Raw genomic sequence first — 115,343 nt, 5'->3', positions numbered from 1 at the left:
CTGGTTGTGCTGTTCGGGCGGGAAGAACTGGATAATCCGGTCCAGCGCCTGGTTGGCGTTGTTGGCGTGCAGGGTCGCCAGGCACAGGTGGCCGGTTTCGGCAAACTGAACGGAATACTCCATGGTCTGGCGGGTCCGGACCTCGCCGATCAGGATTACGTCGGGCGCCTGACGCAGGGTGTTCTTCAGGGCCACCTCAAAGCTTTCGGTATCGATCCCCACCTCACGCTGGGTAACGATGCAGCCCTGGTGCTGGTGGACGAATTCGATCGGGTCTTCGATGGAGATGATATGCCCCCGGCTGTTCCGGTTCCGATGCCCCAGCATCGCCGCGAGCGACGTTGACTTGCCGGTACCGGTGGCGCCCACGAACATGATCAGGCCCCGTTTGGTCATCGCCAGGTCCTTGACCACCTCCGGCAACGACAGGTCATCGATCTGGGGAATCTTCACCTCGATCCGACGCAGCACCATGCCGCACAGGTTCCGCTGGAAGAAGGCGCTCACCCGGAAACGGCCGATGCCCCTGGCACTGATCGCGAAGTTGCATTCGTGGCTTTCCTCAAACTCGGCCCGCTGCTTGTCGTTCATGGCACCGTAGACGAATTCCCGGGTCTGTTCCGGAGTCAGCGCATTCTTGGTGACCGGTAGCACCTTGCCGTTCACCTTCATGCTGGGCGGAACTCCTGCCGTGATGAACAGGTCCGAGCCCCCTTTTTCAACCATCAGACGAAGCAGCTTTTCAAATTCCATGAGAATACCTGTGGCGGTTCTTGTTTCTTGTCAGTCGCGGATCAGAAGTTGTCCGGCATCTTGGCTTTGGCTCGTGCCGCATCCCTGGAGATCAGCCCCTTCTGCAGCAGGCGCTCCAGGCACTGGTCCAGGGTCTGCATGCCCAGGGAGCCACCGGTCTGGATGGACGAATACATCTGGGCGATCTTGTCTTCTCGGATCAGGTTTCGAATGGCCGCAGTACCGATCATGATCTCGTGGGCCGCGATCCGGCCACCGCCCATTTTCTTCATCAGCGTCTGGGAAATAACCGCCTGCAGCGACTCGGACAGCATGGACCGGACCATGGACTTTTCTTCCGCCGGAAACACGTCGACGACCCGGTCAATGGTCTTGGCGGCCGAGGTGGTGTGCAGGGTGCCGAACACCAGGTGGCCGGTTTCGGCCGCAGTCAGCGCCAGCCGGATGGTCTCCAGGTCCCGCAGCTCGCCCACCAGGATGATGTCGGGGTCTTCCCGCAGGGCGGAACGAAGCGCTTCGTTAAAGCCCAAGGTATCCCGGTGCACTTCCCGCTGGTTCAACAAACACTTCTTGGATTCGTGCACGAATTCGATCGGATCCTCGATCGTGAGGATATGCTCGTAACGGGTGTCGTTGATGTAGTCAATCATCGCCGCCAGCGTGGTGGACTTACCGGAACCGGTCGGTCCGGTCACCAACACGAGGCCACGGGGTACCGAGGCAATATCCTTGAAGGTCTGGCCCATGCCCAGATCTTCCATGGTCAGGACTTTGGAGGGGATGGTCCGGAAGACCGCACCGGCGCCACGGTTCTGGTTGAAGGCGTTGACACGGAAGCGGGCGACCCCCGGCACTTCGAACGAGAAGTCGGTTTCCAGGAATTCCTCGTAGTCCTTACGCTGCTTGTCGTTCATGATGTCGTAGATCAGCCCGTGAACCTCTTTGTGCTCCATGGGCGGCAGGTTGATCCGACGGACATCGCCGTCAACACGAATCATCGGCGGCAGGCCAGCAGACAGGTGCAAGTCAGACGCACCCTGTTTGGCCGAAAAGGCAAGCAGTTCAGTAATATCCATAGGAATCCTCGGAAGGCTTTTTCTTTTATTCCGGCAGCGCCGGCCCGGCGGATTCCCCGATGCAGTTCACTTGGCATTTCAGTGACCTGTGGGTAACGTGTCACCGTACAGGTGGCGGACCGGACGTGGCGATTTCACAGTATGAGCAGCATAGCAGACAACATCGGGAGCGTAACCCGACGCATACAAAAAGCAACATTGCAGGCGGGCCGGGAGCCCGGCTCTGTGCACCTGTTGGCAGTCAGCAAGACCCGTCCGGCCGAAGATCTCCGGGAAGCGATCGCCGCCGGCCAGACCGCGTTCGGGGAAAACTACCTTCAGGAAGCCCTCGACAAGATAGACGCGCTTGCCGACCTGCCGGATATCCACTGGCACTTCATCGGCCCGATCCAGTCAAACAAGACCCGCCAGATTGCCGCCGCATTCTCCTGGGTACACAGCGTGGACCGTCTGAAAGTAGCCCGCCGGCTCAGCGAACAGAGAGCCGCGACCATGGGGCCATTGAATATCTGCCTTCAGGTCAACATAAACGAAGAAGACAGCAAGGCGGGATGTGGGCTAGAGGAATTGCCCGACCTGGTCTCCGAGATCGGCGAGCTGCCAAATTTGTCTCTGCGTGGCCTGATGGCAATCCCTGATCCCGACCAACCCGAAGCCGATCTGCGCCTCAGCTTCCGCAAACTCGCTGGGGCGCTGAAGGATCTGAAAGCGAGACACCCGGGCGCAGGCCCCCTCGACACCCTCTCCATGGGCATGTCTGGTGATCTGGAGCTGGCCATTGCCGAAGGTGCTACCTGGGTGCGGGTTGGCACGGACGTTTTCGGGGCCCGCCCGGCGAAGAGCTGAAACCGCCCGTTCCTGCTATGATCAGGTCCGGACGTTTAACCGATCAACCGTTGGAGTGAACCTTGAGCACATCACCAACCATCTCATTCATTGGTGCCGGCAACATGGCCAGCGCCATCATTGGCGGTATGCTGGACAGCGGCTATAAGGCCGCTGATATCTGGGTCAGTGCCCCGGACGATGGCCACCTGCAGTCCATCCGCAAGAAATTCGGCGTAAGCGTCACAACCGACAACCGATACTGCGCCCAGCAGGCAGACATGGTGGTCCTTGCGGTCAAACCGCAAGTCATGGCGGACGTTTGCCGCGATATCGCTCCCGTGGTGCAGAACACCCGGCCATTGATGGTCTCCATCGCGGCCGGACTGACAGCAGATACCCTCGATGGTTGGCTGGCCGGCGGCCTCCCCCTGGTTCGGGTCATGCCCAACACCCCGTCACTGGTTGGCAAGGGCGCGGCGGGCCTGTTCGCCAACGACCAGGTTGAGGAAGAGCAGAAGAAGATGGTCCAGTCGGTGTTCGAGAGCATCGGTTCCGCGCTGTGGGTCGACGACGAAAACCTGCTGCACGGTGTCACAGCCCTCTCCGGCAGTGGCCCGGCCTATTTCTTCCTGATGCTTGAAGCCTTGGAAGAGGCGGCCACCGAAGCGGGCATCGCCCCGGACACGGCCCGCGAACTGGCTATTCAGACCATGGCCGGGGCCGCGGAAATGGCCGCACGCAGCGAAGACGACCCCGGTCAGCTCAAACGCAACGTCATGTCTCCTGGCGGCACCACCGAACAGGCCATCAACACCTTTGAAGAAGGCGGCATGCGCGATCTGGTCCGCAAAGCGTATAAGGCGGCCTTCAGGCGCTCGGAAGAAATGGCCAGTGAACTGGCAGGCAAACAGTAACCGATAACGGAGACACGGCTTCATGCTGGCAGAAATCCTGATTACGATCCTGCTCATCGCGTCCACCTTTTACATGACCATTGTCCTGCTGCGGTTCCTGCTGCAGCTGGCCCGTGCCGATTTCTACAATCCTATTTCCCAGTTCGTGGTCAAGGCCACCAATCCGCTGCTGCGCCCCCTGCGCCGTTTCATTCCGGGCTGGGGCGGCATTGATGGTGCCTCGCTCGTCCTGGCCATCATTATCCAGGCCATCACCTTTTTCCTGATCCTGATTGCCCTGAACGGCGGCATTCCCGCCATCAACCCCGTCACCTTGCTGGTTTGGGCGGTGCTCAGCGTCCTGGACCTGATCGTGAAGATCTACTTCTGGTCGGTGATTGCCGTCGTGGTGGTGAGCTGGATTGCTCCGGGCAGCGGCCATCCCGCGATTCAGCTGGTGGCCCAGATCACCGAGCCGGTCATGCGCCCGGTGCGCAATATCATGCCGTCCATGGGTGGCCTGGACCTTTCACCCATCATCGTATTCCTGATTCTGAACGTGATTTCGGTCGTCATTGAGCACATGAAAATGGCCGCCGGGCTCGGCTCAATCGGCCTCGGAATGTAAACCGCGTCTCACCGATACACTTCGTAACAGTTCGCGACGAAATCCAAAATACCGAAGCTGCAAAGTCATCCCTCTGATTTTGCAGCTTTTTTATTGTAATTCCTGCCGATTTCAACGACAGTCTGCAAAGCACCCGCCCACAAAGATCCGGTTAACAGGATAGTATTACCGGTAATTAATCCGTTACCCGAAAGCATTGTGCCCCAAGCACCCGGTAGTCGCGCAGAAGGAAGATCCAATGAAACAACAGGGAACTCTGTCGCAGCAGGTAGAGGCATACCACAACTGGAAAAAAGAGCTGATTCGCCAGATCGGCCGATACCGGTTATGGCTGCAGGACAACAACCTGTTTTCCGACGATGTCAGCACCCGAATCCGCCACGGCCTTGAGCTGCTGATTGAAGACGAACTGACCATCGCTTTCGTGGGTGAATACTCACGGGGCAAAACGGAGCTGATCAACGCCCTGTTCTTCTCGGAATATGGCCAGCGCATGCTGCCGTCCCAGGCGGGGCGGACTACCATGTGCCCTACAGAACTATTTTTTGACCGGAACGCCAATCAGAACTACCTGCTGCTACTGCCCATTGAGACCCGAACCGGGGAGCTGTCCCTGCAGCAGTTGCGCAAGCAACCGGAACGCTGGGTCAAGCACGAACTGGACGAGCGTGACCCGGAGATCATGCGTGAGGTTCTGGCCGAGGTGGCCCGGGTCAAGAGCGTCCCCCCCGACGAGGCCCGAAACCTCGGCTTCGACGAGGACATGCTGGAGCACGACCGTAACAACCCCGGCAACGTTCTGGTACCGGCGTGGCGCAATGCCCAGATCAGTATTCGCCACCCACTCTTTGAGCGGGGCCTGCGGATTCTGGACACACCCGGCTTGAACGCACTGGGTTCGGAACCGGAGCTGACCATCAGCATGCTGCCCCGGGCCCACGCCGTCATCTTTGTGCTGAGTGCCGATACCGGCGTAACCGCCAGCGACATGACCATCTGGAAAGAGCACATCGATACCGAGCACGCCGATCACCGTGCCGGGCGCTTTGCGGTGCTGAACAAGATCGACGTGCTCTGGGACGACCTGCAGGGCGAAAAGCACACTCAGGATGCCATTGATCGGGTCCGCACCTACACCGCCGATCATCTCGGCATCCGCCAGCACGACGTCATCCCACTGTCGGCCAAACAGGGCTTGGTGGCCCGTGTCCGGCAGGACGAAGACCTGTTTGATCGCTCCAACATCGGGCGGCTGGAACAGCTCATTATCCAGCGCATCCTGATGCACAAAGAACAGCTGATCACCCAGAGCCTGATCAATGACCTCCTGGGCATGCTTCAGAACAGCCAGGCCGCCATGCAAACCCGGCTCGATTCCCTGGAGGAAGAGCTTGAGGCCTGTTCCGGCGTCACCATGGACAAGCAAGCCCTGAGCCGACTGGCCGACCGAGCCCAGAAGGATTACGACTTCTACTACAAGAAGCTGATCACCCTGCGTTCCAGCCGCCGCCTGATGAATTCACAGGGTGAGCTGCTGAAAAACCTGGTCAGCGAGGAGCGTTTCGAGGGCCATGCCGACCGGATTCGCCACTCCATGTCGAAAAGCTGGACCACCGCCGGAATGAATCGTGCCATGGACCAGTTTTTTGAATTGCTGGAAAGCGACCTGACCAACCTGCTGAGCGAAGGGCATCTGGCGGAGAAAATGGTAGGCGCCATCTACCGCCGCTATAACGAAGACACCCGGGCCCGTCATCTCGAGCCGATTCCGCTGCGATCGGGCCGGCACGTAATCGCCATTCGCGAACTGCGCAAGAAAGCCCGGCGTTTCCGCATCAGCCCCAAGAACCTGCTGACCGAACAATCGCTGCTGGTGCGCCGTTTCTTCAACGTCATGGTCGGCGAAGCCAGGACGCTGCATGGCCGGGTCCGGGCCGATGCCGAGCGCTGGCCCCAGGAGGCGCTGCTGCCCATCATGCAGTACTCCATGGAACAGAAGCAGCTCCTGGAGCACCAGATCCGGCGCTTGCGGGACATGGTTCGCAGTGACCGCGATGGTCGGGCCGAGCGGGAACGACTGAACCACACCATTTCAGACCTGCGGCGCCAACTGGAACTGGCCGACACCATGCAGCGCCAGATCCGGAAACCGGCGCCGACCCTGATCCAGCAGAAGGTCGTCAATATCTCCGGGGCAGTCTGAGCCCCGGCGCCCACAGCGCCTCCGGTTGCAGCCATGACGGCCCGGCTTTAAACTGCTGGGCTGGCAATGACTTTGTCATTGCTGTTCCAGACACTTACGGATCGAACCAGGAACCTGTCGCGCCAATGCCCGATTCCCTCCCTGCGGATTCTGTCGGGATTGTTTCCCCGCAGATTTATCATTTTGATACGCCCATAGATCTGGCCTGCGGTCAGGCGCTGGACAGCTACGACCTGGTTGTTGAGACCTACGGCGAACTGAACGCGGACGCCACCAACGCCGTCCTGATCTGCCATGCTCTGAGCGGGCATCACCACGCCGCCGGCTACCATGCCATGGACGAGCGCAAGCCCGGCTGGTGGGACAGTTGCATTGGCCCCGGCAAGCCCATCGACACCAACCGGTTCTTTGTGGTGAGCCTGAACAACCTGGGCGGCTGTCACGGCAGTACCGGGCCCAGCAGCAACAATCCGGCCACGGGCAAGCCCTATGGCCCGGATTTTCCAGTCATTACCGTCGGCGATTGGGTAAAGAGCCAGGCCCTGCTTGCCGACCGGCTGGGTATCCAGTGCTGGGCCGCCGTTGTCGGCGGGTCTCTGGGCGGCATGCAGGCGTTGCAGTGGAGCCTGGATTATCCGGACCGACTCAAACACTCGGTGGTGATTGCGTCCACACCCAGACTGACGGCCCAGAACATCGCATTCAACGAGGTCGCCCGACAGGCGATCACCTCGGACCGGGAATTTCACGGCGGGCGCTACTACGATTTCGATGTCGTGCCCCGGCGCGGCCTGATGCTGGCCAGGATGGTGGGGCACATCACCTACCTGTCCGACGCCTCCATGGGCGAAAAATTCGGTCGCGAACTGCGGGACCAGGCCTACAAGTTTGGCTACGACGCCGAGTTCCAGGTGGAAAGCTACTTGCGATACCAGGGCGAGCGCTTTTCCGAGACCTTCGACGCCAATACCTATCTGCTGATGACCCGGGCGCTGGATTACTTTGACCCGGCCTACGATTACGGCGGCGATCTATCCCGGGCCCTGGCCGGCACCAAATGCGAGTTTCTAGTGCTGTCCTTCAGCACCGACTGGCGTTTCAACCCGGGTCGGTCCGAGGAAATGGTCAATGCCATGATCGCCGCCCGCCGGAAAGTCAGTTATTCCGAGATTGACGCGCCCTGGGGCCATGACGCCTTCCTGATTCCAACCCCCAGGTATACCGATGTCTTCACCGCCTATATGGATCGCGTTGCACGGGAGGTAGGCGCATGAGACCGGACCTCGAAATTATCCAGCAGTGGATCAAGCCCGGGCATCATGTGCTCGATCTGGGCTGCGGCGACGGCACCCTGCTCGACTACCTGCAGCGGGAACGCGGCGCCAGTGGTTTTGGCCTGGAGATCAACCCGGAACACATAACCACGTGCATGGGCCGGGGCGTGGCGGTGATCGAGCAGAACATCGACACCCAGGGACTCGGCAATTTTGATGATGCCAGCTTTGACACCGTCCTGATGACCCAGGCCCTCCAGGCCGTGCGCCGGCCGGACAAGGTGCTGGATGAAATGTTGCGGGTAGGCCGCGAAGGCATCGTCACCTTCCCCAACTTTGCCCACTGGCGACTGCGCTGGGGACTGGCACTCAGCGGTCGCATGCCCGAATCCGAAGCACTACCGTATAAATGGTATAACACCCCCAACATCCGGTTGTGCACCTTCAAGGATTTTGAAGCCCTGTGCCGCCAGAAAGGCATTCGCATCAAGAGCCGACGGGTGGTTGATGGCCAGCACCAGAACAGCTGGCTGGCCCGACTGTGGCCCAACCTGTTGGGGGAAATTGCCATTTACCGCATCACACGGGAGAACGAGCAATGATCACCGCAAGGCGTCGAACCCTCATCCAGTTTGCCCTGTTCGCACTGCTCTGGCCTGGATTCTCAATCCACGCCCAGGCGGCCGGAAACACCGATTTCGGGGACTACCAGGTGCACTGGAGCGTACTGCCCAGCACGTTCATAGCGCCGGAAGTTGCCCGGGCCAATGACCTGCAGCGAAGCAAAGGCATTGGCATCGTGAACATTTCCATCATGAAAGAGAATGACGATGGAACTCTATCCCCAGTCAGTGGTCAGGTTGAAGGCAAGGTCACCAATGACGTCCAGCAGGTGCGGTTCCTGGCGTTCCGGCGGATCCAGGAAGGTGATGCGGTCTACTTTATCGCGGAATATCAGTACAGCTCCGGCGAACTGATGACCTTCAACATCACCGCGCGCCCGACCGGGGCCACCCGGGACCTGCCGGTACGGTTTGCCCACACACTGTTTAGTGACTGAATTACCGATGCCAGAGCCAACCGCAGACAAGCTGGTGATCGCCAGCAACAACAAAGGCAAGATCGCAGAACTGGCGGACCTGCTGGCGCCGCTGGGCCTGACGCCCATCGCCCAGGGGGAACTCGGGGTCGGCGAGGCGGAAGAGCCGGCGGTGACGTTCGTGGAGAACGCCATTCTCAAGGCCCGTCACGCCGCCCGTGAAACCGGCTTGCCGGCACTGGCAGACGACAGTGGCCTGTCCGTCGACTGCCTGGGCGGGGAGCCTGGCGTGCGCTCAGCCCGATACGCCGGCGCCAATGCCAGCGACGAGGAGAACGTAAAGGCGCTGCTGGCAGCTATGGCTGATGCCCCGGAACCGCGCCGAACGGCGCAATTCCATTGCGTGCTCGTGTTCCTGCGCCACGCCGATGATCCGACGCCAATCGTTTGTCATGGCCGATGGCCAGGGGCGATCCTGAATGAGGCGAGGGGCGACGGCGGTTTTGGATACGATCCGGTGTTCTGGGTGCCCGAGCACCAATGCAGCGCCGCCGAACTGACCCGTGCGGAAAAGAGCCGGATCAGTCACCGCGGGCGGGCCCTCTCGCTATTGGCCCAGCAGCTAAGAGCAGGAGCCTAGTCCGGTGACCGCCCCAGCCACGATGGCGGTCCGACCGCCACTCAGCCTGTACCTGCACGTACCCTGGTGCGTTCGCAAGTGTCCCTATTGCGACTTCAACTCCCACGCCGTCAAGGGCGAGATCCCGGAAGATCGTTACCTCAAGGCGATGCTGGAGGATCTGGACCAGGATCTGGCCGCTGCAGGCGCCCGGGAAATCCAGACCGTGTTCATCGGTGGCGGCACGCCGTCGCTGATGAGCGGCGAATTCTATCGGCGTCTGTTCCGGGAACTTCGCAGCCGACTGAACTTCGCCACCGATGCCGAAATCACCCTGGAGGCCAATCCGGGCACCCTGGAACAGGGGCGATTCGAGGCGTTCCGGGCGGCAGGGATCAACCGACTCTCCATCGGCGTCCAGAGCTTTAACCCGGCGCACCTGACCACCCTCGGTCGCATCCACGACAACAACGCCGCCCACCGGGCAATTGAGGCGGCCCTTCAGGCCGGCTTTACCAACTTCAACGTTGATCTGATGCATGGTTTGCCCAATCAAACACCGGAGGATGCCATTGCGGACCTGGAAGCCGCACTCAGTCATAACCCTCCGCATCTGTCCTGGTATCAGTTGACGCTGGAACCGAACACCGAGTTCTACAGCCGCCCTCCCGACCTGCCCGATGACGACAGGCTCTGGGAGATCTACCGTCGCGGAGCGGACTACCTCAGACAGCGGGGACTACGTGATTACGAAGTGTCGGCCTGGAGCCAGCCGGGCATGGCCTCGCGCCACAACCTCAACTATTGGACTTTCGGGGATTACCTGGCCCTTGGAGCCGGCGCCCACGGCAAAATCAGCCTGACCGACGGCAGCATTCGCCGCTACTGGAAGACCCGGCAGCCCGACGCCTACCTGAACCGGATCGGCAGCCGAACGGCAGGGGCGGAGAGCATTGCGCCCGAAGACCTGCCACTGGAGTTCCTGATGAATGCCCTGCGCCTGACCGACGGCGTCGATGAAGGACTGTTTACCGAGCATACCGGTTTACCGCTGGCCTCAGTTGCGGTAAAACTTAAACAGCTGCGTGGTGAGAAGCTGCTGGAAGGGCATCGCATCCAGGCCACCGATCTGGGCCAGCGATACCTGAACACCCTGTTGGAGCGTTTTCTGTAATGGACTGGGCAAAAGAACTTGCAGCACTGCCGAGAGGACTGAAGGCATCCCTGATTGCGGTGCTGGTGTTGCTTGGCACCCTGTTGTTGGTCAATCAACCCCTGCAGACCGGTTCCGCTCCCCAGGGCATTGTCAGCTTCCAGATGGCCGGCACGGCTGAGCAGGCCCATGCGATTGTTCGCAGCTGGCGGCCGGAAGGTGTGGTCTGGGCACAGATGTCACTGTGGCTGGATTTTCTGTTTATCCCCGCCTACGTCCTTGCGCTCGTTCAGCTCACCCGGCACTTGATGCGAGACCGCCCCGGCGTCCGCGAACGCATGGTCGCTCGTTGGATCCGCGCCCTGTTTCTGGCTGCCGGACTGAGCGATGCCACCGAAAACATTCTCCTGCTGAACAATTTCAACCCGCCCACCGACGTGATCAGCCTGTCCGCTACGATCTGTGCGCTGGTCAAGTTCACCGGCCTTACCCTCGGGATCGCCGGCCTGGTGATTATCCGGGCCGCCCGCCGCCATCCGCTGGCCCACGGATGACGGAGTAACCCCTCACCGGTCAGTTGGTGCGATAGAACAGCAGGTCCCGTACCCCGTGTCCGAGTCCTTCCCCGCGTTTCTCGAACTTGGTGATCGGGCGATCGTCTGGCCGCGGTGAAAACTCACCCACGGCCTGGGTATTGGCAAAGCCTTCCGACTCGCTCATCACCTCCATCATGTGCTCGGAGTAGTTCTCCCAGTCCGTCGCCAGGTGCAGAATGCCACCCACCCGCAACTTGTGACGAAGCCGCTGAACAAACTCCGGCTGGATCAGCCGGCGCTTGTGGTGCTTTTTCTTGTGCCAGGGGTCCGGGAAAAACACCATGACCCGATCAAGACAGGCATCCGGCAAATACAGATCGATGACGTCATTGGCGTCAATGTTGTAAATCCGGACATTCTCCAGACCTCGATCTTCCACTTCCTTCAGCAGCGCACCTACCCCGGGTAGGTGAACCTCGACGCCGATGAAATCCTGCTCAGGCGCAGCCTCGGCCATATCGGCCAGGGACTTGCCCATGCCAAACCCGATCTCCAGATTGAGCATGGCATCACGCCCGAACACCTGACGCGGATCGATCATGCCATCCTCTCGGGTCAGGCCGTATTTAGGCCAGCTGCGCTCATACGCTTTCTTCTGGCCCTCGGTCATCCGGCCCTGGCGCAGGACAAAGCTGCGCACCCCTCGACGCATTGTGATCGGCGAATCGGCGACCGCGTCTTTCGGCTCTTGTGGGTCATTCTGGTCGGTCATCTGAAATCCTCAACCGCGAATTGCGGGTCTGATTAAACGGATTGTTGGCGACAGTTTACCAGAGACAACGGACTCAAGAGGACACCAGCGAGTTCTGCCCCTGCCGGCGGTCAAGCTGGCGATACCCCAGCGCTTCGACGAGATGCGCCTGGGCCAGCGCGTCACAACCTTCAAGGTCCGCGAGGGTCCGGGCCACCCTGAGAATGCGGTGCAGCGCTCGCGCCGAAAGCCCCAGCTTCTCCATCGCGCCAGACAACAGGCGCTCACCCGGCCCATCCAGCCGACAGGCCTCGTGCAGAACCCGGCCTGACAAAGCCGAATTCAGATGCCCGCGGGCAGCCTGACGCGATCGAGCCTCAGCAACCCGGGCGACAATCACCGCACTGGATTCCCCCTCCCCGCCCGGTCGCATCAGGAGATCGCCGCTCTGAACCGGCACCTCGACGTGTAAATCGAACCGGTCCAGAAGCGGTCCGGAAATTTTCGATCGGTAGCGCAGAACCTGCTGAGGTGTGCACTGGCACTCAACAGTGGGGTGCCCGCTGAATCCGCACGGGCAAGGGTTCATCGCTCCCACCACCTGGAAAGAGGCGGGGAAACGAACCTGCCGTGCCGCCCGGCTGATGGCAATTTCCCCGGTTTCCATGGGTTCTCGCAGCACCTCAAGCACCCGGCGTTCGAACTCCGGTAACTCGTCGAGGAAAAGTACGCCGCGATGGGCGAGGGAGATCTCCCCTGGCCGGGGACTGCTGCCACCACCAACCATCGCCACGGCGGACGCGGTATGGTGGGGCGCGCGAAACGGAGGCCTGCGCCATCCTTCGGTCCCTGACACCAGGCCCGCAACCGAATGCACACTGGCGACCTCCATGGCGGCTTCATCGCTCAGGGCCGGCAGAATCCCCGGCAGGCGACTGGCCAGCATGCTCTTGCCGGTGCCGGGCGGCCCGAAGAACAGCAGATTGTGGTTTCCGGCCGCGGCCACTTCCAGGGCTCGCCGGGGAACGGCCTGGCCGCGAACATCGGACAGGTCCGGCACGTCCCCGGCCCCCGCCGAATTGAGCCGCGCTGATGCCCTCCCAATCGGGATCAGTCTTGCGCGGGCTGAGAGATGCTCACACACGGTCAGTAGGTGCCCCGCCGCCAGAACATCCTCCTGGCTGGCCAGTGCGGCTTCCTCGGCGTTGGCCTGGGGCACCAGCAGAACACGACCATCGCCGCGGGCTGCGAGCACTGCGGGAAGAATGCCTTTCAGAGGACGGAGTGCACCATCAAGGGACAATTCTCCGACAAATTCCAGCGTACTGAGGCTGTCGGGAGGAAGCTGGCCAGAGGCGGTCAGAATGCCAAGCGCAATGGGCAAATCGAATCGACCACCCTCTTTAGGCAGGTCGGCGGGCGCCAGATTGATGGTGATCCGACGGGCAGGAAACTCAAAACCGGCATTGAGCAGGGCACTGCGAACCCGGTCCTTGCTTTCCCTGACACCGGTTTCCGGCAGACCGACGATGGAGAGTGCGGGCAGGCCACCCGAGAGATGGACTTCGACGGTCACCGCGGGAGCGGATACGCCAATACTGGCGCGGGAATGAACAATAGCAAGCATGACAACCTTCCATGGTCTGTTGGCAGCAGGTGAGATAGTCGGGCGCGGCATCCTGCCGGCCCACTACAGGTTATTGGTCCTGCAGTTTCTGCTCGAGATCAGTAACCCGGCGTTCAAGGGCCTCGACCTTCTCACGGGTCTTCATCAACACGGCCTGTTGGGCATCAAACTCTTCCCGGGTAACCAGTTCCAGGCGAGACAGCACGGCCATCACGGTGGCCCGCGCCTGAGCCTCAAAGTCTTCCCGGGCAGCACGGGCCATATCGGGAACGAACTGGCCAAACTGGCCCTGCAACTGGGAGAAAAAATCCTGCGGACCTTTCACGCATCACCTCGCTGGTTCAAATAATGGACGATCCAGACCAAAGGACAGGGCCTGTAACCGCTTCGCGGGAGTGTATCACACCGCAGCCCCTGCCATACTGTATCCGGTCGACGGTATAATGCCCGACGACGCTCCGACAGAGCCCGCTCTAATTTGGCTCATTCCGGGGTACAGCGCCCATTTTTGGTGCACGCTTTTGCTCCAAACTGGGACAGACATTAGGTAACGCACTGTTATTTAATGTTTTTTTTGCGTTGGCACATACGATGCTACAGGTCTCGCACGCAATCCGCACAATTGGTGTGCGAGGTGGCAGCATCCCGAACTCAGCAAATGGCCGACGGGCCCTCTCTGCTGAGACGGCTATATCAAGGAGAAAGCAATGAAACTTGTGACAGCGATCATCAAGCCTTTCAAATTGGATGATGTCCGTGAGGCACTATCCGAGATTGGAGTGCAAGGCGTAACCGTCACTGAAGTCAAAGGCTTCGGTCGGCAGAAAGGCCACACAGAGCTTTACCGTGGCGCGGAATACGTAGTGGATTTCCTGCCCAAGGTTAAGGTGGAAGTTGCCATCGGCGACAACCTGCTTGACCAGGTCATCGAATCCATCACCAAGGCGGCCAACACCGGCAAGATCGGTGACGGCAAGATCTTCGTGACTGAACTGGAGCAAGCCATCCGGATCCGGACTGGCGAAACCGGCGAAGAAGCGGTCTGATCCAGCTCGAATAAACGAACAGCCAACGCAAAAAAATTTATAACCTGAAAAGCCTCGTGCGGAGGGCTTCACATGGAAAGCAATCTTAATCATATCTTTGAACTGCAGTACGCAATGGACACCTTCTACTTCCTGGTGTGCGGTGCCCTGGTCATGTGGATGGCCGCGGGTTTCGCAATGCTGGAAGCGGGTCTGGTGCGTGCGAAAAACACCACTGAAATCCTGACCAAAAACATCGCCCTGTTCGCCGTTGCCTGCACTATGTACCTGATCTGCGGCTACGACATCATGTACGGCGGCGGTATCTTCCTGAGCGGCATCACCACCGTTGCTGAAATGGACGACGCGGCAGTAGCCGGCGTTCTGGCTGCTTCGACCGAAGCGGGCTTTGGCGACATGGGTGAGTACAGCGGTGCTTCCGACTTCTTCTTCCAGGTGGTCTTCGTTGCCACTGCCATGTCCATCGTTTCCGGTGCGGTCGCCGAGCGCATGAAGCTGTGGGCCTTCCTGGCCTTCGCCGTTGTCATGTGTGGCGTGATCTACCCGATGCAGGGTTCCTGGACCTGGAACGGTGATTCCGTATTCGGTATCTACGAGCTGAGCTACAGCGACTATGCCGGTTCCGGTATCGTTCACATGGCTGGTGCAGCTGCCGCTCTGGCTGGCGTCCTGCTGCTGGGCGCTCGTAAGGGCAAGTACGGCGCGAACGGCCAGATCAAGGCCTTCCCGGGCGCCAACCTGCCACTGGCAACGCTTGGTACCTTCATCCTGTGGATGGGCTGGTTCGGCTTTAACGGTGGCTCTACCCTGAAACTGGGTGGTATCGGCGTCGCCAACGAAGTTGCGAACGTGTTCCTGAACACCAACGCTGCCGCAGCGGGCGGTCTGATCGGCGCGCTGATCGTGGCACGCATCATGTTCGGCAAGGCTGACCTGACCATGGCCCTGAACGGCGCCCTGGCTGGTCTCGTAGCGATCACCGCTGAGCCGGCTGATCCGTCTCCGCTGCTGGCCACCATCATCGGTGCCGTTGGTGGTGTGATCGTGGTCTTCTCCATCGTCACCCTCGACAAGCTGCGTATCGACGATCCGGTCGGTGCCATCTCCGTCCACGGTGTGGTCGGTATCTGGGGCATCTTCGCAGTTCTGCTGTCCGACGCAGACGCGACCTTCATGGGTCAGCTCGTGGGCATGCTCACCATCTTCGTCTGGGTCTTCGGTACCAGCCTCATCGTCTGGGGCATCCTGAAAGCCATCATGGGCATCAGGGTCTCCGAAGAAGACGAGTACGAAGGTGTGGATCTGTCCGAGTGTGGTATGGAAGCCTACCCGGAGTTTGTCAGCACCAAGCCGTAATCCCAGCTGACAGGATCAAAAAGGGCGCCCCTCGGGGCGCCCTTTTTTGTTTCTTGGTTGCGCGTTTTCAGCCTGTACCGCTGTATAGCACATCGTCGGAGTGGCGCAGATACAGCAGCAATTCCATCTGTGCCTCCCTGATATTGTCGAATGGACCTTCGAGCGATCCCTCTCGGGTCTGAAAATACCATTGTCCATTCACCAACTCGAACCGATCACTGCGAAACCAGTGACGTTCTGCCTCACCCTTGCGTACATCCATTTTCCACATCTCCTGCACAGCGAACCACGGCACCACTCACTTTCTGAGCACACCCCTGAGTGTAGCCAAATTGGTCAGGCTGTCGAGTCGACGAGCGCTTCAGGCTTCACCGGGTAGAACGGGATCCTCCAGGGCATCCAGCATGAACTGGGGCATGGCCAGGGCTCCGTTATGAACGCCGGCGTTGTAATAACGCGTCACGAACGGACGGTTGTCGGCGTCCTCCTCTCGGAAGTAGCGGACCGGTTTGTCTTTTCCGGCCATGGTACAACTCCACCAGCCGGTCGGGTACACCGGTTGCGGGAACGGCAGGGTCTGGACATGGTCAAAGCCGGCCTTGCGCATATCCTCGTGGATCGACTTGATGATGGTGTTGGTGTGCAGCAGGGGCGATTCGCTCTGCTGCACGATCAGGCCGCCGTCACGCAGGGCCAGCATCGCGTCGCGATAGAAGTCGAGCGCAAACAGGCCTTCAGCCGGGCCCACCGGATCGGTGCTGTCGATGATAATGAGATCCAGGCTGTTCGGCTCGATATCGCGGATCCACTGGATTCCGTCGCCGAAAAAGAAGTTGGCTCGAGGATCTCCGTTGGATTCGCACAGCTCCGGAAAGTACTTCTCGGACATGCGGGTCACCCGCTCGTCGATCTCCACCTGCCAGGCTTCTTCCACCCCGGGGTGTTTGAGCACTTCCCTCAGGGTGCCGCAGTCACCACCACCGACAATCACCACTTTTTTCGGGTCTTTATGCGTGAACAGGGCCGGATGGGTCATCATCTCGTGATACAGGAAGTTGTCCCGGCTGGTGAGCATCACACAGCCATCCAGTACCATAAGATTGCCGAAGGTCTCGGTTTCATAGATTTCCAGTTTCTGGAACGGGGTCTGCTCTTCATGCAGTTTCTTCTTCACCTGCAGGGAAAAGGCGGTTCCCTGATCCTGAAACACCTCGGTAAACCAGCCTTCGTTCAATGCCGTCATCATGTTTCTCCTGCTGTGGTCCGTAAGCGGGGTCAAAAGGCGTATTGTAGGGATGCCACCCGGGCAGCTAAAGCTTTAATCAACGGGATACGCCACGTATTTTCCACACCCGGTTCTTTTAGCCTGCGTGCGGAATCCATACAATGCGACCTAACAACGGCCTCGGTTACCTGTACCCGGACGGCCCCGGTTTTCTGACAGGATAGCAAGCATGAGTGAATCCAGCGGCACCGCTGCTCACAAGGTCTACAATATCGCCCATTGGAGCGATGGTTACATCGGCGTGAACGAGGAAGGCGAAGTCCTGATTCGCCCGGACCGCGGTCGCAGCCCGGCGCGTATCAACCTGCCGGAACTGACACGCTCGCTGTCGGATTCCGGCGTTCAGCTGCCTGTGCTCATACGTTTTACCGACATCCTCCATGATCGGGTCAACAAGCTGTGTGACGCTTTCAATCGGGTTGCCGCAGACCAGGACTTCCAGGGCCGGTACACAGCGGTCTACCCGATCAAGGTGAACCAGCAGCACCGGGTGGTCGAGGAACTGGTGTCCGCCGAGCCGGCCGCCAGCAAGGGCCAGATCGGACTGGAGGCGGGCAGCAAGCCCGAGCTCATGGCAGTGCTGGCCATGTCCCGCCAGCCAGGCTCGGTGATCGTCTGCAATGGCTACAAGGACCGGGAATACATCCGCCTGGCGCTGATCGGCCAGAAACTGGGCCACCGGGTGTTCATCGTGGTGGAAAAGCAGTCAGAGCTGCCACTGATTCTCAAGGAAGCCAGGGACCTGGACGTTTCCCCCCTGATCGGGGTCCGCGCCCGGCTTGCCACCATCGGCAAAGGCAACTGGCAGAACACCGGTGGCGAAAAATCCAAGTTCGGCCTGTCGGCAAGCCAGGTTCTGGATGTGGTCAACACACTGCGTGACGCCGACGCGCTGGACACCCTGCAGCTGTTGCACTTCCACCTTGGCTCCCAGATCGCGAACATCCGGGACATCCAGACCGGCTTGCGGGAATGTGCCCGCTTCTACAGTGAATTGCGGCAAATGGGGGCGCCCATCGGCACCGTCGACATCGGAGGTGGCCTGGGCGTGGATTACGAAGGCACCCGCTCCCGCAGCAGTTGCTCGATGAATTACAGCGTGCACGAATACGCCTACAACGTCATTCATGTGCTGCAGGCGGAGTGCGACCGGCACGGCCTGCCGCATCCGGACCTGATCAGCGAGTCCGGCCGCGCCCTGACCGCGCACCACTCGGTGCTGGTGACCAACGTGATAGACCGGGAAGTACCGGACAATCGCGACCCGAAGCCTCCCGCTGCCGAAGCCTCAGGCCCGCTGCATGACCTGTGGCGGGACTTGCAAAGCCTTGAGGATGCCGACACGCCCCGGTCGCTGGCGGAGATCTATCACGACGTAATGCACGCCATGGCCGACGTTCACGCCCAGTTCGCCCACGGCCTGCTGTCCCTGCGAGAGCGAGCCGACGCTGAAACCCTCTACACCCGTTGCTGCCGCATGCTCTGCAGCCAACTGGATACCGCCAACCGGGCGCATCGGGAGATCATTGACGAACTGAACGAGAAACTTGCTGAAAAACTGTTCGTGAATTTCTCCCTGTTCCAGTCGCTGCCCGACGTCTGGGGTATTGACCAGATCTTCCCGGTCATGCCCATTAACGGTCTTAACCGACCGCTCAATCGCCGCGCCGTCATTCAGGACATCACCTGCGACTCGGACGGCCGTATCGACCAGTACGTTGACGGCCAGGGCACCGAAACCACCCTGCCGCTCCCGGAGGACCGGCCCGGGGAGCCATTGCTGATGGGGTTCTTCATGACTGGCGCCTATCAGGAAATTCTCGGCGATATGCACAACCTGTTCGGCGACACCCACTCGGTGGACGTACGAATGGGCTCGGACGGCGGCTTCGAAATCGGCAAGCCAATCAACGGCGACACCGTTGCCAAGGTGCTTCGCTATGTGAACTTCGAGCCCGACTCCCTGCTGCAGGCGTATCGGCACAAGTTCCGCGCCAGTGACCTGTCGGAACAAAACCAGACGGCATTGCTTGCCGAACTGGCGGCGGGTCTGGAAGGGTACACCTACCTGGAAGAGTGATCGTCGCCGACCTGGCCGTCCGGGTTGCTCCGCCAGATGCCGGGGGAAACGCCCTGCCACTTCCGGAACGCCCGGCTGAAATTGGAGGGATCGCTGTAACCGAGCGTTTCGGCAATGGCATCGATACCCAGTTCTTTGCGACCCAAAAGTTCCAGCGCCCGCCGATGGCGCAGTCGATCCTGTAACTGCTGAAACCGCAAGCCTTCGCTCGCCAACTGGCGCCTCAACGTCCGTGGCGACACGTGCATCTGGCCCGCAATCTCCTCCAGACCGGGCAACCGCCCGCCCCGGGCCGATTCCAGCGCACGCTCCACCCTTTCCGACACCGAGGTGGCCGCCTCGATGGAGCGCATTTCCTGTTCACACTGGGCCTCTGCCACCCGCCGGGTGACCGGATTGGACAGAGACATCGGCAAGTCGAGGAACCGCCGCTGAAAACGCAGCTGATTGACGCCACAACCGAATTCCAACCGTTGTCCGAACAGGCTCCGGTATACCGAACTGTCTGCCGGCTCGGCAAAGTCCAGCAGACAACGCCCCCCTTCAATCAATCGCTGGCCGAACAGCAGGAGATTGACGTCCATGAGGGAGGCCATCACCACTTCAATATTGAACCGGTAAAGGTCTGCAAATTCGTGTCCAAGCTCAAGCTGCAACACTGCTTCGTCCGCTTCGGTAAAGAAACACAGGTTCATGTAGGCGAAACGGATCCGGAAATACTTGATCAACACCGAGAGCGCCTGCTCTAGGTTGTCACAACTGATAGCGGCCTGGGCCAGGGAGCCATGGGTGGTGAATTTCAGACGGTTACCGAATTCCAGGCCGAGCGTGTCATCGCCGCAACGGTCCAGCGATTCGCGACACAATGCGGTGAACTGATCCACCGTGATGAAATTCTCCGGATGCCCCAGCATCGACGGACGAATCCCGGCCGCCGCAAGCAGGGCCTGCCGTGAAACACCCTTGTCTTCTGCGAGCTGGCACAGTATATCCGCGTAATGGGCACGCATGACCGGCAAGGTGCCGGTGGAGCCTGGGGCTTTCATGGCGTTGGGATACTCCGGACTTGTTGTTTTTCTCAAGCCTAGACCGCCGCTTGAGCTTCGGCAATTACTCCCGAGACGCCTCCCATGCGGCGCTACTGTCACTACTCCGGCCCTCTCTCCGGGATCTTCCGGATTAAATTCAGCGCGGGCTGATCCAGACGAATAAACAGCCCGTAAACACAGAACTGACAAACCCGGGACGAGTGCATAGAATGATGACCAGAACAAGTTCAAATCATGCGACTGTCAAGGAGCGCCCAGTGACCACACTGGAGCACAAACCGGCCAACTCTGAGGGACGAAAGGACCCTTGGAGCCAGCTGCTGCAGAAAGTTGGCAAGAATCAGGATCGAGAGGCCTACCACGCGCTCTTTGAGCACTTCGGCCCCCAGATCAAGTACTACGCCATGGCAAATGGCCTTGCCAGCCATGCGGAAGAGCTCGTGCAGGAGGTGTTCGTGTCCATCTGGCGCCGGTCCTGCCTGTACGACTGGCGCAAGGCAGCGGCTTCCACCTGGATTTTTACCATTGCCCGGAACCAGCGCATCGACATGCTTCGCAAGATGCAGCGCACCAGTGCGGAAATGCCAATAGAGACCGAAGATCTCTGGCAGATCCCGGGTGAAAACGAAAATGAACCGGTGACGTCCCTCCACCGTCTTATGTCGGAACGGCGCATTCGGGAATCCCTGAGCCATTTGCCAGAAGAACAGATCACGGTGATCGCCAAGGTTTACATGGAAAACAAGTCCCACCAGATGGTAGCCGATGAACTGGCGATCCCTCTCGGGACCGTCAAAAGTCGGGTTCGCCTGGCGTTGAACAAATTGAAAGTGATTTTGCAGGACCAGAACGTATGACACGGCATCATCCCGACAGCTTCAGTCTGATGGAGTACAGCGCCGGCAACCTGAGCGAGCCACACGCGCTGTGCATCCGGTTGCACCTGAATGAATGTCCGCAGTGCCGGAGCCGCGTGGATACCCTCGACAGCCTGGGCGCCGTGATGATGGAGTATCAGCCCAAAGTGTCGGTGTCGGAAAACATGTTCGACGACATCCTTGCCAAAATCGACGGCGCGCCGGAAGTGGACCCTTCGATTCCGGCGGTGAAGAAGATGGGCCCGCTGGAAAAGCTGCTTGGCGAAGACATCAACAAGTTGCCGTGGAAGCGTCAACTCGGGGACGTCAGCGTACTGGACATCACCGACCGGTTTCCGGGTCAGCGCGAACAGGTGGTGCTGCAGAAACTGGCTGCAGGTGGTAAGGCGCCGGCCCATACCCATCGCGGGGAAGAGACCACCATCGTGCTCCAGGGTTCGTTCGCGGACCAGAAAGGTGTGTTCAACCAATGGGACTTTGTGGTGCTGACGGATCAGGACGAGCACAAGCCAGTTGCGGTTGGCTGTGAAGACTGCATCACCCTGTCTGTGCTGAGCGCGCCGGTCAAGCTGACCGGCACCTTCACCCGGATGCTCAATCCGTTTATCCGCTAAAGGTGCTGTAAATCTGGCAAGCAAAAAAGGGGGATCACTGATCCCTCTTTTTTTGGGTTTCTACCTGCTCACCAGGGCAATTCTGACCCGTCCCAACTCAAGAAACGGCCGTTATCCCCAGCTCCGACCGCTCGCAACACGTTCAGAAGATGATCGGCGGTCTGCTCCGGGGAATGCACCGTCAGCTGCGCCAGGGACTTTCGAAACGGTTCACTCAGCGCCGACTCGGTGGTGCCCGGATGTAACGCCAGGCAGGCCACGGGCTTGCAGCGCCTGGGCAATTCCACCGCCAGGGTCCGGACCAGCATGTTCAATGCGGCTTTGGAGCTGCGGTAGGCATACCAGCCGCCGAGGCGGTTATCCGTGATGGACCCGACCTTGGCCGACACAGCAGCAATGCGTTTGAGTTCCCGGTGCCGGAGCCAGGGCATCAGCGCACGCACCAGTAGCGCGAACCCCGTAGCGTTCACGGCAAAAGCCCGGCCCATGGCATCGGCGGACAGATCCTCCAGCCGTTTCTCGGGGAACATGTTGTCCGAATGCAGCAACCCGGCTGCGTATACCAGAGTGTCTATCCCCTCGCCCGCCGGAATCACGGATGACAGCGCTTTCGTGACGGAGGCGAGCGACCCACTGTCGACGGCATCCCAGGCCGCCAGCGTAACCCTATCGGCTTCCTGGAGAGCGGCAGGGGCCCGGTCCGGGACCCGGCACAAGCCGACAACCTGACTGTCCGGATTCTGATCCAGCATGGCCTGAGCCAGTGCTGCGCCAATTGCCCCCGACACACCTGCGATAACCACTCGCTTCATGTTGCTCCCCTCAAGTAACGACCATAGCGGCCCCTTGCCTGTCGCAAAGGGCATTGAGTCAGTCTCCCGAAGAGATACGAAAAAATAATCGGCTGGACCGCATTGCCCTGTGAACCGTCGCATTAAAACACTCGTATGAATCGGGTGTTTGACAAAGTTACAGGTGTTGGGCAGACCGCCCGACACCGCCACAAGAGAAACACGGTGAGGAGAGTATTCCATGCAATACCAGGCTCCAGCGAACGACATTCGCTTCCTGCTGTTTGACGTCCTGGGCGCGGACCGGCTCCACGAACTGGAGAAGTACGCCGACGCCACACCAGACCTGATCTCCGCGGTCATTGACGAGGCCGGAAAACTGGCGGCGGAAGTGATCCAGCCAACGAACCAGATTGGCGACCGTGAAGGGTGCAGCTACGATCCCGAGACCCACGCGGTCACCACGCCCGAAGGTTTCAAGGAAGCCTACCGGAAATTTGTTGAAGGTGGGTGGACCGCGCTGGACGCACCCCTGGAGTTTGGTGGTCAGGGTCTGCCCCACACCCTGAAGTTCGTGGTTGACGAGATGATCTGCTCCACCAACCTCTCCCTGGGCATGTATCCGGGCCTGACCCACGGCGCCATCAGCGCCCTGTACGCCCATGGCTCCAACGAGCTGAAGCAGGCTTACCTGGAAAAACTGATTTCCGGCGAATGGACGGGCACCATGTGTCTGACCGAACCCCAGTGCGGCACCGACCTGGGCCTGATCCGTACCCGCGCGACCCCGAACGACGACGGCAGCTACGCCATTGAAGGCACCAAGATCTGGATCACCGGCGGCGAGCACGATCTGGTGGACAACATCGTGCATCTGGTGCTGGCCAAGCTCCCCGGCGCCCCCAATACCACCAAAGGCATCTCCCTGTTCGTGGTACCCAAGTTCCTGCCGGACACCGGCGAGCGCAACCCGGCCTTCTGCGGCGGGCTGGAACACAAGATGGGCATTAAAGGGTCGGCCACCTGCGTCATGAACTTCGAAGGCGCCAAGGGCTGGCTGGTGGGTGAGCCCAACGACGGCATGCGCGCCATGTTCACCATGATGAACGAAGCCCGGCTGATGGTCGGCATGCAGGGCCTGGGTCTGGCCGAAATGGCCTACCAGGAGAGCCTCGGCTTCGCCCGAGAGCGGCTGCAGAGTCGTTCATTGAGCGGTCCCAAGAATCCGGACGGCCCAGCCGACCCGATCATCGTGCATCCGGATGTACGCCGCATGCTCATGCGTCAGAAAGTTCTGAACGAAGGCATGCGGGCGCTGGCGCTGTTCACCGGTCATCATCTGGACCTTTCCGTTGCTCACCCGGATGACGCCGTCCGCGAGTCCTCGGACGACCTGGTGCAACTGCTGACACCGGTCGTGAAGGCGTTCCTGACCGATGAGGGTTTCAACAACGCCAACACCGGCCTGCAGGTGCTCGGCGGATCCGGCTTCACCACCGACTGGCCGCTGGAACAGCTGGTTCGCGATGGCCGGATCGCGCGCATCTACGAGGGCACAAATGGCATTCAGGCCATGGACCTGGTGGGCCGGAAGCTGAGCCTGAAGGGCGGACAGCTGGTCCGGACGCTGTTCGGAGTGCTGACCGGCTACCTCAAGGACAATCCCGAGGCCCCGTATCGGGAAGCGTTGCAGGGCGCGATAAAGTCTCTGGAAGACGCGACCATGTGGCTGGCCAGCAATGCCCCCCAGGATCCGGAACAGGCCGGCGCGGCGGCGACGCCGTATCTCCGGCTCATGGCCCTGACCGTGATCGGGTACCTCTGGTCCCGCATGGCCGGTGTCGCCAGGCAGCAACTGGAATCCGACGCTGCCAACAAGCCGCTACTGGAGAGCAAGCTGGTCTCGGCCCGCTTCTATTTCGAGAAGCTGGCGCCGGAAACCCAGTGGTTGCTGGGCGACATCAAGACCGGCAAGGACAGTTTGATGGCATTTGACGACGGTCACTGGTCCGCATAAGGGAAACTGCAGCTCGGGGCTTCCCGGCGCCTGACCGGAAATGACCGATGCTTGGCATTTTCTGACCTTCATCGGGAACGATCAGAGTTCAATAATGACCGGGTTGATTAGTGTCTCTGAACTAGTCCTGCCCATGCTTCTTCGGACTGGGCACCCTTGAAAGCCACGCACTGCGTGGCTTTTTTTTGACGGCTTTTCGGTCTGGCCCGGGGCTGGGTTACAATTGCGCTCTTTGATTCCGTCCGGCTTCGCACCGGACCCGACCGGAGGCCGCATGAACGCCGACGATTACGCATTCCGCTTCGGCGGTATTGAACGACTGTACGGACGTCGAGCCCTCGATGCTTTCCGAGGCGCCCACATTGCCATCGTCGGTCTGGGCGGCGTGGGTTCCTGGGCCGCGGAATCCCTGGCCCGCAGTGGTGTTGGCACTCTCACCCTGATCGATATGGACGACATTTGCGTCTCCAACACCAACCGCCAGCTACATGCCCTGGAACAGCAGTACGGCCGCACCAAGACGGACGCCATGGCGGAGCGCCTGAGGGCCATCAACCCCCATGCGGACATCCGCGTCCATTTCGGTTTCCTGACCACCAAAAACGTCGCCGATCTGATCGGCCCGGACATGACCGGCGTTATCGATGCCATCGACAGCGTAAAAGCCAAGGCCGCGCTCATTGCCCACTGCCAGCGGCGCAAGCTGCCAATCGTCTGCGCCGGGGGCGCTGGTGGCCAGATGGATCCGACCCAGATTCAGGTCGCAGACCTCAGCAAGACCACACAAGACCCACTTCTCGCCAAGGTTCGTAACCTGTTGCGCCGCGAATATGGCTTTTCCCGCAACCCGAAACGTCGCTTCGGCATCGAAGCCGTATACTCACTGGAGCAGCTGACGTATCCTGCCGGTGACGGCGAGGTGTGCCTGCAAAAGCCCGCCACCGACGGCCCGGTGCGCCTTGATTGCGCCTCGGGTTTCGGGGCTGCAAGCCCGGTCACCGCGAGTTTTGGATTTTTTGCTGCATCCCGGCTGCTCAACCGTATGGCAAGGCGTGCCAACCAATAACCCAAAAGGATCTGCTCCGCTATGCCTGTCAGTACTGTCCTGCTTCTTGCCAGCATCGGCGTTCTCTCCCTGTTTTGCCAATGGCTGGCCTGGCGCGTGCGGATGCCAGCGATCCTGTTTCTGCTCGCCGGAGGCATTGCCGCCGGCCCCCTTCTGGGCTTTCTGGCACCGGAAGCGGTGTTCGGCGAACTGTTGTTCCCGGTCATCTCCCTGGCGGTCGCCATCATCCTGTTTGAGGGCAGCCTGACCCTGCGCTACGCCGAGATCCGGGGCCACGGCAAGATGGTCCGCAATCTGATTCCGGTCGGCTCCATTGTCACCTGCATTATCGGAACACTGTCGGTACGCTGGCTGCTGGACGTGTCCTGGCCGGTTGCCCTGCTGTTCGGTGCGATTTCCATTGTCACCGGCCCGACGGTAATTGCGCCGCTGTTGCGCTCGGTTCGACCGGACGCCAAGCTCGCCAACATCCTGCGCTGGGAAGGCATCATCATCGATCCGGTGGGCGCCCTGCTCGCGGTTTTGGTGTTTGAGGGTATCGTGTCCTGGGGCCAGGGCAACGTGTTTGGCCACTCCCTCTACATATTCGGCAAGACCCTGGCGGTGGGTTTTCTCCTCGGCGCCATCGCCGGCTACCTGAATGGCCTGGTGCTACGGAAACACTGGATTCCCCAATACCTGCACAACGCCGGCACGCTCACCTTCATGCTCGGGGTCTACGCCATTTCCAACGAGATGGCGCACGAGTCCGGGCTGTTGACCGTCACCGTGATGGGCATCTGGATGGCCAACATGAAGCAGGTGCCCATCGACAGCATTCTGGAATTCAAGGAATCTCTCAGCGTGCTGCTGATCTCGGCGCTGTTCATCATCCTGGCCGCACGGGTGGAATTCAGCGCCATTGCCGAACTCGGCTGGGGCCTGGCCGTGGTATTGGCCATCCTGATGCTGGTGGCCCGCCCCCTGAGCATCTTCCTGTCCGCCATTGGCACCAGCCTGAACTGGCGGGAGAAACTGTTCCTGAGCTGGATAGCGCCCCGGGGTATCGTTGCCGCGGCGGTCTCGGCCCTGTTTGCGTTCCAGCTCCAGAAGCTGGGCTATGAGAGCGCTGGCACACTGGTGCCCCTGGTGTTCATGCTGATCATTGCCACCGTTACGCTCCAAAGCCTGACCGCCCGGCCAGTGGCGCGGATCCTGAAAGTGGCGGAACCGGCGGAGTTCGGCTTCCTGATTCTTGGTGCCAACCCGGTGGCGCGAATGATCGCCCTGGCGCTCAAAAAACACGAGGTGCCGGTCACCCTCGCCGACACCAACTGGGAGAATGTTCGTCAGGCGCGCATGGACAACCTGCAAACCTACTTCGGTAATCCGGTCTCCGAACACGCCTCAACGCACCTGGATCTCACCGGTATCGGCAACCTGCTGGTGATCTCGCCCTACAAGCACATGAACTCACTGGCGACCTACCACTTCCTGGACTGGTTCGGTAACAACTGTGTTTACACCCTGGCGGAAGGGGACCAGGACCAGAAAGCCCGGCACCAGACGGCCGAAAAGATTCAGATGACCCGGGGCCTTTTCGGCGGAGTAAGCTACGCCAAGCTGGCCAGCCTGGCCAGCCAGGGCTATACCGTGAAGACCACCCAGCTCAGCGACGAATTCAGCTACGACGCGTTTCTGGAGAAGTACCAGCGCGATGCCCTGGTGCTCTTTGTCTTTGACAGCAAGGGCCATGTTGAACCGGTCCGGGATATGGAAGACCTTAAGCCCGAGAAAGACTGGATCCTGATCAGCCTGGTACCGCCGCAGGCGCGCAAGGAACGGAAGGAGAAGGACACGTCGGAGTCCACGGGCAACGACGAATCCGAGACGGCTGCGGAGAAATCGGAAACGCCGCTGCCGGATGGGGAAAAGCGCTGAGGGAGCGGCCCTCAGCGGCAGTCGAGCACCAGTTTACCGCGCACATGACCGCCTTCCAGAAGCTCGTGGGCGTCTGCGACCTTCTCCAGCGGGAATGACTGGTCGATGTGCACGCGAACATCGCCGTCTTCAATGAGTTCGGCAATCTCGTCCAGGTGGAAAACGTCCGGTCGCACCGTCATGCCGTGCGCCCGCAATCCCATTTCCTCGGCCGCGCTGATGATCTCGTCGGCCGTGACCGTCGGGATGGTGACCAATACTCCCTGTTCGCCCAAGGTGTGCAGAGAGCGCTTGCCGGCTTCGCCTCCAACCAGGTCCAGAACCACATCCAGACCGTAACACTCCTCGGCCACATCGGTCGTGCGGTAATCAATCACCTCGTGTACGCCCAGTTCTGCCAGAAAGTCCCGGTTGGACGCCGACGCCGTCGCCACCACGTGCGCCCCCCGTTCGAGCGCAAACTGGACCGCAAAATGCCCGACACCACCGGCACCGGCGTGGATCAGGATTTTCTGGCCGGATTCCAGCTTGGCCACTTCAAACAGTGCCTGCCACGCCGTCAACGCTGCCAGGGGCAATGCCCCGGCGACCATCAGATCCAGCTCTTCAGGCACGATGGCCAGTTCATCGGCACCGGCCACGGCATACTCCGCATAGCCACCGCCGCCAGCGGGGAAACCGATCATGCCCATGACCCGATCTCCCGGCGTCAGCGTGGTGACGTCCTCCGCAACCGCAACCACCTCACCAGCCACGTCGTAGCCCGGAGTCCACGGCAGCGAGTTCTCAATCTGCCGCGCGGCGAAGCCCAGGCCCTTCCGGGTTTTCCAGTCGATGGGATTCAGGCCCGCCCCGTGGACGCGGATCAGGACCTGACCGGCTTCCGGTTGGGGAATGTCCGAGTGGGTCACCTTCAACACATCACGGTCACCAAACCGGTCATAGCTGATATGCCGCATGGTGGTGTCAGTGCTCTGTTCATTGGGGTTTGCCATGATGATCTCCGGACAACGGTGTTAACGGACAACGGATTTTGTTCAGACTAGCAGAAGATGCCTGCAAAGGTGACTCAATCGGCGGCCAGGCCGCGACCGCCGGCGACGACCGCGGCCCCGAGGATCTCTGCAAACTCCCCGGGGGCCCGGGAGGGGCGCTGGGTTTTCATGTTCACGCAGGCGTGGGTTGACACGGCCCTTACCAGGGTTTTGCCATCGGCAGGACGTATCAGCTGGAATTGACGGGACGAGCGGAAACGCCCGTCATAACCGGTCAGCCAGGTACCAAGGACCAGCCGGTCACCGGCATTGGCGGACGCCAGGTAGTCGATTTCGGTGCGTGTGATCGCCATGGCCTTGCCGGTCGCCTCGTGCAGCTCCCAGGTCATTCCCAGGCTTTCGATGTGGGCCCAACTCACCTCTTCCAGCCAGCGCACATAGACGACATTATTGGCATGGCCCAGCCGATCAGTGTCCTCATTTCGCACGGTGATATCGAGGGTAAACGGATCCGGAAGATCCCACTGCATCGTGCTTTCACCTGTCATGCTTCGTCGTCTCCAAGGCCGGGAATGGCCCGTAACGGTATCCGACCGATGCGATCGTTGTTAAGTGAACCAAAGTATAGGTAGCCGTCGTGAGGATTCACCGAGGTGATCTCCTGCAGGTGGGTGCCCCGGGTATCATGGAGGCTGGTAATCACTTCGCCATCGCGGTTGAACGCGACCACCAGACCATATTCCTGGGGCGCAGGTTTCAGGCTGTCAGGGAGTTTGGCCACCAGATCCTTGAGCCAGGGCGTCCGGTGCAGGGCATCCACCTGCGAGTTCCGAAGAGTCGGGAAAGCCACCCAGTAGCGCCCTTCCCCATCCACTGCCAGATTGTCCGGGAAGCCGGGAAGGTTGTCGGCGAACACCTCCGCCTGTCCGGCCTTGGGGCCCTGGATCCAGTATCGCAGGATGCGGTATTTCCAGGTTTCGTTCACCAGCACGAACGAGCCGTCGGGCGACACGGCCACGCCATTGGCGAAGTGAAGGTTACCGAGCAAAACCTTGGCTTTGCCAGTGCGGGAGGAATATCGCAGCAATCGACCGTGGGGGCGCATCTCCAGAAGGTCCAGGCGATAATCCGGCTGCTGGAAACGGGAACTGGCGTCGGTAAAGTAGATCCGTCCATCGGGGGCTATATCGACATCGTCGGTGAACCGGAATGGGGTGCCCTCCGCCTCCCGGGCCAATACGGTGATGGTTTTATCCGGTGCAATGGACAGGAGGCCTTTCCAGGCATCCGCCACGATCAGGTTGCCATCCCGGTCAAACACCAGACCGAGTGGACGCCCTCCGGTCATCAGCCAGGTTTCCAGGCGCCCGTCCGGGAACAGACGGATGATCCGGCCATCCTGGGTGCCGGCATAAACCACGCCATCCTTGCTCACCGTGGTATCTTCCGGGCCATAAACCTGACCGCGGGCCAGCAGGTCAGCCAGGCGAAGCCGCTCATTCGGTGCCAGCGGGCCGGTTAGAGGCGGTGGAGACGGAGGCTGCCAGGCTTTGCTATCGATGGGCGATGGTGTCAGGAGAAAGCTTCCCAGCATCACAAACAGGATCAGCACTCCCACCATCAACCATTTCATAGACCATGTCCGCCTGTGTTCGTGTGCGATGCATTTCGCCGCAATGGGTTAACCTAGGTTAACCTTAGCAGACCGTCCCCAGGCCATGAAAATGCCGTTCGCGCCAACGACTAGCCGTCATTGGCCAGGAAACGCCTGCACAGAGCCGCAAACGAATCGGCCTTTTCGGCATGCAGCCAGTGCCCCGTGCCCTTGATGATACGAAGCTCAGCCGCCGGAAACAGGCGCTGGATCTCGTCTCGATGTTTTTCCTGGATGTAGGCAGATTCCTCGCCTTTGATGAACAGTACCGGGCCCTCGAACGCTTGGGGCCCCTCAGGGGCGCTGGCCAGGTTGGCGTAACAGGCATCAATCACAGGCACGTTCAGGCGCCAGCGAAAGGTCGGACCGCCCTCGCTCTGCTCCTCCTTGGGTATCCGCTCGAGATTTTTCAGCAGGAACTGCCGGGTGGACGGCATCTCCACAAATTCGGCGAGCAGCGTGTCGGCGTCCTGGCGCGAACGCACACCAGTCAGGTCGATGCTCTTCAGTCCCTCCAGGACCTCATCGTGACGGGGCTTGTAACTCACCGGGGCGATGTCGGCCACGATGATTTTCTCCACACGCTCCGGAGCCTGCAGCGCCACCTGCATGGCCACCTTCCCGCCCATGGAATGGCCAAGGATGCTGGCCCTGTCGATGCCCTGATTATCCATATACGCGATCACGTCCGCGGCCATGGCCGGGTAGTCCATGGTGTCGGTGTGGGGCGAACTGCCATGATTACGCTGGTCCAGAGCATGTATCTGCCACTCGTCCTGCAGCCGGCGGGCGATACCGCCCAGGTTCTCCAGGGACCCGAACAGGCCATGCAACAGAATCAGCGGCGCGCCTTCGCCGGTAATGCGGTGGTTCAGATCTACAGTCATGGGCAGGCAGCCTCCGGGTTGGCTCACAGTTTCCGAGCGGATACATTACCACTGACAGTCAGTTGAGCAAGTCGGGAAGGGCGGGAGAGATTCTGCGGACGAAAAAAGCCGGGGGGTCCCCGGCTCCAAGGTCATAGGCTTTACGCCTGACTGATCAGCAGTAGAAGATGCTGTTCAGATACTCTGCGAGCGCCATCACGTTTTTCCGTTCACGCTCAGTATGAGGTACGAAAATTTCCTGTTCCATAAAACACCTCCTGAAAACACCTTTCCATTGCTTCAACCTGATGACTTAATGCTATCGTTGATGGCATGACAAACCGTTGACAAGCTGTTTCACCCATTTGACATTTTGTATCAGTCTGGATGAAAAGTTGTTAACCATCGGGACCGATATTTTGATTCCTGTTCAGTCCGACGACAGCAGCACCCCCCTGGTTGCCGCCTCCAGCACCCTGGCCCTGGTCCACTACCTCGAACGCCAGGGGGTTCTGGACCCGGACCGTGTGGGGCAGATCATCGGTTTGGACCTGGAGGCGTTGTCGGACCCGGACCTGCGGGTGCCGGCAACCGCCCACTATCAACTCTGGGACTATGCCGAACAGGTGACCGGAGACCCCGGCGTGGGACTGCATGCCGGTCAGGTGGTCGACCCTGAACGCATGGGACTGGTGGGCCACGTATTCTTCAACTGCGACACCCTGGGCGAGGCCGTTACCCAATATGTCCGTCTGCACCGGCTGATCAACGAATCGGTCATTCTGAGCTTCGAGCAGACCGGCGAGCTGGCCATCCTGACCTGGCAACCGGATATCCCGGATCACTATTGCCGGCAAGACATGGACCGGACCCTGGCCGCGGCGCTCAGCCGGACCCGCCACTTCATTCACCCGCAGATCGCGGCGGAATGGGCAGAGATTGCCCACCCCCGGCCAGGCTATGCGAAAGAATACGAAAAGGTCCTGGGCGGGCCGGTACGGTTTGACTGCGCCACTACCCGTCTCGCCTTTAACAGCCGCCACCTCAGCCACCCGATCCCCCGGCGCAACCCCTACGTATACTCGGCCGTCCTGAAACAGGTGAATGCGGTTCTGGCCCGCCTGCAGCCCAGACGCTCGTTCGGTCGCAAGATCCGGCGACTGATCTCGAAACAGATGGCCACGGACAGGATCGACGCCGACAGCCTGGCCCGGCAATGCCACATGAGCCGCCAGACCCTGTACCGGAAACTGAAACGGGAGGGACTCGGGTTCCACGAACTGGTTGAACAGGTGCGCAAGGACAAGGCCTTGCGTTATGTTGCGGCAGACCACTATGCCCTGGGCGAAATAGCCTTTCTGCTGGGATTTTCCGAGCTCAGCGCCTTCAGCCGGGCCTTCAAGCGCTGGACCGGTATGGCACCGGCGCAATACCGGGCCAGCCACCTTGCCCGCCCATCCAACGAGCCCGACCCGGAAGCCAATACGGACGCGGAAGAATGATCATGGAGAACGTCTCACTGGTGGCCGTGGCGGTTGGCCTGCTGTACCTCGCGGCACTGACCTGCATCTACCGGATTCTGCTGACCTATCGTACCGCCCAAGGCGCCATTGCCTGGATCATTGGCCTGCTTGGCCTGCCCTACCTCGCCGTCCCCCTGTTCCTGCTGTTCGGGCGTTACCGGTTCGGAGGTTACGTCAAGGCCCGGCGCATGGGTGACGAGGCCCTGACCACCCTGCTCAATCGCTTTGAGCGGCAAACCACCTCGATTCCGGCACCGGCCGACAAATACTTCACCGATGAATTGCAGGTCCTGTGCAAACTTGGTCGCCAGCCGTTTACCGAGGGCAATCGCTGCACCCTGTTACGGGACGGCGAGGCCACCTTTGAAGCGCTGTTTGAAGCCATGGAAAACGCCACCCGCTACATTCTCCTGGAGTTCTACATCATTCGCTCTGATCGGGTGGGGCAGCGCATCAAATCCATTCTGGAACGGAAACTGGCCCAGGGTGTGGCAGTCTGGTTCCTGTACGACAACATCGGCAGCGTATGGCTGCCCCGAACCTACCTGAAGCAGCTGGCGGCGGCCGGTGCCAGAATCGCATCGTTTGGGGATGGCAACATCCGCCGGCGACGATTCCAGATCAACTTTCGTAATCATCGTAAACTGCTGGTCTGCGACGGCGTCATTGGCTTTGTCGGTGGCATCAACCTTGGCGACGAATACCTGGGCACGGCCATCGATCAGGAGCCCTGGCGAGACACCCACTGCCGTATAGAGGGGCCCGCTGTCATTGGCCTGCAGTTGAGCTGGCTGGAAGACTGGAACTGGGCCAGCAACGACGTTCCGGAACTGGACTGGGCGCCGCGGGTCTCCAGCGCCGGCGGGGACCGTGTGCTGATGCTGCCGACCGGCCCCGCCGACGACTGGGAAACCTGCACCCTGTTTTTCCTCAACTGCATCAACAATGCCCGCAACCGGCTTTGGATTTCCTCGCCCTATTTCGTGCCTGACTTCCAGATCATGAACGCGCTGCAACTGGCGGCACTCCGGGGCGTGGATGTCCGGATTCTGATTCCGGAAAAATCGGACAGCCGCCTGATTGGGCTGGCCGCTTACTCATACCTTGTCCAGGCCTGCAAAACCGGCATACAGATCTACCGGTACCAGCCGGGTTTCATGCACCAGAAGGTTATTCTGGTGGACGATCGTTACGCAGCAGTGGGCACGGCCAACCTGGACAATCGCTCCATGCGCCTGAACTTCGAGATCATGGCCGTCACCACCGCCCGGCATTTCATCACCAGCGTGGAGTCCATGCTTGAGGAAGACCTCGACAACTGTCGATTGATGGTCGAAAGCGATTACCGGGAACGCTCCATTCCCTTCCGCCTGACCTGCCGGGCCATTCGCCTGCTGGCGCCGCTACTCTGAGAAAAGCTTCGCACTGGTTTCTGCAAGCTCATCTGTGCGAATATGCCCTGACGAATCAGCCAGTACGCAGTAACGATAAAAAAACCATGAACGCGTTCAAACCCAGAGAGACTTTGACCGAGCAGGTCGCCCGCCACATTGAGAACCTGATTGCTTTCGGCCAGCTCCGCTCGGGCGAACGAATCTACGAAGGTGCGATGGCCAAGGAAATGGATGTCAGTCACGGCTCCATCCGGGAAGGCCTGCTGCTGCTGGAAAAGCGCCACCTGGTGCGCAACGTGCCGCGCAAAGGCGCTTTTGTCACCCCGCTGGACGACTATTTCGTCCGCAGCCTTTACGAGACCCTTGAGCTCTACCTGACCCACACCGGGCGCAAGCTGGTCCGGCAATGGCAGCCGGCAGACATGGAACGCCTGGAGTCACTGTATGCCCGGATGAAGGATTGCTTCGAGAAAAGTGACCTGATGGCCTTTCTCGAGCTCGGCATCGAGTACACCAAGGCCTCCCTGGCCTATGCCGATAACTACTTCATCGTCGCGGCCATTGATGACCTCTGGCCCTCCGCCAAGCGTTGCGCGTTCGTGGCCTTTCAACAGGGGGGCAGCCACGTGTTCGAGGACAACCTCGCTCACATGCAGGAATCCATTCAGGCCATCAAGGACCGGGACGAGGAAAAGCTTGCGGGCATCCTGCACCGTTACGCCATGCAGCAATGCCAGCAGGTGCTGGACGCAATCGCAACCACGGACCGCAAGGGCGCATAGCCGAACTATTGGTAGAACAGCTGGGTGTAAGAGAAGCCGATGTTCAGATAGGCGGTCCAGTCGTCGCGGTTATTATAAGCGGTGGCGATCTGAATCGGCCCGAGGAAGGTATCCACCCCGGCAAACAGGCTCCAGGACCGGACCGAGTTGTTCCAGCTGGCCTGATCAAACGATTCCCAGGCGTTACCCGCCTCAAAGCCCGCACCGGCAAACCAGGGCAGCAGGGGACCTCCAAAGGCCTGGCTGGCGTATACCGAGCCCAGCAGGGCGTTATCACCGGTGATCTGACCGGAGGCGTAGGCCGAGAGTCGGCGAAAGCCGCCCAACCTCACGGCGTTCTCAATGCCCGGTTCGCCCCCGGTGACCGCCGTTCCGTACACGAGCCCGGTCAGGTTAAAGCCCTGCCAGCTGTCGGTGCCGAGCAGCATTCCGGTCACCGAATCGAAGTGACGGTCCGAACCCAGCTCCTCCCGTTCCATTCTCCCTCGTACGCCAGCAAAGGCCCCGTGGCGCGGGTAGAAGGAGTCGTCCAGGGAATCATGGACCAGTTGCAGGCTGATGCCGCCCCGATGGACGTTGTCCTCCCTCACAACCGGCTGCCCGACCAACTCGTCAACCGATGCGTAGCCGCGAGTGTACTTTAAACGGGCCTCGGCGTTTCCGCCCAACTCCGTGCCCAGGGCAAGATCCAGCTCCCGAAAAGTGACATCCACTTCGGCTACAGGATCGGTGCCTCCGTCGTACAGACTGAACGTTTCCCGAGTGTACTCGCCACCCACGACCAGGAAGCGCTGGTAACCGTAATCCAGAGGCTGGTACCACTGGGTTCGCACCCAGGGTTCCGTGCCCAGTTGAACACCGGTTTGCCACTCGGCACCTAAATCGTTGAGCTCGGTCATCCTCAAGCCCGAGGCAATATTGAAGCGGGTCTCGCCATCGAAGTTGTCTTCATAACTGAGGCCGAACGACAAGTAGTTCGGGCCCCAGCTTTTTTCCCGGACCTCAATCGTCAATACCGTGCCCTCCGGGGACGGAGCCAGCGAGTACGACACGGTCTCGTAGTAACCCAGGCCGTAAATCCGTTTCAGGTCCTCCTCGAGCACCTCGACATCCAGCGGTTTCCCGGTCTCCTGTTGAATCCGTTCCCGCAGGAACTCCGGAGCCAGAGACCCGCCCTGTTCGATCCTGATCCGTGCGATGGGGGTCGAACTGTAGGCCCGGGAGGACAGCTGGGCCTTGTAGTCAGTCCAGTCGGCCCGGGGTACCGTCAGTGGTCTCAGTTCCACCGCGTGTTCCCGGGCTCCGGTGGCACCCAGCTCAAACAGCGTCAATGCGTCGTAGAAATCGGCGGAGCTGTACCCTTTCAGATCGGGCTGGATCAGGACGTCCTTTTCACCCAGCAGGGCCAGCTGTTCATCGGTGTTGCGCCGGGTCATGATGGTGGTGAGCTGACCCATGACGGAGAAGGCTTCTCTGAGCTGCTCGGTGTCCACGAGTGAGTCAGTGATGTCGACGGCAATGATGACGTCAGCCCCCATGTCACGGGCCACACTGACCGGCAGGTTATTGGCCACTCCGCCATCCACCAGCAAGCGCCCGTCACGTTGGACCGGGGCGTAGACGCCGGGAATACTCATGCTGGCACGAATGGCTTCGGCCAGGTTGCCCTGTCCAATTACCACCTGCTCACCGGTTTCGAGGTCCGTTGCCACCGCCCGGAACGGGATGGCCAGGCGGTCGAAATCCTCCACCAAGGCGGCACTGCGGGTCAGTTCATTCAGGATAAAACCAAGGTTCTGGCCGGCAATGATGCCGCCGCCCACGTGCAGGCCATCCGCCCGTAGGCCGATGCCCGGCGTGAGCGGCAGTCGAACCTCCTCACTCTTGCGCCGTACCGGTTTGTAGACGCGGCCAGGGTCGTCCTGAAAACTGGAGAGCCAATCCATTTCGATAAAGCGGCTCTCGATGTCTTCAATGGGCATGCCCGATGCGTAGAGTGCACCGACCGCCGAACCGGCGCTGGTTCCCACCACGACATCCACCGGGATGTTCATCTCCTCGAGCACCCGCAACACGCCGACATGGGCCATCCCCTTCGCCCCGCCGCCACTCAGCACCAGTCCGACCCGGGGACGTTCGGCCGCCGACAGTGGCGACGCCACAACGGCGACCACGAGGGCAAGCATCAGAAGGACATTTGTCACCGGCTGAAACATCCCTTTCCCAGCGTCCACATCACTGTTTACCGGAGGTGTCATCGTCCGCCAGAGAGAGGTGCGACACATCCGGCACCACGGGCGGCGGAAGTTCCCGGTCGACGCCCAGATCCGCTCCCGCGGGCGCCAGTGTCCAGTCGTCGAGGTGCTGGAACATGGGCGGTTCCACCTCGGTGTGTTCCATCAGGGTCACACCCACCGGGTCGAGACCAAGACCCGAGCCCGAAAGGATGTCATCCACCTTGTCGCCGGCAACGGGCAAGCGCTCACCGGGCTCGGTTTCCGGAACCTTGCCCCCGGGCGCAGCAGTCCGGGGTTCAGGGGCCGAATCGGTCCGTGCCGGCGGTACTTTCGCTGGCCCGGGAGTTGGCCGGGCCGGCTCCGCCCCCGCCATCGGCTGCACGTGGGCAATCATGCCGTGCTTCTTCAGCACCGCCCGGTACTTTTCGGCCTGCACCTCTTCCAGTTTGTTACGGATCACCACCGGCTGGCCGCTGAACATCCGGTCCACCTGCTCGACGCTGGCCTTGAAAAGGCTTCGCGCATTATTCCTGGCGGTTTCCAGATCCGTACCGGGAGCGCATTCTCCCCTAAAGACAAGCTGAAACATGCGATTTCCTCTTTATGACTGTTCTAATGACAGAATAGTTGATAGCGTGGCCGCCGGCGGCTCTCGCCCCCTCAACCAAACACATGCAAACTGCAAACAATTGAAAAATCCATGCACTGGATCACGCAAAATGCCACCAACTCTGCGACAATCCTCTGCAACGAAACTTTACATTCAGTAACGAAAATGCCGGATTGTCACCAGGAGTGGCTCTCATGAAAACCCCTTTAGCGCTCAGTCTCGTGACCGCCGCATTGTTGATGCCCGCCTTTTCAGCCCACGGCGAAAATCTCGACCTCCTGATGAGCCAGATATTCCCCCAGGATCAGGCGACCTACATCGGGTACGAGAGTGTGGAGCGCGAGGATATTCCCGCCTCCTCGGCCATCGACCGCAAGTACCTCATTGTTGATTTCCGCTTCGAGTCCCGGCAGCCCCCAGTAGAGCAGCTTCAGGCAAGCGTGCACAAGGTATGCATGACGCTCCTGGGCGACCGCCAGCTGATCCGCCAGTTATCGGACTCCGGTTACGACATGGTCGCCGTGGCCTTTGACCGCCGCTCCCAGTTCGACTGCCTCTGACGCGTCCATGTCCATGCCGTCACTGACGGCCCAGAAGCTTGGGAAACGCCTCCAGGGAACTGTTCACCGCATCCAGATTGAACGCCTCTACGTCGGCCAACAGTTTCTCGCCATAGCGGGTCACCGAACGCGAGCGGAACCGCTGCCCCCACGCCAGCACCCGCCGTGCAAAATCCTTCATCTGCTCCGGATCACCGCTCTCTCGCACGGTTTTCCATTCGTCCCCAAAGTCCGTCGCCAACTGCTCCCGTAGCCAGCCCCGCTCCTGCATGCTCAGCGTCTGGGCCAGTAGACGTTCCGCTTCTTTTGGCGCCCCCTCATCCTCGGCCTGTTCACCGGTTGCCGCCACTCTGGGAATGACCACTGTGAACACGGACCCGACTCCGGGCTCGCTCTCCAGCTCCAGATCTCCCCCCATCATGCGCGCCAGTTTGCGACTGATGGCGAGACCCAGTCCGGTACCTCCGTAGCGACGCGTATTCTGGCCTTCCTGCTGTTCGAACGCATCAAAAATGCGCTCGCGCTGGTCCGGGGGAATACCGATCCCGGTGTCCTTTACCGTAACCACCAGATGGTAATACTGGCGGTCGGCTTCGACACCTTCCTCCGCTAGATCTCCCAGCTTGAGAGGCGTCGCCGTTGCCCTGACTGTCACGCCTCCTTCGTGGGTAAACTTGATGGCGTTGCCCACCAGGTTGAACAGCACCTGGCGAAGCCTCGTCTCGTCCAGCATCATGGCGGCGGGCATTTTTGAATCGACACTGACTTCGAGGGTAATGCCCTGTTCCCTGGCCCGCAGATCGAATATATGACGGACGTCACCGAGCAACTGGCGCAGGGAAACCGCCGAGTAGTCCAGGCGCATCTTCCCGGCTTCAATGCGGGACAGATCCAGGATGTCGTTGATCAGCATCAGCAGGCTGCGACTGCCGGCCCGAATGGCGTCGAGGTACGTGCGTTGCTGAGGATCGGTGACCGTGTTGTTGAGCAGGTCGCTGTACCCGATCACCGCATTCATTGGCGTTCGGATCTCATGGGACATGTTGGCCAGAAACTCGCTCTTCGCCAGGCTCGCGGTTTCCGCCTCCCGTGCCAGGCGCTCGGCCTCCAGTTTTGCCGCCCGGAGCTCGTCCTCACTGCGACGGAGGGCATTCTCGGACCGGATACGCTCATCCACCTCCCGCGACAGCTTGCGGTTCCAGTACAGGAAAATCAGCACCACCAGCAGGGCAATCAGCACCACCCGGCGCACCACGGTGTAGTCAGTTTCCTGCTCGATATCCAGATGAATCCAGCGGTTATAGATCGCTTCGGTCTCGGTGGCTTCGAGGCTGTTCAGGGCCTGGTTCAGAATGCGATGCAGCTCCGGCCTATCCTTTCTGACAGCCAGCCGAAGATCGTACTCGTAAGGGGTGATACTGGTGATCCGGAGGTTCGAGAGCCCAAGCCTGGCCACCGTGTAACTCACCGCCGGGATGTGGGTCACCATCACCTCCAGGTCGCCGTTGGACAAGGCCAGCAGCCCTTCCTCGACCGTATCCATGGGGTAAATATCGAGGTTTGGATGGTTGATCAGCAGGTAGTCGTGCGCCGCGTGTCGGTTGACCACGCCAACCCGCTCATCCCGCAACTCCCGCAGATCGCCGATAAAGCGACCGTCGTCCCGGATGGCCAGGGCGATCGGTACGGTGAGGTAGGCGCGGGTAAACAGATACTCGCTGTCGGTGCGGGGCGTCCGCGACAGTCCTGGCAGGATATCGATGTCTCCATCCTTTAACTGAGCTTCAGCCGCCATGCGGTCCGGCACCACAGTACGGTTGAACCGGGCGTTGAGTTCGGTTTCAAGCCGCGTCACCAGGTCCGGCACCAGCCCGGTCGGGCGACCATCCTGGGCGTACTCGAACGGAGGCCAGTCAGCCCGGAACGCGACCCGCAGGTTCGGGTGCCGCTTGAGCCATTCCTGATCGGACACCGACAACTCCAGCCCGCTGCGTTCCAGCGCAGGCACATCGGCCTGCAACCAGGATTGCCGAATCACCCGGTGCTCGGTATGGCTGATTGCGGCTATGGCCTGATTCAGGACGTAATACAGGCGGTCGTTGTTGACATCCACCTGGAACACTACATCGACTGTGGTCTCATCAAGCAGGGCAGCTAGGCCGATGCCGTTGATCATCGCCGATTGCAGGTAATCCGAAACCACCGCCACCGGGCCCAGAAACGCATCGGCGTTGCCCGAAAGCACCTCGCTGACGGCCTCGGCAATGCTCTCGACCTCCACCGGCGTGAAGCTCTCGACCGGATCCAGCATGGGGTACTGGTTGAGATCGCCGTCAATAACCGCGATCCGCCCTCCTTCCAGGTCCGCCAGACCGCGGATTGCGACGTCACCGGCACTGACGAACAGGCCATAGGTGAGAGTCATGAGCGGTTCGCTGTAACGTTTCCCCGGCGTTATCTGGGTGTCCGGCAAGCGGGTCGTCAGTACGGCATCGATCTCAGGCACGGTCTGCTCGGGTTCCGGGTCGCCGTTCGTGGGGGTTATCACCGGGTTCATTGGCACCCCGAGCTTGTCAGAGAGCCGGGCCAGATAGTCGATATAGGTGCCTGCCAGGCTGCCGTCACCGGTATCGAAGATCAGCGGGACCTGACCGACGTGGACCCCAATCCGGAAACTGTCCTGCTCGGCAAGCCAGGCCAATTCTTCACTGCCAAGAACCGGCGACGGCGATGGCTGGGGCGGATCCGCTCGAAGCGGGGATTGAAACAGCGCAAGCAGGCAGCATAGTAAGAAGGGAAGGATGACCTTCACTGGATATCCTCAACGGTTCCGCTACATTTCAGGGAACAATACCTGCAAACGACCGGGATTTCATTCAGGCAACCGTCAATCAGGAGATCTGTATCCATGGATACAAGCAAGCACACGCTCAATACCCTTTTCGAACAGCTCGGCCTGGCGGCCGACGAAAAGAGCATTGAGGACTTTGTGGCCAGGTACTCGCCACTGCCCCGGGAAATCGCGCTTCAGGATGCTCCATTCTGGTCGGAAAGTCAGTCCCACTTCCTGGAAGAAGGCCTTGAGGACGATAGTGACTGGGCTGAGATCATCGACGAACTGGACGCGATGATGCGTCACTGACCCACCTGCTCTGCACTGATCTGAACACGATTCCGGCCGTCGTCCTTCGCCAGATACAGGGCGCGGTCGGCACGATCAAACACCGTCTCCTCAGAATCGCCCTGTCCGACAGCCGCCAACCCGGCCGAAAAAGTGACCCTTACCGGCTCACCACTGAAATGAAATGGCAGGTTGCCAACATGCTGCCGGAGCTTATCCATCGCCACTTTGGCCGCATCCGGCGTGGTTTCAGGAAACAGCAGGACAAATTCTTCGCCACCAAAGCGGGCAATGAAATCCGTTGCCCGGAGCCGCTCGCTCAGTTCCCTGGCGACCAGTTGCAACACCCGATCACCGGCTTTGTGACCATAGGAGTCGTTGATTCGTTTGAAGAAATCGATATCCAGCACGCCAATGGTCAATGCCTGCTGATACCGCTGCCAGCGGTTGAACTCGAAGGACAGGCGCTCCTGCCAAGCCTCCCGGTTCGGCAGTTGGGTGAGCAGGTCGGTCATCGCCCGCTGGCGTTCCCGTCGCACCTCACTCTGCATCTGTTCGGAATGTGCCTCCATGGCCGCAATCTTTTCCTGCATGACGCCCAGTTGCTCCGACAGGGCCTTCTCCCGCTCCGTTTCCTGTTCACGAAACCGTCCCATTGCCTGGCCAATGGATGACAGATGCTGACTGACCGACGCTTTCAGCTGCTGCAGATCCTCACTATCCCTCAGATCCGAGCCCGCCCGCTCCAGCTCCTGCCGAATTTCACGATCCAGGGCTTCGGACGCGCTCAATCGACTCGTCTGGGCGGAAGACTGCTCCGTAAAGTGCTCCTGCAGCACCTCGAGTCGCTCATCAAGTCGCTTCAGGAAGACCTCAAATTCCCGCTGGCTTCGGGTGACGGCTGCGATCACGAGCTCGGCCACGTGATTCAGGCCTTCCCGCAGTTCGTTCCAGTCATTGCTCGAAAGCAATGACTGCTGCAGTGCCCGGGCGCGAACCTCGGCAGCCGGTTCGAGTGTCACACTGTTGAGCAGTTGCCCCAGCAGCTGCCCGATTCGCCGCGCGATCCGGAGGCGCTGGGTGTTGTCGGCCAGGTCCTGATCATCACCCGGGACGTTCCCCGCTTCCGCGGATACCGGGGCGGGGCTGACAGCCGGCGCCTCCGGCCGCTCCCGGTTTTCAGGGGCGGCCAGTTCGTCGAGCAAAGCCACCTGCCGGTCAATCTGCTCCTGCAACTCCCGCCAGGCATCGACATCCACACTTTTCTTGCGCAGGTCCTTGCGAACCTGCGCCAACAGGCGATCGAGCTCCGGCGTCTGACCTTCCGAGGCCAGGCTCGTGCGCACCAGCATCCGCTCCAGGGTATTACGTTCAACTTTCCACTGCTGTTCCCGAATGTCTGCCAACTCCAGTTCCCGAAGGTATTTCTCCTTCCAGGACTGATCAGATGCCATGAAGCGCTCCCGTTTCGCCTGTGCCGACCGCAAGTTAGCGGTTTTGATGCGGTGCCCGGCTAGTCACCGGCGCCGTCTTGCTTACGTTTTTGACCATGATACGGATGACGGCGGGCTCTGGGGTGACTCTGGTCATAAACCCGGGCTAAATGTTGAAAATCCAGATGGGTGTATACCTGCGTCGTGGCTATGTCGGCATGGCCCAGCAATTCCTGGACGGCCCGGAGGTCACCACTGGATTCCAGCATATGGCTGGCGAAGGAATGACGCAGCAGGTGAGGATGGAGTTTCTGGTCAGCGCCTTTGGCCAGCCCCCAGCGATTGAGTCGGGCCTGAATGCTGCGGTGGCTTATCCGGTCGCCCCGTCGACTGACAAACAGCGCCTGTTCCGTTTCGGCAGCAAGGCCGGCTCTCACCGGCAGCCAGGCCCGCACCGCTGACCTCGCCTTGCGCCCGACGGGAAGAACCCGCTCCTTCCCGCCCTTGCCCAGCACCCGGACTTCGCCGCCCTGAAGGTCCACCGAGTCCAGATCCAGGCTGGCCAGTTCCGACAGTCGCAGCCCGGAGGAGTACATCAGTTCAAACATACACAGATCGCGCATCTCCAGCGGATCATCCGGGCTGGCATCAAGCAGGTGATTAAGCTGGTCCACATCGGCCACTTTGGGCAGGCGCCGTGCACTCTTGGGGGCCCGGATACCCAGCGCGGGATTGTCGGTGGCCAGTCGTTCCCGCAACAGGTACTGGTAGAAACGGCGAATCGCCGACAGATGCCGCGCGATACTGCGACCGTTCAGCCCGTTCCGGCTGAGCCTCGCAACGTAGCGACGCAGGTCATGATTGGATACCGACTGCCACTGATCCCGCTGATCCTCGGACAACCACCGGGCCAGGCACAGGAGGTCATGCTGGTAACTGTCGCAGGTGCGGGGAGAATGGCGTTTTTCCGAGGCGAGGTGACCGATGAAGGCTTCCAGTGGAGCGTTCAGACTGGCTGGCGGCTCCACTGATCCGGTCTGGTCAGGCACCCTATCGGGACTCCGTGGCGATATCGGCCACCGGGGCCGCTCCGGTGTGGCGCTGAACCATGGGCGGAAGCAGACGGCTCAGCGTATCACTGATGTAGCTCAAGAATAGGGAGCCCATGCTCTGGTCAAAATAGCCGGGCTGACAGCTTCCGACGGCGAACACCCCGACCAGTTCGTTGCTGCGCAGGGGTACGAGGGCCACCGAGGCGATCGGTTCTTCACGGTCCGGGAACAGGAACTGACGCTCGCTCTCCCGGAACTGGCCACACACCGCACGACTGCCTTCGAGCAGACTCCCGAGGCGCTCGTGGGCTTCGGCCGGGCGAACCACATGAAGTGCTCCCTGGGAAGGATCCGCCAGGGGCACATCCGTAAACAACAGTACCGAGGCCGCATCCAGTCCGAAATCCCCGCGAATGCTGTCATCGATGGCCGATGCCATATCATTGAGGTTCCGGGCTTCGATCACCTGCATCAGCAGGCGCTTGCTCTTTTCGAACAACCGGTCGTTCTGGCGGGCAATGGCAACCAGCTCCACCAGCTCCCGACGCAGGGTATCGCGCTGTTCACGGAACAGATGCACCTGACGTTCCACCAGCGAGATCGCCCGACCACTGTCGTGAGGCAGGGTCAGACTGCGAAGCAGCTCATCCTGATCCACAAAGAAATCCGGATTATCTCGCAGATACTCCGCCACCTGTTCCCGGCCGAGCTCTCCGGCCTTCTGGCGGGCCGTTTGTTCTGTCATCGCTCTCTCCTGACTGTCAGGACCGTTGTTTGGTTGGTTTGCTCCCTCTCCGACGACGTCCCTGATGATCGCCGGGCAACCGCAACTGCCCCTCAAAGACGCTCGTTGCAGGGCCTTCCATCATAACAGGGGTCCCCTCCCCCCGCCATTCAATCACCAGCCGGCCACCGCGCAGTTCCACTTCGACCCGATTATCCAGCAAGCCCCGCAGGCAACCCACCACCACGGCGGCACAGGCGCCACTGCCACAGGCCAGGGTTTCGCCCGAACCGCGCTCGAACACTCTCAGCCGGACGTGGGTACGGTCGATGATCTGGAGAAACCCGATGTTGGCCCGAGCCGGGAAGCGGGGGTGATTTTCCAGCCTCGGCCCCAGGGTCTCCACCGGTGCCGTATCCACGTCGTCCACCAGCAGAACGCCATGGGGATTGCCCATGGACACCGCAGTCAGCTCTACGGTTTCGCCATTTACGTCGACGGTGTAGACCTGCTTGCGACGGTCGGCAGCAAACGGAATCGCTGGAGGGTTCAGCTCTGGAACCCCCATGTTGACCATCACCAGGCCATCCTTGCCAACCCGCAACTCAATCACGCCTTTGGCGGTCTGAACGCGGATCACCTTCTTGTTGGTAAGGCGCTGGTCCCGGACAAAGCGGGCGAAACAGCGAGCACCGTTGCCGCACTGCTCTACCTCGGAGCCGTCGGCATTGAAGATGCGATAGCGGAAATCCACATCCGGCAAACCGGGTGGTTCCACGACCAGCAACTGGTCAAAACCAATGCCGAAATTGCGGTCCGCCAACTCCCGGATCATCTCCGGACGCAGGCGAAACGGCTGGCTGATGGCATCAACAACCATGAAGTCGTTTCCCAGCCCGTGCATCTTGGTGAATCGCACGGTTGCGCCCTGGCCTCGTCGCTGCTGCCCCATATCCTGCGTCCCGCTCATTCCGGCAGACAACTCTCGGGCGCGAGCTGGTCTTCCAGGCTTTCACGACGACGCACCACATGTACCTGATCGCCATCCACCATCAACTCCGGCGGGCGGTTGCGGCTGTTGTAGTTGGAACTCATGACAAACCCGTAAGCGCCGGCGGAACGAACCGCCAGCAGGTCACCGGCCTGCAGTCGAAGCAGGCGATCCTTGCCGAGGAAATCGCCGGTCTCGCACACCGGTCCCACCAGATCCCAGGATTTCTCCTCACCCTGCTGGTGCGGGGTCACGGGCACGATGGCCTGCCAGGCGCCATAAAGCGCCGGGCGGATCAGGTCGTTCATCGCGGCATCGATGATGGCGAAGTTTCGATGTTCCGTGCACTTCAGGAACTCAACACGGGTTACCAGAATACCGGCATTGGCCGCGATGGAACGCCCGGGCTCCATAATCAACTCCAATTCCCGCTCACCCAGGCGTTCGGCGAGGGCGGTCACATAGTCCGATGGCTGGGGCGGCTGTTCCTGGTCGTAGGTAACGCCGAGGCCCCCGCCCATGTCGAGATGACGGATGGCAATGCCCTGCTCCGCAAGCACGTCGATCAGGGCCAGCACCCGGTCCAGAGCGTCCAGAAAGGGCGACACCGAGGTCAGTTGCGAGCCGATGTGACAGTCAACGCCCTGAATGTCGAGATTGGACATGGCCGCAGCCCGGGCGTATACGGCGGGCGCTTCGGCAATATCAATGCCGAATTTGTTTTCTTTCAGGCCGGTCGAAATGTAGGGGTGGGTACCGGCATCGACATCCGGGTTCACCCGCAGGGAAACCGGCGCCCGGACGCCCAGTTCGCCGGCAACAGCGTTGAGACGGTCCAGCTCGGTGTCGGACTCCACGTTGAAGCAGCGCACGCCCGCCTCCAGGGCGCGCTTCATTTCCCACTCCTGCTTGCCGACACCGGAGAAGACCACCTTGCCGGCATCACCACCGGCGCGCAGCACTCGCTCCAGCTCACCGGCGGACACAATATCGAACCCCGCCCCCAGACGGGCCAGCACATTGAGCACCGCGAGGTTGCTGTTGGCTTTCACGGCATAGCAAACCAGGTGCGGCCGCCCCTCGAGCGCATCGTCATAAGCACGGTAATGGCGCTCCAGGGTCGCCCGGGAATAAACGTAGGCCGGGGTCCCGAAGCGCTCGGCAATGGCAGAGACAGGCACGTCCTCGGCAAAAAGTTCGCCGTTGCGGTAATTGAAATGGTCCATGAGTTTCCTGATTCGTTATACGGGGCCGGAGGGCAGCTCGTTACTCGCCAACATCCTCATCGTCACGCACGTCCCGGCTTCCGGGCTCGGCTGTGACCGCATCTGTCGCACGGGCTGAAACGTCCGGATCTTCCCGGTACAGTGGCCCCTTCTGACCACAGCCGCTCAGTGCCAACAACACCACCAGACCAGCGAGCCAAAGCTTTACCGTGCGCATTCTCGTAACCCCTGAGTTTACCATGGCGCAAGTATACCTGAGACCCGGCCCACGCGGCGAGGACACTAGCTTTCGCTCTGCAGGGCCTGGTTCAGGGCAGACTCCAGCATTGAACGGTAATGGAGGTACTGACTGGTCTGGATATCCAGCTGATACACCTGAGGATCCAGATCGTGGGGGAGATGGACATCGGTAAGGTAGGCCGGATAGGCCTCGTGGCTCTCGCGCTGGGAGCGTATGTAGTGGGCGACAGCCGGAATCAGCCGGTCTCCGTACTCCTGGGCCGTGAATTCCTGCTCACCGCAGAAGATATCGAACCTGACACCACTGCCGCCCTCCTGGATGCCTACAGCCTGCACCTCAAGGCCCGGAAGTGCCCCTGCGGAGTTGGAATCGGGACGGGGCTCGGTGCGCCAGTAGCCATCGCGATTGACGACTTCCTGACACTGTACGCCCGCCAGCATCGACGGAACATCGCTGTGGCGTAGCGTGCGGCGCTCCACGAGATTCTCCAGAAAGCGCAGCAGCGGCGCCAGCATGTACCGCCGGTTGCCGACCGCCTGCTCCCAACTGGAAAGCGATCCCAGTTCATCAGCCACCCAGATCCGAGCGCGGTCACCCCGGATGTAATAGAACACCTGGATATTGTCCGGTTCGCAAGCCTGGGACACGGCTCTCAGGGCAGGATCTTCCGGAATCGCGTGACGGTCGAATACCACTGGCAAATACTTTCCCTGGGGCAAAGCGAGGTGTTCCATCAACGCCGCAAAGCTGTCGAGGGCCACGAACCCGGGCTCCCGGCCGTTGAACTGAAGCAGGAAATAGCGCCGGCCCATTTCAATCACATAGCGCAACGGGTGTGGCCCCAAACCGCCTGCAAAAAACTGTCGCAAGACGTCGCTGAACAGTTCCTGAACCCGTCGGGCAATCGCGGCGCCGTGGCCCCGGTTGTGGCCATGAACGCGGATACCCGGCAGCTCCGACGGGTCACCCGCCACCGACGCCAGCACATTCTTGAGGCACTGCACCAGGGTATCGCCGGCGGCGTAATGCTGGAGACTCACCTCGTGCCAACTGTTGAAGGTAATCTGGTCAATGGTGACCACAAGATTTTCCCGCCCGCCACTGAAACCCAGGGAATCGTGCCGTGCGCTGAGCTTATGCAGGCCCTTTTCGGTAAGGTAGGCCTGCGGGTCGACCCCGACATTGACCAGCAGCAGGTTGCTCACCGGCCGGCCCCCTCTGGACAGCGCCTCCCGGTCGGCAGGTTCAATCGGAAACGGGAGGAAGGCGGATAGGGCTTCCAGCATTTCCCGCAATTCACTGACTGACGCAACGGTCTGACCGGCCCGCACGTTCAGCCGGGTGGACCGGGACAGAAGGCCATTGCAGTAACACCACACCATCAGCTCGGTCAGGTTGCCCGAGCGGCGGATTGCCGGCTGCCAGAAGGCGTCGGCCGGATCTTCAAGGTCCCGGTAAAGCAGCCAGCCATTTCCATCGCTCCCCTGTTCCGACTGGTGGTAGAAGGCCAGATTTTCCTCCACCAGTGACGGCGCGAGGCCGGGGTTGATCTGCTCGATCTTGCCGGCTTTACGCTGAAACGCGGCATAGAGTTTGCGGCCAAGGAGATTGATATCGCCGACGCTGATGGCCGACCGCGTGCCGTGCTCCCGGGCCATCTTCGACAGCAACCGGTAGCTGTGGGTGAGCTCGGCGACAACGAGCCGACGCAACCTGGTGACGTCCTCGGCACGCCAACGGTGACGGTTGTCCAGCTCCGCGAGGGTTTGCTCCGGCCATTGCCACCGCTCCACCAGCTGCGTGAGCAGGCGCGCACGCCACTGCTCCGGCGACGACTCGGCACGGGTCAACGGGAGACCCGCTTTCAGATACAGGCTACGCCGGACCAGGTCCAGACGTCCGGCCATCGGCGAATCCGATAGCCAGGCTTCGAGCCGGTTGTAGAGCAGCAGATAAGGATCCAGTCCGTCAGCGTCGGTCTGCCCACGGAACACCGCCTGCTTGAACACGCTCGATAACAGCGGCTGGTCCGCGGTCTGGGCATAGCATTCGATCAGTAACAGCTTGAGGATCGATTTCCAGGGTGCGTCGATGCCCTTGTAGAGCTGCCACACTCCCGCCCCCAAGAACTCCTCCTCGGGGATCGCCGACACCGGGCCAAAATCAATGTACTCGTCGCCCCGGATAAAGCGGCAGTCCACCAGCTGTCGCATGCACTCGTCGTAGCGCGGCTCGCAGTCGGCGGGAATCAGCCACCACATCGGATAGCGACCGGCCAGGTGGATACTGGTCCGGTAGAATTCGTCAAGCAGCAGGTAATGCTGGGCACTGCCGCAGTTTTCACCGGTCACCTCCGCGCGCTGACGGCCCGCCCGCCAGTCCTCTGCACAGAACACAAACACGTGCAGCTCTACTCCCAGCGATGCTGCCCAGTCCGACAGCTTTTCCGCTTTCCGCTCCAGGCACTGGATGCCTCGCTCCGGCAAATCACTCCGATGACACAACCACAGATCGAGATCGCTGGCCACGGAATGCCCCAACGTACCGGGACTCCCCATGAGGAACAAGGCATCCAGGTCTGGCCGGCGCTTGCCTTCACTCCGGACGCTGAAGGTCCGCGCCAGACGGCGTGCAGCGTTCAGGGTTCGGGACGGGGGTCGGTAATGACTGAGGCCGTAGGGACAATCCGCGTCGATGTAACCCGGCAGGGCCGGATGGTTGGCGTGAAACACCAGGGGCAACACTTCCAGTACTATCTGCTGGCGGTAGGTCAGCGCCGAGCACGCCCGGTCCCAACGCTGCTGATTGACCGACAGGAACCGGTCACGCAGACGACGCAAGGTCTTTCGATCTATACCCTCTTCAAAATCCAGGGCAATCGGGGCAACGTGGGCGGTCAAGGCAGCTCCGGGGAGAGGTTCTTTTAAGTGTCAGTATCAGTATGATGGACGCATCGTGGCAAAACCGACAAAAAAATAAAAGCGGTGCCGGCACGTTCCGGGCAACCTGAAGAATCATAGCGAAGAAACCCGAGGCTCACCCGTCGTGAAAGAATTCGTCATCCGTCGTTACCGTTCCGATCAGCCCAAAGGATCTGAACGCAGCGCACTGCTGCGTATCGATGACGAGGGCAAAGTGCTGTTTGCTGACCGCCATGCCGAGTCCGTACTGGGTTACGACGCCAGCGAACTCGAGGGTCAGCCGGTCCACCGGGTATTGGCCTCCCGGCAGGACGACCCCTTTGCCCCGGCTAACCGGCACCGGATTGAGCGCGGGCAGGATGCCTTGATCACCTTCCGGCACAAGGAAGGATTTTTTTACACAGCCTGCCTGAGCCTGCGCAAGAACATGCGGGATTCCGACAAGGCCGCCAGCGCCAGCATCACCCAACGGGACAACGGCAACATGGATCCACGGCTGCTGGCATCGGCCGAGGACAGCGCCGCATTCGGGATCTGGGAGCTGGACACCCAGACCAACGAAATGACCTGGACCGAGGGCGTTTTCCGGTTGCTGGAACTGCGCCCGGGTTCCGAGATCACGCCCGAACAGGCTCTGTTTTACTGCCAGACGGGCCAGAACCGGATCCGGGCAATGTTCCGCCGGTGCATTCGATCAGGCGAGCCGTTTACCGTGGAACTGAACCTGCTTACCGCACGCCAGAACATCCGGCGGGTCACGATGAATGGCCGGGCCCTGAAAGACGGCAAGCGCATTCAGCGCCTGGGCGGGATCCTGGTGGACCATACCCCGGTGATGCAACGCGATCAGGCCCGCCAGCATGCGGTGCAGATACTGACCGCCACCACGCAGGCGACGCCCGACCTGGTTGCAGCCGTTGATCGTGACCTGAAGCTGCTGCACTTCAACCAGCCTTTCAGCCATCAGTTCGCCAACGTGTTTGGCATCACCCCCAAACCTGGCGACAAACTGGCACAACTGCTGCCGGATTATCCCAACGAGCGACGGCTCATCGAACGGCTTTGGCAGCGGGCATTCGACCGGGACAGTTTCGTAGTGGAGATGCCGCTGGCCCAACAGGACCGGGAGCTACCCGTCTACGAATTCCATTACCAGCGACTGACCGACGGTCAGGGCGAGACGATCGGGGCTGTGCATGTGGCCCGCGACATCAGCCATCGCGTCAATCACGCTACCAGCAGTGAATACCGCATCCGTCACGATCCGGTTACCGGGCTGATGAACCGTCGTGCCTTTGTCGCCCGGCTGTTGCGGACTCTGGAACAAAAAACCCATCGGGAATCCTGCGACAGCCTGTTGTACCTGGACCTCGATGAGTTCGAACGTTTCAACGATCTGGCCGGCAACGGCACCTGTGACCGTTTTCTCCGGGAGCTGGCCGGCAATCTGGGCGTTCGCGTGCGCCAGCGGGATGCACTGGCGCGACTTTCCGGCGACACTTTTGCGCTGCTGATCGAGAATTGCCCCGAACCCAGGGCCAGGAAAATTGCCGAGGACATCCTCGAACTGATTGGCGAGTTCGTCTTCGAATGGCAGGGCCACTCATTGCGAACCACCGCGTCCGGCGGCCTGCTGATGATGGACAGCGAGGTACCCGGCAACCCGGAACAGCTCCTGAGCCAGGCCGCAGATCTCTGCCATACCGCCAAGACCTCCGGCCGCAACCGCATCCACACCGCCAGGGCGCTGGCGCTTCAGACCGATGAAGGCACCACGAACCGGCAGGTGGCACAGATCCGAAAGGCCCTGGACGAACAAAGCCTCATTCTCGCCTATCAGTCACTCAAACCGGTTGCCAGCGTAACCTGGGGGGATCACATCGAAATCCTGTGCCGCATACCCGGCGATGGCAACGGTCAGGACGAGCTCCGCCCCGACCAGTTCCTGCCAGTTGCCGAACGGTTCGATCTTGCCAAGCGCCTCGATCGCCAAGTGATTCGCCAGACCCTCAGCTGGCTGGACAACCATCGGCTGCTGGAACCCCGATTGAAGTACTGTGGCTTCAATCTGTCCCTCGCCAGCGTTCTGGACGACACCTTTGCGGATTTCCTGGAAAGCCTGCTACAGGATTCACCGTTCGCCCCGGAGTGTTTCTGCCTGGAAATCCGTGAAGCCCACGCTACCCAGTATCCCGACGACGTGGCGGTACTGTGTGACTCCCTGCACCGGATCGGGTGCCGGGTTGCCCTGGATGGTGCCGGTGCGTCGGTGGAGAGTTACAGCCTGGCGGCCAAGTTGCCGGTGGACATCATCAAGCTCGACCGTCGGATGATGCAGCACTTTGAACACGACCCAGTGCAACAGGTGATGGTCGAGGCCCTGCACCGCATCGCCGAGGTGGCGGGCAAGCAGACCGTGGCGACCTTCATCGAAAGCGATAACGCACTCAGCAAGGTCAGAACCCTGGGCATTCACTACGGTCAGGGCTTCAGGCTGTCACGCCCACAGCCGCTGGCCGAACTTACCCCGGCAGCAGTGGACCTGAGCACCGGCCGCATCGGCGGCTAACCGCTACCCCCGGAGACCAGCGCGGCCGGATCAGCCCAGCTGCGTGCGGGCCCGCGCCACTGCTGCCCGGACCTGGTCGGGGGCCGTGCCCCCGAGGTGATCACGGGCCTGAACGGAACCTTCCAGAGTAAGGACATCAAAGACGTCCTCGCCGATCACATCGGAGAACTGTTTCAGCTCGTCCAGGGTCATGTCCGACAGGTCCCGGCCTTCGGCGACACCGAAGGCCACGGACTTGCCGACAATTTCATGGGCATCCCGGAAGGCCACGCCCTTCTTGACCAGGTAGTCCGCCAGGTCCGTGGCCGTTGAGAATCCGCGCTTGGCCGCCACCCGCATGTTGTCAGCCTTGGCGCGGATGGCAGGAATCATGTCGGCGTATGCCTTGAGACAGCCTTTGATGGTATCGACTGTGTCGAACAAAGGCTCCTTGTCTTCCTGGTTGTCCTTGTTGTAGGCCAGCGGCTGACTCTTCATCAGGGTAAGCAGGCTGATCAGGTGGCCATTCACGCGACCGGTCTTGCCGCGCACCAGTTCGGGCACATCCGGGTTCTTCTTCTGGGGCATGATTGAGGAACCGGTGCAGAAACGGTCCGGCAAGTCGATGAAATCAAACTGGGCAGAGGTCCACAGCACCAGCTCTTCGCTGAAGCGGGACAGGTGAGTCATCAGCAGAGCGGAGAAGCTGCAGAACTCAATGGCAAAGTCGCGGTCGCTGACCGAGTCCAGTGAATTCTCGGTGGGCCGGTCAAACCCCAGCAGTTGCGCCGTCATCTGCCGGTCAATGGGATAGGTGGTGCCGGCCAGCGCAGCTGCGCCCAGAGGCATGATGTTCACGCGCTTTCGGCAGTCCTGAAGGCGCTCGGCATCACGCACCAGCATCTCGTACCAGGCCAGCAGGTGATGGCCGAAGGTCACCGGCTGGGCCGTCTGCAAGTGGGTAAAGCCCGGCATGATGGTGTCCGCCTCCCGCTCAGCCAGGTCCAGTAGGCCGGTTTGCAGGCGCTTCAATTCCTCGGCGATCACATCAATCTCGTCGCGCAGGTACAAACGGATATCGGTGGCCACCTGATCGTTTCGGCTGCGCCCCGTATGCAGCTTCTTGCCGGTGATGCCGATACGGTCGGTCAGGCGGGCTTCGATGTTCATGTGAACATCTTCCAGACTCACCGACCATTCAAAGGTGCCGGCCTCGATATCAGCCTTGACGCCTTTCAGGCCTTCGATGATCGTGTCGCGCTCTTCGTCAGTCAGCACGCCCACGGCGGCCAGCATGGTGGCATGAGCGATGGAACCGGTGATGTCGTGATGATAAAGGCGCTGGTCAAAACCCACGGAGGCAGTGAAACGCTCCACGAAAGCGTCGGTGGGTTCGCTGAAGCGTCCGCCCCAGGGTTTTTCGGAGGTTGTGGTCTGGTCAGACTTATTCTGATCCGTCATGGTCTATCTTTCCTGCTGACAGCCCGGCATCATCTGGCGGGAATTGGGTACATTGAACGTGGCGGGAGTATAGCATTCTGACCCGTGTAAAGGAGCCACCCCTGAGCGGCGACAAAGGTGTAACAGTCAACGATTTCTTCGTTCCGGACCTGTGCCGGGTTCGGGCGGTGTTCATGCTCCTCGTCACCAGCGAACTGCTGGTTCTGGTCCTGGCGATTGTTCAGGCAAAAGCGGGCTGGATCGACTGGAACTATTTCGGCCTGCTGTCGCTGTTCGTGCAGTGGACCACGCTCACCAGTGCCGCCCTGATCTGTCTGCTTCGGCAGCGGCTGGCAAAAATGTCGGTGCCCCGGGCCACCCTCAGCATCGTTGCCATCGTTCTGCTGGATGTGCTGGCCTTCAGCCTGTTTGCCGACAGCGTCCTGCATCCCCAGGTCGGAATTGCGGTCTGGCAGGACGTCGCGAAGAAGCTGTTGCTGGCACTGCTGATCGCGCTGATGGTGCTCCGCTACTTCTATCTCCAGCATCAATGGCAGCAGCAGCGGGAAGCGGAAATGCAGTCACACCTGACGGCGCTGCAGGCCCGTATCCAACCCCACTTCCTGTTCAACAGCATGAACACCATTGCCAGTCTGATTGCGGTAAACCCGGATCAGGCCGAAGAGGCGGTACTCGATCTCTCGGAACTCTTTCGCGCCAGCCTGCGAACTGTGGACCAGTTGATACCCCTGTCCAAGGAACTGGACCTCTGCCAGCGCTACCTGGCCATCGAGGCCCTGCGCCTGGGCGATCGCCTGACCCTTGACTGGCACATCGAACCCGGACTGGAACAACAGGCCATCCCACCCCTGACCTTGCAGCCACTGGTGGAGAACGCTATCTACCATGGCATCCAGCCCAGACCCGACGGCGGCACCGTGCGCGTGGAGGCACAGGCCCGGGGCGATTTTGTATACTTGCTGGTTCAGAATCCGAAACCGGATCACAACGACCGGCAGCATGAAGGCAACCGCATGGCGCTGGCGAACATCCAGTCGCGTCTGCAGGCCCTTTTCGGCGAGCCTGCAGTGCTCAAGCACAGCCACCAGAACGACATCTACACGGTGACGCTGCGACTGCCGCGCCAGAGCGCCAACTTGCAAACAAAAACGAACACAGGGATCTGACCACCTGACATGCAAAGTACGCCCTCGCCCACCCGACGCATCCTGATCGCCGACGACGAACCACTCGCGCGGGAACGCTTGCGTCGCCTCGTGGATTCCCTGCCTGGCTACCGGGTCTGCGGCGAAGCGGCGGACGGAGATGCCGCCCTCAGGCAGATCGCGGAACTGGAGCCGGACATCCTGCTGCTGGATATTCGAATGCCGGGCATGGACGGCATGGAGGCAGCCGCCCGGCTGGGTCAGCTTACCAACCCGCCGGCGCTGATTTTCTGCACGGCCTACGATCACTACGCCATGCAGGCTTTCGACGTTCAGGCCACTGCGTATCTGCTCAAACCGGTGCGCAAGGAGGCTCTGGCAGACGTGCTCGAGCGAGCCGGACGGGTTAACCGGGTCCAGCTTCAAACCCTGACGGAGCTGAGCACCGAGGACGACGAACAGCTGGCCGTCAGGACCTACCGGGGCACCGAACTGATTGATCTGGCGGACATACTCTACTGCGAGGCCGACCACAAGTACGTCACCCTGCACCATGCCAACGGGGAAACCGTGTCCGATTACACCCTGAAAGAGCTCGAAAGCACCTACCCGCGCCACCTGCTGCGCATTCACCGCCACACCCTCGTTGGAGTTCGCTTCGTGCAGGCGCTGAAGCGAACGCCGGACGGCCAGAGCCTGGTGGTGCTCCGCGGCAGCCGGGGGGAACTGCCTGTCAGCCGTCGCCATGCCAGCAGCGTGCGCCAGTGGCTGCAGGAACACCAGCCGGGCTAGTCCAGCCCCTCGGCATACCCGGACATCCCCGGCGGGACTTTTTTTCCGTCACAAGGTAACCTTGGCGGACATTTTCCGAACCGGCAGTGAGTGTCATGTCAAAACGTACCCTTCGCATCGCAACCCGCAGCAGTGCCCTGGCACTGTGGCAGGCCGAATTCATCAAGGCCGAGCTGGAACGCCTGAACGACAATGTCGAGGTCGAGCTGGTGAAGATCAAAACCCAGGGCGACAAGATCCTGGACGTCCCCCTGGCCAAGATTGGCGGCAAGGGGCTGTTTGTGAAGGAACTTGAGGAGGCCATGCTGGACGGCCGGGCCGATCTGGCCGTGCACTCCATGAAGGACGTCCCCATGACGTTTCCGGAAGGTCTGGGCCTCGTCGCCATCTGCGAACGCGAGGATCCCACTGACGCCTTTGTCAGCAATAACTTCGACAATGTTGATGCTCTTCCGGACGGAGCCGTCGTGGGCACCGCCAGTCTGCGCCGCGAAGCCCAGCTGCGGGCCTATCGCCCGGACCTCCAGATCCGGGTCCTGCGGGGCAATGTAAACACCCGTCTGGCGAAGCTGGACGCCGGCGATTATGACGCCATTGTGCTGGCCAGTTCCGGTCTCAAACGCCTGGGTTTCCACGACCGGATCCGCTACTGCCTGCCGGACACCGTGTCGCTGCCGGCGGTGGGCCAGGGAGCCCTGGGGATCGAGTGCCGGCTGGATGACAGCGAGCTGCGCAACATGCTGGCCGTTCTGAACCACAAGGACACCTGGGACCGGGTCAGCGCCGAACGCGCCCTGAACCGTCGGCTTGAGGGCGGCTGCCAGGTTCCCATTGCGGCCTACGCCCTGCTTGAAGACGAGCACACTCTCTGGTTGCGGGGCCTGGTCGGCGCCGTCGACGGCACCCAGATCTTCCGGGTCGAGGGCCGAGCTCCGCGGGGTGAAGGCGAACGTCTTGGCCGGGAACTGGCCGAAGACCTGCTGGCACTGGGTGCCGACAAGGTGCTTGCTGAAATTTATGGCCACACCCCACGCTGACCCCCTCCGTATTGACGGCCGGCGCATCCTGATCTGCCGGCCCGAACCCGAGGCTTCCCGCCTGGCCCAGTGCTTTCGCGCTGCCGGGGCCGAAGCCCGGGTGCTTTCCCTGATCGAACGCGAACCCCTGCCGGAAACACCGGAACGGCGTGCGCTGATCCTCGATCTTGATCACTTCTCTCACATCATCACCGTCAGCCCTTACGCCGCGCGCCTGTTGCTGGACGAGCTGGATATCTGGTGGCCGCAGATTCCAGCGGGAATCCGCTGGTACGCCGTTGGGGCCGGAACGGCGGCGGTCCTGGCAGACCAGGGCCTGAGCATTCGCAAGCCCGCCTGCGGCTGGACCAGTGAAGCCCTGCTGGCGTTACCGTCGCTGGCCCAGGTCAAAGGGGAACGGATACTGCTGGTGCGTGGCGAGAACGGTCGCGAACTGATTCGCGAAACCCTGGAGGCCCGGGGTGCCCGGGTCTCCCTGCTGCCGCTGTATCGACGCATGACGCCCACCTACAAGCCCGGGCACATCAAGAACCTTCTGGGGGACTTTGCACCGGAAGCGGTCATCACCCTTTCGGGCGAAACCTTGAACAATCTCATCGCACTATGTGCGAATAGCGGCCATAATCTATACGATAGGTTATTGATTGTTCCCGCAGATCGGGTCGCCGAGCAGGCGCGCGCAGCGGGATTTGAGAATCCGTGCATACCAGGAAGCCTTGCCGATAACGACATTGTGGCCACCGTTGCAGCGCAACTGAACGGCCAGAACGGTGGCTCCGGAAAAGCCAAGTAAGGACGCCCGTGACTGAGACAACTGACCAACTGCCCGCCACCATTTCCAAGGAATCGCCCAAACGCCAGAGACTCTGGCCGGTGTGGCTGATTGCCCTCCTGGCCCTGGCCCTTGCCATAGCCCTGGCCCTTTGGAGCTGGCAACAGTGGAACAATCATCAAGCGGTTCAGCAATCGCTCACCAACCTGCAACAGGATACCCAGCAGCTGGAGGACCTCTACGGAGATCGTGGCAGCCAGCAAAATCAGCGGATACAGGCGCTGGAGCAAAAATTGGCGGCGCAACGGGAACTGATCGCCACCCAGCAACGCCAGATCGACCACAACGCCCGGGAGCTGCTGGAAGCCGGTAATCGCACCCGCACCGACTGGTTGCTGGCTGAAGCCGAATACCTGCTGCGGATCGCCAACCAACGGCTTATGATCGAGAAGGACATCCGGGGCGCCCTTTCCGCCCTGCAGGCCGCCGATGAAGTGCTCACTGAATCGGACGACATCGGGGTGTATCCGGTCAGGCAACAGCTGGCCCGGGAAATCCTTGCACTCAAGGGCATCAGCGGGGTTGACCGCACCGGCCTTTACCTGCAACTGGAAGCCGCCATCGACAGCATCCACCAGCTTACCGACCAGGCTCTGATCAATTCACAGGCGCCCGGCTTCATTGCTGAAGACGGCGGGGATTCGTCGTCTGAAAACGGCAGTAATGCCAACGCCCTGGCCGAGGGCTGGGACACCTTCAAAACCACCTTGAAGCAGGTGGTGGTGGTCCGTCGCCTGGATGAGCCGGTCAAACCCCTGCTGTCCCCCGACCAGAGCGCGTACGCCCGCCTGAACCTGCAATTGATGCTGGAAGAAGCGGAAATGGCCGTACTTCGAGGCAACCAGCCCCTCTTCGAACGGGCGCTGGCCAAAGCAAGAAACACCATCGATAACTGGTACGACGCGAGCAATGCGCGGGTAATGGCGCTCTCCAACACCCTGACCGAGCTGGCCGACCGGAACGTCGACCCGACGCTGCCGGACATCAGCAAGTCCCTGGGCCTGCTCAAGGAACGCCTGGCCGGGCGGCTCCAGGCCAACGACGAAGACGACTCCAACGCCCGAAGCAGCGGCGAGACCGAAGGCAACGGAGGCGATGATTCATGATCCGTTTGCTGTTCATCGTCCTGCTGGCCCTGCTGATCGGTACCGGGCTATCACTCGGACTGCAGTACGACCTTGGCTACATTCGCATCAGCCTGGGCCATTATCTGATTGAGACCAACTTCTGGGTGGGCGTGGCGTGCCTGGTGGTGCTGGTCACCCTCATCGTCGTCAGCCTCAACCTGCTTCGTCGTTTCCGGCGAAGCACCGGAGTCGTGGCCGGCTGGCTCGCCCGGGGCAATGAACGGCGAGCCCGCCGGCGCACCACCCAGGGTCTGCTGGCACTGGCCGAAGGTAACTGGCCCCGGGCGCGAAAACTGCTGACCTCAGCCGCGGGCAATGCCGATACCCCACTGATCAATTACCTTGCCGCCGCCCAGGCCTCGTTTGAGTCCGGTGACCACGAAGCGGTCGATGAACTGTTGCGAAAGGCCTTCGAGAGTACGCCCGGGTCGGATATGGCCGTCGGCATCACCCAGGCCCAGTTGCAGCTTGCCGGCAACCGCCTTGAGCAGGCACTTGCAACCCTCGTGCGCCTGCGCAAGCAATCGCCGCATCATCCGTTCGTACTCAAACTGCTGAAAAACACCTACCTGCGACTGGAAGACTGGCGGGAGCTGTCAAAACTGCTGCCGGAACTGCGCAAGCGCAATGTGCTGCCAGAGGACGAATTCCACGAGTTGCAGCGCCTGGTCTGGCATAACCTGCTGGAGAGCGCCGCCGAGGACTGTCGCCGGCAGCAGAAAGAGGACCCGGACGCCTCCCTGGAGCCGCTGACCCGACTGTGGGACGAGTTGCCCGGCTACCTGCGCAGGGATGAGTACACCATCCGGGACTACGCCCGCCTGTTGGCGGACCTTGGGGATGAGGCGCAGACCGAAACCTTGCTCCGCAAGGTCCTGCGCAATCACTGGAGTGACGAGCTGATCAACCTGTACGGCCGAATCCGGGGGCAGAAACTGGACGAGCAGCTGCTGCTGGCAGAGCAGTGGCTGAAGGACCGTCCGAACAATCCGGAATTACTGCTGGCACTGGGGCGACTCAGTCTTCGCAATGAGCTGTGGGGCAAAGCCCGGGAATACTTTGAGACCAGCCTGCGATTGCGCCGCAGTCGGGAGGCCCTGGCGGAACTGAGCCGGCTGAACGCCCACATGGGTGAGGAAGAAGTCAGCATCAAGCTGATGATGCAGGGGCTGGCGAACGACAACGGACTGCCCGAACTGCCCATGCCAAAGGCCTGAAACAGACCAACGGGCGGCCCATCGGGCCCGCCCGGTAGCGGATCAACTACGGGGCGCGTACTCCAGTACGTCCGAAAAGAACGCCCCTTCCGGCAGGCCAGCCTCGGTCAGCGCATCCATCAGGGTATACACCATCGTGGGCGAGCCACTGGCGTGCACCTCCACGTTGCGCCAGTCCATTCCAGAGGCCAATACGGCCCGCACCAGCTGATCGTGGTGGCCACCCCAGTCATTATCCTCATCGTCGCCGACAACCGGCAAAAAGGTGAACGGGGGCCAGTCCTGTTCCCATTGCTGGGCCAGGGACCGCAAGTACATATCCTCGTGGCGGCGCACGCCCCAGTATAGTTTCACCGGCTGGTCGTAGGAGGTACCCCGCAGGTAATCCACCAGACTCTTCATCTGGGCGAAACCGGTTCCGGCAGCCACCAGAAGCAAGGGCTTGGCAGGCGCCGCTGCCAGGCAAGCCTTGCCATGGGGCAACTCCAGAGTCACTTCCCCGCCTGTCGTCAGGGCATCAATCACCTTCTGGGCTGAGACCCAATCCGGCGACGCCTGGATGTGCAGCTCAATGTTTTGCTCGGACGGACTGCTGGCGATCGAGAAGTAGCAGGGATCGGCGTCGGGCAGGTGCACGGACAGGTACTGGCCGGCATGAAAGGACAGTTCCCGACGCCGAGGAAGCTGGAGCTCCACACGGAACACGTCGTGACTGATGGACCGGACGTCCACCACCTTTGCCTGGAACTTGCGAGGCTGAATATTTCCGGCGGCCATAACGGCGTTTATCTCCAGTTCAAGGTCACCCAACGCCCGACTTCTGCACATCATCAGGCGTTCAGTGACCGGAATCTTCTGTTGGTTTCGGGTATTGAGAACGGCCCCGACCAGTAACCGGGCTTCGCAGATCTCACACACCCCATTGCGGCAAGCGGCGGGTACGTCGATACCGGCGCGGGCAGCCGCACTGAGCAGATCGTCATCCGGGCCAACGTCATAGCTGAGCCCGGACGGCTTCAAAACGACCCGATACACTTCGTTGCCCACTTACTCGGGGCGAGCGGGGCCGGTTTCAATGCCCAGACTGTCCCAAAGCTCATCAACCCGCTGCTTGACCCCGTCGGTCATGGTGATGGGCGTGCCCCACTCCCGGTCGGTCTCGCCGGGCCATTTGTTGGTGGCGTCCATACCCATCTTGGACCCCAGCCCGGACACCGGTGAGGCGAAATCCAGGTAATCAATGGGTGTGCTCTCCACCAGCATCGTATCCCGGGCGGGATCCATGCGCGTTGTCATTGCCCAGATCACATCTTTCCAGTCCCGTGCATTCACATCATCGTCGGTGACGATGACGAACTTGGTGTACATGAACTGACGCAGAAACGACCATACGCCCATCATCACCCGTTTGGCATGGCCGGGGTACTGCTTCTTCATGGTCACCACTGCAAGGCGATAGGAACAGCCCTCGGGTGGCAAATAGAAATCAACAATCTCCGGGAACTGCTTCTGCAGAATCGGGATGAACACTTCATTCAGGGCGACACCGAGAATCGCTGGCTCGTCAGGTGGCCGACCGGTGTAGGTGCTGTGGTAGATCGGATTCTTGCGATGGGTAATCCGCTCAACCGTGAACACTGGAAACTCATCAACTTCGTTGTAGTAACCGGTGTGGTCCCCGAACGGCCCTTCCGGCGCTGTATCGTCCGGGTAAATAAACCCTTCCAGCACAATCTCGGCACTGGCCGGCACCTGCAAATCGCTCAGACCGGCCGTTACGAGCTCGGTTCGACTACCGCGCAGCAGGCCGGCAAACGCGTACTCAGAGAGGGTATCGGGTACCGGTGTCACTGCGCCGAGTATGGTGGCCGGATCCGCCCCCAGCGCCACCGCGACCGGATAGGGCTGACCCGGGTTGGCTTTCTGAAACTCCTGGAAATCCAGGGCGCCACCCCGATGACTCAGCCAGCGCATGATCAAGCGGTTTCGTCCGATCACCTGCTGGCGATAAATACCGAGGTTCTGCCGCTCCTTGTAAGGCCCGCGGGTAATCACCAGCGGCCAGGTCACCAGAGGCCCGGCGTCGCCCGGCCAGCAGTGCTGCACCGGAATCTGGTACAGGTCCACCCGATCCTTTTCAATTACCACATCCTGACAGGGCGCCGAGCGGAGCACCTTCGGGCTCATGCGCATGACCTGCCGGAACAGCGGAAGCTTCTCGATGGCATCCCGGAAGCCCTTGGGCGGATCCGGTTCCTTCAGGAACGCCAACAGCTTGCCGATATCCCGCAGCGCCGTGACGTTCTCCTGGCCCATGCCCAGGGCAACCCGCTTCGGCGTGCCAAACAGATTGGCCAGCACCGGCATGTCATAGCCCTTCGGGTTTTCAAACAGCAACGCCGGCCCTTCTGCCCGCAGGGTGCGGTCGCAGATTTCCGTCATTTCCAGATGGGGATCAACTTCAACAGAGATGCGCTTCAGTTCGCCCAGTTTTTCCAACTGGTCAATGAAGTCTCTCAGGTCGTTGTATTTCATCGTGTGCTCCGAAGGTTTCGGGCTTTTTACGGGCTTGGCTAGTTATTGGATGTCTTTGCTGAGCGCACAGAGGGAAGGAGGTTTGTGGCGCGAACCTGTTCAGGATGTCAGTGCCGAAGGGCGGATGCGCAATCGCATCCGCCCTTCGGAGCACGTCAATCAGCGACGCTTCATCGACTGGAAGAACTCGTCGTTGGTCTTGGTGTCCCTGAGCTTGTCCAGCAGGAACTCGATGGCCGCGGTGTCGTCGTCCATGGAGTGCAGGAGCTTACGCAGGATCCAGACCCGCTGGATGTCCGCCTCACTCATCAGCAGGTCTTCCCGGCGGGTGCCGGAACTGCGGATGTTGATGGCCGGATAGGTCCGCTTTTCAGCGATTTTCCGATCCAGGTGGATCTCCATGTTGCCGGTACCCTTGAACTCCTCGTAAATAACTTCGTCCATCTTGGACCCAGTATTTACCAGCGCCGTCGCGAGGATGGTCAGGCTGCCGCCTTCTTCCACATTCCGCGCAGCACCAAAGAAGCGCTTCGGCTTTTCCAGGGCATGAGCATCCACACCACCGGTCAGAACTTTACCGGAGGACGGGATAACGGTGTTGTAGGCACGAGCCAGTCGAGTGATGGAATCCAGCAGGATCACCACATCTTTCTTGTGCTCAACCAGACGCTTGGCCTTCTCGATCACCATTTCTGCGACCTGAACGTGACGGGCCGGCGGCTCGTCGAACGTCGAGGCGATCACCTCGCCACGGACCGTGCGTTGCATTTCGGTCACTTCTTCCGGGCGCTCGTCAATCAGCAGCACCATCACATGGCACTCGGGATTATTGCGGGTGATCGACTGGGCAATGCTCTGCATCAGCAGCGTCTTACCGGCCTTGGGCGGGGAGACGATCAGACCACGCTGGCCCTTGCCGATGGGCGCCACCAAATCCAGTACCCGAGACGACAGATCCTCGGTACTGCCGTTTCCGGCTTCCAGGGTCAGGCGTTCCTCGGGGAACAGCGGCGTGAGGTTTTCAAACAGAATTTTGTTGCGGGCATTGTCCGGCTTGTCGAAGTTAATCTCGTTAACTTTCAACAGGGCAAAATAACGCTCCCCATCTTTCGGTGGGCGGATCTTGCCAGCAACGGTATCGCCGGTACGCAGGTTGAACCGACGGATCTGGCTCGGCGACACATAAATGTCATCAGGCCCGGCCAGATAAGAGGCGTCGGCGGAACGGAGGAAGCCGAAACCGTCCTGCAGAATTTCCAGTACGCCGTCACCGTAAATGTCTTCGCCGCTCTTGGCATGCTTCTTCAGAATCGTGAAGATCACATCCTGCTTGCGCGAACGAGCCAGGTTATCGAGGCCCATCTCTTGCGCAATTTCGAGCAATTCGGGCATGGATTTCTGCTTGAGTTCAGTAAGATTCATAGTTTGTTGAATTTTCAGGAATGGAAGTAAACGGGTAATGGGATGACAGGGGTGCCCCTGAACGAGTTGATCAATAATTAAAGTCGTTGAACTTGATGCTGGCCAGATGGAGCAACCGGGTGTAGATGGAGTCCGGAATTTAAGGTACTGAAGCCAGAGAGTGGGAACAACCGTTCGCCGGGCAAAAGCGATCATCGGCCACCTGACTGGCGAATGTCAAGTACACTGCCCAAATTAACGCCAATTTCATTGAGCGCCCCGGTTTGGAACCGGCGACTCCCACTGAGGGGGTACCCCCTTCCAATCATCATCCGTCACACGGATACTGGTACCTATAGCCCAATACTACCCTACGGAGCCCACTCCATGAGCAGCGAAAGCACCAGCGAACTGACGCCTCTGAACATCGCCCTTCTGACCGTCTCGGACACCCGGGGTCCGGATCAGGACACTTCGGGCCAGTTTCTTGAAGACAGCATCATTGAGGCGGGTCACAAGTTGGTGGCAAGGAGAATCTTGCCGGACGACATCTATCTGGTGCGGGCCCTGATCGCCAACTGGATTGCAGACCGGGGAGTTCACGCCGTGATCATCACCGGTGGCACCGGTTTCCACGAACGTGACAGCACTCCCGAGGCCGTGGAACCGCTGTTTGACAAGGCCATTGAAGGTTTTGGTGAGGAATTCCGGCGCCTGTCGGCGTCGGAAATCGGCTCATCCACCATTCAGTCCAGGGCCTTCGGGGGCATGGCCAACCACACCGTGATTTTCTGCCTGCCAGGCTCAACCGGAGCCTGCCGTACCGGCTGGAATGGCATACTGAGTTCCCAACTGGACAGCCGTCACGGGCCCTGCAACTTCTCTGCACTGGTGCTGCGCAAACCGGAACGGTCGTACCACCGGGTGCATGAAATCATTGGCACCCGCGCCGAACAGTAACGCCCCAGGTCAAAATACCACAAGGAGTAGACACCGGATGGCCGGCCCCAACCTGATCTCCCTCGAAGACGCCCTGACACACCTGCTGGCCAGAGCTCCGGCAATGACCTCAAGTGAATCGGTCGACCTGAGCAAGACCCTGAACCGCATTCTGGCGGAGGATCAGACCGTTCCGGCCGACGTCCCCCCGGCCGACAACAGCGCCGTGGATGGCTATGCCCTGAGACAACGGGATGTGCAGCCCGGACGACCGCTGCCAGTCTCGGCCCGGATTCCCGCCGGGGAAGCGCCGCGCCCGCTGACTGAAGGCACCGTGGCACGAATCTTCACCGGCTCGGAGATACCCGAGGGCGCGGATTCGGTGGTCATGCAGGAACGGGTGGAAATCAGGGATGCTGGCATCCAGGTATTGGCGGAGGTAGCCGAAGGCCAGAACATTCGGCGCCGGGGCCAGGATCTGGCAAAAGGCGATCTGGCGCTGGCACAGGGCACCGTCATCCGCCCGCAGGAAATGGGGCTGCTCGCGTCCATGGGCGTGGCCCGGGTGCGAGTGCAGTCGAAGCTGAAAGTCGCCATCCTGACCACCGGTGACGAGCTGGTGGATCCGGGCACGCCGCTGGCACCGGGTCAGATCTACAACACCAACCGTTTTACCTTGCTCGGCCTGCTTGAGCGCACGGGTTGCGACGTGGTCCTCTGCGAATCCCTCGAAGATACCCGGCAGGCAACCCGTGAAACGCTGCAACGTGCAGCAGACAGCGCCGACCTGATCATCACCACCGGCGGGGTGTCCGTGGGCGAAGAGGATCATGTGCGGGCCGTGCTGGAGGAATCCGACGCCCTGTCGCTCTGGCGCCTGGCCATCAAACCGGGCAAACCTCTGGCGTTTGGCGAGATCGGGGGCACTCCGCTCCTGGGCCTGCCGGGCAACCCGGCCGCAGTGCTGGTTACGTTCCTGGTGATCGTCATGCCGTTCATACGCAAGTGCCAGGGCCGGCTGCGCACCGAATTCACTGGCCAGTCGCTGCCCGCCGCCTTCCAGAACGATGCCACCTCCATCCGCCGGGAATTTGTCCGCGCCCGCAAAGAGCTTCGGGACGGACAGGCCTGCATTGCCGCCTACCCGAACCAGAGTTCCGGGATCCTGAGTTCCGCCTGCTGGGCGGACGGCCTTGCGGTGGTTCCGGAGAACACTCCGGTCAGGCCCGGCGATGTGATAACGTTTTATTCGTTTGACGAACTTCTGGCGTAATTATGACCACAAAGACAACAGACAAAGACAACATCACCGTCCGCTTTTTCGCCCGGCTTCGGGAAGAGCTGGGGACGGACCAACTGACGATGCCGGCGCAGCCGGGACTGACCACTGCCCAGATCCTGGCCGAACTGGCCCGCCGCGGTGGGGCCTGGTCGCAGCTTCAGGGCAGCCAGCCGGTCATGATTGCGGTGAACCAGACGATGGCCAAACCCTCTACGCCCGTTGAGAGTGGCGATGAAGTCGCGTTTTTCCCGCCGGTAACGGGAGGCTAAGATGATTTCGATCCAGACTGCGGACTTCGATCCTGCTGCCGAGTATGCCGCCTTGCGAGACAGCGGCGCGGGGACCGGCGCCATTGCCACCTTCACGGGGCTGGTCCGGGACAGCGGAGACATGAAAGGCGTGACGGGGCTCTACCTGGAGCACTACCCCGGGATGACTGAACAGGTAATTGGCGCCCTGATTGAAGAAGCGTCGACACGCTGGAACGTGCGGAAAGCCCGGGTCATTCACCGGATCGGCCACCTGGCGCTGCAGGACCAGATTGTGTTTGTCGGGGTCTGCAGCGCCCACCGGGAGGATGCATTTGCCGCTTGCCAGTTTGTCATGGACGCACTGAAAACATCGGCGCCCTTCTGGAAAAAAGAAATGACCGCATCAGGCGAGCATTGGGTCGAACAGAAGGCATCCGATGTCGCTCGCAGTAAAACCTGGGACTAACCGACCACCTCGACACAGCACACCACCCCATCGACTGCCCCGCAATGGCGTTGTCACAGACACAAAAAACCGCCCGTGAGCCTTCGCTCAGGGGCGGTTTTATTCAACCGGTCCGCAATCAGAGATTGCTGTCCAGGAAGGCCGCCAGCTGCGACTTGGACAGGGCGCCCACCTTGGTCGCATCGACATTACCGTTTTTGAACAGCATCAGGGTCGGGATACCACGGATGTTGAACTTGGGCGGAGTCTGCTCGTTCTCGTCGATGTTCAGCTTGCAGATCTTCAGCTTGCCATCGTACTCGTCGGCAATTTCTTCCAGTACCGGAGCAATCATCTTGCAGGGGCCACACCACTCCGCCCAGTAGTCAACCAGTACGGGAACGTCGGACTGCAGTACGTCCTGCTCAAAAGAAGCGTCGGTTACGTTTACGATATTTCCGCTCATTACCTTTTCCTGATTCGTGCGCCCCACGTCATGCCAGCCTGTTTGTCATACTGCGGCAGGGCGCTGTTCACTTCGCTGAAAGGCGGCCACGAGACCGGCAACCTTTCACCCTAATCGAGATAGGGCCTACTTTACGCGATTGGTCCGCAGTATGTGAAGCAGTAGATCCGCCGTGCGTTACTGACAGCCCTGAGGGATTTCGCTTATAGTAGCGCGAACGCTAACCTTAAAAGGATTTCGACCAACGTGACGGCCGCATCCACTGCCGAAAACGCTGCCCCCTCGTCGGAGGTTCTTGCAGCCATCGATATGGGCTCCAACAGCTTTCACATGGTCGTTGCCCGACTGGTGCACGGAGAGATCCGCACCCTGGAAAAGATGGGGGAGAAGGTTCAGCTTGGCGCCGGACTCGATGAACTAAATCGCCTGACGCCCGAAGCCCAGGACCGCGGCCTGGCGTGCCTCAGCCGCTTTGCCCAACGCCTGAAAGGCATGCCGCCGGAATCGGTCCAGATCGTTGGCACCAATGCCCTGAGGGTGGCGCGGAATGCGGGGGAGTTCATGGACCGGGCCGAAGAGGTTCTGGGCTACCCGGTAGAGATCATCGCCGGACGGGAAGAAGCCCGCCTGATTTACCTGGGAGTGTCGCACACCCTGTCGGACGACATCGGTCGCCGACTGGTCATTGATATAGGCGGCGGCAGCACCGAATTTATCATCGGCCAGCGCTTTGAGCCCCAGGAACTCGAGAGCCTGCACATGGGCTGCGTCTCGTTTCGGAACCGCTATTTCCCCGATGGCAAGATCACCCGCCGGCAGATGGACAAGGCCATCACCCACGCGGAACTGGAACTGCTGAACATTCGCCGTCACTTCCGCTCCATCGGCTGGCAGAGTGCGGTCGGCTCCTCCGGCTCCATCAAGGCCATTGCCAGCGCCCTGGCCACCCTCAAGATATCCGATGGCACGATCACCATGATGGGGATGCAGGAACTCCGCAAACGGCTGGTGGACATGGGCAAGACCGAAAAACTGGGTGACCTCGGGGTGCGTTCAGACCGCCAGAGCATCTTTCCGGCCGGCTTTGCCATCCTCATGGCGGCCTTCCAGTCCCTGGGTATCGAGGAAATGGAGTTTGCCGACGGCGCTCTCCGGGAGGGCCTGCTGTACGACATCGCTGGTCGCATCCGCCATGAAGACGTGCGCGAGCGAACGATCTCGGCACTGCAGGAACGCTACCACGTTGACCAGGAGCACGGGGCTGCCGTGGAGGCGACTGCCGTGGCGGCCTGGCAGCAGGTGGCCGACACCTGGGGCCTGCGAACCGCCAGCGACGAGGAAGTACTTCGCTGGGCCTGCCGTCTGCACGAAATCGGCCTGACCATCTCGCACAGCCAGTATCACAAACACGGCGCCTATCTGCTCCGCTATTCGGACCTGCCCGGCTTCAGCCAGCAGTTCCAGCGCGATCTGGCGACGCTTGTGCGCGGCCACCGGCGCAAGTTTTCTCCGGCCATCTTCGAGGGCCTGGATCCAGAAGACCGGACCCGACTGCGTTACCTGTGCGTGCTCGTGCGGCTCGCCGTGTTGATACAACACCCCCGCAACCTGGAATCACCGCCCGACTTCACCTTGCACGCCCACGACAACAAGCTGATACTTGAGTTTGCCGAAGGCTGGCTGGACGATCGCCCGCTCACACGGGCCGATCTGGAAAACGAGCGCGATTACCTGTCCAAACAGGATTTCGAACTGCACATAGCCGGAGACTGACGGAGCCTAGCCCGTCAGTTCCCCTTCCAGGGATTCAACCGCTTCACTCACCTCCAGCCACTGAGCCTCGACCTCCTCCAGGCGCCCCTTGGCCTCTGCCTGCTTGCCCAGTAGCTCCTGCAGCATCGCCTTTCCGCCAGCTTCATAGAGCTGCGGATTGGCAAGATCCGCCTCAAGCGCCTTCAACGTTCGCTGCAGGCTATCCATGTCCCTTTCCAGCGCTGACTGCTGCTTGCGATAGGGACTGAGTTTTTGTCGGAGGGCCGCCTCAGCCCGCTTTCGCGCTTTCCTGTCTTCCGCGCTCTCGCCGATGGCGGCCTCCGGCTGAACCGCGGCCGACGCCTGGGCGTTATCGTCCCGCCGCCTGGGAGCCTCACCATCATCTTTGCGACGGTCGGCCAGCCAGCGCTCGTAATCCTCGAGGTCACCCTCGTATTCAGTGACCCTACCGTCGTTGACCAGCCAGAACTCATCAACCGTGTTGCGCAACAGGTGACGATCGTGGGAAACCACCACGATGGCGCCCTCAAAGTTCTGCAAGGCCATGGTCAGGGCCTGGCGCATCTCCAGGTCCAGGTGGTTGGTCGGCTCATCCAGCAGCAACAGGTTCGGTTTCTGCCAGGCGATCACCGCCAGTGCCACCCGGGCTTTCTCGCCACCGGAAAACGAGCGAATGGGGCTCAGCGCCTCATCACCGTGAAAATCGAATCCTCCGAGGAAATTGCGAATGCTCTGCTCGGAGGCTTTCGGTGCCAGTCGCTGCAAATGCAGAAAGGGACTGGCATCAAGGTCGAGGGATTCGAGCTGATGCTGGGCGAAATAGCCGATGGCCAGATGTTCGCCACAGGTCCGCTCTCCAGCGAGCAAGGTGCTCTCGCCCCGCAGGCCGTCCATCAGCGTGGACTTGCCCGCTCCATTTGGGCCCAAAAGGCCAATTCGGCTGCCGGGCAACAGGGTAAGGTTAATACCATCGATAATGGGTTCCTTGCCATGGCCAGCCTGACCGTTGCGGATGGACAGCAACGGGTTGGAGACTTTGTCCGCAACCGGAAACTCGAAACTGAATGGCGAATCAATGTGGGCAGGCGCGATGCGCTCCATGCGTTCGAGGGCCTTGACGCGGCTCTGGGCCTGCCGGGCCTTCGTCGCCTTGGCCTTGAAACGGTCAATGAAGCGCTGGATTTCAGCAATTCGGGCCTGCTGGCGCTCGAAACCGGCCTGCTGCTGGGCCAACCGCTCGCTACGCTGCCCCTCGAAGGCCGTGTAATTGCCAGTGTAAAGCTCCAGTTGACGGCGGTCGAAGTGCACCACATGCGTGGCCACCCGATCCATGAAATCCCGGTCATGGGAAATGAACAGCAGAGTGCCCGGGTATCGGCGGAGCCAGTTCTCCAGCCACAGGCAGGCATCCAGGTCCAGGTGGTTGGTTGGCTCATCCAGCAGCAACAGATCCGAGGGCCGCATCAGCGCCTGGGCAAGGTTGAGGCGAATGCGCCAGCCACCGGAGAACGCTGACACTGGCCGGCCGGTGTCCTGATCCGAAAAACCAAGGCCACGCAGCAGGGCGTCGGCCCGGCGGGGGGCTGACCAGGCCTCGTGGACGTCCAGTTCCCCATGAATCCGGGCCTGGGCATGGTCATCGCCACGGGCTTCGGCGTCGGCCAGTTCCGATTCAAGGCGCCGAAGATCAAGATCTCCGTCCAGGACAAAGTCCCGGGCGCTTCGCCCCGAGGCTTCGACTTCCTGGGCCATGTGCGCGATCCGGCAGCCGCCCGGCAACGAAACGCTGCCCTGTTCCGGCGCCAATTGCCCCAGCAACAGCTGGAACAGACTGGATTTTCCGGCGCCATTGGCGCCGACAATAGCCACACGCTGACCGGGCTGGACAGTGAGGTCGACCGACTGTAGCAACCAGACGCCGCCCCGTTGTAAACTGAGATCGGTTATCGTTAACATGAGTTCATTTTATCAACGTACAGTTGTGAGAGAAGGCTTGGTTGTCATGCCGGTTTTACCCGAGAGCCACACCGAAATCCCGGCAGAACACCTGAAAATTCCAGAACAATTGGAACCAGATAGCCCGTTATGGCGTTTTGCTCTCACGTTCTGGCAAAAGGCGGGCGTTCAGGAAGCCTGCCTGGCACTGCAATTTCAGGGCTGGAGCGTTACCCGAATCCTGTGTGCCTCGTGGTTGGCGCTGAACGGCCGAACGTATACTGGCTCAGAGGACGCTACGGTAACAGAGTGGCGCAATCATGTAACCGGTGCCTTGCGAACCGTTCGGAAATTGCTTCCAAAGGCAAGTACGGACCTGAACAAACTGCGACAGGGCGTCGCTGGCCTGGAGCTGGACGCGGAACGCATCGAACTGGCACTGGCTTGGCAGACACTGATGACCAACAACCCGGAAACCGGAGATATGCACGGACGCGAACATCTGATCCATGCGAATCTTGAGGCTGCCGCCCCCACAACGGTCGATGCCGGAAGTGTGGAGCCTTTACTGAATACACTGGCCGGTGCGCTGGCCGACGTCTCCAAGGGAGAATTCCAGCCATGATGATGAAATGGCTTATCCGGCTCTCGTTCCCGGCCCTGGGCCTGCTGCTGTTGCTGATTTTCTTTGGCCTCAACGCTCCGGAACAGGTTTCCGAGCCGGTCGCCGAAGAGACACAGCCGGAGATCCCGGCCTTTGAGGGCCTGGTTCCATCTCCGATAACAACGGACGGACCCGACATCGTGTTCAAATGGCAGGACACCGACGGTAGCTGGCACTATGCAGACCAGCCACCGGCCAATGGCCCATGGAACACGCTGGCTATCGAACGTCCGGAAAAGGAACTGTCTCGGAACCATGCCGCGGACCCGGAAACCGACTGGCAGTCGCCCTACAGGGCCCCCTTCTCGCTGGGCCCGACTGCCGGCGTTAACGGCAGCTGACCAGAACCGTCCGGTTTCTTAACACATGTTCAGTGGCAACTGCCGCCAGAACCCGTTACCTTCTGCGTTCTGACATACACCTTTCGGGGCAAGCGCCCCTGCACATACGTCAAAGGATGAAGCAATGAAGAAAACACTGCTTGCGCTGGCAATGACCGGCATCGTCGCTGGCTGCTCAACTCCGCCGGAAACCCCGGAAGAGCCGAAACTGGAATCCACCGACCAGAAAGTCAGCTACGGTATGGGACTGGTGCTCGGTGAACGTATGAGCAATGATCTTCCGGACCTGCAGATGGACCAGTTCCTCCAGGGTATCCAGCATGGCCACGCCGGTGATGAAGAAGCCCAGCGCATGAGCCGCGAGGAAATTCAGCAGGCGCTGATGGCCTATCAGCAGGAGATGCAGCAGAAGCAGTCCCAGCAGATGGAAGAGCTGGCCCAGAAGAACAAAGAGGCCGGCGAAGCTTTCCTGGCTGAAAACGCCAACCGCGAGGAAGTGGAGACCACCGATTCAGGCCTGCAGTTTGAGGTTCTCGAAGAGGGTTCCGGCGAGAAGCCTGGCGCCACCGATACCGTGCAGGTCCATTATACAGGCGAACTGCTGTCCGGTGAGGTTTTCGACAGCTCCCGCGAACGGGGCGAGCCGGTCACTTTTGCCCTGAACCAGGTCATTCCTGGCTGGACTGAAGGTCTGCAGCTGATGAACGAAGGTGCCCGATACAAGCTCTACATTCCGTCCGAACTCGCCTACGGCCCGGGCGGCAACCGCGCCATCGGTCCGAACGAGACCCTGGTCTTCGATGTTGAACTGCTGGACATCAACCCGCAGGCAGACGAAGACGCCGCTTCGGAATAACCCGCAGCCATCAAAAAAGCCTCAGTCCGGTTACCGGTGCTGAGGCTTTTTTTTTGCCCTGGCGCGTGGGCGACGTGATCAGGCGGACGCCACCTTGCCCGCATGCACGTTGTGCAGGTGTTCGATCAGAAAATCTTCCATTTCGAAGCGGCTTTCCAGGGTTTCACCCAGCTTCGACAGTTCGTCGAACAAAGACTTGATATCCTGCTCAGACAGTTCACGACCGTCTAACCGATCGTTGAAATTCAACGCCACCTCGGTGGTCTGCTCGATTCGCGGGTAGACCTTGGCAGCCAGCTCAAGGCCGCCATCGTTGAACTCGCGGGCCTCCCGGACCAGCTGTTCGTAGATCTCGAAATGGCCGGTAGACACGTAATCCACCAGAACCTCACACAGACGCACAAACTTTTCTTTCAGGGCCTCGGTCTGGGAAAAATCACTCTCCCCGGACAGTTCACAGTAATGGACCAGCAATTCCTGACGTTCTTTGAGCCAGCGATCAATGAGCTCGCTGACGCCGCCCCAACGTTCCCTGGCATTTCGGCAATTTTCCAACATGGCGCCTGTTCTCCAATCGGTAACCCGGATCTTCTGTCTCGGTCTCGTTTCTTGTCAGGTGGATTTCAACTTACCCCATGCCTGCGGTCCGCCGCAACCGTTTCAGCCGGCAATCCAGTTTCGCGGTTTTGGCTGTCGAAACAGCAGGACCAACCCGGCAACCACCAGCAGGCTGAAGAACACCGCTGTCCAGCCCGGAATGCTCAATCCCATGAAGCGCCAGACCACTTCGGCGCAATCGCCCGTCCCTTTAAGGGCAGTCGAAAGTACCTCAAAAAACGGCAGCACCTCCAGCATGTAATCCACCGAGGGGCCGCAGGCGGGCACCTGGTCTGCTGGCAGACTCTGCAGCCAGAGTTGCCGGCCTGCCACGCCCAGGCCAGCGCCGGCCGTCAGAGCCAGTAACAAACCGTAGATACGGACCCCGAACCCTGTCGGACCGTGCAGTACCGCCAGCAGGCTGACCAGTCCGGCGCCCATGAACCCGAAACGCTGCAGCCAGCACAACGGACAGGGCTCCAGCCCCATCACATGCTCCATGTAGAACGCGACGCCCAATAACCCGGCACACACCACAAAAATTAGTCCGAACACCCACCTACTAGTCAAAAGAACACCTCGGTTTGATCAATTGAAACTGCATCCACGCACCGGGCCTGCTATTCTCGGTCCGAACGGCGACGTCACTGCTGACTCGCCACTAAACCCTAAACCATCAACAACTTCAAGCCTATGAGACTTCAGCCAAAACCCGTTCTGACTTTGCTGTTTTTCCTGTGTTCGTTTGGCGCCGCATCGCTGCACGCGGAAGAGCCCAGGGACGAAGAGGTTGTCGAGGAGGCGGGCATTACCGATTACATCGCCATGGATCCGCCCTTCGTGACGCACGTCGGCATGCCAGGCAACAAGGTCACCTACCTGAAAGCCTCGGTGAGCCTCAGGGTGGCCAGCACCGGCGCCCGGCCAGCAGTCGAAGCGCACATGCCAAGACTGCGTCACGAGCTGGTGATGCTGTTTGGTGAACAGACCGATGTGGATCAGCTGACCGCTACGGCCGGGCAGCAGGCCTTGCGGGACGAGGCGAAAACGCGGATCAATCAGGTACTGGAAGAGCAGCAGACCGGCGAAAGCATCACCGGTGTACTGTTCACGGAATTCGTCGTGCAGAAATAGCTTGGGGCTTAACCGGGGTCAGGCAATCCGGGAAAACAGGTCGTCGCCGGACCGGTCCCGCTGCACGGCGTGATCGGCGTCGTCCCAGCCCGCCTCCCAGGCCGCGATAACCACCTCGCCCCGATAGGGGCATCGAGTCTTATCCATGCCCATGGAGGCCGCCATATATCCCTGGCGGTATGCCTTGTTCAGTGCTTCCACGTCCCAACCGAGCTTCATGTCCCTTGCCACGACAATATCTCCTTGCTCCTTTGGTAACAAAAGCTAACAGCAGACCCGGGGACTGACAAACTTTTGTTCAGATTCTGTGAGTCAGGTCCGAACCGGCTGTGAAACCGGCGGTCACGACTTCAGATACTGCTCCAGGAAATCGCCAAACGGCTGATTCTCAGCGTCTTCCATGGCTTTCTGCTCGGCCAGGGATTCCGTTGTCATGGTCCTGAAGGCTGCAAGCACATCGGCATCAAGCCCTTCCTCACGGAGAACCTGTTGATGCTGGCGCGACTGTTCCATCACCCAATCCCGGTGCCCCAGGCCAGACTGCTGCATTGCCTCCACCACCTCGGAGGAAGGCACCGGCCAACTCGCGTTTTCAGGCAGTTTCCGGCGCTGCGCCGCCAGTGCGCTGCGGTAGGTTTCCCCACCGTTCCAGCTGTCCAGCAGATCCGCCAGGGGCTCGAGCTGATCAAACACCTCGGCTGCCGCCTCGCCCACGGGGACCCGCGTTCCACCCCGGCACAGGGTGAGCTCCCGATTGCGTCCCTTTGCTACCACGTCCTTGTAGTTGTCGTCCAGGCGTTCGCACTCGGCATCACCAATCCGCGGGCTATCCGTCAACAGGCAGTCGAGCAGGAACAGGTCCAGAAAATCGATCTGGGATTGGTTGACCCCCACCGGCGAGAACGGGTCGAGGTCCAGGCAACGCACTTCAATGTATTCCACGCCGCGAGTCTCAAGGGCCTGGATTGGTTTTTCCTCACGCTCGGTCGTCCGCTTGGGCCGAACCGCGCTGTAGTATTCGTTCTCGATCTGCAGCACGCTGGTGTTGATCTGGATGAATTCGTCGCCCCGGCGGGTGCCGATGGTTTCGTAGGCCGGCCAGGGCGTGTGGATTGCCCGGTCCAGAGTCTGGGTGTAGGTGCTCAGTTCGTTGAAGCAGATGTTGAGGGAGGCCTGGGCGTTGTTATGGTACCCGAGATCCCCCATCCTCAGGGACGTGGCGCTCTCGCCATACCAGGTCCGGTTGTCGAACCGGCTGAGGTCATGATTCACGCCGGCAACGAAACTGGCGTCCAGCGCGGGAGACGCCCCGAAAAGCAGCATCAACAACCAGCTCCGGCGGCGGAAATTGCGGATCAACCAGAAATATTCGTCGGATTTGAAGTCCTTCAGGCTCTGACCATTGCCCAGCGCCGCCTGCCAGGTCTGCCAGAAACTGTCCGGTAGCGAGAGGTTGTAATGAGCCCCGGCAATGCTCTGCATCATCCTGCCGTAACGCACTGCCAGACCCTGGCGATAGACGTGCTTGAGGCGGCCAATGTTGGAGGAGCCGTACTCCGCAATGGGAATGCTGGCGTCGCCATCCAGTTCACAGGGCATGCTGGCCGCCCAGAACACCTCGTCCCCGAGGTTCTGTTGAACGAACCGATGGATATTGCGCAGCGACTCCAGCATTTCTCCGGTGCTGCTGCATACCGGCGTAATCAGTTCCAGCAGGGCCTCGGAGTAATCCGTCGTGATGCGTGGATGGGTCAGGGTCGAGCCGAGGGCTTCCGGGTGCGGTGTCTGGGCGATGAAGCCGTTGCGGTCGACGCGCAGACCTTCCTTCTCTACACCTTTCAGGAAGCCACGCCAGTCGCTGGAGGCGAACTGACGAAAAACGGAATGGCGGGATTCAGCCATGGTGAACTCCTGCTGCAGCCGACACTGCCTCGTGAGCGGTGCCGGCCGATGGATAGATGGAAAACCGGTTAACGATTATCCTTGCGGGCCGAAGCCAGGGCCTGGGCCAGGGCGCCGGCCATGGCACCCTGTTGCTGTTTTTGCCCACCACCGGACCGCGGGTTCCGGCCACCGGGTTTGTGGTCGGCGCGGCCACGTCCGGCTCCGGCGGACTTACCGTCATTTTTCTCACCTGGCTGGTCATCCATACGCATGGACAGGGCAATCCGTTTACGGGGGATATCCACGTCCATGACCTTGACCTTGACGATGTCTCCGGCTTTAACCACTTCCCTCGGGTCTTTCACGAAAGTATGCGACAGCGCGGAAATGTGCACCAGCCCATCCTGATGCACCCCGATGTCGACGAATGCCCCGAAATTGGTGACGTTGGTGACCGAACCTTCCAGCACCATGCCGGGCTCCAGATCACTGAGGGTTTCCACCCCTTCCTCGAAACTGGCGAACCGGAATTCCGGACGTGGGTCCCGGCCCGGTTTCTCCAGTTCGGCGATGATGTCCTTGATGGTCGGGACACCAAACTGGTCAGTCACGTAATCGCTCGGGTTCAGCCCGCGCAGGAAGGCCGAATCGCCGACAATATCGTCCACCTTGCGATTATTCTTGGCGGCAATGGCCTCAACCACACCGTAGGCCTCCGGATGCACCGACGAGCGATCCAGGGGATTGTCACCACCGGCAATGCGCAGGAAACCGGCGGCCTGCTCGAAGGTGCGGTCCCCGAGGCGCGACACTTTCAGCAGTTGTTTGCGGTTGTTGAACAGGCCGTTCTGGCTGCGGAAGTCCACGATATTCTGGGCGATGCTCTGGTTCAGGCCGGAGACACGCGCCAGCAGCGGCACGGAGGCAGTGTTCAGATCCACGCCCACGCCGTTTACACAGTCCTCGACGACAGCATCGAGGCTGCGGGACAGCTGAACCTGGGAAACGTCGTGCTGGTACTGGCCCACCCCGATGGACTTCGGTTCGATCTTCACCAGTTCCGCCAGCGGATCCTGCAGACGACGGGCAATGGAGACCGCGCCGCGGATGGTGACATCCAGATCCGGCAGTTCCCGGGAGGCGAATTCCGAGGCGGAATAGATTGACGCGCCGGACTCGCTGACCACGATCCGCGCCAGCTTCAGCTCCGGATAGCGTTTGCACAGGTCGGCGACCAGCTTCTCGGTTTCCCGTGAGGCGGTGCCGTTTCCGATGGCAACCAGCTCGATCCTGTAGTCACGACACCATTTCGCCAGCTGCTCGATGGACTGGTCCCACTGGTTCTTGGGGGCATGGGGATAGATCGCTCCATGGCCCACCACCTGACTGGTGCCGTCGATCACCGCCACTTTCACCCCGGTTCGCAGACCCGGATCGAGGCCAAGGGTCGGGCGCGGCCCGGCCGGCGCGAGCAGCAGCAGATCTTTTAGATTGGCGGCAAAGACATTGATGGCCTCGGTCTCGGCGGCTTCGCGCACCTGGGCCATCAGGTCGGTTTCAATCTGGGTTGAGAGCTTCACCCGCCAGGTCCAGCGCACCACTTCCGACAGCCATTTGTCGGCCGCCCGGCCGTTATCCCGGATATGCCAGTGCGCGGCGATGCGCTGTTCGGCCGGGTGCGGCTGTCGGCGATCGTCCTCGGTGTCGCCAACCACAAGGTTGTAGGCCAGGATACCTTCGTTCCGGCCCCGTAGAATGGCCAGGGCCCGGTGCGACGGCACTTTTTTCAGAGGCTCCACGTGGTCGAAGTAATCCCGGAACTTGGCGCCCTCGTTTTCCTTGCCCTCGATCACCGACACCTTCAATTGGCCCTGCTGCCAGATAAAATCGCGCAGGCTGCCCAGCAACTCCGCGTCCTCGGCGAACCGTTCCATCAGGATGTAGCGGGCGCCGTCCAGCGCCGCCTTGGTATCCTCCACACCCGCGTCCTTGTTGAGGTACCCCTGCGCCGTGGCCTCCGGATCCAGAGTCGGGTCGTCATAAAGGGCATCGGCCAGCGGCTCCAGTCCGGCTTCCCGGGCAATCTGTGCCTTGGTGCGACGCTTGGGCTTGTACGGCAGGTACAGGTCTTCCAGACGGTTCTTGGTATCGGCATCGTTGATGCTGGCGCGCAGCTCATCGGTCAGTTTGCCCTGTTCCTCGATGCTGTTAAGGATGGTGGACCGACGATCCTCAAGCTCGCGCAGATAGCGCAACCGCTCTTCCAGATTGCGCAGCTGACTGTCATCCAGCGAACCGGTGACCTCTTTCCGGTAACGGGCGATAAACGGAACGGTTGCCCCTTCGTCGAGCAGTTCGACGGTGGCATTGACCTGCTGCTCGCGTACGCCAAGTTCTTCGGCTATGCGCCTGGAAATACTGTTCATGCAACCTCGGTAAAATAAGATTGGTATCGAATTAAAGGAGGAAAGGTACAGCGGCTTATCGCTGCAGGCAAGCGGCCTGTCCGCGACTGCGCAGAAATTGAACAAGCTCGTTCCAGGGCATGGGGCGGGCGTAATAGTACCCCTGGATTTCATCACAATGCTGCTGGCGCAGGAATTCCAGTTGACCCTCGGTTTCCACGCCCTCGGCTACCACGCTGATCTGCAGACTGTGGGCCAGGCTGATGATGGCCCGGATGATGTGTTCCGCGTCGGCCGACTGGCCCAGCTCCTGCACGAAGGACTTGTCGATCTTGACCAGGGAAATGGGCAGATGCTGGAGGTTGCTCAGCGACGAGAAGCCGGTGCCGAAATCGTCCAGCGCGAAGCTGATGCCGAGCTGGTTCAGTTCCCGCAGGCACCGCCGGGCGTATTCCGGATCGTGCATCATCGCACTCTCCGTGAGTTCGAGTTCCAGCAGGCTCGTATCGACGTTGGCATTGAAGATGATCCGGAAGATAGTCTCCGTCATCTTGCGGTCGTGGAATTGGCGAAACGACAGATTGACCGCAAACACCAGACCCGGAAAGCCCAGCTCCACCGAGTCCTGAAGCCGCTTGCACGCCTGCTCTATGACCCAGTAGCCAATGGGCACGATCAGGCCACTGCGTTCCGCGACCGGAATAAACTCGTCCGGTCCGACCAGGCCGCGCTCCGGATGGTTCCAGCGCAACAGGCACTCCACCCCCCGAACCTCCTCCGTGGCCAGATCAATTCGCGGCTGGTAATAGAGTTCCAATTCCTTGCCCCGGAGGGCACTGCGCAGGTCGGCTTCAAGCCGGAGCTGATAACCCGCCGAGATGTGCAGGTGGCGATCGTAAAAGCGATAACTGGTCCCGGGATCGCGCTTGGCTTCGAACATGGCCCGGTTGGCGCGCCGCATGAGGTTCTCGGCGCTGTCGCCCGCCTCGGGGAAGGTAGCGACTCCGAGACTGGCATTCACCCCGATGGCCTGGCCGTCAATGGTCACCGGCTCATCCAGAATCGTGACCACTTTGCGAATGATCTGGGTAATATCCAGCGAGTCTTCCACTTTTTCGACGATGATGGCCAGTTCATCGCCGCCAATTCGCATCAACGAATCCACCCGCCGAAGGGTATGGCGCAGGCGCTCCGCCAATTTCATCATCAACTGGTCGCTCTTCTGGTAGCCGAAGGACTCATTGATACTGCGGAAGTCATCGATATTGAGGTGCAGCAGCGCCAGGCGCTGGCCGCCCCGCTCTGCCCGCATCAACGATTGCTGCAGCCGGTCGAAAAACAGATCCCGGTTAATGAAACCGGTGGCGACGTCGCGCCCCAGCTGCCCGTGGGCCGACTCGGCCAGCTGCCCCCGAAACCAGAGGCTCCGGACCGCCCGGCGGAGACTCCAGTGATCGAGTGCCTGCCGGCTCAGGTAGTCCCCGGCGCCGGCGGCAATCAGTTCCGACGCCCGCTCGTCAGCCGGTTCGGCACTCAGCGCCAGTACCGGCTTTTCATTGCTGCCAACCGCGAGGTACTGCAGAAAGGCGGATTCGGACCCACCGTGGAAGACGCAATCCCAGATAATGACATCGAAACTTGCGTTGCGGATCAGATCGTCACAATCGATGAGATCCGGGCACCAGGTGGCGTCGGGGTCAAATTCAGGATCGCGGGACAGGAAATCGTTGAGCCACAGAAAATCCGAATAATCCGGGACAAGAACCAACAGACGCAGCGGGCTTGGGCTAATCGTCTCCAGTGGCAATGTCATTAATCAGAATCCATTTTTGCGTGAACGACCAAATCCGTCCTACCTAGGATAGCCGATAGATCAGCAAGGTACAGAAAGGCACGCTCGTGTAGAATAGAGCAGACGACGCAAACGCCCATTTCGTTCCATTCTGGCCCATTATTTGTGAACAAGCTCAATCCCCGACAAAGTGAAGCGGTACGCTACGCCGACGGACCCCTGCTCGTCCTCGCTGGTGCCGGCAGTGGCAAAACCAGTGTTATCACCCGGAAGATTGCCTATCTGATCGAGCAACTGGGCATTCCGGGCCGGCACATCGCTGCCCTGACCTTCACCAACAAGGCTGCCCGGGAGATGAAAGAGCGGGTCGGACGGATTGTCGATCGCAAGCTCACCCGGGGCCTGATTGTCTCAACGTTCCACAACCTTGGCCTGAACATGATCCGGGAGGAGCATGCCCACCTCGGCTATCACCCCGGGTTTTCGATCTTTGACGCCGAGGACGCCAAGGCGCTGCTGCAGGACCTGATGCTCCGGGAAGGCAGCACCGAGGCCGGCGACGAACTCAACGATGTCCAGATGACCATCTCGTCCTGGAAGAATGCCATGCGAGGGCCGGCCGAAGCCCGGAGCAAGGCCGCCGACGAGCGGGAACAGCGCATTGCCCTGGTCTACGGCAAATACAACGAATACCTGAAAGCCTACAACGCCGTCGACTTCGACGACCTGATCCTGCTGCCGGTGCAGCTCTTTCGCACGCAACCGGACATCCTGGCCAAGTGGCGCCGCAAGATTCGGTACATGCTGGTGGATGAGTACCAGGACACCAACGTCTGCCAGTACGAACTGGTCAAGCTGCTGGTGGCCGAAAGGGCCGCCTTTACCGTCGTGGGTGACGATGACCAGTCCATTTATGCCTGGCGCGGGGCTCGACCGGAGAACCTGGCGCAGCTGAAAGAAGACTTCCCGAGCCTCAGGATCGTCAAACTGGAGCAGAACTACCGTTCCACCGCGCGCATCCTGCGCAGTGCCAACACCGTGATCGCCAACAACCCCCACGTGTTCGAGAAGGCGTTGTGGAGTGACCACACCATCGGCGAGGAGATCCGAATTGTCCGCTGCCGGAATGAGGACGCCGAAACCGAGCGTGTGGCAACGGAAATTCTCGACCAGAAGCTGAGGCAGGGCCTCGAATTCCGGGACTTCGCGGTGCTGTACCGGGGCAACCACCAGGCCCGCCTGCTGGAGATGAAGCTCCAGGCCTATCAGATCCCCTACCGGATCTCCGGTGGGCAGTCGTTTTTCTCCAAGAACGAGATCAAGGACGCCATGTCCTACCTGCGCCTTATGATCAACCCGGACGACAACGCCGCCTTCCTGCGGGTGGTCAATGTGCCGCGCCGGGAAATCGGCCCGCGCACGCTGGAGCAGCTCAGTCATTACGCCCGCGCCCGCAACGTCAGCCTGTTCAAAGCCCTGGGTGACATGGGCGCGGAGACCCACGTGACCGAGAAAGGCCTGGACCGCCTGCGCCGGTTCGCCCACTGGGTCGACGCCACCTGCGAGAGGCTGTTCAGCGAAAACCCGATTCCGGTCATCAAGCAACTGTTCACCGACATCGAATACGAGGAATGGCTGCACCAGCACTCGGGCACCCCCAAGCAGGCTGAACGCCGGATGGAGAACATCTGGTATCTGGTGGAGTCGATCCAGCGCATGCTGGACGATGGCAAGGGCACGGCAGACGAGCTGGGCATAGAAGATGCCATCACCAAGCTCATCCTCCGGGACATGATGGAACAGCGGGAGGAGGAAGACGACAGCGACAAAGTCCAGCTACTGACCCTGCACGCCTCGAAAGGGCTTGAGTTCCCCCATGTGTTCATCATGGGCCTGGAGGAGGAAATCCTTCCCCACCGGAGCAGTATTGAAGAAGGCAACATCGAGGAAGAACGACGGTTGATGTACGTGGGCATCACCCGGGCCCGGGAAACCCTGACGCTGACCTACGCCGCCGCCCGGAAACAGTACGGCGAAAAGATCGAGACCATTCCCAGCCGGTTTCTGGATGAGCTTCCCGAGGAGGACCTTAAATGGGAAGGCCAGGGCGACCTGGATGTCGAGGCCAACCAGAAGAAGGGCAAGGCCACGCTCAGCGCGTTGCTTGGCGACCTCGGGAACTGATTTTTACCTTTTTTCACATTTACTGCATCTGTCCGGAAGCCTGATCCGTTGTAGCAGACGGGACCCTGAATCCCGTTTCCACAACAACAAGATCAGGAGGACAACAATGTCCCGAATACCGAAGCGAATCTCGCACGTCACCGGATCCTTTTTGCTGTTGGCGGCCGGGTCGACCACGGTCAGCGCCGGCCTCCTCGGCGGACTGTTGGACGGATCGACTGAAGACACCACGACCCAGACCGAAGAACCCACGTTCGAGGCCAGCTACGATGGCAAGGGTACTTTCAGCGAACCTTTTGCGGAGCCCACCATCATTGTGGACGGCGAAGCGGTCAGAACCGATGAAAAGTGCATCACCCGTGAGGACGGACTCGACGAGTGCAAGCCCGCCGCCGGCACCATAGCGCTTCTCAAGGACGGGCGCCTGCTCTACCTGAATGCCCTGGAAGGGACGGAAAACGTGGAACTGTCGATCGTCGCCGAGTTCGGCGAGGTGTCAGTCAACGACCAGACGCGGGTACTGTCACTGGATGAAAACGACACCCCCTCCTGGCTCAAACCCTCACCTCTGGACGCCGGGGCCAACCCCGACGGCAACGACAGCGAAACCCTGCTGGACGGCACCGAACTGGACGGCGCCATTGATACCGCCGACAACACCAGCAAAAACGATGGCGCCCTGTTCTGCTCGGACGTCATCGGTCTGGCAAATGGTAACGTGATGGCCGTCGGTGGCACCGATTACTATTCCGAACCGGGCGTCGACGGCCTGCCTCTTGGCGTTGCCGAACTTGAGGGCATCAAGAACTCCCGGATTTTCGATGAGGAGACCAACACCTGGAGCCAGAGTGGCGACATGACCTACGGCCGCTGGTATCCGTCACTGGTCACCATGGGCAGCGGCGACGTCTTCGTCGCCAGCGGCGTGACCAAGCTGCTCAAGCCCGTGTATCCGGACGAGCCCCTGAACAGCGGCCGCAACGTGGTGCAGACCGAGACCTACAACCCCTGCGCCGGCACCTGGTCGGAGAACCCGTCCACCGCCGACCGGTCACTGCCGCTCTACCCGCGCATGCACCTGCTGCCCAACGGCCACGTCTTCTACAACGCCGGCGGCCAGGCCTTTAACCCGTTTGGTCAGGGGTACGACCAGGCACTGTGGAACATCGTGGCCAGCTTCAATCCCGAGACCCAGCGCTGGACCGACATCAGCTATGCCGGCCTGCCCCTGCGACTGGATGAGGCCGGCCTGAGCCAGCTCAGCAGCACCCTGAACGTCACCAACGCCTCCCTGGAACAGGCCGTATCCCTGATTGGCGACGTGCTTGAATCACCTGCGGACTTGCTGGAAAGCGCGGCCGAGCTCGGCGTCACCGAGGAAGAACTGCGGATGGCCATAGCCGGTGGCATGCGGGGTTCCACCTCCTCGACCATGCTGCCACTGGCGCCGGACACCAACGGCGAATACACCGAGGTCGAGCTGCTGACGGCCGGTGGCGTTCCCAGCTACGCGTTGCTGACCAACCCCGGAGGCTACCTGCCGACCGACCAGAGCCGGATTGACAGCATCACCACCAACGGTGATGCAATTGACTATGAGTCGCGGCTGACCGGACCGCTGAACCAGCCACGCTGGTATGGCACCAACGTGCTGATGCCGGATGGCAGCGTCATGGTCTTCAGTGGTGGCAACCGGGACGGCGTAGTGGCACCGGGCCTGGAAGGTCCGATCCGTACCGCGGAACGCTTCGACCCGGAAACTGGCACCTGGACCGAGATGGCAACGGGACACCGGTCCCGCACCTATCACAACACCGCCGTGCTGATGGAAGATGGCCGCGTGATGATCGCCGGGCACTCACCGATCAACACTGCGTACCTGACGTTTGTCGATCTGCAGGACTTCGGACTGGCGCCCTATGACGGTCGGGATCCCAGCTTCGAGATCTACACCCCGCCCTATGCCATGCGCAATGATCGTCCGCAGATCCAGAGCGCACCAGGCAACCTGACCATCGGTGACCGCTTCAATGTCAAAGTTGACCAGGCGGACGCCATCGACAAGGCACTGCTGATCCGTCGGACCGTGATGACCCACGTCGTCGACGGCGACCAGCGCGCCATCGAGCTGAAGATGGAGAAGCAGGCAGGCAACAAGGTGACCCTGACCATGCCCGACAACCACAACGTGGTGCCGGCGGGCGAGTACATGCTGTTCGTGAGCAAGGATACGCCGGAAGGCCGGGTACCCTCGGTATCCGCACCGATCACGGTGGTTAATGAAAGCCTCGAATGTATGGCGCCGCCCCGGATGGCCAGTGACACCACAACCGAAGACGGCATCATCGAATCGACGCTTGAGATCCTCTGACCCGGGAGCGGCAATATGACATTCGGACATACCAGAAGCGGTATCGTGAGTCTGGTGCTGTTCGGTCTGGCGTCCCTGTCAGCCTCCGGGCTGACAGCGGCCCATGGCGCACCGGAAGCGGGTGACCTGCCGGAGGGTTTGGTCAAGGCCCGCATCACGGAACGGCCGGACATACCCGGTCTCAGCGCCATGATCCTGGATGCCCCGAGGCCCGGCATCATGCTTCGCTACCAGGGTGAGCGCCCGCTCACCGTTATGGGCATGGAAGGCGAGGCCTTCCTGAGATTCACCCGTACAGAAGTGCAGGTAAACACACACAGCCCGAGCTGGCAGGCGCTTCCAAACCGGTCGGCGCAACCGGATGCTGACATCGGGCAGGAACCCGGAGAGGTCACCTGGATGGCCCTGTCCCAGTCCGGCAGCTACGGCTGGCTAGATCCGAGACTGGACACCCGGAAGGTTGGTCACGGCCAGACTGGAGGGCCAAAAACCTGGACAATTGCGATCCAGACGGAGCAGGGCGAGACCCGGCGCATTGGTGGCGAGCTGGAATTCACACCATTGCCTTGAACAAGGCCCTCAGGACGTTATTCAAAAAAAAAGCCCCCGCGACTGCGGGGGCTTTCTTTTTTCTGCCCAGCGAGAACTTACTGGCTTTCCGACACGATGTGCTCGACCGCGCTGGCGATTTCCTCATCCGGACAGTTCGCACAACCACCTTTGGCCGGCATGGCATTGAAGCCGTTGATCGCGTGGTTGATGAGGGTCTCCATGCCCTTTTCAATACGTGGCGCCCAGGCAGCGGTATCGCCGATTTTCGGTGCACCGGCTGCACCGGTAGTGTGGCAGGCCATGCAGACGGCGTCATAGACTTCCGGGCCAGGACGGGGGCCAGAACTGGCGGTCTGGGTGGGCGCAGCGGCAGCTCCACACTCGTCGCCCTGCAGGCACACTTCGCCGACCGGTTCGATGCGTGAACGAATTTCATCTTCAACACTTGCCATCACGGCACCGGCGGTGAGGCCGAAACCAAGCAGTACGACAGCCAGGACTCTCTTCATCTTCACAATGCACCTCGCATTAGAGCGTTATAATCTTCAGTGCCCGCATTATAGCGACTGAACCCTGGCAAAAAAACCAAACGGCAAAATCAGCACTTGATCTGAGCCAGATTAATTGCCATTTCGTAAGCCAAACAGCGTTTTGCAACGTTTCCGGTTACCATAGAACCGCCAACCATTCAGGACTCCAGGAACTACCGCATGTCACGACCAGACGCTCCCCCTCCGCATCCGTTACGCAAGCCCCTGCTGATTGCGGAGTTTTCGGCCCTGGCCATCTTGCTGGCCTCTATGGGCTGGTTCTCCAGCCAGACCGCTGATGGCAGCCAGCTCAACGTGGCCTGGCTGCTGGTTCCGGCGGCGGCCAGCCTGGGCGTTTTCCTGAGCTTTATCGGCTTGATGTACCTGCGTTGGGTTGCAGCAGCGGAGGCCTCCAACCGGTTTCGCCACAAGGTGGTGTTTGCACTACTCGCCATTACCCTGATCGGGGTCTGGGTGTATGGTGTTGCCAACACCTGGATCAGCCTGAACGCCACCTGAGGGCCAGCCCATGCGATCGAGACTTTCTGCGTCGGCCACGTTGAGCCTGGTTCTGGTCTCGAGTATGGCGGGCGCTCAGGAAACCACCATTCCGGATGACAGCGCACCGAAGCTCACCGCAGACGAGTGTGCCCTGATTGAGAACGGTATTCGACGGCTGGCTTGTTATGACCGGGTCCTGGACCCGAACCGGGCTCGGGAAGAGGCCAACCCGGACAAGGTCAGGGAAATTGAAGAGGAAGCGGATAAAACCCTGCCCACGCGCGAAGCCAAGGTGCAGGACATGGCCGGCGACGGAGACAGTAATGAAGGCGTGATGGACTCCATTGTTGATCAATACATCGCCGCGGAGAAGGCCGTATTCAGCTTTTCTGGAAGTTTTGTCGGCTATCGGCCGACTTACATCCTGCCCATCAGCTGGGTCAAGTCCCCGAACCCAAGGCCCACAAGTCCAAGCCTGGGTGCTGCCAGCTACGACTATGACCTGGAGCGCGAAGAGGCAAAATACCAGATCAGCTTCAAGGTGCCGCTGTTCACAGGGATGCTGGATGACCGCACCACACTCTGGTTCGGCTACACCCAGAAATCGTTCTGGCAGGTTTACAACCGGGACGATTCCGCGCCGTTCCGGGAGACCAACTACGAACCCGAGATCTTCATGCGCTATCAGACCGATTGGAAGATCGGCAAGGGGACCCTGAACGCGCTGACGTTCGGTTTCAACCATCAATCGAACGGCCAATCCGAACCGCGGTCCCGAAGCTGGAACCGCATCATCGCTTCCGCCGCCTACAGCTATGACCGCTGGCTGGTCATCGTCCAGCCCTGGTACCGCATTCCGGAAAACAGTGAGGACGACAACCCGGACATCGATCGCTACCTGGGTTACGCGAACTACACAACCGTGTACAAGCTGAGCGAGGATCGTACGTTTTCCCTGAACCTGAGGAATAACCTGCGGTCGGACAACAAGACGTCGGTGGAGTTCGGGTACAGCTTTCCGATGGGGGATACGGTTAAGGGCTTTTTCCAGTACTACAACGGGTATGGGGAGAGTCTGATCGACTACAACCACCGGATTGAGCGGTTTGGTATCGGAATTATGCTGAACGACTGGCTATAAAAGGTCGTGGCCATCTTGGGTGGAGGTCGAACGGGCCGGAGAGTCTGACAGTGAGCCTTACTGATTCAGACGCTCCATCTCTTCCAGTAACTCTTTGGTCTTTGCTTCCATCAGCGGGATATCACCCCGTGATTCCACGTTCAGGCGGACAACCGGTTCGGTATTGGACATCCGGAGGTTGAAGCGCCAGTCGTCAAACTCGATGCTGACGCCATCCACGTGGCTGACGCTTTTCGCACCAACACCGTACTTGGCTTCGATCGCCGCAATTACCTTTGGGGGATCGGCAATGGTGCGGTTGATCTCGCCGCTGGCCGGGTAGGCTTCGATGCGGGCGTCGATCAGTGACGACAGGGTCTGGCCGGACTGGCTCAAACGCTCGGCGACCAACAACCACGGAATCATGCCGCTGTCGCAGTAGGCGAAGTCCCGGAAGTAATGGTGGGCGCTCATTTCGCCACCATAGACCGCGTCTTCATCGCGCATGCGCTGTTTGATGAAGGCGTGGCCGGTCTTGCTCTCGATGGCTTCGCCACCGGCGGCCTTCACCAGGTCCAGGGTATTCCAGGTCAGGCGCGGGTCGTGAATCACCTTGCCACCACCGGTCTTGCGCAGGAACTGGTCGGCCAACAGGCCAACGATGTAGTAGCCTTCGATGAACCGGCCGTTTTCGTCGAAGAAGAAACAGCGGTCGTAGTCGCCGTCCCAGGCAATCCCCATGGCTGCCCCTTCCTCCACCACCGCCTCTGCGGTCACTGTGCGGTTCTCCGGCAGGATCGGGTTGGGTACGCCGTTGGGGAAGTGGCCGTCGGCCTGATGGTGTACTTTCACGAATTCGAACGGCAGGTGCTGTTCGAGTTCATCGATCACCAGGCCCGCGCCACCGTTGCCGGCATTTGCAACAATGGTCATGGGCTTCAGCGAGCCCGCATCCACGTAACCCAGCAGGTGGTCGATGTAGGCACTCATGGCTTCCAGCGGCTCGTAGCGCCCCAGTTCAGGGGCATCGGCGAAGGGTTCCAGCACTCGATCCCGAATGTCGTTCAGACCGTTGTCGGAGCTGATGGGGCGCGAGTCCGGGCCCACCATCTTCATGCCGTTGTGATCTCTCGGATTATGGCTGGCGGTCACCATGATGCCGCCGTCCATGCCGTAATGGCTGGTGGCAAAATACACCATCTCGGTGCCGCAAAGACCAATGTCGAAAACGTCCGCGCCGGCAGCCATCAGGCCCGAACTCAAAGCTTCGGCAATGTCCGGGCTGGACAGGCGGATGTCGTAACCGACAATGACTTTCTTCGCACCGGTAATCTCGACATAGGCTCGGCCGATGCGCTCGGCCAGGGTCGGGTTTAACTGGTCAGGCACTCGACCGCGCAGGTCATAGGCTTTGAAACAGGACAGGTCCATTGTCTGGTTTTACTCCGCGGCGGCTGACTGAAGCTGGATGTAATTCTGGATACCCATCTGGGAAATGAGTTCCAGTTGGGTTTCCAGCCAATCGATGTGTTCCTCTTCACTGTCGAGAATGCTGCGGAACAACTGGCGGCTGCCATAATCCTGAACCTGCTCGCAGTAGGCCACCGCTTCTTTCAGGTCGACGTGGGCGGTCTGCTCAAGCTTGAGGTCGCAGGTGATCATCTCCTCGACGTTTTCACCGATCAGAAGCTTGTTGAGGTCCTGAAGGTTGGGCAACCCCTCGAGAAACAGGATGCGCTCGATCAACTGATCGGCGTGCTTCATTTCGTCGATGGATTCCTCGTATTCCTTGGCAGCCAGCTTGGTAATACCCCAGTCCTTGTACATACGGGAATGAAGGAAGTACTGGTTAATGGCGGTCAGCTCGTTGGCGAGGACCTTGTTGAGATACTGAATAACCTTTTTATCGCCTTTCATAGCGTGGCTCCCTTTTGAGGTATGTAATCCGTACCCAAGGATAGCCGGTTACAGCTCAATAAAAAATTGCAGGCGGGAAAGATTCGCAACTCAGGCCGGCGCGGAGAACCGGCTTGGTGAAGACAGAGCAAACGGCAGGTGTGTCTATGCCGGTTGGGCCAACAGGTTAGCCAGTGACAGGTAATCGGGTGTCGAACACTCCCTCAGGATCTCGCGAGCGGTACTGGCACAGCGACCGCATTGCCGGCCCACTCCCATTTCTTTACCAAGCTGACGCATGGAGGTAACCCCGTTTTCGGCAGCTTCGCGAATTTCCCGGTCAGTAACCCCGTGGCAAAGGCACACGTACATAACTGATTCTCACTAACGACATTAAAGGTAGTGATAATTATTGTTATTTGCGTCTCGAATTACAACCCCTTCTTGTTAAATTTCTGCAACAGGGTCATCAGCCTCCGGCTTCCCGGGTCAGGTTGCGGGCGCCATCGTCAGTGACCACCACATTGTCCTCGATGCGAATGCCGCCACAGCCTCTGAGATCGTCGATTACGGCGTGATTGAAGTGCCCTCCGAGCGGCCCGTCCAGAATGGGAGCCAGCAGTGACGGGATAAAATAGAGCCCCGGCTCGATGGTGACAACCATGCCCGGCTCCAGGGTCCGGGTCAGGCGCAGAAACGGCGCGTCTGCCGGCGACGGCTCGCGTTTGCCGGCGACATCGTGCACCTGAACTCCGAGGTAGTGGCCGATACCGTGGGGGAAAAAGGCCCGGGTAACCCCCTGCTCCACCAGGGCCTCGTCGTCCAGTCCCGAGACCACCCCGGCGGCACTCAGCAAGGCCGCAATGCCGTCATGGGTTTTGCGGTGGATGGCCACGTAATCGACCCCGGGCGCCACCATGCCGCACAGGCGACGCTGCAGTTGTTCAAGGCCCTGAACCAGCGCGGCAAACCGACCTTCACCGGCCCCGGGCGTGGTGCGGGTAATGTCCGAGCAATAGCCCCGGAATCGGACACCCGCGTCGATCAGCAGGCTGCGGGCGCGGGCCGGCCCATCAATGTCGTAAAACTGATAATGCAGGGTGCCGGCGTGTTCGTTGACACCAATGATGCTTTGGTAAGGCGCTTCGGCCTCACGCTGGCCGGTGGCCCGCTGATAGGCCAGGCTGATCTCGAACTCACTGCCACCACCGAGGAAAGTGTCCCGGGCAGCCCTGTGGCCGCAGACGGCAATCTCGTTGGCCCTGACGAGACAGGCAATTTCATAAGGCGTCTTGTGGACGCGGGTTTCCTCCAGGTCCACCAGCAACCGCCCCGGGTTGTGATCACCCGGCGCCTGCGCCACGGTCGCCGGATCCCCGATAACCGCCAGCTTGCCGGCGCGCTCCATGGACGGCGCCTCACGGTGCTGTATGAAACGTACCTCCACCGCCTGTTGCCAGGGTTCCTCCGGCAGATCCAGGTTCGCGTGCCAGAAGTCCACCGGCTGATACAACCAGAGCACAGGCGTGCGGCCCGGGCGAATCAGCAACCAGCTGTGTTCCTGGCCGGCCAGGCCGGTCCAGTGCAGAAAGGGGCCGTACCCCTGAAAAGGGTAGGACTGATCATCCCCGTAGCGCATGGGCGCGGCACCGGAGCTGATCAACAAGCCGTCGTAACCCTGCGCCAACAGAGCCTTCTGGTATCGCTGCTGGAGCGTCTGGATGTGATCGGTCTGCAGGGCCAATAGTTCAGTGTCAGGCATGTTGGTTTTCCAATGTCTCCCAGAGCGTTAAAAGATCGTCGGAGCGCGGCTCACACAGGCGGATCAGGCGAATTTCCAGCGGTACGTCCCAGTGTTCATCCCCGGCCCGCACCAGGCTTCCGAACTGCTCGCTTTTTTCCGTCATTCGTTGTGGCAGCCAACCCATGCCAAAGCCCTGTTTGACCAGGGCCTTGATGCTGGCGGACTGGGTATTCTCATTCAGTGGCAACAGACTCGCAGAGTCCTTGCTGCGGCTGAGATGCGCCTCGATGGCGGACTGCAGAAACCCCCGGGGGTGGTAGGCAATCAGAGGCACGGGCTGCTCCGCGGTACCCGGGAGCGAATACCGCGGCTGACCGTCATCATCCGTCACACTGACCGGCACCAGCGATTCCCGAGCCAGGGTGATCGACTCGTACCGATCCGGATTCAGCCGCTCGCGCCAGGGCAGATCCTTGTGCCAGTAGCACAGCACCAGGTCGCACTCGCCGTTGTCCAGGGCATCCAGGAATTGCTCCCCCACCCAGTTGGTGGCCTTGAGGTTCAGCTGCAGGCGCTCCGCGACCCCGGCTTTGCGAGCCCAGCCCTGGTAGAAATGGGAGAACAGCCCCTGGGTGGAGCCGACGCTGATCCGCGCCGAGGCCTCGGCCTCCATGTCGTGAATGCGGTCTTTGGTGTCCCGGACGTCCCGCGTGACCCGCTCGCACAATTCGACAAAGGCCTCCCCTGCCGGGGTCAGCGACAGCGGCAGGGTCTGGCGATTGATCAGGGTGGCCCCCATGGCTTCCTCGAGAAGCTTGATGCGGCGGCTGAACGTCGGCTGGCTCACGTGCTGCAGCTCGGCTGCCCGTGAGAAATGGCGCGTTCGTGCCAGCGCCATAAAATCTTCAAGCCAGCGTATTTCCATGGGGTCACCAGGGTCCGGAGATAATGTCAGGCATGATAGCCTATCGCGGCAACCCTGTTACAAGCGCCCTTCCTCGACGGCGTGACACGCCACCCGGGTGCCACCGTCGGTCGCAATCAACTGGGGAATTTCCTGCCGGCAACGCTCGTTGGCGTAGGGGCAGCGACCGTGGAAAACGCACCCGGACGGCAGCTGCACCGGGGTGGGCACCTCCCCTTGCAGACGAATATGGCTGGGCCGGTCGTCTGCGAGTTTCGGAATGGCCGACAACAGCGCCTGGGTGTAGGGATGCCGCGGCGTGCTGAACAGGGTTCTGGTGTCCGCCAGCTCGCAAACCCGGCCCAGATACATGACCGCCACCCGGGTCCCGAAGTGCTCCACCACGGCCAGGTCATGGGTGATGAACAGGTAGGTCAGGTTGCGGCTCTCCTGGGCATCCATCAGCAGGTTGAGCACCTGGGCCTGGATCGACACGTCCAGGGCCGAGATCGGTTCGTCGGCAACAATGAATTCGGGATCCACCGCCAGCGCCCGGGCAATGGCGATACGCTGACGCTGACCACCGGAAAACTCGTGGCCAAACCGGCTGCCCCAGTCGGGATCGATGCCGACCGAGTGCATGACTTCATGCACCTTGTCGCGAACCTCAATGTCCTTGGCGTTCGGCTGGTGGAAACGGATGGGCTCTTCCAGGGTTTGCTGGATGGTCATGCGCGGATTCAGGGACGCGTACGGATTCTGGAAGATCATCTGCATCTTGCGGCGGTAGGGCAACACCTCCTTGCCATCCAGATTATCGATACGCTGGCCATCGTAATGAATCTCGCCGGCGCTGGGTGACAACAACCCCATCACGGTGCGGGCCACCGTCGACTTGCCGCAGCCGGATTCGCCCACCACGCACAGGGCCTCGCCCTTCTGCACCTGCAGGTCGACGCCGTTGATCGCATGCACGGCTTCCTGCTTGCGCTGGAAGCGACCACCCTTGAACGAGATCTGCTCCAGCAGGCTGCCGGACAGGTCAAACTTCTTCTCAAGTCCGCGAATGTCCACCAGTGTGGATGACGGGGAGGTCACGATCCCACCTCCTGCATGCGTTTCTCCTGCTCAATAAGGTTGCTGACTTCGTAACAGGCCACATCGACATTTCCGGAGCGCACATATTCCGGCATGGTGCGCTTGCACTGGTCGGTGGCGAACTTGCAGCGTGGGTGGAAGGGGCAGCCGGTGGGCACGTTCTTCAGGGACGGCATGGAACCGGGAATCTGGAACAGCCGCTCACCGGGCTCGCCCATCTGGGGCAACGCGTTGATCAGCCCCTGGGTGTAGGGATGCTGGGCATCGTTGATGATTTCCCGGGTCGGGCCCTGTTCGATGATCCGGCCGGAATACATCACCAGCATGCGCTGGGTGACCTGGGACACCACGCCCAGGTCGTGGGTGATCAGCATCAGGGCCACATTCTCCTGCTCACACAGTTCCAGCAGCAGGGCCATGATTTCCGCCTGGATGGTGACGTCCAGCGCCGTGGTCGGCTCGTCCGCAATGATGATTTCCGGGTCCAAAAGCAGCGCGATGGCGATGATCACCCGCTGGCGCATCCCGCCGGAGAGCTCGTGGGGATACTGATCCAGGCGCTTTTCCGGGGACGGAATCTGCACCTTGCGCAGTTTTTCCAGGGCAATATCCCGGGCACCTTTGGTGCTGATCCGGCGATGAGCCTTGATGGCCTCGACCATCTGGGTGCCGATGGTCAGCACCGGATTCAGGGTCATCATCGGATCCTGGAAAATCATCGCGATGCGGTTGCCACGGATTTTCCGCAGCTCGCGCTCGCTCATGGCCGCCAGGTCCCTGCCCTCAAACAGGATCTGGCCCCCGGCGATGTAACCGGGCCGGGCAATCAGGTTCAGGATGGAGAAGGCCGCTACCGATTTACCGGCGCCGGATTCGCCCACCAGCCCGAGACGCTCGCCCTTATCCAGGCTGAAACTGATGCCGCGCAGGGCCGTGAGGTCGCCGCCGCGCACTGCAAAGCGGACGTCGAGATTTCTTACTTCCAGTAATGACATGACGTTACCCCTTGTACAGCCGTGGGTTCATGACATCCCGCAGCCAGTCACCCAACAGGTTGATGACCAGTACGAGTACCACCAGCACCAGGCCGGGAATCAGGGTGATCCACCAGGAGCCACTCTGGATGTAGTCAAAACCGGATTTGATCAGTGAGCCGAGCGAGGGCTGGGTTTCCGGCATGCCGAGGCCCAGGAACGACAGCGCCGCTTCGGAGATGATCGCGTTGGCGATCTGCACCGTGGCAATGACGAAAATCGGTGACAGGGTGTTGGGCAGAATGTGGCGGAACATGATCCGGCCGGTGCGGAAGCCCATCACCTTGGCCGCATCCACGTATTCCTTTTTCTTCTCCGCCAGCACCGAGGCCCGCACCGTCCGCGCGATCTGCGGCCACTCAGACACACCGATGATGAAGATCAGCATGTAGATGGCGATCTCGCCGAACATCAGGTTGCCGAAGCTGGCCTTGAACACCGCCCCGACAATGATCGCCACCATCAGGGTGGAGAACGACAGCTGGACGTCGGCAATGCGCATCAGGATGGAATCCACCCGGCCGCCGAGGTAGCCCGCCAGCAGGCCGAACAGGATACCCAGCGCCGCCTGCAGCAGCACGGCACCAAAACCGATCAGCAACGACACCCGGGTGCCATAGAGAATGGTGGAGAGCAGGTCCCGGCCCTGGGCGTCGGTGCCCAGGGGAAAGGCCGGATCGGAGCCGTCCAGGCCGACCGGCGGCAGCTCGGAGTTCATGATGTTGATCTGGGCCAGATCGTAGGGATCGGCCGGCGCCAGCAGCGGCGCAAAAATGGCCGCCAGCACCATCAGCACCAGCACCACGAAGCTGGCAATGGCCACCTTGTCGCGCTTGAAGCTGTACCAGAGGAAGGACTCGCGAAAGCGATCCCAGCGTGAAAGAGTCGCCGTCGTCATGCTTTCTTACCTGTCAGTTTTACCGTGGGGTTCACCAGGCCATAGATCAGGTCCACCACGGTATTGGTAATCACGAAGATCAGACCTACCACCATCAGGTAAGCCACGATCAGGGGAATGTCGCTGCGGGTAATGGCTTCGAGGAACATCAGCCCGACACCCGGCCACTGGAACACGGTCTCGGTCAGGATGGTGTAGGCCACCATGATCCCGATCTGCACACCGCCCACGGTGATCACCGGCAGCATGGTGTTCTTGAGCGCGTGCAGGAAATTGATACGCGCAGAGCTCAGACCCTTGGCCCGGGCGTACCGGATGTAGTCGCTCTGCAGCACTTCCATCATCTCGGCCCGGATCAGGCGGATGAACAACGGCAGCATGATGGACGCCAGCGAAATCGACGGCAGAACCAGATGCAGGATGCCGCCCTGGGAGAAAAAGCCGGAATTCCAGGTGCCGAACAGAGGCGTCAGTTCGTCGCCACGGCCGTAGGAGGGCAGGCCGCCTTCGGTAGACAAGGCCGCGTTCAGCCACTGACCCCAGCCGGCGTCTTCCGGGAACCAGTCCACGGTGACGCCGATGGAGAACAGCTGGATCAGTACGATGGCCGTCAGGAACACCGGGATGGAAATACCCACGGTACTGACACCCATAAAGAATTTGGACAGCCAGGCCTGGGGCCGGATGGCGGCATAGACGCCAATGGGCACCGAAAACACCAGGATAATCAGGCTGGCACCGATCACCAGTTCCAGGGTGGCCGGCAGGTGCTCAAGAATGACATCGAGGGTGGGTTTACCATAGAAATAGGAGGTGCCCAGATCGCCCTGCAGGGCATTACCGGCAAATTTCAGGTACTGCACCACCAACGGGTCGTTCAACCCCATTTCGTCACGGATCGCTTCCCTCTCCTCTTGGGAGACGGACATGCCCACCATCTGCTGAAGCGGGTCACCAAGGCCATCCTGGATGGCAAAGGCAATCACACTGATCACAAACATGACCAGCACTGCCTGGGAAATCCGCTGAACTAAAAACGCTAACATGGAAATTTACCGGATAATTCTGCAAACAAAAGACCGGCTCCGGACTGATCCGAAGCCGGTCCGCCCATAGGGGCTGTTATTCCACGACTAGGTCACCCAGGTACGGGAAGTTCATGACGTTGAGGATCGGTTCGATCTTCACGTTTTTCTTGCTGGCCCAGGCCAGGTCCTGCCAATGCAGGGGCACGAAGGCGGCCTCGTCGTACAGGCGCTGCTCGACTTCCTTCAGCATTGCAGCCCGCTTGTCCAGGTCGGTTTCGACGTTGGCTTTGTTCACCATGGCGTCGATTTCCGGGTTGCAGTAGTTACCGGCGTTGTACTGGCCGGCGCCGGTGTCGGCATCCGGACAGAACGTCAGGAACTCGAAGAAGTTGGCCGAGTCCTCGGTGTCCGCGTGCCAGCCGATCATCATCATGTCGGCCGCGCGAGCGTCATACTCGGGCCAGTACTGGGCCTTGGGCAGGGTTTTCAGGTCAACCTTGATGTTGATCCGCGCCAGCATGGCGGCAACCGCCTGGGCGATCTTGTCGTCGTTCACGTAGCGGTTGTTGGGCGCCATCATGGTGATGGTGAAACCGTCTTCGTAACCGGCCTCTTTCATCAGCTGCTGGGCCGTGGCCACGTCAAACCGAGGCGTCAGGGACTCGTTGTGACCCTGGTAGCCGTCGGGGGACATCTGGGCCGCCGGCGTGGCAAAGCCTTTCATGATCTTGGCGGCAATGCCTTCCTGGTTGATGGCGTAGGCGATGGCCTGGCGTACCTTCGGATCCTTGAAGGCTTCGACCCGGTCCTGGTTCATGTGGAACAGGATGATGCGGGTGCCGCTCATGGTCACCAGATCCGCGTTCTTGTCACGGCGGATACGCTCCAAATCGGTCGGCGGCACCGGCGCGATGAAGTCCACACCGCCGGACAGCAGCGCGGAGACACGGGTGTTGTTCTCCTTGATCGGGGTCAGCACGATCTTGCCGATGTTGCCCGGGGACTCGGTGTCCCAGTAGTCGTCAAAACGCTCGAACTCCACACGCACGCCCTGCTGACGGCCGGTGACCACGTAGGGGCCGGTACCGGACAGGTTCTCGGAGGCGAAGGAGTTACCGTGCTTGGTGATGGCACTCTTGCTCTGGCCGTTGTCGGTCTCACCGGTGTAGAACTCGCTGTCCATCGGGAAGATGTAGGTCGCGGTGTTCAGCAGCAGCGGGTAGGGCTCGCTGGTAACCAGTTCGAAGGTGTAGTCGTCAACCACCTTGAGCTCGCTGAACGGCTTGAAAATGGCCTTGAAGTCCTGGCTCTGCTTCAGACGGTCAAAAGTGAACTTGACGTCCTTGGTGGTCAGCTCGTTGCCAGAATGGAACTTCACGCCCTCGCGCAGCTTGAAGCGCATGGTGTTCTCGTCGACACGTTCCCAGCTCTTGGCCAGGCGCGGCTCGAAGCCGAGGTCCTTGGTCCAGCGCAGCAGCGGGTCAAAGGTCATGTGGCTCAACTGCAACATGCCGCCGGAGAGCTGCTCATGGATATCCAGGGTCACGGGGTCGGCGTCGTACGCCATTTTCAGTTCCTTGTTCGCCTCGGCAGACATCGCCATCGGGGCGGCGGCCAGGGCCATGGAACCAACAAAAGCTGTCAGTAGTTTTTTCATCGCGTTTTCCGTCGCTGTTTTAAGAATTTTGCGGCGCATCGGCGCACATTCGCACCAGATGACTGCGCTAAAAACTAGTCGTGGAAACCCGGAACAGCAATCGAAATTGCGACATGACCTTATTCGCGAGGTGAATGACCTTATTTGGGGCAGGTATTAAAGGTGGAAAACCAGCGGCAGTATCAGGGCCGTGAACACCCCGGTCAGTCCCATGCCGAGGGACGCAAAGGCACCGGCGGTGTGGCTGATTTCGAAGGCCCTGGCGGTGCCTACCGCGTGTCCGTTCAGGCCCAGGGCGAAACCGAGGATGCGCTCGTCGTCCACCGGCAGCAGGCCGGCCAGCAGATCAACGAACAGGGTGGCAACCACTCCGGTAATCAACAACCCGCCCATCATCAGCGGAACGGAGCCTCCGAGCTGCTCGGTGATGCCGATGGCGATCGGCGCGGTCACCGACTTCGGCGCCAGTGACGCCAGCACCTCCGGGGTCGCACCCAGCGCCCAGGCAATTACGACGGCGTAGACCGCCGCGAGCGTCGCCGCCACCGGCAAAGTGCACAGGATTGGACGCCACAAAGCCCGAATGTGGTGCATCTGCTGGTACAGCGGAATGCCCAGGGCAACTGTCGCCGGCCCCAGCAAAACCGTCAGCCACCGGGCACCGTCCTGGTATCGGGCGTAATCCAGAGACAGGATGGCAATGGTTGCCGACAGCATGACAGCCGCCAGCACAACGGGCGGCAGCCATAGCGGGCGCCCCATCCGGGCGAAAACCCAGTTACCGGCGAAAAAGGCACCCAAGGTGAGGCCGATTGCCAGGGTCGGGCTCGCCGACAGCACCTCCACCAGTGACCAGAGTCGCTCAGTCATTGGCCTGGCTCCGGTTGCGGCCCTGAACCAGGAATTTCATCAGCAGCAGCGTCGTGAGGACACTCAGAAAGGTGCCAACAAGCAACGCCACCGCAACCGCCAGCCACTGTCCGCTGAACTGGTCTGCGGTGAAAAATACCCCGACGACCCCGGGCATGATCAGCAGTACCAACACCGAAATCAGCCCCTGACTGGCCGCTGCCAACGAGTCGCTGACACTGCCTTTTACCATCAGGGTCAGGGTCATCCCGATCATACCGAGCACGCCACCACTGACCGGTATCAGAAACACCAGACGCAGGGCTTCACCGAACAGGAAAAACAAAACCAGAATCAAAAAACCGCGCAACATCGGCATGTCATCATGCTCATCCGGGGGAGAATTGCACTACACTAGCGCATACTTATCGCCCCATACTATTCCGGAAGGCTCATGGCGCTCAAAGCAACAATCTTCAAGGCCACGCTCAGTATTGCCGACATGGACCGGCATTACTACGCGGACCACCATCTCACCATCGCCCAGCACCCGTCGGAAACGGACGAGCGCATGATGATCCGCCTGCTGGCCTTTGCCCTGAATGCCGATGAACACCTGGAGTTTACCAAGGGCCTGAGCACCGACGACGAACCCGAGCTGTGGCGAAAAAGCCTGAGTGACGAGATTGAACTCTGGATTGAGCTGGGGCTGCCGGAGGAAGGCCGGTTACGAAAAGCCTGCAACCGGGCGAGGCAGGTCATTCTATACACCTACGGCGGGCGCGCCGTTCCGCTATGGTGGGAAAAGCATCACCACAAGCTGGAACGCTTTGGCAACCTGACCGTCATCGACCTGCCCCAGGAGTCAACCGCGGCACTGGCCAGCCTGGCCCAGCGCGGCATGTCCCTGCAGATCACGGTGCAGGACGGTGTCGTCGGCGTGGCCGACGACACCCAACACGTTCAGGTCGAGCCGGCGCCGCTGACCTAGCGGGACGCCGCTCCGGCGCCGGGATCAGAGCGTAACCGCTTCCCGGTGCCCGGGAATGGGTTCCGAGAGCTGTTCGATCTGACGCAGCAATGCCTCGGTTCGCTCTTCCATCAGCGTCTGGTCGCCGCGGCTTTCCACGTTCAGCCGGATGACCGGTTCCGTGTTCGACATCCGCAGATTGAACCGCCAGTGCTCGAACTCCATGCTCAGGCCATCAATGTGATTCACCGACATCGCGTCGCGCAGGTAAATCCCCTCGATAGCCTCGAGAACGACCGAAGGATCGTCCACGGTCCGATTGATTTCACCACTGGCCGGGAATGCCTCGATCCGGGCATCGATCAGTGACGACAGGGTCTGGCCGGACTGGCACAGTCGCTCGGCGACAAGCAACCAGGGGATCATGCCACTGTCGCAGTAGGCAAAGTCCCGGAAGTAATGATGGGCGCTCATTTCGCCGCCATACACTGCATCCTCCTCCCGCATCCGCTGCTTGATGAAAGCGTGTCCGGTTTTGCTTTCCACCGCGACGCCGCGGGCGGAGGACACCAGTTCGCGGGTGTTCCAGACCAGACGGGGATCGTGGATCACCTTGCCGCCGCCAGACTTGCGCAGGAACTGATCCGCCAGCAGACCGACAATGTAGTAGCCCTCGATGAAACGCCCTTTCTCGTCGAAGAAGAAACACCGGTCGTAATCGCCGTCCCAGGCGATACCCATGGCGGCATCACTGGCGAGCACGGCCATGGACGTCGCCGAACGGTTCTCTTTCAACAGCGGATTGGGCACGCCGTTGGGAAAGGTCCCATCCGGCTTGTGATGGACCTTGTAGAATTCGAACGGCAGGTGGGGTTCGAGCGCATCGATAACTTCGCCGGCACCACCGTTACCGGCATTCACCACGATCCGCAGTGGCTTGAGGCTGGTCCGATCAACATAGCCGAGCAGGTGTTCCACGTAGGGCCCGGTGACATCCAGACTCTTCAGGGTCCCCGGGTCTGCCGCATCCGGCAAGTCATCCTGGGCACCGTCGCGGATATCGGTCAGGCCGTTATCGGAGCTGATTGGCCGGGCACCGGGACCGACCATCTTCATGCCATTGTAATCCTTGGGATTATGGCTGGCCGTGACCATGATACCGCCGTCCAACTGGAAATGACTGGTCGCAAAATAGATTTGCTCGGTGCCGCACAACCCAATGCTGTAGACATCGGCCCCCGCAGCCATCAGGCCCTGATTCAGGGCATCGGCAATCTGTGGACTGGACAGTCGGATGTCGTAGCCCACGGCCACCTTGCGGGCCCCTGTCACGGCCACGTAGGCCTTGCCAATGCGCTCTGCCATTTCGGCATTCAGTTGATCCGGCACCCGACCACGGATGTCGTAGGCTTTGAAACATTTAAAATCCACCAGATTTCTCCTCTCGGTAACCAAAGCATGGGCACGCCGACGGACCTGAACCCGGCCCATCGGCCCGAAATTTATCCAACCCGGCTCTCCATCACCGGAATTTCCTCTTCTTCCTGGGGTTCCTGTACCGGCTCCCGCGTGTCCTGCGCCGGTTCCGTTCGTCCATACCGGTCATCAAGGCGCTCGATGTCGTCCTCTCCCAGGTAGGCACCGGACTGGACCTCGATCAATTCCAATGGAATCTTTCCGGGATTGAACAGCCGATGCACCGAACCAATCGGGATGTAGGTGGATTCGTTTTCCGATAGCAGAAAGGTTTCGTCATCCCGGGAGACTTCGGCGGTTCCGCGCACGATGATCCAATGCTCGGCCCGGTGGTGATGTTTCTGGAGCGACAGCCGTTCCCCCGGCTTCACCGTGATGCGTTTGACCTGGAAACGGTTTCCGTTGTCGATGCTGTCGTAACTGCCCCAGGGCCGGAACACTTCCCGGTGGATGCGGGTTTCCGGGCGCCCCTCCGCTTTCAGCTTCTGAACCACACCCTTGACCTCCTGGACACGGTCGCGGGGGGCGATCATCAGGGCGTCCTTGGTATCAACAACCACCAGATCGTCCACGCCCACCATGGCTACCAGCTTTTCCGGGGCATGGATCAGGCAGCCGGAGCTGTCTGCCAGGCAGGCATCGCCATACACGGCGTTTTGCTGTTCATCTTTTTCGCTGATGTCCCAGATCGACGACCAGGCCCCCACATCGCTCCAGCCGGCATCCAACGGAACCAGGGTGGCACGGGTGGTCTTTTCCATCACCGCATAGTCGATGGAATCGTCCGGGCAGTGTTCGAAGATCTCCGGCGGGATCCGGCTGAAGCCGAGGTCTTCCGACAGGCTGCGCGAAGCCAGCAGTGCCGTGTCGTAGATATCCCGGCTGTGCCGTTTCAGTTCCCGAAGGTAGGCATCGGCCCGGAACATGAACATCCCGCTGTTCCAGAAGTAGCCACCTTCGTCGAGCAACCGACGCGCGGTAGCCTCGTCCGGCTTCTCAATGAACTTCCGGACCGGTCGTGGGCCGCCCGGATCATCCTCGCGGCCTGCGGCAGAAATATAGCCGTAGCCGGTTTCCGGGCGATCCGGTGTGGTACCGAACAGGACCAGGGCGCCATCTTTGGCGACCTTCAATCCCTTCGCTATGGCTTCATGGAAGGGCTTGGTCTGGCTGATCGCATGGTCTGCGGGCAACACCAGCATAATGCTGGCGGGATCCTTCCGGGCAATCTGGATCGCCGCAAGGGCTACTGCCGGAGCGGTGTTCCTGCCAAAGGGTTCCAGCAAAATGGACTGCGGCTTCTGGCCAATGGCATCCAGCTGTTCTTTCACCAGGAAACGGTGTTCGTCATTGGCGACCACAACCGGTGCTTCCACGTCGTCTTGTGGCAGTCTGGCCAGAGTCTGCTGAAACATGCTGTCCTCATTAAGCAACGGCAGAAACTGTTTCGGATAGGCCTGACGGGAAAGCGGCCAGAGCCGCGAACCGGAACCGCCTGACAGTATGACTGGTATCATAATCCTGCTCCTTCACTTGCTTGGTTGATGCCCCGGAAACAAACTCCCGGGGGCGGGGACCGTCATGCGCGAGCACGACCATCCTTTTCTGAGTCGTTTAAAAATCGAGGCGAATTTCGCCGGGGGGAAAGGGATCCCGGCCGGTTGGCCAGCGCGGATCCACCCGATACAGAAACTCGATGTCACCGCCCAGCCGGGTGTTCTTGACCGGGCCGTACGCCGTCATGAACGCGTTCATACCGGGTAGATCGCCCCAGATTTCAGTCCAGGGACGCATCCAGGCAAGGCCCCAGGCCGTGTGCAGACCGTCGGTGATCTGCGGGTACCCGGTGATGGCTTCGATGGCGGAGGAATCGTCCAGCCCGGTCACCACATTCTGGGCCAGCGTCGCGAAGCCATTGCCATACTGCTCGTGTACCGAGACACCATTGACCTCGGCAAACACCGCAATCGCGGTGAGCGGTTGCATGGCGTAGTTGAGGTATTCCAGGGCCCGGTCCTGGCGGCTCAGTTCCTTGGGCAGGTAGCCGTCGCTGCTGATCTGGCCCATGGCTTCCTCGAACTTGCTCATGGACCAGTTCCAGTGGTCGCAATTTTCCGTGGCCACCGAGGTGGCCATCACCGCCCAGGCGGCCCAGTAATCGTGGTTATTGACCTTCCGGGGTTCACGGTCGGTGTAGTAGCCGCGAACCCCGTTGGCGACCTCGTCGAACCACGCTTCAATGCGGTTCAGCCGGTCGGTGGCCAGCGCTGAGTCGTCGGAGGACAGCTTGACCCGAAGATAGGCGTTGGCAGCGGCGGCCAGCGCCCACTTGCGCACCGCCTGACCCACGTGATTGATCTCATCGGGCAGAAGCGCATCCGCCTGGGCCCAGGTATCAAGATTTTCCAGGACACAGTCCCGTGCGGCCGGACCGTCGCCATCCACCTGGTAGTCATCGGCACCGGCAATGACTGTTTTTTCAAAGCCCCGGATGGTCTTGGTGGCATCCAGATAAGCCTGATAGGCGTCCTCGTTGAGTTCATTGCGGGCGCTGTCGCTGCCTTCGTATTTGCTGGTGAAGCTCATGCTGCCCTGATACGGCTCAATCACTTTGCAGTCATACGAGCCGCCATCCCGGGCTTCCGGTATCTGGTAGTAGCCGATCGGTGCGCGTAAGCCGTCCTCGTAGCACTGTGCGGCCTCAACCGAGGCCACTCCCAGGGACGAGACCAGTGCCGTGGACAGTAGGACTCGTCCGGCATTTCCAACCATGTCTGTTTGTCCGATCCTCATACCAACTCCCAATTACGGGTGGGTTTGCTTCATTTGTCCTGGCGACGGCACACCTTGGCCGTCACCGTCAAGCCGTCGCTGACCTGCTCTGGTTCGAGCTCCAGATCGAGCGACATGAACAATTCGTCGTTCCAGCTCTCGCCGGCGGGCAGCTCGAACATGAACCGTCCGGTGGTTTCGACTCGGGCGCCATACTCCAGGTCCACCCGGTCCTTGCGACCAAACACATACCAGATGAAGGCATCGACCTCTTTGACGCCGGGATCGCTGAACTGCAGTTCAACCAGGTACTCGTCGCTGGGCAGCTCCAGGAATTGGCCACCGCCGTTATAGAGAACTTCGTTGGTGCCAGCCTTCACCGGCGTGGTTTCCTGCAGAACCGGCTGTTTTCCCTGACAACCGTCGCTCACCATCGGCACGATCTGCCGATAAAATTCAGCGCTGTCCAGGGTGTGGTAGGCGGGTATCTCCCAGATGATGATTTTGGGAGGCGACTGCCTAAAACTGTCCGACATCAGGTACTCGAACATCGAGCCATCGTAGCTGCCCCCGGCGACAGCCACGTTCAGGATTTCCACGCCGAGGAACTCCTGCAGTGAACCCGCAAAGTTGTAATCCTGCGCGCCCTTACTGTTACTGGTGCCGACCAGTGTGATAGGGGGCAGGCTCTCATCACCAAACAGGGCATTCGCCTCGCCAGCGGCGGCATCGCCGGCAAGCTCAGTGCGATACTCATCGACGTACTGGGTCGGCCAGGCTTGCCCGCAGATCCGTTCTGCGGCGTCCTGTAGTGAACCGTTTTTGCGAATCAGGCCGGTGCGCCGAGTCTCGAAGCTCTTTTGCGACAACGACTGATAGGCCGGCATCTGGCGAATGCGGTCAGCGACAATGCGCGCCGTCCGCCGGGCACCGTAGGGCGTCCAGTGGTGGTCACGCTTGAAGTAATACGCCTTCTCCCGGTCAGGCTCGTCCAGCAATGGCCCCAGGTCCGGAACCACAAGGCCCGCCTGGCGGAACTTCGCAAGCGCGTCCAGATAATTGCTGCGGGCATAGGGCCAGGAGAACTTCACTGACGAGTGCTCCGGCAGTTTGTTCGGGTGCACCAGCCCCTTGGTGGGCTGGAACACCAGAACCAGCTCGGTTCCTGTGGTCCGTTTCAGGTGACGGGCGAAGCGCTCAAGGTGCCGCAGCCCCTCCTGGGTCGGCCCGTACTGTTCCGGCAGTTCCGCCTCCGAGCGGAACAACCAGTCATCCTGACCCTGCACCAGTATGTTGAAATTCTTAAGATAACTGGTGTCGTAGGCGAACGACTGCGACGCCATGGGACACAACCGGATCTGCGAATTAACGTCGTACTGCGGGAGCTCCGCTGCCGCGACCGATGCGGTGCCGATGCCGCCAACGAACAGCGCCATGATGCGAGCGTGTCGACCCCAGCGGTGCATTACCGCACTGAACCGTGCCATTGACCCCGTCTCCCTCAAACCGAAGTGTCCACACGGTTTTCAGCCACCAATAGACGCGGGCTTCCGCCGGCATCAATCACGAAGAAGCTGAAAACCTTGCCGCGCTGAAGGTTGACCGGCGGCGTCTGGGCAACGGCCTCACCGCCCGAGAATGCACCCAGCGAAATCTTGACCGCGTTGATTTCCCGATTGCCGACACTGATCGGGTCCAGGGGATCAATCACGGCTACCTTGCCGTCAGCCGTCTTAAGGCTGATGCCACCGTCACCCGTCAGGTTGTAGAACGAGACCAGAGCCTTTCTGGGATTCTTGAAGGTTTTGTCGGACAGGATTTCCAGCTCGCCGGAATCCAGCACGACCGCCGTGTAGAAGCGGTCCTTTTCCATGGTGACCGGCGCAGCCTGGTTCCCGACACTCAGCTCATAGGTGCCGTCCGGCAGGTAGATGTAGGGACTCGCGTCCATCGGAGCGATATCCTTGATAGCCTTGCCACCAATCTCGGCCAGGGGAATGCTTCCGCTGACATCGGCATTCACCACCCGGATGAACGCGGCGCCATCCGGTGCTTCGGCGGCGTAGAGTGCGTCCTCTCCTGCCTGGGCGGCCAGGGGGACAAGCAGACTGAGCAGAACAGCAAACGCGGTTTTGATGGTTAATTGCATGGTATTTCTCCTCAATGGATTGTTTGGTGGCCCTGCTCATTTGCCTGGGCCAACAGGTTTTCCCGGCGGTCAAACCAGGCCAGCGTGTCCTTCGATTTCACAGGCTGGGCGAGGTACCGTTCGGGAAATTCCCAGACCACGAGTTCCGGAGGGTTATCCCGGAACTCGTCGGACTTGAGATAGTCGGTCATGGGTTGGAAGGGCCCCTGCCCCTCGTCCGAGACGTTGATCAGGTCCCGGCCAAGGTGGCGCTTGAGGGCACCCGGGAAATCCCAGAGTGGATTGGCGCTGTAACTGGTGCCGACCAGAACGATGTCGGCCGAGGTCTCGGCAAACAGGCTCTGCGCAGAGGTGTCTCCAGCACCTTCAACGGCCGTTGAACGCTCGGTGAGCCTGTCCGGCTCCGGCCCCAGGGATGGAAACAGCGGTTCCAGAGGCAAGTACGTGAGCAGATCACCTTCGTGGGTTCGGGTTTCACCGAGCGCCGTGACAAATCTGGTGTCGCCCCAGGATTGCCCGTCGAAAGACGCCTTGATCTCACCCGCTGCGTTGCGGGCAAACACGTCCGCGCCCTCGGGCGACCAGTGCGTGTCCGTACGCAGGAACACCTGGTTGCCCTGGTCGCGAGCCTCCGCCAGGTCCGGCATCAGATCCGGAGCCAGTATCTGCTCGGACGACATGCGGTCCAGGAAACGGCCGTACAGAGATTCCATCAGGGGTGCCGGCTCCTGATCGCCCAACTGTCCGGCGTATACGCGGGCTTTGGCGGGCACCACCAGTACCGCCACGGGCACACCTTCCGCCCGGAGGTAGTCGGCCACGGCCACAACCCGGTCGAGATTGGTCTCGACCACGGCGGAACTCTCCGCACCCGGGAACATTTCCTCGTCGGTGAACAACCAGCCCTGCTCGCCGACGGTCACACCGGGACGCCCTTCCTTGAACAGGGTGTAGTTGATCGCAGCCCAGAGATTGGTGCCCAGATCCCGAACCGGGAAGCCGTCGTCGTAGTGACTTTCAACGTCGCGCGCCAATTCTCCGGTTACCGGGTCGAGCCCCTCCTGCGCCCCGTAATCGCCGAAGGAGCGGAGCGAAAGGGCACCCAGGCCGAGCACGATCGCGATGAACACACAGGCCGTCATTTTTCTCGATGTCGCGGTCATAAGGCCCCCTCAGAACTGGAAGTAGAGAAACGGTGAGAAACTTTCCGCCGACAGTTTGAGAACCGCCAGCAAGAAGACCGGCACCAGCAACGTCGGCAACGCTGCCCGCATCCGGTTCACAAAGGCCGGATCGGGTGACCAGGGCAGCCGTTCCCTGAGGCCCATCACCAGTACCACCAGATACGCGAGTGCCAGGATCGCCAGGTTCAGTCCCCGGATTTCCTGCAGGTAGACCGCACTCAGGCTGAAGCCCTCGAAGCTGAACATCGCCTGGTAGAAGCTGAAGGCATCGCCAATGCTCGCAGCCCGGAACGTGACCCAGCCCAACATGACGAACAGGAAGGTCATGACCCAGCGACTGACCCGGAATCTACGGTCACCCGCATCAACACCCAGGACACGCTCGATGGCCAGCAACCCCCCGTGCCATGCCCCCCAGAGCAGGAACGTCCAGTTGGCGCCGTGCCAGAGACCGCCAAGCAACATGGTCAGAATCAGGTTCCGGTAGGTCCCGAAGACACCTTTGCGGTTCCCTCCCAGGGGGATGTAAAGGTAATCCCGCAGCCAGCTCGACAGGCTGATGTGCCAGCGCCTCCAGAATTCGGTAATGCTCTGACTGATGTAGGGCTGGTTGAAGTTCTCGGGAAACCGGAACCCCATCATCAGCCCGAGACCGATGGCCATGTCCGAGTACCCGGAGAAGTCAAAGTAGAGCTGCGCGGTGTACGCCAGGATCCCCAGCCAGGCGTCCGCCGTGGAAGGATCGGAGAGCGCAAAGGCACCATCAGCCAGAGGCGCGATGGAATCCGCGATGAACACCTTCTTGACGAACCCCTGCATGAAACGAGTCGCCCCCTCACCAAACTTCTCAAGGGTGTGGGTCCGGTAGGTGAACTGGTCCGCCAGATCCTTGTAACGAAGCACCGGCCCGGCGATCAGCTGGGGGAAGAGCGCAATGAATGCCGCGAAATCCACAAAGCGCCGGGTCGGCTCGGTATCTCCCCGGTACACATCCACCACGTAGGAAATGGCCTGAAAGATGTAGAAGGAAATTCCGATCGGCAGGATGATGTGCGCCAGCTCAAGCGGCTGGTATCCCAGCGACAGGAAAATCTCGTTTAGGCTGCCCACGCCGAAATTGGCGTACTTGAAGTACCCCAGCGTGGCAAGGTCTCCCGCCACCCCGACACCGACCCACTTGCGGGCCCGCGCGGTACCGATGCCGGCGCGGTGTATGCCAAGCCCGATCACATAGTTCCAGACGGTGACCGCAACAAACAGCAACAGAAAGTCCACCCGCCACCAGGCATAGAAGGCGTAACTGCCCAGCAGGATGACCAGAGAACGATGTCGGAACGGCGTCAGGTAGTACAACCCCAGAAACGCCGGCAGAAACAGGAACAGAAAGATGTTGGATGAAAAAACCATAGTCAGTCTCCGACGGGCGTCAGCCGCACCGCACGATGGTTGTTCAGCAAGGCATCGAAGATTTCGGTCTGGTAGGCACCGAGGACACCGTCAAAGTGAATCCCCACATCGGAACGCGGGAAACGCATGTCGACGTCATAGAGCTCGATGTACTGGGGATTGTCGGTGGACAAGGGGCCACTGGCATTAGAGGCCAACTTGCCGCCAACAACGGTGAGGGACACCGCCTGGTGGTAGAAGTCCTCCTCAAAGTTCCGGTCCGTGGCGGAAAGATCCTTGATCTGGCCCAGCACCCCGAAGGTCCCGTTCAGTGCCGCAATGTTGTGATAGACGCCAACATTGGTGCTGTTGCGTACCCGGATACCGTTGCGCAGGTTGTTGATCAGCCGGTTGCCCCACAACAGGTTGTTCGGCGATTCATACAGCCCGATGCCATCGCCAGCGTTGTCATGCACCACATTGTTGGCCACCACGTTGTTGCTGCTCTGGCGGTCAAGAACGATGCCGGAGAGGCCGTTGTCATGGCTGCGGTTGTTCAGGATCCAGCTGTCATTGACCTCGCGGGAGATGATGATTCCGTGCTTCTCCAAGGTTCCATACACGTGATTGCCGGCAATCAGCAGGTTGCTCGAATAATCGTGGGGATCAATGCCGTAAACGATGTTGTCGCGGTACGTGTTGTTGACGATCGCGACGTCTTCCGCCTCGTAGCAGTAAAAGCCGTAGTAGATGTCCCGGAACGTGGATTCGATCAGCCAGGCATGGGGAGCCGAGCGTTTGAGCCGGGCGTTGTCGTACTTCGAATACTGGGCAATGGAGAAGCCGTAGGACTTACTCTGGTTGTAGCCCAGGCTGGCGAAGTCGGAACCGAGCACGAACGTTTCGCTGCCGCCCCAGCCCACAAAGAAAGGCCGGAAGTTGGACTTCTTCTGGAAGGTCGCCGGGCCGTTCGCCTTTTCCCGCCAGCCGATGATGGTGCTGTCGATCACGAACAGCCAGCTGTCATTGGCGAGGAACGCGCCCCGTTCCTCGGACAACCGCAGCGTCTCATCGCGGATTTCCAGAGTCGCGCCGGGGCGCACCACCAGCGGAAGCCGGATGATGTACGAACCATCCTCGTTACGCTCCATGTAGCGGGCATCGTCCACCTGGCGAAACACATCGTCCAGGGTTGCCTTGCCGCTATTGACCAGGATCGCCTGGGGATGGGAATACTGGCGAATGACCCATTCCCGGGCGCGCCCCTCATCCACGAAGTCCCCGAGGGCGCTGACTCCGGCTATCCTTTCAACACTCACATTCGGCCGCTCGTCCGGCCGTTCGGACAGCCGTTCTTCCACCGCTTCGCGGTTGTATTGGGAGGCGTCCGGCAGCTCCGGATCCGGCCGGGTGATGGACTCGCCGGACGCCATCTCGATACCGTAATCCTCGACCTCAAACATCGGCGCTGGCTCGGACGGCTTCAGTTCCTCCGTCAGCCGGGCTTCAACGGTCATCGGCAACGCCACAATAATGGCGGCCGTGGTTACTGTCAGGACCCAATGGTGTTTCATGGCCACTCCCTAGAAACGTTTGGTCACGTCGAGGACAACCCGATGCCGGGCCGAGTCGGCGTCGTCACCGTAGGCGTCACCAGGAAAAAACACGCCCGCCCGAATCCGGGCATCGATGTCGGACCAGGTTCCGGTATCCCGGGCGCCGTAGTAACCGAGCACCATGTCCACCGATTCCCCCAGGTCGTCACTGGTACCGGTAAAGCCGGGTTCGACCAGATCGGAAATCACGGTCCCCGAGACGTCGCTCAACCAGTACTTGTGGTACAGCAGGTTGGCGGCCCACCAGTCCCGGTCCGTCAGCGCGGTGTAGACGGTCGCGACCTTGAGGTTGCTCCACTCGGGCTGGATTGCCTCGCCAAAGCGGGCCACCTGGGATCGGGTGCCGGTGAATCGTGACCGGTTGCTTTCCATCTGGGTCTGGCGAAAGGCGTCGGACTCTCCGGGCTTCTCCCCGCCGGACGCCATGGCGCCGTGCACACCCACAACCCAGCGCGGGCTTTCCACCAACTGGGCCCGCAAGCCGAGGTCCGCCGCCCAACCGGACACATCACGCTCTTCCCGGGTAAACCCGTTCGCTGCAGCCGGATCCTCGCTCAGCCGCGCATCCGTGCCGGCCACCGCGGCAAACGACGCCAGATACTGGACCGTGCTGCGCGAATGCCAGTCGAAGTAGGCCTGATCCGCCCGGAAACCGACCCAGGTCAGCGAGCCCGGAACCCGCGCCGGGGTCCCGCTTTCCGAATCGGGCCTGAGGTCCTCACGGTCGCCGTAACGTTCGGCATGAGTGGTGAGGAAGGTGAGGTAATGATCTTTCCGCCATTGCCATCGGGTGGAGGCAAAGAACCGGGCAATGTCCTGCTCCTCTTTCGGCAGTTCATTGACGTCGGTGCGCGCTTCCGACATCTTGTCGGCAACCCCCACCGTGGTATCCAGCAAGGTGGTATCGAAGATCCAGCGCACCAGGGTGATGTCGTCATCCCACCAGGTACCGGTGCCCTCTTTCAGGCGTTCCCGCCCGAAGCGGATCGATTCGCCCGGATAGGCGGTCAAGCCGTTGTAGTCGAACCAGGCTTCCCGAAGCGCGAAGAAGCCGTCGGTCTCGGTGCCGCCGATCTCATCACTGACATCCACCTGGCCGGTGGCCGCAAAGGCCTGGAGCCTGAGTTTCGAACGCCAGTGCGGTGACAGTTGCCACACCCACTCCGGTTTGATGTCGAGGCCAACTTCATTGGACTCGGTACTGCGGTCCGTCAGTCCGAGACGACGGTCGCCTTCGCTGATAGCACTGGCCTTGGTGCTGGTCGAAAAGTCCAGCAGTTGCGGGTAGGAAACGTCCTCGGACTCGTCCTGGGCCACCGCCGGCAGTGCCGCCAGGCAACCAACAGCCATCAGCAGTGGCCGCAAACCTGTTGTTTCGTAAAAAAACATTCTGTTCTTACCCCCCTTGGGTGGTGTTCGTTCGGGCGTCAGCGGTTTCCCGCTTCATCAACTGACGTCGGGCGGACAATTCCCGGTTGGCGATGGCCTCGGCTTCGTTCTCGAGAACCTTCGGCATATTGGGTACCATCTCGAGCAGCAGGTCCTTGCCCCGCTGGACGCCACCTTCCAGCGCAAGCAGCGCAAAAGCCCAGGCGTAGGTTTTGTCGACCTTTATGCCTCTGCCTTCCAAAAACATCTCGGCCAGCAGGTAGTCGGCTTTCGGGAACCCGCGCCGGGCGGCCCGGAGCAGGTAATCCCGGGCCTTGTGAGGATCCGACTCACCGAGATAACCCCGCTTGTAGATGCGACCCAGCAGGTAATCTGCCGATGCGTACTTTTGCCGGGCTTCCTTGGCATACTTGACCGCTTTTTCCGGGTCCAGAGGCACAATCCGGCCCCTCTCATAGATCCGGGCGAGCACCAGTGAAGCCTTCAGATCACCTTCCGCCCTTGAGGCTTCCAGCAACTTGATCACCTCCTCGGAATCCGCCAGGTAGGTGTTATCCATGATCAGCCGGGCTCGCCCGGTCATCGCCGGCACGTAACCAGGGATCAGCATCTGGTAGAGTTCGTTGGTGAGGGTGACCTGTTTGGCCGGCGACTCGTCGTCGGACATCCAGCGGGCAAAAAGATAGAGATCGCGGTCGGTGATACGGCCCGCTTCCCAGGCTGACCTGGCCCGGTCAACCAGCGCCTCAAAGGCGTCAGTCCGGTTCTGGCGGAGGTAAACCTGGCCCAGAATCATCAGACACTCGGGCTGGGCTTCCACAATCGGCTCGCAGAGGGATGCGATCTCGCCACCTCGGGCATCCGCCTGCCCCGCCATCAGGTAATACCGGGCCAGCGCCAGGTCACCCGCCGGATCACCCGCCGCACGGGCCCGCTCGATCCACTTGCGCGGCTGTGCGCCGGGAAACTCCTTGGAATATTCGAGGTACAGCTCCACCAGCGGCATCAGGGCACTGTCGTCGCCCTCGGCGAAAGCCTTCTTCAGGTACTGTTCACCCCGGGCCCGCTGTGCCGGACTTCCACCTTCCCGCGCCAGCAATTTCCCCAGCCTTACCCAGGCGCGATCACTGCCTTGCTCAGACGCTTCGCCGTACCAATGCAACGCCTTCTTCAGGGCCACATCGGAATCCTTCTCCGCGTATAGATCGCCCAATTCCACCTGGGCATCGGCGATACCGAAGCGTGCCAGTTCTTCCAGTTGGGCCCGCGCGGCCTCAATGTTGCCAGCCGCGGCTTCCCGTTCAGCACGCTCGATGTCTGGCACGCCACTGCAGCCGGCAAGACCGATCATGAGAACGCTGATTACGCCTGCTTTCCGAGACATCACGCCAGCTCCGCTCAATTTCCTGACACGCGGTCGACCAGGCCTTCAACAGCGGCCAGCTGGAAAACATCGACGGTGACGCCGATGGGCCGACCGATCGATTCCATCGGCAGCGGCTTTTCAGCCTGAATCAGGGCGTTGATTGAGTTACCCGGCTGGTTGGGTGTTTCCGAATCCACAAAGAGCGACTCGATTCGGCCGGGCTGGGTGTCACCACCGGGCAGTCGCAGGGTGACCGACTGCCCTTCTTCGAGCTCCCCGCCATCGGCGAAGTTGAAGCGGGCAATCACGTGGGCGGAGGCATCGGTGGGGGCGACCACGGCCAGCTTCTCACCTTTGCTCATGTACTGGTCTTCGGCCGGCAGCAGGTTCAGCACCTTGCAGTCGCAGGGACTGGTCAGGGTGCCCCGGACGCTCTGGCCCAGAAGTTCCTCAATCTGCTCAACCGTGTAGTTGCCATTACCCACCAGCTCGTTGACATAGGACAGCATGGGCGCGTCAAACGTGGCGATGGCCTGGCCGGCCTCCACCTGCTCCCCGGCTTCCACCAACGTGGTGACCTTCGCATCTTTGGGCACCCGAACCGGTATGTTTTCGGACGCCACCATGGCGGATTCTGCAGTGGTTACGAAATAGATCTGCCACAGCTGGTAGCCCACGAAGGCCACCGCGATGAGGCCGATCCCCATCGCCACCAGGCTGACAATCATGGCCCTGGCGCTGGCAAAGAAACCCAGCGCCTGATTGGTTTTGCCCTTGCGGGACTTGGTGAAGTTCTCCCGGGAAAGGGTGTTGAGCACATCCCCGGCAGACACCAGCTCACCGCTGAGAAAGGAGGTGATCAGGTAGCGCAGAACAGACACCTCGTTGGCGCCCAGATTCTGGAATTCGCAGCCGCAACGGTCGCCCTGCCCACCCATGTTCCTGGGCACGAAATCGACATCGACCGCGAAGTCGAAACCGTCGATCTTGAAAACCAGTCGCCCGTTGTAAACATGGCCCTGTCGCAGCGATTCATTGCCGAGATGGATGCTGACGCCGCCGGCAGACACATCCGCTACCGGAAACTTCATCATGGTGCCATCGAGCTTGATGAACAGCTTGGCCGGCATTCGGACCCGGGCATACTGTCGCTGGGCTTCGGATTCATGGACAAACTGCGGTGCTATCGCTGCCGTATTCATTGCTTAACCCTTACTTGTGTGAGTTCTCTGTAAAACGTTCTGCCCTGATAAATGACGACTCAGACGATGAACATCACGGTCGCCAGAAAGACACTGGCGGCGGAGAAGGTCATCACCCGCGACGACCAGCGGTTCAGGCGTTGCTGGAACGACGCCGAATCGGTGCTGAAACTGGTTTTCTGGCGCGTCCACGATTGCCGGTCGAGCCGGAAGAACACGTAGATCTTCATCAGTGACCCGAAGATCTGGTTGAAGTAGAGGATGACCGGGTAGGCCGGCCCCACCGGATGGCCGGTCGCCATCAGCAATGCACTCAGCACCAGACGGGTCAGACCAATCCACAGGAGGTAGGCCACCAGAATCACGCCCGAATACTTCAGCGAGGCGACGATGGCTGCGGTCAGGCCCAGGATGCTGGTCCACATGGAGATGCGTTGGTCCCAGAGCACGTACCAGGTGAACCACCCAAGGCGACGGGGCCCCAGCTTGGTGGCCCGGCTGTTCTGGCGGAGGTTGTTGCCGTACCACCGGAACATCAGCTGTCGGGCCGACCGGATAAAGCTCGGATCGGGCGGATGCTCCACGGTGTGAATGGACGCATCGGGCACATAGAAGGTGTCGTAGCCCAGACGCATCATGCTGAACCAGCTGGACTTGTCATCGCCGGTCAGAAACCGGAAACGACCCAGGCGCCAGTGTTTTAGGGAGTCGTATTCGACATCGCCAATGAACTCCGGACGGGTGATCACGCTGGCGCGAAACACGGACATCCGGCCGGTCAGCGTCAGCACCCGGC

105 protein-coding genes (2 of these 105 only partly in view) are annotated in these 115,343 nt (G+C 60.6%); 45 read left to right on the top strand and 60 right to left on the bottom strand.

All coding sequences use genetic code 11. The features are described 5' to 3' along the window. On the bottom strand, positions 1 to 753 hold the 5' portion of the coding sequence (locus K0B93_RS14900) for a PilT/PilU family type 4a pilus ATPase (protein WP_219867941.1). The gene continues 369 nt to the left of window position 1, outside the view; 753 of the gene's 1,122 nt are visible here — the first part of the coding sequence; the start codon lies at positions 751 to 753; the stop codon falls past the left edge of the window. A 41-nt stretch (positions 754 to 794) separates the two neighbouring features. Continuing rightward, entirely contained in the window at positions 795 to 1,829 is a 1,035-nt protein-coding gene (locus K0B93_RS14895) for a type IV pilus twitching motility protein PilT (protein WP_219867940.1), read from the bottom strand. Positions 1,830 to 1,970: 141 nt separating this feature from the next. On the opposite strand from K0B93_RS14895, the gene K0B93_RS14890 reads away from it, so the two are divergent. The 10 genes from K0B93_RS14890 (at position 1,971) to K0B93_RS14845 (ending at position 11,020) form a co-directional block, all read left to right on the top strand. Next, on the top strand, positions 1,971 to 2,675 hold the full coding sequence (locus K0B93_RS14890) for a YggS family pyridoxal phosphate-dependent enzyme (protein WP_219867939.1): 705 nt from the start codon (positions 1,971 to 1,973) through the stop codon (positions 2,673 to 2,675). A 62-nt stretch (positions 2,676 to 2,737) separates the two neighbouring features. Beyond that, entirely contained in the window at positions 2,738 to 3,571 is an 834-nt protein-coding gene (gene proC / locus K0B93_RS14885; protein WP_219867938.1) for a pyrroline-5-carboxylate reductase, read from the top strand. Between the two features lie 22 nt (positions 3,572 to 3,593). Further along, entirely contained in the window at positions 3,594 to 4,178 is a 585-nt protein-coding gene (locus K0B93_RS14880; RefSeq protein ID WP_219867937.1) for a YggT family protein, read from the top strand. A 238-nt stretch (positions 4,179 to 4,416) separates the two neighbouring features. Further along, positions 4,417 to 6,381, top strand: a complete 1,965-nt coding sequence (locus K0B93_RS14875) for a dynamin family protein (RefSeq protein ID WP_219867936.1) — start codon at positions 4,417 to 4,419, stop codon at positions 6,379 to 6,381. Positions 6,382 to 6,506: 125 nt separating this feature from the next. Further along, entirely contained in the window at positions 6,507 to 7,655 is a 1,149-nt protein-coding gene (gene metX / locus K0B93_RS14870; protein WP_219867935.1) for a homoserine O-succinyltransferase MetX, read from the top strand. Beyond that, positions 7,652 to 8,257, top strand: a complete 606-nt coding sequence (gene metW / locus K0B93_RS14865) for a methionine biosynthesis protein MetW (RefSeq protein WP_219867934.1) — start codon at positions 7,652 to 7,654, stop codon at positions 8,255 to 8,257. The genes metX and metW overlap by 4 nt, the downstream gene beginning before the upstream one ends. Continuing rightward, the gene (locus tag K0B93_RS14860; RefSeq protein WP_219867933.1) at positions 8,254 to 8,715 is read left to right on the top strand and encodes a DUF4426 domain-containing protein; all 462 of its coding nucleotides are present in this window, start codon (positions 8,254 to 8,256) and stop codon (positions 8,713 to 8,715) included. Before metW ends, K0B93_RS14860 begins: the two co-directional genes overlap by 4 nt. A 7-nt stretch (positions 8,716 to 8,722) precedes the next feature. Next, positions 8,723 to 9,334 carry an RdgB/HAM1 family non-canonical purine NTP pyrophosphatase gene (gene rdgB / locus K0B93_RS14855; protein ID WP_219867932.1) on the top strand — a complete coding sequence of 204 codons (612 nt, stop codon included), beginning with the start codon at positions 8,723 to 8,725 and terminating at the stop codon, positions 9,332 to 9,334. Positions 9,335 to 9,356: 22 nt separating this feature from the next. Beyond that, positions 9,357 to 10,487, top strand: coding sequence for a radical SAM family heme chaperone HemW (gene hemW / locus K0B93_RS14850; RefSeq protein WP_219868147.1), 1,131 nt, complete (start codon positions 9,357 to 9,359; stop codon positions 10,485 to 10,487). Beyond that, a complete protein-coding gene (locus K0B93_RS14845; RefSeq protein WP_219867931.1) occupies positions 10,487 to 11,020 on the top strand; it encodes a hypothetical protein in 534 nt (177 codons plus the stop codon). The genes hemW and K0B93_RS14845 overlap by 1 nt, the downstream gene beginning before the upstream one ends. Before the next feature lie 19 nt (positions 11,021 to 11,039). Here K0B93_RS14845 and trmB read toward each other — a convergent pair whose 3' ends face one another. From trmB to K0B93_RS14830, 3 genes are all read right to left on the bottom strand, one after another. Then, positions 11,040 to 11,774, bottom strand: coding sequence for a tRNA (guanosine(46)-N7)-methyltransferase TrmB (trmB, locus tag K0B93_RS14840; RefSeq protein ID WP_219867930.1), 735 nt, complete (start codon positions 11,772 to 11,774; stop codon positions 11,040 to 11,042). A gap of 73 nt (positions 11,775 to 11,847) precedes the next feature. Then, positions 11,848 to 13,380: a YifB family Mg chelatase-like AAA ATPase gene (locus tag K0B93_RS14835; protein ID WP_219867929.1), complete on the bottom strand. Its 1,533-nt coding sequence runs from the start codon at positions 13,378 to 13,380 to the stop codon at positions 11,848 to 11,850. 70 nt (positions 13,381 to 13,450) lie between these two features. Continuing rightward, entirely contained in the window at positions 13,451 to 13,705 is a 255-nt protein-coding gene (locus tag K0B93_RS14830) for an accessory factor UbiK family protein (RefSeq protein WP_219867928.1), read from the bottom strand. A gap of 382 nt (positions 13,706 to 14,087) precedes the next feature. Here K0B93_RS14830 and glnK point away from each other — a divergent pair, with 382 nt between their 5' ends. Together glnK and K0B93_RS14820 are read left to right on the top strand one after the other, a co-directional pair. Further along, entirely contained in the window at positions 14,088 to 14,426 is a 339-nt protein-coding gene (glnK, locus tag K0B93_RS14825) for a P-II family nitrogen regulator (RefSeq protein ID WP_004578958.1), read from the top strand. Positions 14,427 to 14,498: 72 nt separating this feature from the next. Then, positions 14,499 to 15,782: an ammonium transporter gene (locus K0B93_RS14820; protein WP_219867927.1), complete on the top strand. Its 1,284-nt coding sequence runs from the start codon at positions 14,499 to 14,501 to the stop codon at positions 15,780 to 15,782. A 67-nt stretch (positions 15,783 to 15,849) separates the two neighbouring features. On the opposite strand, the gene K0B93_RS14815 is transcribed toward K0B93_RS14820, so the two are convergent. Both K0B93_RS14815 and speE read right to left on the bottom strand, forming a co-directional pair. Further along, positions 15,850 to 16,044, bottom strand: coding sequence for a DUF6316 family protein (locus K0B93_RS14815; protein ID WP_219867926.1), 195 nt, complete (start codon positions 16,042 to 16,044; stop codon positions 15,850 to 15,852). Positions 16,045 to 16,143: 99 nt separating this feature from the next. Beyond that, complete coding sequence (gene speE, locus K0B93_RS14810; protein WP_219868146.1) at positions 16,144 to 17,025, bottom strand: polyamine aminopropyltransferase; 882 nt, start codon at positions 17,023 to 17,025, stop codon at positions 16,144 to 16,146. Between the two features lie 211 nt (positions 17,026 to 17,236). Here speE and speA point away from each other — a divergent pair, with 211 nt between their 5' ends. Continuing rightward, the gene (gene speA, locus K0B93_RS14805) at positions 17,237 to 19,147 is read left to right on the top strand and encodes a biosynthetic arginine decarboxylase (RefSeq protein WP_219867925.1); all 1,911 of its coding nucleotides are present in this window, start codon (positions 17,237 to 17,239) and stop codon (positions 19,145 to 19,147) included. Here the strand turns inward: speA and K0B93_RS14800 are convergent. Beyond that, positions 19,132 to 20,193 (bottom strand): AraC family transcriptional regulator, encoded by a 1,062-nt coding sequence (locus K0B93_RS14800; protein ID WP_219867924.1) that lies wholly within the window; start codon positions 20,191 to 20,193, stop codon positions 19,132 to 19,134. The genes speA and K0B93_RS14800 overlap by 16 nt on opposite strands. A 260-nt stretch (positions 20,194 to 20,453) precedes the next feature. On the opposite strand from K0B93_RS14800, the gene K0B93_RS14795 reads away from it, so the two are divergent. Both K0B93_RS14795 and K0B93_RS14790 read left to right on the top strand, forming a co-directional pair. Further along, positions 20,454 to 21,053, top strand: coding sequence for a sigma-70 family RNA polymerase sigma factor (locus K0B93_RS14795; RefSeq protein ID WP_285368623.1), 600 nt, complete (start codon positions 20,454 to 20,456; stop codon positions 21,051 to 21,053). Beyond that, positions 21,050 to 21,688, top strand: a complete 639-nt coding sequence (locus K0B93_RS14790; protein ID WP_219867922.1) for a ChrR family anti-sigma-E factor — start codon at positions 21,050 to 21,052, stop codon at positions 21,686 to 21,688. The genes K0B93_RS14795 and K0B93_RS14790 overlap by 4 nt, the downstream gene beginning before the upstream one ends. Before the next feature lie 68 nt (positions 21,689 to 21,756). Here the strand turns inward: K0B93_RS14790 and K0B93_RS14785 are convergent, their stop codons facing one another. After that, positions 21,757 to 22,500, bottom strand: a complete 744-nt coding sequence (locus K0B93_RS14785; RefSeq protein ID WP_219867921.1) for an SDR family NAD(P)-dependent oxidoreductase — start codon at positions 22,498 to 22,500, stop codon at positions 21,757 to 21,759. Positions 22,501 to 22,720: 220 nt separating this feature from the next. Between K0B93_RS14785 and K0B93_RS14780 the strand changes: the two genes are divergently transcribed. The 3 genes from K0B93_RS14780 to K0B93_RS14770 all read left to right on the top strand — a co-directional run bounded on the left by K0B93_RS14780 (position 22,721) and on the right by K0B93_RS14770 (position 27,482). Then, on the top strand, positions 22,721 to 24,496 hold the full coding sequence (locus tag K0B93_RS14780; RefSeq protein ID WP_219867920.1) for an acyl-CoA dehydrogenase C-terminal domain-containing protein: 1,776 nt from the start codon (positions 22,721 to 22,723) through the stop codon (positions 24,494 to 24,496). 274 nt (positions 24,497 to 24,770) lie between these two features. Then, a complete protein-coding gene (tcdA, locus tag K0B93_RS14775; protein WP_219867919.1) occupies positions 24,771 to 25,562 on the top strand; it encodes a tRNA cyclic N6-threonylcarbamoyladenosine(37) synthase TcdA in 792 nt (263 codons plus the stop codon). Between the two features lie 21 nt (positions 25,563 to 25,583). After that, positions 25,584 to 27,482, top strand: a complete 1,899-nt coding sequence (locus tag K0B93_RS14770) for a cation:proton antiporter (protein ID WP_219867918.1) — start codon at positions 25,584 to 25,586, stop codon at positions 27,480 to 27,482. 11 nt (positions 27,483 to 27,493) lie between these two features. Here K0B93_RS14770 and K0B93_RS14765 read toward each other — a convergent pair whose 3' ends face one another. The 4 genes from K0B93_RS14765 to K0B93_RS14750 all read right to left on the bottom strand — a co-directional run bounded on the left by K0B93_RS14765 (position 27,494) and on the right by K0B93_RS14750 (position 31,018). Next, entirely contained in the window at positions 27,494 to 28,477 is a 984-nt protein-coding gene (locus K0B93_RS14765; protein WP_219867917.1) for an NADP-dependent oxidoreductase, read from the bottom strand. 74 nt (positions 28,478 to 28,551) lie between these two features. Beyond that, positions 28,552 to 29,025, bottom strand: a complete 474-nt coding sequence (locus K0B93_RS14760; protein ID WP_219867916.1) for an acyl-CoA thioesterase — start codon at positions 29,023 to 29,025, stop codon at positions 28,552 to 28,554. Further along, the gene (locus K0B93_RS14755) at positions 29,022 to 30,110 is read right to left on the bottom strand and encodes an SMP-30/gluconolactonase/LRE family protein (RefSeq protein WP_219867915.1); all 1,089 of its coding nucleotides are present in this window, start codon (positions 30,108 to 30,110) and stop codon (positions 29,022 to 29,024) included. Before K0B93_RS14755 ends, K0B93_RS14760 begins: the two co-directional genes overlap by 4 nt. Before the next feature lie 110 nt (positions 30,111 to 30,220). Next, positions 30,221 to 31,018 (bottom strand): alpha/beta fold hydrolase, encoded by a 798-nt coding sequence (locus K0B93_RS14750; protein WP_219867914.1) that lies wholly within the window; start codon positions 31,016 to 31,018, stop codon positions 30,221 to 30,223. 398 nt (positions 31,019 to 31,416) lie between these two features. Here K0B93_RS14750 and K0B93_RS14745 point away from each other — a divergent pair, with 398 nt between their 5' ends. The 3 genes from K0B93_RS14745 to K0B93_RS14735 all read left to right on the top strand — a co-directional run bounded on the left by K0B93_RS14745 (position 31,417) and on the right by K0B93_RS14735 (position 34,696). Then, the gene (locus K0B93_RS14745; protein WP_219867913.1) at positions 31,417 to 32,499 is read left to right on the top strand and encodes an AraC family transcriptional regulator; all 1,083 of its coding nucleotides are present in this window, start codon (positions 31,417 to 31,419) and stop codon (positions 32,497 to 32,499) included. Between the two features lie 2 nt (positions 32,500 to 32,501). Then, a complete protein-coding gene (cls, locus tag K0B93_RS14740) occupies positions 32,502 to 33,932 on the top strand; it encodes a cardiolipin synthase (protein WP_219867912.1) in 1,431 nt (476 codons plus the stop codon). Positions 33,933 to 34,018: 86 nt separating this feature from the next. Further along, on the top strand, positions 34,019 to 34,696 hold the full coding sequence (locus tag K0B93_RS14735) for a GntR family transcriptional regulator (protein ID WP_219867911.1): 678 nt from the start codon (positions 34,019 to 34,021) through the stop codon (positions 34,694 to 34,696). Between the two features lie 5 nt (positions 34,697 to 34,701). On the opposite strand, the gene K0B93_RS14730 is transcribed toward K0B93_RS14735, so the two are convergent. Together K0B93_RS14730 and K0B93_RS14725 are read right to left on the bottom strand one after the other, a co-directional pair. Beyond that, positions 34,702 to 36,882, bottom strand: coding sequence for a patatin-like phospholipase family protein (locus tag K0B93_RS14730; protein WP_228743549.1), 2,181 nt, complete (start codon positions 36,880 to 36,882; stop codon positions 34,702 to 34,704). A gap of 49 nt (positions 36,883 to 36,931) precedes the next feature. Continuing rightward, the gene (locus tag K0B93_RS14725; protein WP_219867909.1) at positions 36,932 to 37,522 is read right to left on the bottom strand and encodes a hypothetical protein; all 591 of its coding nucleotides are present in this window, start codon (positions 37,520 to 37,522) and stop codon (positions 36,932 to 36,934) included. Between the two features lie 260 nt (positions 37,523 to 37,782). Here K0B93_RS14725 and K0B93_RS14720 point away from each other — a divergent pair, with 260 nt between their 5' ends. After that, positions 37,783 to 38,103 (top strand): hypothetical protein, encoded by a 321-nt coding sequence (locus K0B93_RS14720; protein WP_219868145.1) that lies wholly within the window; start codon positions 37,783 to 37,785, stop codon positions 38,101 to 38,103. A gap of 19 nt (positions 38,104 to 38,122) precedes the next feature. Here K0B93_RS14720 and K0B93_RS14715 read toward each other — a convergent pair whose 3' ends face one another. Then, positions 38,123 to 40,915: an ATP-binding protein gene (locus tag K0B93_RS14715; RefSeq protein WP_219867908.1), complete on the bottom strand. Its 2,793-nt coding sequence runs from the start codon at positions 40,913 to 40,915 to the stop codon at positions 38,123 to 38,125. Between the two features lie 96 nt (positions 40,916 to 41,011). Here K0B93_RS14715 and K0B93_RS14710 point away from each other — a divergent pair, with 96 nt between their 5' ends. Continuing rightward, positions 41,012 to 41,245 (top strand): DUF2789 domain-containing protein, encoded by a 234-nt coding sequence (locus K0B93_RS14710; RefSeq protein ID WP_219867907.1) that lies wholly within the window; start codon positions 41,012 to 41,014, stop codon positions 41,243 to 41,245. On the opposite strand, the gene K0B93_RS14705 is transcribed toward K0B93_RS14710, so the two are convergent. From K0B93_RS14705 to K0B93_RS14675, 7 genes are all read right to left on the bottom strand, one after another. Continuing rightward, on the bottom strand, positions 41,239 to 42,678 hold the full coding sequence (locus K0B93_RS14705; RefSeq protein WP_219867906.1) for a GGDEF domain-containing protein: 1,440 nt from the start codon (positions 42,676 to 42,678) through the stop codon (positions 41,239 to 41,241). The two genes, K0B93_RS14710 and K0B93_RS14705, sit on opposite strands and share 7 nt — an antisense overlap. Positions 42,679 to 42,737: 59 nt before the next feature. After that, positions 42,738 to 43,706, bottom strand: a complete 969-nt coding sequence (gene xerC, locus K0B93_RS14700) for a tyrosine recombinase XerC (protein ID WP_285368616.1) — start codon at positions 43,704 to 43,706, stop codon at positions 42,738 to 42,740. 1 nt (position 43,707) lies between these two features. Then, positions 43,708 to 44,454 (bottom strand): DUF484 family protein, encoded by a 747-nt coding sequence (locus K0B93_RS14695; RefSeq protein WP_219867905.1) that lies wholly within the window; start codon positions 44,452 to 44,454, stop codon positions 43,708 to 43,710. A 16-nt stretch (positions 44,455 to 44,470) separates the two neighbouring features. Beyond that, positions 44,471 to 45,385 carry a diaminopimelate epimerase gene (gene dapF, locus K0B93_RS14690; protein ID WP_219868143.1) on the bottom strand — a complete coding sequence of 305 codons (915 nt, stop codon included), beginning with the start codon at positions 45,383 to 45,385 and terminating at the stop codon, positions 44,471 to 44,473. A 14-nt stretch (positions 45,386 to 45,399) separates the two neighbouring features. Further along, positions 45,400 to 46,650, bottom strand: coding sequence for a diaminopimelate decarboxylase (gene lysA / locus K0B93_RS14685; RefSeq protein ID WP_219867904.1), 1,251 nt, complete (start codon positions 46,648 to 46,650; stop codon positions 45,400 to 45,402). A gap of 40 nt (positions 46,651 to 46,690) precedes the next feature. Beyond that, on the bottom strand, positions 46,691 to 46,867 hold the full coding sequence (lptM, locus tag K0B93_RS14680; RefSeq protein ID WP_219867903.1) for an LPS translocon maturation chaperone LptM: 177 nt from the start codon (positions 46,865 to 46,867) through the stop codon (positions 46,691 to 46,693). 65 nt (positions 46,868 to 46,932) lie between these two features. Beyond that, positions 46,933 to 49,791, bottom strand: a complete 2,859-nt coding sequence (locus K0B93_RS14675) for a class I adenylate cyclase (RefSeq protein WP_219867902.1) — start codon at positions 49,789 to 49,791, stop codon at positions 46,933 to 46,935. Positions 49,792 to 49,936: 145 nt separating this feature from the next. Here K0B93_RS14675 and K0B93_RS14670 point away from each other — a divergent pair, with 145 nt between their 5' ends. Continuing rightward, entirely contained in the window at positions 49,937 to 52,381 is a 2,445-nt protein-coding gene (locus K0B93_RS14670; protein WP_219867901.1) for an EAL domain-containing protein, read from the top strand. A gap of 30 nt (positions 52,382 to 52,411) precedes the next feature. On the opposite strand, the gene argH is transcribed toward K0B93_RS14670, so the two are convergent. Beyond that, positions 52,412 to 53,821: an argininosuccinate lyase gene (gene argH, locus K0B93_RS14665; RefSeq protein WP_219867900.1), complete on the bottom strand. Its 1,410-nt coding sequence runs from the start codon at positions 53,819 to 53,821 to the stop codon at positions 52,412 to 52,414. A 173-nt stretch (positions 53,822 to 53,994) separates the two neighbouring features. On the opposite strand from argH, the gene K0B93_RS14660 reads away from it, so the two are divergent. The 6 genes from K0B93_RS14660 to K0B93_RS14635 all read left to right on the top strand — a co-directional run bounded on the left by K0B93_RS14660 (position 53,995) and on the right by K0B93_RS14635 (position 59,971). Then, entirely contained in the window at positions 53,995 to 54,987 is a 993-nt protein-coding gene (locus K0B93_RS14660; protein WP_219867899.1) for a sensor histidine kinase, read from the top strand. Positions 54,988 to 54,996: 9 nt separating this feature from the next. After that, on the top strand, positions 54,997 to 55,758 hold the full coding sequence (locus K0B93_RS14655) for a LytR/AlgR family response regulator transcription factor (RefSeq protein ID WP_219867898.1): 762 nt from the start codon (positions 54,997 to 54,999) through the stop codon (positions 55,756 to 55,758). A 95-nt stretch (positions 55,759 to 55,853) separates the two neighbouring features. Next, positions 55,854 to 56,795, top strand: a complete 942-nt coding sequence (gene hemC / locus K0B93_RS14650) for a hydroxymethylbilane synthase (protein WP_219867897.1) — start codon at positions 55,854 to 55,856, stop codon at positions 56,793 to 56,795. Then, the gene (locus tag K0B93_RS14645) at positions 56,776 to 57,588 is read left to right on the top strand and encodes a uroporphyrinogen-III synthase (protein ID WP_219867896.1); all 813 of its coding nucleotides are present in this window, start codon (positions 56,776 to 56,778) and stop codon (positions 57,586 to 57,588) included. Before hemC ends, K0B93_RS14645 begins: the two co-directional genes overlap by 20 nt. 8 nt (positions 57,589 to 57,596) lie before the next feature. Next, the gene (locus tag K0B93_RS14640; RefSeq protein ID WP_219867895.1) at positions 57,597 to 58,733 is read left to right on the top strand and encodes a uroporphyrinogen-III C-methyltransferase; all 1,137 of its coding nucleotides are present in this window, start codon (positions 57,597 to 57,599) and stop codon (positions 58,731 to 58,733) included. Further along, complete coding sequence (locus K0B93_RS14635) at positions 58,730 to 59,971, top strand: heme biosynthesis HemY N-terminal domain-containing protein (RefSeq protein ID WP_219867894.1); 1,242 nt, start codon at positions 58,730 to 58,732, stop codon at positions 59,969 to 59,971. Before K0B93_RS14640 ends, K0B93_RS14635 begins: the two co-directional genes overlap by 4 nt. A 42-nt stretch (positions 59,972 to 60,013) precedes the next feature. Here the strand turns inward: K0B93_RS14635 and K0B93_RS14630 are convergent, their stop codons facing one another. From K0B93_RS14630 to rho, 3 genes are all read right to left on the bottom strand, one after another. Then, positions 60,014 to 61,006, bottom strand: a complete 993-nt coding sequence (locus tag K0B93_RS14630) for a 2Fe-2S iron-sulfur cluster-binding protein (RefSeq protein ID WP_219867893.1) — start codon at positions 61,004 to 61,006, stop codon at positions 60,014 to 60,016. A gap of 12 nt (positions 61,007 to 61,018) precedes the next feature. Further along, positions 61,019 to 62,506 carry a 4-hydroxy-3-polyprenylbenzoate decarboxylase gene (ubiD, locus tag K0B93_RS14625; protein ID WP_219867892.1) on the bottom strand — a complete coding sequence of 496 codons (1,488 nt, stop codon included), beginning with the start codon at positions 62,504 to 62,506 and terminating at the stop codon, positions 61,019 to 61,021. 159 nt (positions 62,507 to 62,665) lie between these two features. Further along, positions 62,666 to 63,928 (bottom strand): transcription termination factor Rho, encoded by a 1,263-nt coding sequence (gene rho / locus K0B93_RS14620; protein WP_219867891.1) that lies wholly within the window; start codon positions 63,926 to 63,928, stop codon positions 62,666 to 62,668. A 366-nt stretch (positions 63,929 to 64,294) separates the two neighbouring features. Here rho and moaB point away from each other — a divergent pair, with 366 nt between their 5' ends. Genes moaB through K0B93_RS14600 form a run of 4 tightly spaced genes read left to right on the top strand, consistent with a single transcriptional unit; the run spans position 64,295 to position 66,845 of the window. Continuing rightward, entirely contained in the window at positions 64,295 to 64,867 is a 573-nt protein-coding gene (gene moaB / locus K0B93_RS14615; protein ID WP_219867890.1) for a molybdenum cofactor biosynthesis protein B, read from the top strand. A gap of 37 nt (positions 64,868 to 64,904) precedes the next feature. Next, positions 64,905 to 66,119 (top strand): gephyrin-like molybdotransferase Glp, encoded by a 1,215-nt coding sequence (gene glp, locus K0B93_RS14610; protein WP_219867889.1) that lies wholly within the window; start codon positions 64,905 to 64,907, stop codon positions 66,117 to 66,119. Between the two features lie 2 nt (positions 66,120 to 66,121). Further along, complete coding sequence (gene moaD / locus K0B93_RS14605) at positions 66,122 to 66,397, top strand: molybdopterin converting factor subunit 1 (protein WP_219867888.1); 276 nt, start codon at positions 66,122 to 66,124, stop codon at positions 66,395 to 66,397. 1 nt (position 66,398) lies between these two features. Then, on the top strand, positions 66,399 to 66,845 hold the full coding sequence (locus tag K0B93_RS14600; RefSeq protein ID WP_219867887.1) for a molybdenum cofactor biosynthesis protein MoaE: 447 nt from the start codon (positions 66,399 to 66,401) through the stop codon (positions 66,843 to 66,845). Positions 66,846 to 66,963: 118 nt separating this feature from the next. On the opposite strand, the gene trxA is transcribed toward K0B93_RS14600, so the two are convergent. Beyond that, complete coding sequence (gene trxA, locus K0B93_RS14595; RefSeq protein WP_012139190.1) at positions 66,964 to 67,290, bottom strand: thioredoxin TrxA; 327 nt, start codon at positions 67,288 to 67,290, stop codon at positions 66,964 to 66,966. Positions 67,291 to 67,536: 246 nt separating this feature from the next. On the opposite strand from trxA, the gene ppx reads away from it, so the two are divergent. Then, complete coding sequence (gene ppx, locus K0B93_RS14590; protein ID WP_285368608.1) at positions 67,537 to 69,063, top strand: exopolyphosphatase; 1,527 nt, start codon at positions 67,537 to 67,539, stop codon at positions 69,061 to 69,063. Positions 69,064 to 69,069: 6 nt separating this feature from the next. Here ppx and K0B93_RS14585 read toward each other — a convergent pair whose 3' ends face one another. Next, positions 69,070 to 71,019 carry an ATP-binding cassette domain-containing protein gene (locus K0B93_RS14585; protein WP_219867886.1) on the bottom strand — a complete coding sequence of 650 codons (1,950 nt, stop codon included), beginning with the start codon at positions 71,017 to 71,019 and terminating at the stop codon, positions 69,070 to 69,072. Positions 71,020 to 71,065: 46 nt separating this feature from the next. On the opposite strand from K0B93_RS14585, the gene K0B93_RS14580 reads away from it, so the two are divergent. The 3 genes from K0B93_RS14580 to K0B93_RS14570 all read left to right on the top strand — a co-directional run bounded on the left by K0B93_RS14580 (position 71,066) and on the right by K0B93_RS14570 (position 72,859). Beyond that, positions 71,066 to 71,623 carry a TIGR02444 family protein gene (locus K0B93_RS14580; RefSeq protein WP_219867885.1) on the top strand — a complete coding sequence of 186 codons (558 nt, stop codon included), beginning with the start codon at positions 71,066 to 71,068 and terminating at the stop codon, positions 71,621 to 71,623. Beyond that, positions 71,620 to 72,003, top strand: coding sequence for a DUF4124 domain-containing protein (locus K0B93_RS14575; protein WP_219867884.1), 384 nt, complete (start codon positions 71,620 to 71,622; stop codon positions 72,001 to 72,003). Before K0B93_RS14580 ends, K0B93_RS14575 begins: the two co-directional genes overlap by 4 nt. A gap of 124 nt (positions 72,004 to 72,127) precedes the next feature. Continuing rightward, positions 72,128 to 72,859, top strand: coding sequence for an FKBP-type peptidyl-prolyl cis-trans isomerase (locus K0B93_RS14570; protein WP_219867883.1), 732 nt, complete (start codon positions 72,128 to 72,130; stop codon positions 72,857 to 72,859). 78 nt (positions 72,860 to 72,937) lie between these two features. On the opposite strand, the gene rsd is transcribed toward K0B93_RS14570, so the two are convergent. Together rsd and K0B93_RS14560 are read right to left on the bottom strand one after the other, a co-directional pair. Beyond that, on the bottom strand, positions 72,938 to 73,417 hold the full coding sequence (rsd, locus tag K0B93_RS14565) for a sigma D regulator (protein WP_219867882.1): 480 nt from the start codon (positions 73,415 to 73,417) through the stop codon (positions 72,938 to 72,940). Between the two features lie 102 nt (positions 73,418 to 73,519). Beyond that, the gene (locus K0B93_RS14560) at positions 73,520 to 74,026 is read right to left on the bottom strand and encodes a disulfide bond formation protein B (protein ID WP_219867881.1); all 507 of its coding nucleotides are present in this window, start codon (positions 74,024 to 74,026) and stop codon (positions 73,520 to 73,522) included. Between the two features lie 123 nt (positions 74,027 to 74,149). Between K0B93_RS14560 and K0B93_RS14555 the strand changes: the two genes are divergently transcribed. Then, positions 74,150 to 74,590, top strand: coding sequence for a flagellar basal body-associated FliL family protein (locus K0B93_RS14555; RefSeq protein WP_219867880.1), 441 nt, complete (start codon positions 74,150 to 74,152; stop codon positions 74,588 to 74,590). Positions 74,591 to 74,608: 18 nt separating this feature from the next. On the opposite strand, the gene rmf is transcribed toward K0B93_RS14555, so the two are convergent. The 4 genes from rmf to K0B93_RS14535 form a co-directional block, all read right to left on the bottom strand. Next, entirely contained in the window at positions 74,609 to 74,821 is a 213-nt protein-coding gene (gene rmf / locus K0B93_RS14550; protein ID WP_219867879.1) for a ribosome modulation factor, read from the bottom strand. 111 nt (positions 74,822 to 74,932) lie between these two features. Continuing rightward, positions 74,933 to 76,492, bottom strand: a complete 1,560-nt coding sequence (gshA, locus tag K0B93_RS14545; protein WP_219867878.1) for a glutamate--cysteine ligase — start codon at positions 76,490 to 76,492, stop codon at positions 74,933 to 74,935. Between the two features lie 68 nt (positions 76,493 to 76,560). Beyond that, entirely contained in the window at positions 76,561 to 78,900 is a 2,340-nt protein-coding gene (locus K0B93_RS14540) for a Tex family protein (RefSeq protein WP_219867877.1), read from the bottom strand. Between the two features lie 55 nt (positions 78,901 to 78,955). Continuing rightward, the gene (locus K0B93_RS14535; protein ID WP_219867876.1) at positions 78,956 to 80,692 is read right to left on the bottom strand and encodes a GGDEF domain-containing response regulator; all 1,737 of its coding nucleotides are present in this window, start codon (positions 80,690 to 80,692) and stop codon (positions 78,956 to 78,958) included. 144 nt (positions 80,693 to 80,836) lie between these two features. Between K0B93_RS14535 and rep the strand changes: the two genes are divergently transcribed. The 3 genes from rep (at position 80,837) to K0B93_RS14520 (ending at position 85,796) form a co-directional block, all read left to right on the top strand. Continuing rightward, the gene (gene rep, locus K0B93_RS14530) at positions 80,837 to 82,855 is read left to right on the top strand and encodes a DNA helicase Rep (RefSeq protein ID WP_219867875.1); all 2,019 of its coding nucleotides are present in this window, start codon (positions 80,837 to 80,839) and stop codon (positions 82,853 to 82,855) included. 106 nt (positions 82,856 to 82,961) lie between these two features. Then, positions 82,962 to 85,226, top strand: a complete 2,265-nt coding sequence (locus K0B93_RS14525; RefSeq protein WP_219867874.1) for a galactose oxidase-like domain-containing protein — start codon at positions 82,962 to 82,964, stop codon at positions 85,224 to 85,226. Positions 85,227 to 85,241: 15 nt separating this feature from the next. Next, positions 85,242 to 85,796: a hypothetical protein gene (locus K0B93_RS14520; protein ID WP_219867873.1), complete on the top strand. Its 555-nt coding sequence runs from the start codon at positions 85,242 to 85,244 to the stop codon at positions 85,794 to 85,796. Positions 85,797 to 85,873: 77 nt separating this feature from the next. Here K0B93_RS14520 and K0B93_RS14515 read toward each other — a convergent pair whose 3' ends face one another. Continuing rightward, on the bottom strand, positions 85,874 to 86,287 hold the full coding sequence (locus K0B93_RS14515; protein ID WP_219867872.1) for a c-type cytochrome: 414 nt from the start codon (positions 86,285 to 86,287) through the stop codon (positions 85,874 to 85,876). Positions 86,288 to 86,488: 201 nt separating this feature from the next. Between K0B93_RS14515 and K0B93_RS14510 the strand changes: the two genes are divergently transcribed. After that, the gene (locus tag K0B93_RS14510; RefSeq protein WP_219867871.1) at positions 86,489 to 86,827 is read left to right on the top strand and encodes a hypothetical protein; all 339 of its coding nucleotides are present in this window, start codon (positions 86,489 to 86,491) and stop codon (positions 86,825 to 86,827) included. A gap of 10 nt (positions 86,828 to 86,837) precedes the next feature. Continuing rightward, entirely contained in the window at positions 86,838 to 87,950 is a 1,113-nt protein-coding gene (locus tag K0B93_RS14505; RefSeq protein WP_416383203.1) for a phospholipase A, read from the top strand. Between the two features lie 57 nt (positions 87,951 to 88,007). On the opposite strand, the gene K0B93_RS14500 is transcribed toward K0B93_RS14505, so the two are convergent. The 12 genes from K0B93_RS14500 to K0B93_RS14445 form a co-directional block, all read right to left on the bottom strand. Then, the gene (locus K0B93_RS14500; RefSeq protein WP_219867870.1) at positions 88,008 to 89,360 is read right to left on the bottom strand and encodes a phosphomannomutase; all 1,353 of its coding nucleotides are present in this window, start codon (positions 89,358 to 89,360) and stop codon (positions 88,008 to 88,010) included. A gap of 9 nt (positions 89,361 to 89,369) precedes the next feature. Then, positions 89,370 to 89,846, bottom strand: a complete 477-nt coding sequence (bfr, locus tag K0B93_RS14495) for a bacterioferritin (RefSeq protein ID WP_218636547.1) — start codon at positions 89,844 to 89,846, stop codon at positions 89,370 to 89,372. Positions 89,847 to 89,990: 144 nt separating this feature from the next. Beyond that, positions 89,991 to 90,197, bottom strand: coding sequence for a bacterioferritin-associated ferredoxin (locus K0B93_RS14490; protein ID WP_218636546.1), 207 nt, complete (start codon positions 90,195 to 90,197; stop codon positions 89,991 to 89,993). Positions 90,198 to 90,294: 97 nt separating this feature from the next. Then, the gene (pepQ, locus tag K0B93_RS14485; protein ID WP_219867869.1) at positions 90,295 to 91,587 is read right to left on the bottom strand and encodes a Xaa-Pro dipeptidase; all 1,293 of its coding nucleotides are present in this window, start codon (positions 91,585 to 91,587) and stop codon (positions 90,295 to 90,297) included. Continuing rightward, positions 91,580 to 92,494, bottom strand: a complete 915-nt coding sequence (locus tag K0B93_RS14480; RefSeq protein ID WP_219867868.1) for a LysR family transcriptional regulator — start codon at positions 92,492 to 92,494, stop codon at positions 91,580 to 91,582. The genes pepQ and K0B93_RS14480 overlap by 8 nt, the downstream gene beginning before the upstream one ends. 57 nt (positions 92,495 to 92,551) lie before the next feature. Then, on the bottom strand, positions 92,552 to 93,571 hold the full coding sequence (locus tag K0B93_RS14475; RefSeq protein WP_219867867.1) for an ABC transporter ATP-binding protein: 1,020 nt from the start codon (positions 93,569 to 93,571) through the stop codon (positions 92,552 to 92,554). Continuing rightward, positions 93,568 to 94,566: an ABC transporter ATP-binding protein gene (locus tag K0B93_RS14470; RefSeq protein WP_219867866.1), complete on the bottom strand. Its 999-nt coding sequence runs from the start codon at positions 94,564 to 94,566 to the stop codon at positions 93,568 to 93,570. The genes K0B93_RS14475 and K0B93_RS14470 overlap by 4 nt, the downstream gene beginning before the upstream one ends. 4 nt (positions 94,567 to 94,570) lie before the next feature. Then, complete coding sequence (locus K0B93_RS14465; protein WP_218636541.1) at positions 94,571 to 95,503, bottom strand: ABC transporter permease; 933 nt, start codon at positions 95,501 to 95,503, stop codon at positions 94,571 to 94,573. Beyond that, positions 95,500 to 96,549 (bottom strand): ABC transporter permease, encoded by a 1,050-nt coding sequence (locus K0B93_RS14460; protein WP_219867865.1) that lies wholly within the window; start codon positions 96,547 to 96,549, stop codon positions 95,500 to 95,502. The genes K0B93_RS14465 and K0B93_RS14460 overlap by 4 nt, the downstream gene beginning before the upstream one ends. A gap of 76 nt (positions 96,550 to 96,625) precedes the next feature. Then, positions 96,626 to 98,188, bottom strand: coding sequence for an ABC transporter substrate-binding protein (locus tag K0B93_RS14455; RefSeq protein ID WP_219867864.1), 1,563 nt, complete (start codon positions 98,186 to 98,188; stop codon positions 96,626 to 96,628). A 156-nt stretch (positions 98,189 to 98,344) separates the two neighbouring features. Then, positions 98,345 to 99,058, bottom strand: coding sequence for an LrgB family protein (locus K0B93_RS14450; protein WP_219867863.1), 714 nt, complete (start codon positions 99,056 to 99,058; stop codon positions 98,345 to 98,347). Next, positions 99,051 to 99,416 carry a CidA/LrgA family protein gene (locus K0B93_RS14445; RefSeq protein ID WP_219867862.1) on the bottom strand — a complete coding sequence of 122 codons (366 nt, stop codon included), beginning with the start codon at positions 99,414 to 99,416 and terminating at the stop codon, positions 99,051 to 99,053. The genes K0B93_RS14450 and K0B93_RS14445 overlap by 8 nt, the downstream gene beginning before the upstream one ends. 75 nt (positions 99,417 to 99,491) lie before the next feature. On the opposite strand from K0B93_RS14445, the gene K0B93_RS14440 reads away from it, so the two are divergent. Then, a complete protein-coding gene (locus K0B93_RS14440; RefSeq protein WP_219867861.1) occupies positions 99,492 to 100,028 on the top strand; it encodes a YaeQ family protein in 537 nt (178 codons plus the stop codon). A 24-nt stretch (positions 100,029 to 100,052) separates the two neighbouring features. Here K0B93_RS14440 and K0B93_RS14435 read toward each other — a convergent pair whose 3' ends face one another. The 12 genes from K0B93_RS14435 to K0B93_RS14380 form a co-directional block, all read right to left on the bottom strand. Next, complete coding sequence (locus K0B93_RS14435; RefSeq protein WP_324125262.1) at positions 100,053 to 101,438, bottom strand: phosphomannomutase; 1,386 nt, start codon at positions 101,436 to 101,438, stop codon at positions 100,053 to 100,055. 71 nt (positions 101,439 to 101,509) lie between these two features. Then, positions 101,510 to 103,000 (bottom strand): mannose-1-phosphate guanylyltransferase/mannose-6-phosphate isomerase, encoded by a 1,491-nt coding sequence (locus tag K0B93_RS14430; protein WP_219867859.1) that lies wholly within the window; start codon positions 102,998 to 103,000, stop codon positions 101,510 to 101,512. A gap of 97 nt (positions 103,001 to 103,097) precedes the next feature. Next, positions 103,098 to 104,276: an alginate lyase family protein gene (locus K0B93_RS14425; protein ID WP_219867858.1), complete on the bottom strand. Its 1,179-nt coding sequence runs from the start codon at positions 104,274 to 104,276 to the stop codon at positions 103,098 to 103,100. Between the two features lie 29 nt (positions 104,277 to 104,305). Then, complete coding sequence (locus tag K0B93_RS14420) at positions 104,306 to 105,742, bottom strand: alginate O-acetyltransferase AlgX-related protein (RefSeq protein ID WP_228743379.1); 1,437 nt, start codon at positions 105,740 to 105,742, stop codon at positions 104,306 to 104,308. A 14-nt stretch (positions 105,743 to 105,756) separates the two neighbouring features. Then, positions 105,757 to 106,404, bottom strand: a complete 648-nt coding sequence (locus K0B93_RS14415; protein WP_219867857.1) for an alginate O-acetyltransferase AlgF — start codon at positions 106,402 to 106,404, stop codon at positions 105,757 to 105,759. Positions 106,405 to 106,415: 11 nt separating this feature from the next. Then, complete coding sequence (locus tag K0B93_RS14410) at positions 106,416 to 107,567, bottom strand: alginate O-acetyltransferase (RefSeq protein ID WP_219867856.1); 1,152 nt, start codon at positions 107,565 to 107,567, stop codon at positions 106,416 to 106,418. A 9-nt stretch (positions 107,568 to 107,576) separates the two neighbouring features. After that, on the bottom strand, positions 107,577 to 108,995 hold the full coding sequence (locus tag K0B93_RS14405; protein WP_219867855.1) for an MBOAT family O-acyltransferase: 1,419 nt from the start codon (positions 108,993 to 108,995) through the stop codon (positions 107,577 to 107,579). Positions 108,996 to 108,997: 2 nt separating this feature from the next. Next, positions 108,998 to 110,548: a right-handed parallel beta-helix repeat-containing protein gene (locus K0B93_RS14400; protein WP_219867854.1), complete on the bottom strand. Its 1,551-nt coding sequence runs from the start codon at positions 110,546 to 110,548 to the stop codon at positions 108,998 to 109,000. Between the two features lie 9 nt (positions 110,549 to 110,557). Next, entirely contained in the window at positions 110,558 to 111,940 is a 1,383-nt protein-coding gene (locus K0B93_RS14395; protein ID WP_219867853.1) for an alginate export family protein, read from the bottom strand. A gap of 46 nt (positions 111,941 to 111,986) precedes the next feature. Then, entirely contained in the window at positions 111,987 to 113,363 is a 1,377-nt protein-coding gene (locus tag K0B93_RS14390) for a tetratricopeptide repeat protein (RefSeq protein ID WP_219867852.1), read from the bottom strand. A 14-nt stretch (positions 113,364 to 113,377) separates the two neighbouring features. Continuing rightward, entirely contained in the window at positions 113,378 to 114,547 is a 1,170-nt protein-coding gene (locus tag K0B93_RS14385) for an alginate biosynthesis protein Alg44 (RefSeq protein ID WP_219867851.1), read from the bottom strand. 59 nt (positions 114,548 to 114,606) lie between these two features. Beyond that, on the bottom strand, positions 114,607 to 115,343 hold the final stretch of the coding sequence (locus tag K0B93_RS14380) for a glycosyltransferase family 2 protein (protein ID WP_219867850.1). It continues 748 nt past the right edge of the window; the window shows 737 of its 1,485 coding nt (coding positions 749-1,485); its start codon lies off the right edge, out of view; its stop codon occupies positions 114,607 to 114,609.

It is taken from the genome of Marinobacter sp. F4218 (assembly GCF_019443085.1).
Classification (GTDB): Bacteria; Pseudomonadota; Gammaproteobacteria; order Pseudomonadales; family Oleiphilaceae; genus Marinobacter; species Marinobacter albus.
This window is presented reverse-complemented; position numbering and strand designations above follow the sequence as displayed.

Coding starts and splice junctions, on each gene's coding strand:
- K0B93_RS14480 (WP_219867868.1), bottom strand. CDS start 92,494: ATGGAAATACGCTGGCTTGAAGATTTTATGGCGCTGGCACGAACGCGC.
- K0B93_RS14585 (WP_219867886.1), bottom strand. CDS start 71,019: ATGTTAACGATAACCGATCTCAGTTTACAACGGGGCGGCGTCTGGTTG.
- K0B93_RS14510 (WP_219867871.1), top strand. CDS start 86,489: ATGTCACGACCAGACGCTCCCCCTCCGCATCCGTTACGCAAGCCCCTG.
- K0B93_RS14525 (WP_219867874.1), top strand. CDS start 82,962: ATGTCCCGAATACCGAAGCGAATCTCGCACGTCACCGGATCCTTTTTG.
- K0B93_RS14750 (WP_219867914.1), bottom strand. CDS start 31,018: ATGACTGTAGATCTGAACCACCGCATTACCGGCGAAGGCGCGCCGCTG.
- K0B93_RS14575 (WP_219867884.1), top strand. CDS start 71,620: ATGATGATGAAATGGCTTATCCGGCTCTCGTTCCCGGCCCTGGGCCTG.
- K0B93_RS14845 (WP_219867931.1), top strand. CDS start 10,487: ATGGACTGGGCAAAAGAACTTGCAGCACTGCCGAGAGGACTGAAGGCA.
- K0B93_RS14570 (WP_219867883.1), top strand. CDS start 72,128: ATGAAGAAAACACTGCTTGCGCTGGCAATGACCGGCATCGTCGCTGGC.
- K0B93_RS14385 (WP_219867851.1), bottom strand. CDS start 114,547: ATGAATACGGCAGCGATAGCACCGCAGTTTGTCCATGAATCCGAAGCC.
- K0B93_RS14430 (WP_219867859.1), bottom strand. CDS start 103,000: ATGATACCAGTCATACTGTCAGGCGGTTCCGGTTCGCGGCTCTGGCCG.
- trmB (WP_219867930.1), bottom strand. CDS start 11,774: ATGACCGACCAGAATGACCCACAAGAGCCGAAAGACGCGGTCGCCGAT.
- moaB (WP_219867890.1), top strand. CDS start 64,295: ATGAGCAGCGAAAGCACCAGCGAACTGACGCCTCTGAACATCGCCCTT.
- K0B93_RS14465 (WP_218636541.1), bottom strand. CDS start 95,503: ATGACGACGGCGACTCTTTCACGCTGGGATCGCTTTCGCGAGTCCTTC.
- K0B93_RS14445 (WP_219867862.1), bottom strand. CDS start 99,416: ATGCCGATGTTGCGCGGTTTTTTGATTCTGGTTTTGTTTTTCCTGTTC.
- hemW (WP_219868147.1), top strand. CDS start 9,357: ATGGCGGTCCGACCGCCACTCAGCCTGTACCTGCACGTACCCTGGTGC.
- K0B93_RS14460 (WP_219867865.1), bottom strand. CDS start 96,549: ATGTTAGCGTTTTTAGTTCAGCGGATTTCCCAGGCAGTGCTGGTCATG.
- moaD (WP_219867888.1), top strand. CDS start 66,122: ATGACCACAAAGACAACAGACAAAGACAACATCACCGTCCGCTTTTTC.
- K0B93_RS14875 (WP_219867936.1), top strand. CDS start 4,417: ATGAAACAACAGGGAACTCTGTCGCAGCAGGTAGAGGCATACCACAAC.
- K0B93_RS14735 (WP_219867911.1), top strand. CDS start 34,019: ATGAACGCGTTCAAACCCAGAGAGACTTTGACCGAGCAGGTCGCCCGC.
- K0B93_RS14470 (WP_219867866.1), bottom strand. CDS start 94,566: ATGTCATTACTGGAAGTAAGAAATCTCGACGTCCGCTTTGCAGTGCGC.
- K0B93_RS14635 (WP_219867894.1), top strand. CDS start 58,730: ATGATCCGTTTGCTGTTCATCGTCCTGCTGGCCCTGCTGATCGGTACC.
- speE (WP_219868146.1), bottom strand. CDS start 17,025: ATGACGGCATTGAACGAAGGCTGGTTTACCGAGGTGTTTCAGGATCAG.
- trxA (WP_012139190.1), bottom strand. CDS start 67,290: ATGAGCGGAAATATCGTAAACGTAACCGACGCTTCTTTTGAGCAGGAC.
- K0B93_RS14410 (WP_219867856.1), bottom strand. CDS start 107,567: ATGACCGCGACATCGAGAAAAATGACGGCCTGTGTGTTCATCGCGATC.
- K0B93_RS14710 (WP_219867907.1), top strand. CDS start 41,012: ATGGATACAAGCAAGCACACGCTCAATACCCTTTTCGAACAGCTCGGC.
- rho (WP_219867891.1), bottom strand. CDS start 63,928: ATGAATCTTACTGAACTCAAGCAGAAATCCATGCCCGAATTGCTCGAA.
- pepQ (WP_219867869.1), bottom strand. CDS start 91,587: ATGCCTGACACTGAACTATTGGCCCTGCAGACCGATCACATCCAGACG.
- K0B93_RS14860 (WP_219867933.1), top strand. CDS start 8,254: ATGATCACCGCAAGGCGTCGAACCCTCATCCAGTTTGCCCTGTTCGCA.
- K0B93_RS14500 (WP_219867870.1), bottom strand. CDS start 89,360: ATGGACCTGTCCTGTTTCAAAGCCTATGACCTGCGCGGTCGAGTGCCT.
- lptM (WP_219867903.1), bottom strand. CDS start 46,867: ATGCGCACGGTAAAGCTTTGGCTCGCTGGTCTGGTGGTGTTGTTGGCA.
- K0B93_RS14490 (WP_218636546.1), bottom strand. CDS start 90,197: ATGTACGTGTGCCTTTGCCACGGGGTTACTGACCGGGAAATTCGCGAA.
- K0B93_RS14405 (WP_219867855.1), bottom strand. CDS start 108,995: ATGGTTTTTTCATCCAACATCTTTCTGTTCCTGTTTCTGCCGGCGTTT.
- K0B93_RS14800 (WP_219867924.1), bottom strand. CDS start 20,193: ATGAAAGCCCCAGGCTCCACCGGCACCTTGCCGGTCATGCGTGCCCAT.
- K0B93_RS14535 (WP_219867876.1), bottom strand. CDS start 80,692: ATGACATTGCCACTGGAGACGATTAGCCCAAGCCCGCTGCGTCTGTTG.
- hemC (WP_219867897.1), top strand. CDS start 55,854: ATGTCAAAACGTACCCTTCGCATCGCAACCCGCAGCAGTGCCCTGGCA.
- glnK (WP_004578958.1), top strand. CDS start 14,088: ATGAAACTTGTGACAGCGATCATCAAGCCTTTCAAATTGGATGATGTC.
- metX (WP_219867935.1), top strand. CDS start 6,507: ATGCCCGATTCCCTCCCTGCGGATTCTGTCGGGATTGTTTCCCCGCAG.
- K0B93_RS14580 (WP_219867885.1), top strand. CDS start 71,066: ATGCCGGTTTTACCCGAGAGCCACACCGAAATCCCGGCAGAACACCTG.
- K0B93_RS14450 (WP_219867863.1), bottom strand. CDS start 99,058: ATGACTGAGCGACTCTGGTCACTGGTGGAGGTGCTGTCGGCGAGCCCG.
- K0B93_RS14600 (WP_219867887.1), top strand. CDS start 66,399: ATGATTTCGATCCAGACTGCGGACTTCGATCCTGCTGCCGAGTATGCC.
- K0B93_RS14780 (WP_219867920.1), top strand. CDS start 22,721: ATGCAATACCAGGCTCCAGCGAACGACATTCGCTTCCTGCTGTTTGAC.
- K0B93_RS14890 (WP_219867939.1), top strand. CDS start 1,971: ATGAGCAGCATAGCAGACAACATCGGGAGCGTAACCCGACGCATACAA.
- K0B93_RS14720 (WP_219868145.1), top strand. CDS start 37,783: ATGCCCGCCTTTTCAGCCCACGGCGAAAATCTCGACCTCCTGATGAGC.
- K0B93_RS14455 (WP_219867864.1), bottom strand. CDS start 98,188: ATGAAAAAACTACTGACAGCTTTTGTTGGTTCCATGGCCCTGGCCGCC.
- K0B93_RS14765 (WP_219867917.1), bottom strand. CDS start 28,477: ATGGCAAACCCCAATGAACAGAGCACTGACACCACCATGCGGCATATC.
- K0B93_RS14730 (WP_228743549.1), bottom strand. CDS start 36,882: ATGCTTGCCCTCGTGGTCGCCGTTGTGGCGTCGCCACTGTCGGCGGCC.
- K0B93_RS14835 (WP_219867929.1), bottom strand. CDS start 13,380: ATGCTTGCTATTGTTCATTCCCGCGCCAGTATTGGCGTATCCGCTCCC.
- K0B93_RS14425 (WP_219867858.1), bottom strand. CDS start 104,276: ATGAGGATCGGACAAACAGACATGGTTGGAAATGCCGGACGAGTCCTA.
- K0B93_RS14660 (WP_219867899.1), top strand. CDS start 53,995: ATGCTCCTCGTCACCAGCGAACTGCTGGTTCTGGTCCTGGCGATTGTT.
- glp (WP_219867889.1), top strand. CDS start 64,905: ATGGCCGGCCCCAACCTGATCTCCCTCGAAGACGCCCTGACACACCTG.
- K0B93_RS14515 (WP_219867872.1), bottom strand. CDS start 86,287: ATGAAGAGAGTCCTGGCTGTCGTACTGCTTGGTTTCGGCCTCACCGCC.
- K0B93_RS14655 (WP_219867898.1), top strand. CDS start 54,997: ATGCAAAGTACGCCCTCGCCCACCCGACGCATCCTGATCGCCGACGAC.
- K0B93_RS14895 (WP_219867940.1), bottom strand. CDS start 1,829: ATGGATATTACTGAACTGCTTGCCTTTTCGGCCAAACAGGGTGCGTCT.
- K0B93_RS14770 (WP_219867918.1), top strand. CDS start 25,584: ATGCCTGTCAGTACTGTCCTGCTTCTTGCCAGCATCGGCGTTCTCTCC.
- K0B93_RS14725 (WP_219867909.1), bottom strand. CDS start 37,522: ATGTTTCAGCTTGTCTTTAGGGGAGAATGCGCTCCCGGTACGGATCTG.
- K0B93_RS14755 (WP_219867915.1), bottom strand. CDS start 30,110: ATGAAATGGTTGATGGTGGGAGTGCTGATCCTGTTTGTGATGCTGGGA.
- cls (WP_219867912.1), top strand. CDS start 32,502: ATGGAGAACGTCTCACTGGTGGCCGTGGCGGTTGGCCTGCTGTACCTC.
- metW (WP_219867934.1), top strand. CDS start 7,652: ATGAGACCGGACCTCGAAATTATCCAGCAGTGGATCAAGCCCGGGCAT.
- bfr (WP_218636547.1), bottom strand. CDS start 89,846: ATGAAAGGCGATAAAAAGGTTATTCAGTATCTCAACAAGGTCCTCGCC.
- tcdA (WP_219867919.1), top strand. CDS start 24,771: ATGAACGCCGACGATTACGCATTCCGCTTCGGCGGTATTGAACGACTG.
- gshA (WP_219867878.1), bottom strand. CDS start 76,492: ATGGCTGAATCCCGCCATTCCGTTTTTCGTCAGTTCGCCTCCAGCGAC.
- K0B93_RS14645 (WP_219867896.1), top strand. CDS start 56,776: ATGGCCACACCCCACGCTGACCCCCTCCGTATTGACGGCCGGCGCATC.
- speA (WP_219867925.1), top strand. CDS start 17,237: ATGAGTGAATCCAGCGGCACCGCTGCTCACAAGGTCTACAATATCGCC.
- ubiD (WP_219867892.1), bottom strand. CDS start 62,506: ATGAAATACAACGACCTGAGAGACTTCATTGACCAGTTGGAAAAACTG.
- K0B93_RS14395 (WP_219867853.1), bottom strand. CDS start 111,940: ATGGCTGTTGGTTGCCTGGCGGCACTGCCGGCGGTGGCCCAGGACGAG.
- K0B93_RS14785 (WP_219867921.1), bottom strand. CDS start 22,500: ATGAAGCGAGTGGTTATCGCAGGTGTGTCGGGGGCAATTGGCGCAGCA.
- K0B93_RS14440 (WP_219867861.1), top strand. CDS start 99,492: ATGGCGCTCAAAGCAACAATCTTCAAGGCCACGCTCAGTATTGCCGAC.
- K0B93_RS14705 (WP_219867906.1), bottom strand. CDS start 42,678: ATGGCATCTGATCAGTCCTGGAAGGAGAAATACCTTCGGGAACTGGAG.
- dapF (WP_219868143.1), bottom strand. CDS start 45,385: ATGGGGCAGCAGCGACGAGGCCAGGGCGCAACCGTGCGATTCACCAAG.
- K0B93_RS14540 (WP_219867877.1), bottom strand. CDS start 78,900: ATGAACAGTATTTCCAGGCGCATAGCCGAAGAACTTGGCGTACGCGAG.
- K0B93_RS14880 (WP_219867937.1), top strand. CDS start 3,594: ATGCTGGCAGAAATCCTGATTACGATCCTGCTCATCGCGTCCACCTTT.
- K0B93_RS14820 (WP_219867927.1), top strand. CDS start 14,499: ATGGAAAGCAATCTTAATCATATCTTTGAACTGCAGTACGCAATGGAC.
- rsd (WP_219867882.1), bottom strand. CDS start 73,417: ATGTTGGAAAATTGCCGAAATGCCAGGGAACGTTGGGGCGGCGTCAGC.
- K0B93_RS14790 (WP_219867922.1), top strand. CDS start 21,050: ATGACACGGCATCATCCCGACAGCTTCAGTCTGATGGAGTACAGCGCC.
- rdgB (WP_219867932.1), top strand. CDS start 8,723: ATGCCAGAGCCAACCGCAGACAAGCTGGTGATCGCCAGCAACAACAAA.
- K0B93_RS14400 (WP_219867854.1), bottom strand. CDS start 110,548: ATGAAACACCATTGGGTCCTGACAGTAACCACGGCCGCCATTATTGTG.
- argH (WP_219867900.1), bottom strand. CDS start 53,821: ATGACGGATCAGAATAAGTCTGACCAGACCACAACCTCCGAAAAACCC.
- lysA (WP_219867904.1), bottom strand. CDS start 46,650: ATGGACCATTTCAATTACCGCAACGGCGAACTTTTTGCCGAGGACGTG.
- K0B93_RS14760 (WP_219867916.1), bottom strand. CDS start 29,025: ATGACAGGTGAAAGCACGATGCAGTGGGATCTTCCGGATCCGTTTACC.
- K0B93_RS14390 (WP_219867852.1), bottom strand. CDS start 113,363: ATGTCTCGGAAAGCAGGCGTAATCAGCGTTCTCATGATCGGTCTTGCC.
- K0B93_RS14815 (WP_219867926.1), bottom strand. CDS start 16,044: ATGGATGTACGCAAGGGTGAGGCAGAACGTCACTGGTTTCGCAGTGAT.
- K0B93_RS14520 (WP_219867873.1), top strand. CDS start 85,242: ATGACATTCGGACATACCAGAAGCGGTATCGTGAGTCTGGTGCTGTTC.
- K0B93_RS14505 (WP_416383203.1), top strand. CDS start 86,838: ATGCGATCGAGACTTTCTGCGTCGGCCACGTTGAGCCTGGTTCTGGTC.
- K0B93_RS14695 (WP_219867905.1), bottom strand. CDS start 44,454: ATGACAGAACAAACGGCCCGCCAGAAGGCCGGAGAGCTCGGCCGGGAA.
- K0B93_RS14555 (WP_219867880.1), top strand. CDS start 74,150: ATGAGACTTCAGCCAAAACCCGTTCTGACTTTGCTGTTTTTCCTGTGT.
- K0B93_RS14415 (WP_219867857.1), bottom strand. CDS start 106,404: ATGCAATTAACCATCAAAACCGCGTTTGCTGTTCTGCTCAGTCTGCTT.
- K0B93_RS14420 (WP_228743379.1), bottom strand. CDS start 105,742: ATGGCACGGTTCAGTGCGGTAATGCACCGCTGGGGTCGACACGCTCGC.